This window comes from Flexivirga alba (assembly GCF_042661025.1).
Taxonomy (GTDB): Bacteria; Actinomycetota; Actinomycetes; order Actinomycetales; family Dermatophilaceae; genus Flexivirga; species Flexivirga alba.
The window spans coordinates 1,864,616-1,974,141 of the sequence record NZ_JBHSWH010000001.1 but is presented as its reverse complement, the minus strand read 5'-3'; the positions used below and the strand labels follow the sequence as shown (position 1 = coordinate 1,974,141).

The window sequence follows — 109,526 nt, the reverse complement described above, 5'->3', positions numbered from 1 at the left end:
CCGCAGAGGTGGTGTGCTTCACCTTCGCTCCGATCAAGGCTCCAACCGCCGTCGAGCAGGCGGCCGCGCTGCGCAGACAGCGCTACCGCACGGCCCTTCGCACCCTGGCGCGGACGCCGCGCTTCGCGAAGAAGTTCGCCGATGCCTGGCTGGTGATGGACCGCCTGGACTCCGCCCATGACAACGGTGAATACCTCTACGACTACCTACGCTCCGAGCGACCGGACATCAACGCGTGGTTCGTGATCAAGAAGGACACCCCCGAATGGGAGCGCCTGCGGGAGCGCGGGTTCCGGCTCGTCGCCTTCCGCAGCCTCGAACACCAGGTCGCCCTCCAGAATGCAGCGGTCGTCGCGTCCTCCCAGCTCGACATGGAGGCCAGCCAGCCGATCGCACCGGACCTCTACCCGCGGAACACCCGGCCGTGGCGGTTCGTCTACCTACAGCACGGGGTCCTGCACCAGGACCTCTCGCACTGGTTCAACGGCAAGGACATCGACCTGCTGACCACTGCCGGCGTCGACGAACGCTCGACGATCGTCGCCGACGGCAGTTCGTACAAGCTGACCACCGACGACGTGGTGCTGACCGGTTTTCCTCGCCACGACGCCGTCGTGAAGGCGAGCGAACGCCACCCCTATGACGAGCGGTCGGTGCTGCTGATCGCCCCGACCTGGCGCAACAGCCTCTTCCTGCGCAAGGCCCCCTTCGCGGCCCGGCGCAAGCTGCGCACTCCGCTCTCGCAGACCGACTACGGTCGCGCCTGGATGGGGCTGTTACAAGCCCCCGCACTCCAGCGTCTCACCGACGAACAACACGCGCAGATCGTCTACCTGCCCCACCCGGAGTTCCGCGGCAACACTCCGGACCTCGACTTCCCCGATCACATCACCGTGCTCGACCAGGCCCCGGACATGCCCGAGCTGTTGGCCAGGGCACGCGTCGTGGTGACCGACTACTCATCGATCGCCTTCGACGCCGCGCTCGCCGGCTCCCGCATCGTCTACTTCCAGTTCGACCAGGACGCCTACGCCTCCGGCACCTCGCACACCCAGGTTGCCACCGAATGGGACTACGGCATGGACGGTTTCGGCCCGGTCACCACTGAGCCGGCTGACGTCATACGCCTGATTGCGGAGGCGTATGGCGACAAGTGGCCGGCCGTCTACCAGGACCGGATCCGACGCACCCTCCCCGTCACCGACGGCAAGGCTGCCGAGCGCATCACCCGGCTCATCGAGAGCAAGTTCGGGCGCTGACCCGGATCAGGACTGGCTCGGTGCCTTGGTGCCCGCTTCGGCTGCGGTCGGCAGCTTGCGGCGTACGTCGATCACCGCTCCGGTCAGCTCCGACGCCAGCACGGCCAGCGACGCCTCGGCGACCTCCTCGGCCGACAGCAGGGTGCCGGGCGGCTCTTCACCGAAGGCCGCCAACCGCATCGGCGTTGCCGCCCGCTCCGGGTTGATCACGTTGACCTTGATGTCGTCGGCCGCCCATTCCTCGGACAGTGCCTGTGTCAGGTTGACGACGGCCGCCTTGGTCGAGGAGTAGAGCGCGTAGTTCTCGCGACCTCGTGTGTATGACGAGGAGGTGAAGTTGAGCAGGTGACCGCCGGACTTCCTCAGGTAGGGGTAGGCGGCCCGGGCGACGTTGACCGGCGCCATGTAGTTGACGTCGATGACCTTGGCGACGTCCTCCGCAGTCGCGTCGGCCAGCCGACCCATCTGCAGCACGCCGGCAGTCAGCACGACGGCGTCGATCTGCCCGTGCTCCTGTGCGGTCTTCTCGAATGCGTCAGCGATCTGGGCGGCATCCTCGACGTGCAGCCCGGTGGTCGACCGGCCGTGGGCCACGACGGTCGCGCCGAGTCCGCGCGCCAACCGGTCGATTTCGGCGCCGATTCCGTAGCTACCACCAAGGATCATGATCGTCTTGCCGGTGAAGAACTCCCGCAGGTCACCCTCAGGCACCGGCGCGTCCTGGGTGCCCAGCTGGAAGAACTTGTCGACGATGTACATGTCGAGCGGGTAGGTGACCTTCATGTTCCGGTCGGACCCGAGGATGGTCTTGGTCCGGACGTCCGGCAGGTACTTCAGCACCACTCCGCAGTCGTCGGTCGCCGAGAAGTAGGGGTCCTCGGCGGCGAGCTCGTATGCCGAACGCAGCACCGACAGCTTGAAACCCTGCGGGGTCTGCCCGCGCCGCAGGAAACTGCGGTCCGGGATGTGGGTGATGATCTCTTCCTCGTCGACCGTGACGATGGTGTCCGCAGACGGGATGACCACGTCGACGGCGTTGTAGTTGTCCAGCGCCGTGGCGCAGTCCTTGAGGATCCGGCCGTCGACCAGGGGGCGGACCGCGTCGTGCAGGAGGATCTTGGCTTCTTCCTCGTCGATCGCGTTGAGCACCCGCATGGTGGTCTCGTTGCGGGTGGAACCGCCCTCGAGGATCCGGGACACCTTGGGGTACTTGTCCCCCAGGATCGTGGCGGTTTTCTCCGACCAGCCCGGGGTCACCATCACGATCATCTCGTCGATCACCGCGGAGTCGTGCAGCGCGGCGACGGTGTGCTCGAGGATGGTCTTACCGGAAACCTTGACCATCTGCTTGGGCACGCTCAGCCCGAGCCGGGCACCGACACCGCCGGCCAGTACAACGCCATACGTCTTCACGCGGTCACTTCCTCAATACGTCGTCGACACCGCAACGTCATACATCCCGGTGGTGGATCGCAAATGCTCAGCCCTGCTGCCGGGCCGGGCTCGGCGAGTTTAACAAAGGGTGAACAGCCCCTCAGCCGGCCGCAGCAACCGGCTCCGAACCGCCGGCGAGGACCGCCTTCGCCGAGTCCAGGAACAGCCGGACGCTGTCCCGCTCGTCCCCTAGGTAATAAGAACGCAGCTCATGACGGACCGCCTCCAGCGGGTCGGCATCCCCACCCATCAGCGGCGCCAGGCGCGCGGCGAGGTCGTCGTCGCCCAGGTCGATCAGGTAGGTGGCTCGTAGGACGGGGTACTCGTCGGCGTCAGCCAGCGCCTGCGTATTTGTCGGCAGGACGACCGCCATCGGCTTGCACGACGCGAGGTAGTCGGACGCGACGCTCGAGACATCGGTGACCAGAGCGTCGGATCGGTTGAAGTTGCCGATGATGCTCTCTTTGAGAGCCTGCGAGCTGGTCAGGTGCGCACACTCCGGGGTCCTGGCGGCTACCAGCATCGCGTTGATCCGGGCGATCGTCTGGGCGGCCTGGCGCTGACCCGCCGACAACGGGTGCGGACGGAAGATCACCCGCGCGCCGTCGTCGATCAGGGCGCGCACGATGCGTTCGCCGTGCTCCAACGAGCTCAGGCTCATCTCGCGCATCCCCGACTGCCAGGTGGGCGCGTAGAGCACCGTCCGTCGCCCGGGAGCCGGATCGACATTCTGCTCGACGACCTCCGCGACCTGCGGCCGGCCGACGATCACGCACTTCTCCTTCGGCATGAAGACCCCATGCCGGCCGAACCTGTCGATCGCCGCCGGTCCCGCGACAAAGTTGCGGTCGAACATGGCGAAGATCGGGTGGTAGCTGGCCGGCTTGTCCGAATCGCCGTGATTGAGGTGGACGTGGGTGCGGTCGATGTAGCGAACCCCGTCAGCAATGGATCCGTTGATGTTGACGTAGAAGACCGCGCGCACGCTGGGCACCATGCACACGTCCAAACCCGTGACGACCGGGCAGGAGATCAACGGCGCCGTCGTCTTCAACCGTGCGGCGCGTGGCAACATCTGCGAGCTCCGGGCCAGGATCGCGAACGGAACACCGAGCTGCTCCAGGTAGGGCAACCACATCTTCAACTGGTAGTCGCCGGCGACCGGTCCGCTGAAGTAGACGTAGAACTGCGGTGCGTAGCGCTCCAGCGCGGCCCGCACCTCCAGATCGGCTCGGCCGCCACGACGCGCGTGGACCATGGCGCGCAACCGCAACCCGCACCGACCCAGCCAGCCCAGCGTCACCAGGAGGGCGATCGCGCCGATGTATGACGGAAGGTCCCAGATCGACTCGGCGATGAGCAGCAACGCGAGCAGCACTCCCGCAGTCGGGACGACGGACGTCAGCGCCCCCGGCTCCTGTGCGCGCTGGTCATTGGGCACTCCGGGCAGATTGAACGCACGGATGCGCTGGACCACGCGGCCGTGCAGGGCGCCCTGTGCGAGTGAGACCACCACTGCGACACCGACGAGCAGCGCGAGCCAGACCGTCGCCGCACCACGAGCCTGCAGGCTCAGTCCGCAGGCCAGGGCAGCGATGAGTGCCGTGATCGACATCGCCGAACCCGGAGGTCGCTTTCGGCCGACTCGCAGGATCTTGCCCAATTGCCACAAGGAGAGTGCGCCGACGATCGGCCCGAAGGACGGCCACGCGGCCAGCGCTGCGGTGGCCGCGATGAGCACGACCGGCGCCTGGAGTCCTGGGACGGAACGAGCGGCCCGGTTGAGCCGACCGATCCACGGCATCCGCGCGTTGAGCCAGGCCACCCACTTCATCCGGGCGATGCGTCGTTTTCCGCGTGCCTTGAATCGATTGACGCGCTTCTTGACGCGCTTCTCGAGTCGCCATACGCGCTTCTCCAGCTGCTTCTCCAGCCGCACGGCGCGGGCGCCCCAGGGGGCGACGTGGTTCTTCATCGGTGCGATCCGCGCCGACACCGGACCCATCCGGACCTTGACCGCCGCGATCATGCCTTCACCCTCGGAGACGCCATGATCGCCAGGAAATGTCCGACCACTGCGACCCAGACCAGGACCACCAGCGCGGTGACGGCGACCCGGAACACCTGCTGATCGTTGCCCAGGATGAGCCCAATGATGCCGAGGCCGAGTGCTACCAGGCCGAGGTCGACGGAGTGGAAAATCCGATGGAACGGTAAGAAACGAAAGACTCTGCGCGCCATACCGAGCAGGTTAGTCGTTGGCACCGCTTTGGCCTCCGCAGTGTCGGGCAGCCGCTCGATCCCGGAGAGCGAGCGAGCAACGTGCACCATGTCGTTGAGCGACTTGTTGACCAGGATCCCGCCCATCAGGAGCGCGCCGAGGAACGCGTACTTCCACGGGTCGACATCGGCCGGATGCCCGCCAATCACGCCGGCGGCCCGCAGCCCCAGCGCCAGTCCGACGAAGCCTTCGGTGGTGTAGTGCGCAACCCGGTCGAGGAAGATGCCGGCCGGACTGAATCGTTGCCGCCACCTGGCCAGCTCGCCGTCGACCGCATCCAGGAACATCTGCAGCTGGCCGAACAGCACCGCGAGGATCGGACCCCAGATGCCCGGGATGAGGAGGGACGCACCGACGCACCAGCCGGAGACGATCATGATGCCGGTGACGCCATTGGGAGTGATCCGGGTCGGCACGAGGAGTCGGGTCAGGTGCACCGATCCGTCACGCATGTAGAACCCGGACCAGTGCTCGGCGTTCTTACGCCCACGCACCGACTCCGGCTGGCACACCGCTCGCAACTCGGCTATTCCTGGCCGTCGATGCTGGTCGTTCACGAAAGTCCTCCCGGTTGTCTACGAACGCGAGTGTCGCAGGTCATCCCCTTCTGGGAGAAGTTCACCGTCCATCCCGGTCCGGGGGTCGTCCTGGCACAGTCACTGTCCGCTACCTAGGATCGAGCGCCATGACCACCTCGATGTCGACACGCTGGCTGACCGTTGCCACGGCCGGGGCGCTGCTTGCCGGTCTGACTGCATGCTCGGGCTCGAGCGGGGGCACCGCGTCGCCCACCCCCAGCAGCCACGTATCGATCCCCACCACGGTGACCGCGGCTGCAACACCGACCCCGAGCACGTCGACCGAGAAAGGCAGCATCAGCAGCGGCGATTCGTCGTTCTCGCTCGTCGCGCCCACCGGCTGGAAGAAGCTGGACCAGAAGCCGGCGACACTGGCGATCAAGGCCCCTTCACCGCAGGACAAGGTGACGACCAACTTCAACGTCGTCGTGCAGAACCCCCAGCCGGTCCCGGCGCTCGACGACGTGGTGACCCAGGCCGAGATCGCCTGGCGCCAGCAGGGGTGCACATCAAGGACGAGCCGGACCGCACGATCGGCGGACTGCCCGCCCGCGGCTATACGTTCGACCGCACCGCGCAGGGCGCGAGCTTCACCCAGACGCAATACTTCGTGGTGTTCCGCAGTCATGTCTACTCGATGACGATGACCAGCGCCTCGTCGGCCGGCGCATCGGCCGGCGCCGATCAGGCGCTCACCGCAATCTTCTCGACCTGGGCCTGGAAGCAGCAGTAAGGACCTGTGTCCCGCTGAACCACCGCTCGCCGCTCGTGCCCCGCAGTGACATGCGACGATGGGAGGTGTGAGTGAGAAGCAGCAGAAGTCGCAGTCCCGCAGCCAGCCGTCGCCCGAGGCGTTCCGGTCGTTCATCAGCTCCGGCTGGGCCCCGCGCAGCGATGGCACGCCGGACCGAGCCGAGGTTGCCGGCTACGCCGCGGAACGCCGCGCCGCCGTGTCCGACGCGTTCCCGGGCGAGCGTCTCGTCATACCTGCTGGTGGGCTGAAGGTCCGCAGCAACGACACCGACTACATCTTCCGACCGCATTCGGCATTCGCCCACCTGACCGGCCTGGGCGCCGATCGTGAGCCGGACGCCGTGCTCGTGCTCGAACCGCGTGATGGCGGCGGACACGACGCGGTGCTCTATTTCCGGCCGCTGGCCGCCCGGGACACCGAGGAGTTCTTCGCCGACTCCCGCTACGGCGAGTTCTGGGTGGGCAGCCGCCCGACGCTCGAGGACGTCGAGGCCGAGCTGGGCGTGATCGCCAAGCACATCGACGAGTTCACCGACGCGGTCGCCAAGGACGCCGGTGAGATCGGCGTGCGAGTGGTGCGCGACGCCGACACCGAGGTCACCGCGACCGTCGACAAGGCGCGCACTTCGGAGGCCGAGGCCGAGTCGGCCGCCGAGCAGCGCGTCGAGGCCGACGCGGAGCTGGGCCGCCTGCTGTCGACCCTGCGGCTGGTCAAGGACGCCTTCGAGATCGAGCAGATGCGCCAGGCGGTCAACGCGACCGCCGAGGGCTTCTCGGCCGTCATCGCCGAGCTTGCCGAAGCGGTTCGTCGTGGCCGTGGCGAGCGCTGGATCGAAGGCACCTTCGGGCTGCACGCACGGCACCAGGGCAACGGTGTCGGCTACGAATCCATCTGTGCCGCAGGCGATCACGCCAACACGCTGCACTGGATCAAGAACACCGGCGACGTGCACGAGGAGGACCTCGTGCTGCTCGACGCCGGTGTCGAGGTCGACTCCTCTACACCGCGGACATCACCCGCACGCTGCCGGTCGACGGCACCTACAGCGACGAGCAGCGCAAGGTCTACGAGGCCGTGTATGCCGCCCAGCAGGCCGGCATCGCAGCCGTGAAGCCGGGCAACAAGTTCTCCGACATACACGCGGCCGCGATCCGGGTGATCGCCGAGCACCTCCACGAGTGGGGCCTGCTGCCCGACGGTGTCGACGTCGAGGGCACGCTCGACACGGAGGAGGGGCAGTTCCACCGCCGTTGGATGGTGCACGGCACCAGCCACCACCTCGGCATCGACGTGCACGACTGTGCGCTGGCGCTGCGGGAGGACTACATGGACGGCGAGTTGAAGCCCGGCATGATCCTGACCGTCGAGCCTGGCCTCTACTTCAAGGCCGACGACGAGTTGGTGCCCGCCGAGCTGCGCGGCATCGGTGTGCGCATCGAGGACGACGTCCTGGTGACCGAGGACGGCCACGACGTGCTCTCCGAGGCCATCCCGAGCAAGCTCGAGGACGTCGAGGCATGGATCGCACGCGTGCAGCAGGGCTCGAAGGGCTGAGCCGACAAGCTCGCTGGAATGGCGAACGGCTGGTGCCGGCACACCCCGAATGTGCCGGCACCAGCCGTTCCCTCCCTGTGACTCCGGCCGGTTGAAGAAGCCGGAGGCGAGTCCCCCACGGTGCTGATACTTGATAGACGACGTGGGATCCGATTACGTTGCGTGCCGTTTCAGGACGTGACCTTTTCGTGACCTTGGCTCGCTTTACGCCTGCCCAGCCGGGCCAGGCTCAATACACGTACACCTGTCGATGGTTGACCATGATGCCCGCCCGGATCAGCATGTCCTGCGCCGCGATCGACAGGCGGCAGCAGCCGTGCGAAGCGTTGTATGCCGGAATGCTGGTCGAGCCGTGCAGGGCGATGCCGCCGTTGAAGTAGTAGGGCTTGTACATCGAGCCCAAAGCCCCGGTCTGCCAGCCGTTCACGTGGCTGTAGACGCTGAACTTGCCGCTCGGAGTCCGACCGTCATACCAGCGACCCCAGGCGTAGAACGGCTTGTTGGCGCCGGTGCTGGTGTTGAGCGTGTAGCGCACGGTGGATCCCCACACGACCAATGCGAGCTGGCGCGTCTTGTCGACCTCGATGCGGTAACCCGCCCCGTAGCGGGGCGACAGACGGGTGTTGGACGCGACCTTGGCCCAGGTCATCGGACCGACGACGCCGTCGCGGGCCAGACCCCACACCTTCTGCAACGCGAAGACCGCCTGCTGGGTCTGTGCTCCGAAAGCGCCGTCCGCGGTGCCGCACCAGTAGCCGACGTAGTTGAGCCGCTGCTGCAGGTAGGTGACGTTCGAGCCTTTGCTGCCGTATTTGATCGTCGCTCGGGTCGCTGCTTCCGCGGTCCCCGCAGTCGCGACCCCGATGACTCCGAGAGCGCCGGCGGCTACTACTCCGCCAAGCGCCTGCCGACGTGCGATCGATGAATTCATTGTGTTGCCCCCAACTCCCCCGAGTCACCCGAGCGAGCAACTCTGTGTCGAAACCCCTTCGACGACACCAGTATCGCGCGGGGTTAATGGCTAAGACGTGCGAACCGACAATTCGGTTGTCCAGCCGTCCAGACATTTTCCCCCATCCACCCCGGGATACGCTCACCTGGTGTCGGAAGTGACTACTGCCCTGGCCAAGTCGAAGGTTGCGTGGCTGCTGTTGCCAGCCGACGTCACCGTCCCCTGTTGGTATGCCGCCTCCGGTGAGACGGCATACGTCGTCGGCGGTGAGGGCGAGCAGCCCATCCCCGAGCTGCCTGACGAGCTGCGAATCATCCTGCGGGAAAAGGAAACCCGACGTGCCATCGGTCCGGTTCCGGCACGTGCGACGCGGGTTCAACCCGGCTCCGCGGACTGGGGAACAGCCACGAGCGCGCTGCTCGGCGCCCGGCAGAGCAATCCACCCGAGGGGCTCGCCGAGCACTGGGCGGAGCACTGCGCAGTCTGGGCACTGGACCTGGCGCCGGAGAACTTGCCCGGTCACCACGCCGAGCCGCCGCAACCGTCACCGGTCGCACCTGACTAACCTTTCGCAGGTGAGCAGCCGAGTTTTCGTAGCCCGGATCGCCGGACTCACCGTGCTGGACCCCTCGGGGACCGCGTGGGGAGGGTCCGCGATGTCGTCATGACCTTCGGCGGCTCCGAACCTCGAGCCATCGGGCTGGTCATCGAAGTGCCCGGCAAGCGCCGCGTCTTCGTGCCGATGACCCGCGTCACCAGCGTCGACGCCGGCGCGGTCATCACGACCGGCCTGGTCAACATGCGTCGTTTCGAACAGCGCGCTGGTGAAACGCTTGTGCTGGCAGAGCTTTTCGATCGCCGGGTGCAGGTCCGTGAATCCGACGGGACGTTCATCGGGCTGGTCGAGGACATCGCGATCGAGCAGAACCTGCGCCGCGACTGGGTGCTGGTCAAGGTCTTCGTCCGTCATGTCGACGGGGTCTCCCCCGCTTCGAAGGCGATGTCGCGTCTCACCCGTCGACGCAGCGGCAAGACCATGCTCGTCGACGCACGCGACGTCACCGGGCTGCATCAGCAGGCCAGTGCCCAGAGCGCCGAGCGGCTGCTCGAGGAGTACGAAGACCTGCGGGTCGCCGACCTCGCCGAGGTGATCCACGACCTCAACCCCAAGCGGCGTGCCGAGGTCGCTGCCGCGATGGACGATCACAAGTTGGCCGACGTGCTCGAGGAGTTGCCCGAGGACGACCAGATCGAGATCATCGCCGGCTTGGACACCGAGCGGGCCGCCGACGTGCTGGAGGCGATGGAGCCGGACGACGCCGCGGACCTGCTGTCCGACCTGCCCTCGGAGCAGGCCGAGCAGTTGCTGCAGCTGATGGAGCCGGACGAGGCGGCACCACTGCGGCGTCTGCTGTCGTATGACGAGAACACCGCCGGCGGCCTGATGACCACCGAACCGGTCGTCCTGGGTCCGGAGGCCACCATCGCCGAGGCGCTTGCCGTCGTGCGCCGCGAAGAGCTCGCACCAGCGCTGGCGTCGGCGGTCTTCGTCAGCCGTCCGCCGCTGGAGACACCGACCGGGCGCTTCATCGGGCTGGTCCACACCCAGAAGTTGCTGCGCGAGCCGCCGCAGACCGCGCTCGGCACGATCGTCGACAAGACGATCGAGCCGGTGGGCGTCGAGGCACCCCTGGGCGAGGTGACGCGGCAGCTCGCGACATACAACCTGGTGAGCATGCCGGTGGTCGACGAGGCCGGGCGGCTGCTCGGCGCGGTCACGGTCGACGACGTGCTCGACCACATCCTGCCCGACGACTGGCGCGAGGCCCGGCACGATCCGCGGCCGTCCGACGCCCCGGCCACTGATGAGGAGGTCGTCTGATGGCCGACCGCGACGACGAGCGTCGCAAGGGCCGGCGCCGGCGGGAGTCCGCGCGCATCGACCAGCCCCGCGAGGCAGAGCGCCGGTGGCTTCCGCGTGCCTCGATGGACTCCGACACCTTCGGTAGCTTCGCCGAGGACTTCGCGCGATACATGGGCACGGCGCGGTTCTTGGTGTGGATGACGATCTTCGTGATCGTGTGGATCACCATCAACCTGATCGGCCTGTTCGGGCTGAGGTGGGACCCCTATCCGTTCATCCTGCTGAACCTCTTCTTCTCCACTCAGGCGTCATACGCCGCGCCGTTGATCCTGCTCGCCCAGAATCGCCAGGACGACCGCGACCGGGTCACCCTGGAGGCCGATCGAGCCCGCGACGAGCGCAACCTGGCCGACACCGAGTTCCTCACCCGGGAGGTCGCGTCGTTGCGACTTGCCATGCGCGACACCGCAACACGCGACTTCGTCCGCTCCGAGCTGCGGTCCTTGCTGGAAGAGATGGAGGACCGCGGCTACCTGCGAGCCTCGGAGCCACCGGACGACGAGACAGCATCCGCCTAGTCCGCGGTATGACGCGGGTCACACCGGCTTGACCGGTCCGCGACCGGGAAAGGCCGCGACCTACCATGGATCACATGCCCACCCCTTCGCTGGACGCCATTCAAGCTGCACTGGCCGATGTGCAGGATCCCGAGATCCACCGGCCCATCACCGAACTCAACATGGTCGAGTCCGTCGACATCGCCGACGACGGCAAAGTCACCGTGACCATCCTGTTGACGATCTCCGGCTGTCCGATGAAGACGCGGCTGCAGACCGACACCACAGCAGCGGTGAGCAAGGTCGAGGGCGTCACCGCGGTCGACGTCCGCCTCGGTGTCATGTCCGACGAGCAGCGCAAGGCGCTGAAGGACCAGCTGCGCGGCGGTCAGGCCGAGAAGGAGATCCCCTTCGCCAAGCCGGGTTCGCTGACTCGTGTCTACGCGGTCGCCTCCGGCAAGGGCGGCGTCGGCAAGTCGTCGGTCACCGTCAATCTCGCTGCAGCGCTTGCGGATTCGGGCCTTCGCGTCGGTGTCGTCGACGCCGACATCTATGGCTTCTCGGTGCCTCGCATGCTCGGCGTCGAGCGCCGTCCGACCCAGGTCGACGACATGATCCTGCCCCCGGACAGCCACGGCGTGAAGGTCATCTCGATCGGCATGTTCGTGCCCGGCAACCAGCCGGTCGTATGGCGTGGGCCGATGCTGCACCGCGCACTTCAGCAGTTCCTGGCCGACGTCTTCTGGGGTGACCTCGACGTGCTGCTGCTCGACCTGCCGCCGGGCACCGGCGACATCGCCATCTCGGTCGCCCAGCTGATCCCGAACGCCGAGATCCTCGTGGTCACCACCCCGCAGCAGGCGGCTGCAGAGGTCGCCGAGCGCGCCGGCGCGATCGCGTTGCAGACCAAGCAGCGGGTCGCCGGCGTCATCGAGAACATGTCCTGGATGGAGCTGCCCGACGGCACCCGGCAGGAGATCTTCGGCAGCGGTGGCGGCCAGCAGGTCGCCGAGTCGCTGACCCGGTCGATCGGTGCACCGGTCGAGTTGCTGGGTCAGATCCCGCTGGACGTGTCCCTGCGCGAGTGCTCCGACAACGGCAGACCCGTCGTGCTCGAGCACCCGGACTCCCCGCTGCGGTCGCGTTGCGCGGCATCGCCAAGGGCCTGGGCACGCGGTCCCGCGGTCTCGCCGGCCGCCCGCTCGGCCTCACCCCAGCCGGCCGCTGAGCAATCCGAACGCGAAAGGCCCGACCGATCCGGTCGGGCTTTTCGCGTTCGTTGTGCTGCGGACTGTGGCCGCGATGTCAGGTTGCGTCGAAGTCGAACGGGGTGGCGCGGTCGGGGTCGAACTTGTGCGGGTCGTATGCCGGGCCGGCTGCCATCTGCGGCACATCGGCGTCGCCGTCGTCAGTGTCCGGGTCGGGCTCGGGGTCGAACAGCGCGTCCCGGACGATCTTGCGCGGGTCGTACTGACGCGGGTCGTAGGCGCGCCAGTTGATGTCCTCGAACTCCGGACCCATCTGGTCCTTCAGTTGCGCCTTCGCACCGTCGGCCATGTCCCGCAATTGCCGGATATAGCCGCGAAGCTTGCCGACATACTCGGGCAGCCGATCGGGACCGATCAGGGCAGCGGCGAGCGCGACGAGAATCAGGAACTCCCACCCGCTGATGCCAAACATGTCCTCGATACCTTTCGCGCTGAAGTTAATTCTAAACAGACGCAGGCGGCGTGTTCTGCCCGGCGTTCAGGGGGAACTTGCGACTCGTATGCCGATGCAGAACACGCTCGATGCAATGCCGCCGCCGATTCTCGCACCCGCCCGGGGGCCGGGTGGCGGCGACCGGCAGATGAATGCTGCCGACCACCGATCAGGGGTCTGACGCACCGCAACCTGGGCGAACATCGGCATCTCGTGGGTCAGCGTCCCGCTGACCTTGTCGCGCCGCTTCGTGGCATCGGCGGTCTTGGGTGCAGACACGTTGCGCACCAGCCCAACGCGATCTTGCGTGCCGGTCCGAGGGTTGTCAGGACCCTGCGCGACACCGGTCGCGGTCGAAGCAACGAGCGCAACACCGACGCAGCCGGCGACTGCGAAAAGTGCGAAGGCCATCGACTTGCGCGCCGACTGGTATTGCGGTGGCGCGCTGCACATCACCACGGCGGGCGACGGGCGCGGCGCGACAGCGGGCCGACCCGCTGTCGCGGAGTCGCCGACCGGTGCGTCCGGACCTGTCGACGCGAGGGACAGCAGCCCAGCCATCAACTGCTGGTGCCCACCGGAGTCGAAGCTGACGGTGCGCAACTGCTCGATGATCGCCCGCTCCTGCTGCACGGCGTAACGGCAGTGCTCGCACACCATCAGGTGTATGTCGGCACGGCACGCCTCGTCCGCGGAGAGCATGCCATCAACGTAATCGGCGACGCGCTCACCCAGGTGATCATGCTGCACGCCGCGAGCGAACTGGTCACGCGCGAAGGACATCACCGGGTAGCTCCAGCGGGGGCCAGAGCCGGCAGGCTCGGGCGGGTACGGCCGGCAGGGCGGTTCTCCGGTGCACGGTGCGCGAGCGCTTCGCGCAGCTGCGCACGTCCACGGTGGATACGCGACCGCACGGTGCCCAGCTTGATGCCGAGCGTGGCGGCGATCTCCTCGTAGGACAGTCCTTCGATGTCACACAGCACCACGGCGGCTCGGAAGTCCGGAGCCAGTGCGTCCAGGGCGCGCTGCACATCGTCGTCGAAGTGCGCATCGGCATACAGCTGCTCGGGACTGCCGTCACGGCTGGGCAGGCGAGCGGCGGCGTCGTCGGCGAGCGCGTCGAAGCGGATCCGCTGCTTGCGGCGCATCTTGTCCAGGAAGACGTTGGTGGTGATGCGGTGCAGCCACCCCTCGAACGTCCCCGGGCGGTAGGAGTGCAGGGAGCGGAAGACCCGCACGAAGACGTCGTGGGTCAGGTCCTCGGCGTCGTGCACATTGCCGGTGAGCCGGTAGGACAGGCGGTAGACGCGCGCCGAGTGCTCGGTGACGATCTCCTCCCACGTAGGCGGCTCCCACCCCGGTGGCGCCACATCGGGAACCTCGGTCTTGACTGCACCCCGCAGCAGTTGGTCGGTCATCGCTCGGCATTCCATCTCGTGTCGTCGACCTTGCTTCTGACGGCCCATCCTGCCGGATGGACCTGTGGCCCTGCTGTGCCATTTCTGTCACGCGGGACACGTGCATCGGTCTCTCCGAATGGTCAACGAGCGATGATCGGGAATCGTTACCGCAGGCACCGGACTAACCCATATCTGACGCGGTCGACTAGGTTCGTGGCATGTCTTCACAGCGTGCGGCCAGCTGGGGGTACGCCGAGGAATTCGTGCCCGAGCCCGAGGTCGTCGAACGAGCCCGGGTGCGCGGCGAACAGCTCGGCTGCACCCCCATTGGCGCAGGCACCGGACCGGCCCTGCGGGTGCTCACCGCGGCGACCCACGCCAAGGCGGTCGTCGAGGTCGGCACCGGAGCCGGATCCTCCGGCTTGTGGTTGCTGGCCGGTATGCCGGCCGACGGCGTGTTGACGACCATCGACATCAAGGCCGAGCACCAGAGCGCCGCTCGCCAGGCCTTCGCCGACGCCGGCCACGCGTCGGCTCGCACCCGGATCATCACCGGCAACGCGCTACAGGTCATGGGCCGACTGGCCGACCGCAGCTACGACGTGGTGTTCGTCGACGCGCACAAGCCCGACTACCCCGCCTACGTCGAGGCCGCCGCCCGGCTACTGCGCACCGGTGGGTTGCTGCTGATCGACAACATGCTGTGGCACGACACTGTCGCCGACCCGGCGGTCCGCGACGAGACGACGGTGCTGCTGCGCAACCTCGGCAAGCAGCTGCGCGACGACCCGGACTGGACGACCACGATGCTCCCGGTCGGCGACGGCTTGTTCGCAGCGGTGAAGCACTGAACCCTCGTCATACGAACGACGAACGGCCGCCAGCACTTTCGTGCAGGGCGGCCGTTCTCGTGCAGTGCGAGGCTTACCCCGCGTCAGCCGATGCAGCCGTCGATGGCCTCACCGAGTGCCGCGGCCTCCTCGGCGTTCATCTCGACGACCAAGCGGCCACCGCCCTCGAGCGGCATACGCAGGAGAATGCTGCGGCCTTCCTTGGTGACCTCGAGAGGCCCGTCTCCGGTCCTCGGCTTCATTGCCGCCATCGGCTTTCCCCTTCCGTCCGCGTGGCTAAAATCCTCGGCCGCACCAATGCCACGCGGTGCTTACATCGCCGGTCTTCCGGCGGGTGCGACCAACAGTCCTGCTCATTATTTCAGTTTCCGCGGCGCAGAGGGAAATCCTCTTCCCCGGATACGCTGCACTTCGTCCCCCGAACGCGTCGTTCGCAGCCGGGTGATGCGTCCATCCGCACCTCGAAGGAGACCCACGCGCATGACTGATTCCGCCGCCAGCACACCCGTTGTCACCGAGCGGACCGACGGTGTCGCAACGGTGCGGCTGAACCGCCCCGACGCGATGAATTCGCTGAACATCGCCACCAAGGAAGCGCTGCTGGCAGCCTTGCGGGACGTCGCGGCCGACGAGACCGTGCGGTGCGTGGTGCTCACCGGGACCGGGCGGGCGTTCTGCGTCGGACAAGACCTGAAGGAGCACGTCGGTCTGCTCGCCGAGGGTTCGGACGCGCTCTTCAGCACGGTGCCCGAGCACTACAACCCGATCGTCACGTTGCTGTCCACGATGGACAAGCCGGTCATCGCCGCGGTCAACGGGGTCGCGGCGGGCGCTGGTGCGGCGTTCGCGTTCGCCGCCGACTTCCGGATCCTGGCTGACACCGCGGGGTTCAACCTGGCCTTCACCGGCATCGCCCTGTCCAGCGACTCCGCATCGTCCTTCTGGCTCCCGCGACTGGTCGGTGTCGCGAAGGCCAAGGAGCTGCTGCTGATGCCGCGAACCGTGCGCGCCGAGGAGGCGCTCGAGCTCGGGCTCGCCACCGAGGTGGTGCCCGCGGCCGAATTCGACACTGTCGTGCAGGAACTCGCGCACACCCTGGCCGCCGGCCCGACCAAGGCGTATGGCGCCATCCGTCGTGCCGTGGAGTTCTCCGCGACGCACACGCTGGCCGAGTCCCTGGCGCACGAGGCGGAGCTGATGACGGCCACCGGCCGCACCCAGGACCATCGCGCCGCCGTCGATGCGTTCCTCGCCAAGGAGCAGCCGGTCTTCGAGGGTCGTTGAGTTCTCGGCAAATTGGTTGGGTTACTGCAATTTGGTAGCCGGGGTCCCCGCGAAGTATTCGGGGGAGCGAAGCGGAGGAGAAACTTCGTGGGGTGGCGCGAATTGCCTACACGTGTGATGGGGGCCACATCGCCGAACGCCATACATGAAAGACTTCAGTCATGGCAGCGCTGATCTGGTTCGCGGGCGGGGTGTTGCTGGCTGCCGCCGAGGCACTCAGCGGCGACTTCGTGCTGCTGATGATCGGTGGCGGTGCGCTGGCCGCGGCGCTCGCGTCCTTCCTGGGCGCACCACTGTGGCTGGCCACGATCGTCTTCGCGGTGGTTTCGATCGGGCTGGTGTTCGGCCTGCGCCCGGTGCTCAAGCGACACCTGCTCAGCACACCGACGACGCCCACCGGCATCGACGCACTGCGCGGCCAGGAGGCCACCGTCTTGCAGGCCTTCGGCAACGACGGCGGCCGGGTGCGCATCGGCGGAGACGTCTGGACGGCACGGCCGGCCGACGAGAATGACACGTTCCGCACTGGCGAGAGCGTGATCGTCCAAGACATCGACGGCGCAACGGCCGTCGTGAAACGGGGAGATGACTGATGCCAGTCCTGATAGTTGTTGCAGTGATCGTGATCCTGGTGATCGCGATCGTCGCGAAGTCGGTGGCTCTGATACCGCAGGCGGAAGCCGCGGTGATCGAGCGACTCGGCCGATACACCAAAACGGTGTCCGGTCAGCTGACGTTGCTGATGCCCTTCGTCGATCGGGTGCGCGCGCGCGTTGACCTGCGTGAGCGCGTCGTGTCGTTCCCGCCGCAGCCGGTGATCACCGAGGACAACCTGACGGTCAACATCGACACGGTCGTCTACTTCCAGGTCACCGAGCCCCGCGCCGCGGTCTACGAGATCAACGACTACATCGTCGGTGTCGAGCAGTTGACAACCACGACGCTGCGCAACGTCGTCGGCGGTATGACGCTGGAGGAGACGCTGACCTCCCGCGAGACCATCAACGCGCAGTTGCGCGGAGTGCTGGACGAAGCAACCGGCCGTTGGGGCCTGCGCGTCGCCCGAGTCGAGCTGAAGTCGATCTTCCCGCCCCCATCGATCCAGGAGTCGATGGAGAAGCAGATGAAGGCCGACCGCGAGAAGCGGGCGACCATCCTGGCGGCCGAGGGCCACCGGGAGGCAGCGATCAAGTCGGCCGAGGGTGACAAGCAGAGCCGGATCCTGTCCGCAGAGGGCGCCAAGCAGGCCTCGATCCTTGCAGCCGAGGGCGAGCGGAAGTCCCAGGTGCTGCGCGCCGAGGGTGAGCGCGCCGCCAGATACCTGCACGCACAGGGCGAGGCCAAGGCGATCGAAAAGACGTTCAACGCGATCAAGGCCAGCAACCCGACACCGGAGCTGCTGGCCTACAAGTACCTGCAGATGCTCCCGGAGATGGCAAAGGGTGAGGCCAGCAAGGTCTGGGTCGTGCCCAGCGACTTCGGCTCGGCTTTGCAGGGCTTCGCCAAGTCCTTCGGCGCACAGGGCGACGACGGCACGTTCCGCTACGAGGCACCCGCCCCCGAGGAGCGTGCTCCGGTCGAGGACGACGACGTCGCCGACTGGTTCAAGCTGGAGCGCGACCCGGTCGTGGCGCAGGCGGTCGCCGACGCGGAGGCCGTCGCACGCACGACGACCGATCTGGACGAGGCCCGACTCGCGCGGTCGCACCGCCCCGCTGTCCCGAACTCGGAGCCGGAGGCAGAGCCGACACCGAATGTCGAGGCCACGCAGGCCAACCCGCAACTACCCGCGCAGGATGAGCACCAGCAGATCTCCGGTCCTCCGCCCGGCTACCCGCCGCAGGGTGTGCAGCTGCCCGGGCACCAGCCGCAGGCTGCCCCGCAGCCCCCGCCGCCGGTCCAGCCCGGACAGCAGGACCCGAACGGCCCGCAGCAGTAGGGCACATCGCGAAAGAGGGCGTGGATCCATCGGATCCACGCCCTCTCGTCATACGCGTCAGATGGGGTCGCCGCTCGAATGACGCAACACCAGCAGGGTCCAGCACCACCAGACCTGCCAGCCGAGCCCGAGGCCGACCCAGATGAACGTCCGCCAGCCGACCAGGAGCCGCTGCGCCTGATCCTTCCAGCCCGCCCCGACGAAGACGATCAGGATCGGGAACATGAAGAGCAGGTAGCGATAGGTGCTGGTCCAGGCGTCCAGGACCGCCAGCAGGTAGAACGCGTAGGCGAGCAGCCAGGTGCGCATGATCGGGCCCATCGCGTCGGCCCACGGGCCGATCGTGATCAGCAGGAAGCCCAGGATCAGGATCGTCAGCAACAGCCCGGCCATGAAGCCGTTGCCGAAGAGTTGGTCGAAGTTGGCGATCCACGGCTGGAAGTAGACGATGTTGCCGTCGCTGCGCCAGGACGCCATGGTGTCGGTGTAGGCCCCGGCGACGCCCGTCCGCCAGGCCGCGATCGCCGGCCAGATCCCGCCAGCGATGCCGCAACTGACGAGCATGCCGACCATCGCGATCCATTCCGGACGCCTGATCGGTCGCTCTTCGCGCCCCTTCCACCGCAGCCAGACCGCGACCAGCGCGACCACCCCCAACGGCACGGCGACCGGACGGGCCAGCCCCGTCGCCAGCGCGGCGAGCCCGGCCGGCCACCACTGCCCACGTTGCAGGGCCAGCAGCGCACCGATCAGCAACACCAGGCCGAGTGACTCGGTGTAGGTCATCTGCAGCACCGGCGACGGCGGCGACGCGGCGAAGACACAGACCACACAGAACGCGACCACCGGACCGACCTTGTCGCGCACCAGCACCGCCATCATGCCGACAGCCAGCGCCCCCAGCGCCAGCGACAGCAGGGACCCGACCACCGCGAACGAGCCGCCGGTCAGCGTCATCAGCAGCCGGACCATCCCGGGATACATCGGGTAGAACGCCCACTGGTTCTGCTGGACGACTCCACCGACCTCGGGCAGCTGCGACGGGTAGCCCTGCTCGACGATCGTTTGATACCAGCGGCCGTCCCACACGTGGGTCATCAGCCAGTAATCCTGGTGATTGTCGGAGTAGAAGATGAAGCCTGGATTCTGCTGCGAGGCGACCAGTTGCATCACGACGGCCGAGAAGATCCGCAGCACGAGGTATGCCGCCACGACGCACACCAGGAGCCGGCGCTGCAGGAGGTCGACACCGCGCACGCGCCATACCTGCAGCCGTGTTGAAGGGCCGTCTGGCTTCCGATCCTGTGTCGTATCAGTCGAATTCGTGGTCGTTGTTGTCATGAGGTCCCCCGGAAACAGCCGACAAAGTGGTCATCGACCAAGCCGCACGCCTGCATGGCGGCATACATGGTGGTCGGACCGACGTGCGCGAAGCCGGCCTTCTTCAAAGCCTTTGCCAATGCGACGGATTCCGGTGTCTGCGCCGGAACTTCGGCAAGCGTGCCGGGCCGTTGATGGGCCGCAGGCGCGTGCGACCAGACGAACTCGTCGAGCCCACCGGACTCGCGCAGCCGCAACACGGCCTGCGCGTTCGTGATCGCGGCGTCGATCTTGCGCCGGTTGCGGACGATCCCCGCGTCCTGCATCAGCCGCTCCACGTCATCCGGTCCGTATGACGCAACGACCTCCGCGTCGAAGTCGGCGAAGGCAGCTCGGAACGCAGGACGCTTGCGCAGGATGGTGATCCACGCCAGGCCGGACTGGAACGCCTCGAGGGTGATGCGTTCGTAGAGCGCTCGCTCGCCCCGGACCGGCACTCCCCACTCGCTGTCGTGGTAGGCGCGATAGTCGTCGCTGCCGTCGGCCCAGCCGCAGCGCGCCATACCGTCGGGTCCGATGATCAGGGCCGCTCGCTCAGCCACGCTCGGCCTCCCGGACCATGCCACGCACCACATGCCGATAAAGGGGTATGGCGCTCACCTTCGCCACCGGGGCGACCAACCGGCGCAGCCGCTCGGGTGCGGGACCGACGTCCGTCGTCCAGCGCAGCCGGGAGCCGGAACCGGCCGGCTCGACCTCCAGCACCGCCCGGCCACCGAGCACCCGACCGACCTTGCGCAGCTCGCAGGTGCCGCGCTCACCCGGTGGTTCCCAGCACGTGACGACCATCCGGTCGTGCAGGCGCAGCGGGCCGAAACCGGTCGTGGCGTGCAGTCGAACGCCGACGCCGGGGTCGGAATCAGTGGGGTCGGCGCGCACGGTCGTCAACGGGAAGAACCGACCGTGGCCGGACCAGTCGGTCGCGACCTGCCAGAGCCGGGCCACTGGCGCGGTCGACTCGCGCGAGACCACTACGTCGGACACGTGGCGCTCAGTCGCGCACGGGCCGCGCGGGTTCGCCACGCAGCATCGCGATCTCGTCGTCGCGCGCCTGCAGCTCGGCGCGCAACCGGTCGAGCACTTCGTCGACCTGGCCCATGCGGTAGCCGCGCAAGGTCTGGTCGAAGCGCACCTGCTCGACGTCCTCGGCCGTCACGAGGCCGCGCGGCAAGGACTCGAAGGGCGATGTCGTCGTCGGGTCCTCCAGGTGGGTGCCGAAGTGGCCGAGGATCGCGAAGACGACCAGACCGATCACGACGACCAGGAGGGCTATGAGGAAGACCAGCACCCGCTCAGACTAACTGTCGCCCAGTAGGCCCGCGCTACTCCGGACGGGCAGCACCGAGGTTCTCGCCGTCGGAGGTGATGATCCGCACCGCCTCGGCCGGCTCGTCCACGACCTGCAGCCGGCGCAGGTCGGCCTCCCCGACCATGCCCTCGGCATACAGGGTGTCCTTGATGAAGCCCAGCATCGGCGCCCAGAACTTGGTGCCCAGCAACACGATCGGGAAGCTGGTGACCTTCTGGGTCTGCACCAGCGTGACGGCCTCGAAGAGCTCGTCGAGCGTGCCGAAGCCGCCGGGCAGCACGACATACCCCTGCGCGTATTTCACGAACATCGTCTTGCGCGCGAAGAAGTAGCGGAAGTTGACGCCGAGGTCGACATACGGGTTGAGCCCGGCTTCGAAGGGCAGCTCGATGCCGAGTCCGACGCTGGTGCCGCCCGCCTCGTGCGCGCCCTTGTTGGCCGCTTCCATGGCGCCCGGTCCGCCGCCGGTGATGACCGCGTAACCGGCGTCGGCCAGCAGCCGGCCGACCTCGACGCCCTTGGCGTAGTAGTCGCTGTCCGGTTTGATCCGCGCCGATCCGAAGACACTGACGGCGGGTCCGATCTCGGCGAGTGTGCCGAAGCCCTCGACGAACTCGGCCTGGATCCGCATCACCCGCCATGGGTCGGTATGCACCCAATTGGTGTCCTGCGACTGGTCGAGCAGCCGCTGATCGGTGGTCGTTGACGGGACGTGGCGGCCGCGCAAAGTGGTCGCACCCTTCCGGTATGCCTCGGGCTCGTTGGTCACGCCGTCAATCTCTCACACGCCCACCCCAAGGATCAGCGCAACCAGCGGGAGAGCGCGGCGAAGGCGTCGGTGATCTGCTGCTCGGGGCAGCGCTCGTCGTCGGTGTGCGCGAGGTTGGGGTCACCGGGCCCGAAGTTGACCGCGGGCACGCCGAGCGCGGAGAAGCGGGCAACGTCGGTCCAGCCCTCCTTGGCCGTGACCGGCAGGTCGAGCGCCTCGACGAACGACGCCGCGGCCGGCGTGTCCAAGCCGGGCCGGGCGCCGGCCGCGCAGTCGCCGAGCGTGACGTCATACCCACTGAAGATCGCGCGCACATGCGCCACGGCCTCCTCGGCGGACTTGTCCGGAGCGAAGCGGTAGTTGACGGTCACCACGCATCGATCGGGTATGACGTTGCCGGCGATGCCGCCGCTGATCCCGACCGCGTTGAGCGCCTCGTGGTAGTCGAGCCCGTCGACGTTCACGGTCTCGGGTTCGTATGCCGCCAGCCGCGCCAACACCTCCCCGGCGTCGTGGATCGCGTTGTGGCCGTTCCACGGCCGGGCGGAGTGCGCGCTGATGCCCTTGGTGGCGACGTCGACCCGCAGGGTCCCCTTGCAGCCGCCCTCGATGCCGCCGTTGGTCGGCTCGAGCAGCACCGCGAAGTCGGCAGCCAGCCAGTCGGGGTGGTCCGCGGCGATCCGACGCAGGCCGTTGAACTCCTCCTCGATCTCCTCGCAGTCGTAGAAGACGAACGTCACGTCGCGGGTCGGCTCGGTGATCGCCTGTGCGACCGCGAGCTGGACGGCGACGCCGCCCTTCATGTCAGTGGTGCCGCGCCCGGCCAGCAGGCCGTCCACCCGCTTGGTCGGCAGGTTCGGCGGGTCGGTCAGCGGGACCGTGTCGAGATGACCGGCCAGCACAACGCGCTCGTCGCGTCCCAGGTCGGTCCGCGCGACGATCGTGTTGCCGTCCCGGTCGACCCGCAGCTGCGGCAACGTGCGCAACGCATGCTCGACGGCATCGGCGATCTCCAGCTCGTCACGACTCACCGACGGTATGTCGACCAGGTCCGCGGTGAGGTCGACGACATCTCGGGTCAGGTCCAGTTCCGCCATACAACGATCTTCGCCTATGGCGGGTCCACCGTGTGGAGCGAGTCCACGACCGGGTCACCGGAATCCTTCAGGTCGTCACCTACGCTTGCCCCATGACTGACTCCCCGCGCGCCGCTTGGGGCTACGGCCTCGCAACAGAGACGTTCGACGGGGAACTGCTGGACACCTGGTTCCCCGAGCCCCGGCTGGGCCAAGCGCCCGCCGACGACCCGTATGCCGAGCCCGCCGCTCTCGCAGCGCTCGTGCGCGAGCACCCACGTCGCGACGTCCGCACCCGCACCATCCGGGTCGTGATCGACCTCGACACCCCGCCCGCCGACGCCCCCGACGCCTACCTGCGACTGCATCTGCTCAGCCATCGGCTGGTCCTGCCGAACTCGATCAACCTCGACGGCATCTTCGGGGTTCTGAACAACGTGGTGTGGACCAACTACGGTCCGTGCGCGGTCGGCAACTTCGAGCAGACCCGGCTTCGGCTACGACTGGAGGGGCCGGTGCAGGTCCACAGCATCGACAAGTTCCCCAGGATGACCGACTACGTCGTGCCGTCCGGAGTGCGCATCGCCGACGCCGACCGGGTGCGCCTGGGCGCGCACCTGGCCGAGGGCACGACGGTCATGCACGAGGGCTTCTGCAACTACAACGCCGGCACGCTGGGCACCTCAATGGTCGAGGGCCGGATCGTGCAGGGCGTCGTCGTCGGAGACGGCTCCGACATCGGTGGCGGTGCGTCGATCATGGGCACCTTGTCCGGCGGCGGCACCCAACGGGTGTCCATCGGCCGTCGCTGCCTGATCGGTGCCGAGGCCGGCATCGGCATCGCGCTCGGCGACGACTGCGTCGTCGAGGCGGGCCTCTACGTCACTGCCGGCACGAAGGTGACGCTCCCCGATGGCGCCGTCGTGAAGGCGCTCGAGCTGTCCGGACAGGACGGGTTGCTGTTCATCCGCAACTCCACGACCGGTGTGGTCGAGTGTCGCGCACGCAAGGGCCACGGCATCGCCCTCAACGACGCACTGCACGCCAACTGATCGCCCCGAGAGAAGCTGCGAACCCGACTCCGATGCCCCTGCGCCGCAATCGTGACAACAACCCCGGTGACCGCGAGGTCCATCGGTTGTATGGCGCCCGCGCCGATGCCGGCAACGCCTCCGAGGAGGATGCCCGGCCGGCGCGTTATGCCCAGCACGGCGAGCGCTTCGCGCACGACCCGGAGGAGTACGACGACGGCCAGGTCGACGGTCTCGACCCGGAGGACTCGGAGTGGGCAGGCTTCGGCGAGGACAGCTTCTTCGATGAGGAGCACCGCCCGCGTGGCCCGATCCGGCGCACGCTGGGCTGCCTGATTCCGATCGCCCTCGTCGCCGGGATCGCTGGTGGCGGCTACCTCGCCTACCAGCACCTGGTCGACAACTTCGGCTCGACATCGTGCAAGTTGGTCGCCAAAAGCTATGACTACCAGTGGGATCCGGACCAAACACAGTCGGCATCCACGATCGTCGCGGTCGGGGTCTACAAGAAGGGCGTGCCGGCGCGTGCGGCGATCGTGGCGACCACGACCGCCATACAGGAATCGAAGCTGCGCAATCTCGCGTATGGCGACCTGGACTCCCTCGGCCTGTTCCAGCAGCGCAAGAGCCAGGGCTGGGGCAGCGCCGCGCAGATCCAGGACCCGGTCTACTCCAGCGGCTCGTTCTACAACGCGTTGCTGCAGGTCCCGAACTGGGAGACGATGCCGATCGGCGAGGCCGCCCAGGCGGTGCAGCGCAGTGGCTTCCCCGACGCCTATGCCCAGCATGAGTCGGAGGGCGACGTCATCACGGCGGTGATGACGGGCTCGACCCACGAGGCGATCGGCTGTCGGCTGGACCCGGCGAAGCAGAACGGCTCCCCCGCCCAGATCGCGCAGCAGCTGAGCGACGAGAGCGGCCTTAACGCGACGGTCAAGGCCAATTCCGTGGATTACCAGGCGAAGTCGGTCAACGGAGCGTTCGCTGTCGCGTCGTGGGGCGTCGCCCACGCCGACTCCGACAACATCACCGCAGTCACGGTCGGCGACCGCGCTTGGGAACGTCACCGAGGACGCGACGGTTGGAGTTGGCACGCCGCGAAGCAGCCGACCGGCAGCCCGACGGCAGTGCGCATCGACGTGGAGACCGGCAAGTAGCCCAGAAGCTACTGCCCTGCGAAACCCACTACCTACTCAAACGTAGGTAGCGTGAGTGTGACCTGCCTCACCCTCATGGAGGATTCACATGCGTCTCACCCGCACCACCTCATTGTCGCTGGCGTGCGCCGGCACCGCAGCAGTCCTGTTCGCCGCTGCCGCAGCACCGGCCGCTCATGCCACGTCGACGCTGCCCGTCGGTGGTCTGGGCGAGGCCGCAGCCGGTTACGCGTTCCACCCGGACTCGTCTCCCGGCGTCAATGACTGGAGCTGTCAGCCGAGTGCGGCCCATCCCGACCCCGTTGTACTGCTGCCCGGCACCTTGGCCAACATCGGCGCCAACTTCGTCGCCCTGGCACCCATGTTGAAGAACGCCGGCTACTGCGTCTACGGCACCAACTTCGGCATGACCTGGCTCTCAGCCGGCGGCCGGGTCGGCGGCCTCGACACCGAAACCACCTCGGGCAACCAGGTTTCGGCGTTCGTCGACAAGGTGCTCGCCTCCACCGGCGCGCAGAAGGTCGACATCGTCGGGCACAGCCAGGGCGGCTCGATGGGCGTCAACTACCTGAAGCTGCACGACGGCGGCAACAAGGTCGGCACGTATGTCGGCTGGGCCCAGAGCTCGAACGGAACGACCCTGTCCGGGATCGTGACCGCTGCCCAGGCACTCGGCGCGCTCGGCATCGCCAACGTCGGTATCGCCGCGTTCGGGGCGCCTGGCGTGCGCGATCAGGAGGTCGGCTCGGCATACAACACCCAGACGGCGGCGATCCCGCTCCCGCAGGGACCGAAGTACGTGACGATCCAGACCACGCACGACCAGGTGGTCACGCCATACGCCACCCAATCGATGCCCGGCGCACAGAACATCGTGCTGCAGAACCTGTGTCCGAACGACCCGACCGGTCACGTCGGTCTCTTCCTGGACAGCCCCACGCTGCAGCTGACGATGAACGCGCTCGGTGGCGGGCCGGCGGACTTCCAGCCGTCCTGCACCGGCTACGGCCCGGCACTCTAGCCACCCCACGAAGTTCTCCTCCGCTCCCCTGCACCCAACGAAGTTCTCCCCCGCTTCGCTCCTCCGATACTTCGCCGGGACCCGCAGCCCCGATACTTCGCGGGGACCCCGACTCCCTTGTGAAAGCCATCTCGGGCAATACGCACGAAAACGCCCGGCACCTCACGGCGCCGGGCGTTCTTGTGTGTCAGTGCGAAGTCATCGCTTGTCGGCGGCGACGAAGTCGCGGGCGCCCTCACCGATGTAGATCTGGCGCGGACGGCCGATCTTGGTGGCCGGGTCCTCCATCATCTCGCGCCACTGGGCGATCCAGCCCGGCAGGCGCCCGATGGCGAAGAGCACGGTGAACATCTCGGTCGGGAAGCCCATGGCCTTGTAGATCAGGCCGGTGTAGAAGTCGACGTTCGGGTAGAGCTTGCGCGAGACGAAGTAGTCGTCCTTGAGCGCGATCTCTTCCAGCCGCATCGCCATCTCGAGCTGCGGGTCATTGACCCCCATCTTCTTGAGGATCTCGTCGGCCGACTTCTTGACGATGGCGGCGCGCGGGTCGTAGTTCTTGTAGACGCGGTGCCCGAAGCCCATCAGCTTCACACCGGTTTCCTTGTTCTTGACCTTCTCGACGAACTTGTCGACGTCGCCGCCGAATTCGTTGTCGATGCTGTCCAGCATCTCCAGGACGGCCGCGTTGGCGCCGCCGTGCAGCGGGCCGGAGAGCGCGTGGATGCCGGCCGAGATCGAGCCGAACAGGTTGGCGTGGCCGGAGCCCACCAGACGCACGGTCGAGGTCGAGCAGTTCTGCTCGTGGTCAGCGTGCAGGATGAACAGCTGGTCCAGGGCCTTGGCCACGACCGGGTCGATGTCGTAGTCCTCGGACGGGAAGCCGAACGTCATACGCAGGAAGTTCTCGACGAGGCTCAGCTTGTTGTCCGGGTAGAGCGTCGGCTGGCCCTGGCTCTTCTTGTGGGCGTAGGCCGCGATCGTCGGCAGCTTGGCCAGCAGTCGCACGGTCGACAGCTCGATCTGGTCGCGATCAGTGATCGACAACGAGTCCTGGTAGAAGGTGCCGAGCGCGGACACGGCCGCCGACAGCACCGACATCGGGTGTGCGTCGCGCGGGAACGCCGCGAGCAGGGACTTGAGGTCCTCGTGCAGCATCGTGTGGCGACGAATGCGCTCGGTGAACTCCTCCAACTCGGTCGGAGTCGGCAGCTCACCGTAGATCAGCAGGTAGGAGGTCTCGATGAAGGTCGCCTTCTCCGCGAGCTGCTCGATCGGATACCCGCGGTAACGCAGGATGCCGGCGCCACCGTCGATGTAGGTGATCGCCGACTTGCAGGAGGCGGTGTTGACGAAGCCGACGTCGAGGGTGACGTTGCCGGTCTCGCCCAACAGCTTCGAGATGTCGTAACCGTCGTTGCCCTCCGTTGCGGGGACGACCCCGAACTCGAGGGTCTTGTCGCCCGCCTGGAAGGTGGCAGGAGCCTGGTCAGTCATATTTGCTTTCCGTCCTTATGCGTCAACCGGCTTCACTGCCGGGAAAGTCAGCAAATTCGACGGTACCTCAGGGTCTGACCCCGGCCACCTGCGACCCCGTGTCAAGAAATCAGTCTCTTTGCAGCAGCGGAAATTCGCTCATCGGTCGCGGTGAGCGCGATGCGCACGTGCTGTGCGCCGGCCGCCCCGTAGAAGTCGCCGGGTGCCGCGAGGATGCCCTGAGCGGCCAGGTCGTCGATGCTCTCGCGGCACGGCTTGCCCTGGGTCGCCCACAAGTAGAGACCGGCGTCGGAGTAGTCGATCTGCCAATCTGCTTTCAGCAGAGCGGTTTTCAGCTCATCACGACGCGCTGCGTAGAGCTGCTTCTGGACGACGACGTGCTCGTCGTCCTGCACCGCCGCATGTATGACGCGCTGCACCGGCCACGGCACGATCATCCCGGCGTGCTTGCGCACCTGCACGAGGCGCTGGACGAGATCGGTGTCGCCTGCGACGAAGCCGGCCCGGTAGCCGGCCAGATTGCTCTGCTTCGACAGCGAATAGACCGAAAGCAGGCCTTCGTGACTTCCGCCACAGATGCGGTCATCCAGGATGCTCGGGGTCGTCAGACCGTCCGGTTCGTCTCTCCAGTCCAGCTCCGCGTAGCACTCGTCACTGGCCACGATCACGCCTCGCTGACGCGCCCAGGCAACGACCTTCTTCAGATGGTCGACCGGCAACACCTGACCGTGCGGGTTGGCGGGAGTGTTGATCCACAGCAACTTCGGCGCCATCGGGCCGAACTGCAGCAGGCTGGCCGCGGCGCGCGGCTTCGCTCCGGCGATGCGAGCGCCGACGTCATACGTCGGGTAACCCAACTCAGGTATGCCGACCGACGTGCCCGCGCCCAGGCCCAGCAGAGTGGGCAGCCAGGCGACCAGTTCCTTGGTGCCGATGGCGGGCATGACCGAGTCGGGGTCGACACCCGAAGCGTTGCGACGGCGCGCGAACCAACCGGAGATCGCTTCCCGCAGGTCAGGAGTCCCCCACACCTGCGGGTAACCGGGTGCGTTCGCAGCCGCCACCAGGGCGTCCTGCAGCACCTTCGGGGTCGGGTCGACCGGCGTGCCGACCGACAGGTCGACGATGCCGTCGGGGTGTGTGGTGGCCTTCGCCTTGGCACCCGCCAGGGAGTCCCAGGGGAAGTCGGGCAGGTCAGCGACGGGCATGCGCGGAACGCGTCACTCGTCGTGTTCCTGCGGCGGCAGGGCGGCGATCAGCGGGTGGTCGTAGTCGATGACGCCCATCTTCGCGGCGCCGCCCGGGCTGCCGATCTCGTCGAAGAACTCGACGTTGGCCTTGTAGTAGTCAGCCCACTGCTCCGGGGTGTCGTCCTCGTAGTAGATCGCCTCGACCGGGCAGACCGGCTCACACGCTCCGCAGTCCACACACTCGTCGGGTTGGATATAGAGGCTGCGCTTGCCTTCGTAGATGCAGTCGACCGGACATTCTTCGATGCACGCCTTGTCCTTGAGGTCGACGCACGGCTGTGCAATGACGTAGGTCATACGAAAGGTCCTCCTGCTGCGAAGCATGCGTGGCCGCATGTCGACGGCCGGTGGGTCAATATCTGACATCTATTATGCCGACGTGCCTTCCGAGTCGGTCAGTCAGTCTCACCTCACCGAACTCTTGGTCATCGGAAGACGCGTCGTGCTGCGTTCCCGGCTGGCGCTCGGCGACTCTGAGCCCGGCGGTCCGACCCTCACCGACACCCTCGGCGAGGTGATGTCGGTCACCGACGAAGAGGTCGTCGTCGACACCCGAAATGGCCCGGTGACAGTCGCGCGTGCCAGCATCATGCTGGCCAAACGCGTCCCGCCCCCGCCGCCCCGCAGGGCACCCCGTGCACACCCGAACGCCATCAGCATCGACGAGCTCGAGGAGCTCGCGGTGGACGGGATGCCGCCGCTGGAGTCGGCGCACATCGGCGACTGGCTGCTGCGCGCGGCGGACGGTTACACCGGGCGCGCGAATTCCGCTCTACCCCTTGGCGATCCGGGCGTTCCGGGCGTGGCTGCCGTCGAGCAGGTCGTCGCCTGGTACGCCGAGCGCGACCAACCTGCGCTCGTGCACTTGCCGCACGGGACCGGCGCAGACCCGACGGCTTCGCCTCTGGGAACCCTTCTGGCGAAACAGGATTGGCGCTTCTTCCTGCGCACGTTGGTGATGACGAAGGTCGCGTCCGATGACGAACCCGCGCAGGGTGACGCGAAGACTGCAGACGTGCGGATCGAGGTGTCGGACGACCCGACGGACGACTGGTGGCACACCGCGTCGCCGCGAGCGCTCGACCACCGCGACACCCTCGGCCGGATGCTGGAGCGCGTTCGGTCTGCGGCATACCTCACGGCATACCTCGACGGCCGGCCGGCCGGGCACGGGCGGCTGGTCTTCACCGACGGCTGGAGCGGCATCTTCGACATACACACCGATCCCGCCGTTCGCGGTCGCGGCATCGCCCGCGCACTGATGCGCCGGGCCGAGCGGACCGCAATCGACCGGCGAATCCCGTTGCAATACCTGCAAGTTGCCGCCGACAACGAGTCGGCAGTCGGTCTCTACCGGTCGCTCGGGTGGCAGGTCCACCACGAGTACCACTACGCGACTCCGGAAGTCTGACGCCCTGATTCGCACTCCCTCACGGAGTCTGACGCGCCGATTCGCCGGCGACGGTCGAATTGCGCCGTCATTCGTGAATCGCGCCGTCACACTTCTGCTGGCACCTGTGGACAACCGCTGAGGAACCCGCCGCGCTGCCACCATGCATCGATGGCACACGAACCACTGCGTGAGCGCGAGATCCACAGCGTCGGACGACTGCGGCGGGCCGGCATCGCACCGTGGGCGTCCACCGCCCGCGGCACGGGCGCATGGATGCGCATCCGCCCGGGCGAATATCTGGACAAGGAGCGCTGGCACACTCTGACACCGCTCGATCGGCACCGGGCTCTCGTCGTTGCGACCGTTCGCCGGATGCGCGAGCCCCTACCGATGTTGTCCCATTTCGCCGCGGCAGCGCTGTGGGGTATGCCGATCATCGGCCCGTGGCCCGATCGTGTCGACGTCATGATGGACGCGTGTGCTGCCGGGTCCAGCACACTGGTGCGCCGACACCGGGTGTCGTGCCTGCCCGAGCCGTCCCTGCTCGGGTCAATCCCGGTGACCTCACCTGCCCGGACGGTGATGGATCTCGCGCGCAGCACGCAGCTGGCGTCCGCGCTCAGCGCTGCCGACCGGTCGCTGCGGGACGGCCTCTGCACCTACGGCGATCTGGACGAGGAGTTGCTCGCCATACCCAAACGCGGACCAGGACGACGCGGCGCACATGTGGTCTGGTTGCTGGCGGATCCACGTTCGGAATCGCCCGGCGAGTCGTTGAGCCGCGCGCGCATGTACGAGTCGGGCCTGCCGCAGCCCGACCTGCAGGTGCCGCTGGAGGATGCGCAGGGCCGGTTCGGCCGTGCCGACTTCGGCTGGCCCGGTCTGATCGGGGAGTTCGACGGGCTGCGCAAGTACCGCGCGACCGGGGACGCAGGTGACACCGCGAGTGAGGAGATCGTCATACGGGAGAAGCTGCGCGAGGACAGAGTCCGCCGCACGGGCGCGGGTGTGGCGCGCTGGGTGTGGGCAGAGGCGTTGCACGGCGCTGGACTCGTCCGGGCGCTCACGGCTGCCGGATTGTCCACCGACGACTCGGCAGAGTGGATACGCCGAACGCCCTTTGAGTGGTGAATCCAGCGGACGCGCTCGGCTCCATGACGACCATGACGCCCGGATTCACCGCTGACGACGGAATTCGACCGTCAGTGGCGGATCCTGCCGTCAGAGTCGGGTGGGTGGGTCAGTTGCAGGTGACGCGCACGGCGGGCACGTAGTGGGTGGTCAGACTTTCGTTCTTGACGACCTTGCCCGAGAGGTCCTTCACGATGCGCGTCACGGTGACCTTGAAGCCGTTCTCCGGCGCCTGCGGGATGCACTTGGCGCCCTTGAGGTGTCTGGCCGGGCCGGGCTGGTCGATGTCGAACTTGCCGCTCGTGCTGGACGACACGGAGAACGTCTTCACGCCGTACAGGCGTATGACGGACGCGTTGCCCTCGATGCCGGCCTGGATCCGGATCGGATGGCCGGTGTCGTTGGTCCACTTGTTGTCGATGCTCGGATCCAGCATGGTGGCTTCCCGGCCCATCGGATAGCGCGGGATCCAGTAGGCGTGCGCGGTGTGTTCGACCAGCTTGACGCCGGCGAAGAACGTCGCGTTGTAGAGGGTCGTCGACACCTGCGAGATGCCGCCGCCCATCCCCGGGACGTCGATGCCGCCCACCAGGATCGGCGCGTCGACGTAGCCGTGCGCCGCGTCGAACGGGCGCAGTGTATTGAGCAGCGAGAAGGTCTCGCCGGGTTGCACGACCAGACCATTGATCTTGGACAGGCCGACGCGGATGTTCTCGGTGCGGGCGGCGTTCTCCGCACCGGTCGGGAACACCGAGACGAACTCCGAGATCTTCTGATCGCCGACCTTGGTCTTCTTCAACTGCGCCGCTGTGACCGTCGGCTTCACCGGTTTGGTCGGCAGCGACATCGTGCGGTCTGGTGCGGTGAGTGCGGCGACCAGCAGCTTGCCGGCACCGCTGGTGTCCGGTGCGGTGCCGTCCTTGGCGGGCACCACACTGCTCTTGGTGCCGACGATTTTGAGCTTCGCGTTGATCGCAGGGGTGGTCAGATCGGCCGCCCGCTTGTCGAGCAGGCCGGCCAGCGCGGCCTCGTCGACCTTCGGTTTCAGGGTGCTGCCGTCAAAGGTCGTGGACAGGACACCGGAGATGTCCTGGGGCGCGAGCGTTGCCTTCTTGCCGCCGACCTGCACAGTGACCGGTCCGGACATCGCCGGGTCGGCGAACTCCTTGGTGTAGCGCGCAACCTCGGCGTCGGTGAGGGACGCGGGCTGCTCGGAAATGGGCGCCGTGTAGTCCTTGATCCTCGGCCAGCCCGCGGCGATCTTCGTCGCGATCGCCTTGGCGTCGACCCCCTTGCCAGGAGTCGACTTGGTGCTGACGACCTTGCCGTCGACGAACTTGACCGTGCCGTTCTTGGGAGCGCCCTCGAGAGTCTGGGACACCGTGTCGACCGCGTGCTGCAACTTCTTGCTGTCGACACGCGGGGCGACGTTGCGATGCGGCCCGTCGCCGGTCAGCCGATGCCACATGGTCGAGGGGTTCAGGGAGAAGCCGCTCAGCCCGTCGATGGTGCCCTCGGTGTCGATCGACAGCCCCGATGATGCCGGCTCGAGGGTCAACTTCCTGTCCCCGGAGCTGATGATGACCGGCGCCTTGACCTGCTTGGCCGCGGCCGCCTCAATCTCCGCCTTCGCGTCGGACGCACTCATGCCGCCGACCGACTGGCCGGCGACGGTCGTGCCGTGCTGGATCTTGCCGGACTGCCAGGACGCCAGCCCGACATACGCGCCCGCCAGGACGACAACTACCGTCGGCCCGCCGATCAGCAATGCCTTGCGCAGGCGACCTCTTGTCGCGCCGCTGTTGTTCTCATCGCCGCCTTCGCGGCCCCCACCCGATGCGTCTGTGCTCAACGTTGTACTCCAAATGCGCCCCGGTAGTAGATCAGGGCATCCCCTGGCCTATCTGCAATCGAGACCGAGCGTACGTCCCCGATCACCAGAGTGTGGTCCCCTGCCGTGACCGTGTCGTAGGTGTGACATTCCAGCGTGCCGAGCGCGTTGTCCAGGAGCGCCATACCGGTCTGCTCACCGCGGTGGAACGCAACCCGCTCCAGTTGGTCGTGCAACGGACGTCCACGCGTCGACAGCCAGGCGGCCGTCTTGCGCTCGGATTCGGGCAGCAGGCTGACTCCCCAGGCACCTGCCTCGATCACCGCATCGTGGAAACGCGCCTCGCGCTCGACACTGATCACCATCAGCAAAGGCTCCAGCGACACCGACATGATCGCGTTGGCCGTCATCGCGTGGTCGATGTCGCCGATCCGCGTCGTGACGACGGAGACGCCGGTGGCGAATCGGCCCATGACTTGCCGATAGGCGTCGGGATCAACGGGCTCAGGCGCGTTCATCCGCTGCTCGCTCACGGCTCCAGCCCCGTATGCCGCAACTGCTCCGTCTCGACAGCCATCGGCTCCCCGACCCCGGGTCGATCCGCTGGAACGCCTCGCGTGCCGCCAGCCGGGTCGCGACGTTGTTGGACAGCGTGTAGTAGCCGTCGTAGACGCTGACCTGGGTGCGATGCCGCTGCAACGCGGCGACCTGCCTCTCCAATGCCGCGCCATCGACGACGGTGTGCGTGACGGCCGCGTCGTCGACCACACTGGGCAGGAAGGTCTCGTCCGGAGCAGGCACGACCACCTCAGGCCGCGTGGCGTGTATGGCGAGCCACGCGCGGTCCTCCACGGCCCAGCTGCGGGGCGTGACCACCGTGTAGAAAGCCGGCCGATCCGGGAGGCTCGCCACCGCGGCCGCCGTCGCCTGGTGCGTCCGGATGTGATCCGGGTGGCCGTAACCACCGTGTGCGTCATACGTCACGACGATGTCCGGCTCCGCCGCTCGCAGGTATGCCGCAACGGCGTCGCTTGACACGGCCAGGTCCGCCCCCGCGAACGCCCGCGGGTGCGCTGCGGAAGGCGTGCCCGCCATACCGGAGTCGCGATAAGCGCCGTCGGCCAGCACGGTGACTGTGCTGACGCCGAGTTCCTTGACAGCAGAATGCAATTCGTCCCGGCGAAGATCGGCCAATGGATCAGCGGCATCCACGGCGCGGGGCTGGTCGGCCGGCAGCTGCAGGTGACGCAGCTCCGCGGGGATGACCTCGCCCTCTTCGCCGAGGGTGCAGGTGAGCACGTGCACGTCATCGCCGCGCGCCGCGTGGTGCGCGATCGCGAGCCCGGTCCACAACGACTCGTCGTCGGGGTGGGCGTGAACGAAGACCAGCCGCATGATTACTGTTTTGCGGCGCTCCGGGCACGGGCCGCGGTGCGGCCGCGCTCGCCGGCGTTGAGGACCAGCTTGCGGATCCGCACGGATTCCGGTGTCACCTCGACACATTCGTCTTCACGGCAGAACTCCAGGCTCTGCTCGAGCGACAGCTTGCGCGGCGGGAAGATCTTCTCGAAGTTGTCCGCGCTGGACGCGCGCACGTTCGTGAGCTTCTTCTCCTTGGTGATGTTGACGTCCATGTCGTCGGCGCGGGAGTTCTCGCCGACGATCATGCCCTCGTAGACCTCAGTGGTGGGCTCGACGAAGAGCACGCCGCGCTCCTGCAGGTTGACCATCGCGTATGACGTGACCACACCGGTCCGGTCCGAGACCAGCGATCCGGACAGGCGTGTCGTGATCGTGCCGTGCCAGGGCTCGTAGCCGGAGAAGACGTGGTTGGCGATGCCGGTGCCGCGGGTCTCGGTGAGGAACTCGGTGCGGAAGCCGATCAGGCCACGCGACGGAACGATGAATTCCATACGGACCCAACCGGTTCCGTGGTTGGTCATCTGCTCCATACGAGCCTTGCGGGCGGCCATGATCTGGGTGATCGTGCCGAGGTATTCCTCCGGCGTGTCGATCGTCAGGTGCTCGACCGGCTCGTGCAGCTTGCCGTCGACCTCCTTCGTGACGACCTGCGGCTTGCCGACGGTCAGCTCGTAACCCTCGCGGCGCATCTGCTCGACGAGGATCGCCAGCGCCAGCTCGCCACGGCCCTGCACCTCCCACGCGTCCGGACGCTCGGTCGCGAGCACGCGCAGCGACACGTTGCCGATCAGCTCGCGGTCGAGGCGGTCCTTGACCATGCGGGCGGTGACCTTGGAACCGCGGACCTTGCCGACCATCGGCGAGGTGTTGGTGCCGATCGTCATCGAGATCGCCGGCTCGTCAACTGTGATGAGCGGCAACGGAATCGGGTTCTCGGGGTCGGCGAGGGTCTCACCGATGGTGATCTCCGGGATGCCCGCGACAGCGATGATGTCGCCGGGGCCGGCGCTCTCGGCCGGCTGACGGTCCAGGCCGCTGGTCATCAGCAACTCGGTGATCTTCACCGTCTGCTGCGAACCGTCGTGACGGCACCACGCGACCTGCTGGCCCTTGCGGATCTCGCCGTTGCGCACGCGCAGCAGCGCGAGGCGGCCCAGGAAGTTGCTGGAGTCGAGGTTGGTGACGTGGGCCTGCAGCGGCGCCTCGTCGTCATACGTCGGCGCCGGGATGGTCTCCAGGATCGTCTTGAAGAGCGGCTCGAGGTCCGCGCCGTCCGGCAATCCGCCGTTGTCGGGCCGGGTCATCGAAGCGATTCCGGCCTTGGCAGAGGCGTAGACGACCGGGAAGTCGAGCTGGTCGGCGTCCGCGTCGGCGTCCTCCAGCAGATCCATGAACAGCTCGTAGGTCTCTTCCTCGACCTCCGCGATACGGGAGTCGGGGCGGTCGACCTTGTTGATGCAGAGGATGACCGGCATCCGGGCCGCGAGCGCCTTGCGCAGCACGAAACGGGTTTGCGGGAGCGGGCCTTCACTCGCATCGACCAGCAGGACGACGCCGTCGACCATCGACAGGCCGCGCTCGACCTCGCCACCGAAGTCGGCGTGACCAGGGGTGTCGATGATGTTGATGGTGATCGGGTGGCCGTCCGCGGAGGGACCGTCATACGAGATGGCCGTGTTCTTGGCCAGGATCGTGATGCCCTTCTCGCGCTCCAGGTCGCCGGTGTCCATGACACGCTCGCCGGTGGACTCGACGGTCGAGCGTTCGCTGAAGGCGCCCGTCTGCCAGAGCATCTTGTCGACGAGAGTGGTCTTCCCGTGGTCGACGTGGGCAACGATGGCGACGTTGCGGACGTCGCTGCGTGACTTCATGGGCATGGAGTTGTCAAAGCTGCGTGCACCCGTTCGGCCGAGAAGGCGTCGGGCACCGACAGGCTTCGTCCTTTCTGACGACGTGTATCGGATCCCTACCAGTGTCTCAGGGTTTTTTCATACCCATGACCACACCCCTTCATGGAAGTAACAGGGCCGAATCACCGAACTCGTGCCAGCGATATCGCTCCCGCACCGCTGCGTCGTATGCCGCCTGGGTCAGCTCCTCGCCCGCAACGGCTTCGACCAGCAGCAGATGCGACGCATGCGGATCGTGCGAGCCGGTGATCAGCCCGTCCACGACGCGGGGCGGCTCGTCCCGGGTGATGACCCGGTCCGTCCAGCCGGCAGCGCCCACCACGAGCCCATCGCAGGACACAGCCGACTCCAGGGCACGCGCCACCGTCGTACCTACTGCGACGATGCGACCCCCGGCCTGGCGGGTGGAGTTGACCTGCCGGGCGGTGACCTCGGGCACCTCGAAGCGCTCGACCTGTGGCCCCTCACCGGCCTCCTGCGAGGAGACACCGGTGTGCAGCGTGATCGGCGCGACCCCGACTCCGGCGGCAACCAGCTGGGTGACGACTTCGGGAGTGAAAGGCCTTGCCGCAGAAGGCATCTCGGCACTGCCCGGCACCGTGGCGAAGACCGTTTGGTAGTCAGCAAGGGGGTAGGCCTGATCGAGATAGCCGTAACTGATCGGCCTCCCGTGGTGCCACAGGTGCTCTGCCAGGTCGCCGTCGACCTCGGCCTGCCAGAGCCGGTTGCCGGCACGCGTGGGCGAAGAGACGAAGGGGTATGCCGCCTGCAGCCGCAGCACCAGGGAGCCGACCTCGAGGTGTTCGCCCACCCTGGCGTCGAGCACCGCACGTGCGGCGTCCGGTGCGGACCGCAGCTCCACCACCCAGGTGCCGTCGTCCAATTGAGTGGCCGCGTGCAGGACGACCGGACTCCCGTCGCTGCGCCGGGCGTCGACCTGACCGGCGACAGTGGCCGAATTGTTCACGACGACAAGGTCTCCGGCGTTCAGGTGGTCCGGCAACGAGCGAAATCTCGTGTGTTCGATTCCGTCCTGGGAGGCCACGAGCAGTCGCACCTGGTCCCTCTCGATGCCTCTGCGCTCGGCCGGCGAGGGCGCGGTGCGCTCGTCCGGTGCGTCGAACCTGGTCCGCGGCCGGACCGCGAGCGCAGTCATGCGGGGTCCCCGCGAAGTATTCGGAGGAGCGCAGCGGGGGAGAAACTTCGTGGGGTGCTCATGCGGGGTCCCCGCGAAGTATTCGGAGGAGCGCAGCGGGGGAGAAACTTCGTGGGGTGCTCATGACGAGACCCTGCTGGTCTCGCGCGCCGGCAGATCGGCGGCTCGGTAGCGGCCCGACTCCGGACGTTGCTCCCACAAATGCCGCAGGCGAGGTATGACGGAGGCAGGTTCCGGCCGGTCCGAGATGTCCTCCCCGGGAATGCCGCCTGATGCATCGGTGTGCGCATGTCACCGGGATCCACTGCGTAGGCAACGATTTCCGGTGTCTCGACGCCGACGGTCAGGATGAACTGGTCGAGCGCGGCCTTGCCTGCGGCATACAGACCCCATCCCTCGTAGTGCTCGACCGCGGCGTCCGACGAGATGCCGACCAGGACACCGCTGGATGCGCGGAGCAGATCGAGCACCTTGATGGTGAGTGCGAGAGGTGCGCCCGCGTTGGTTCGCAACACCGTGCCGATGTCAGCCAACTGCGCCTCGGCGAGCGGCCGCAGCGGCGTCGGTCCCAACGTGCTTGCGTTGTGCACCAGCAGGTCCAGCCTGCCCAGGTCGTGCGCCGCCGCTGCCAGCTCGTCCTGATGGTCGAGATCGAGTATGTCGCCCGCTATGCCAGTCACGCCGGGCAGATCGCGCGTCTCGTGCGCAAGCGCCTCGCTGTTTCGCGCGTCGGTGATCACCTGCCAGCCGTCGTCGGACAACGTACGGACCAGTTCTCTCCCAAGCCCGGACGATCCTCCGGTGATCAGTGCGACTTTTGTGTCGGACATCGAATCTCCTTGTTGATTAGGTCGATTGATGCCATCCTTCAAGTTGAAGTTAACTTGAAGTCAAGAGCAATTTTCGCCGAGAGGACACCCGACGATCGACAGGACAGGCGTTTTGGGCGTTTTTGACCCCGAATCGCGTGTCCTCTCGAGAATTGCCTGTCCTGTCGGCATGAGGACAGGACGGTTTTCATGGACACCCACGACCTGCTTGCGGTGGGCACCGTCGCCAAGCGCAGCGGCTTCGCTGCCTCCGCGCTGCGCTACTACGAGACGCAGGGCCTGATCCACGCGCACCGCAACTCCGGCGGGCAGCGCCGATTCGAGCGCAGCGTGCTGCGGCGGCTGGCATTCATCCGGGCTGCGTCGAATGTCGGCCTGACCCTGGAGGAGATCCGCGACGAGCTCGATCGTCTTCCTGACGGCCGCACGCCGACCAGGGCGGACTGGCAGCGCATCACGACCCATTGGCGGGGCCGGCTGGGCGAGCAGATCGCAGCCCTGGAGAAACTGCGCGACGGACTCGACTCGTGCATCGGGTGCGGGTGCCTGTCGTTGCGGCGCTGCGCGATCTCCAACCCGTATGACGCCGCCGCCGAAGGCCCGACCGCGCCTGGCGCTGCCTTCCTGCCCCCTTGCTGCGGCGACCGCACAAGCCCGCTTGAGATAACACCGTGTCATATATCGAGATGATGACGGTGTTTCCGAAACCCGCCAAGAGGCCCACGGACTGAGTAACGTTCGCAGAACCCTCTTCTCCATCGGAAGGTTCCGTCACCATGCCCGTTACCAAGACCACAGCCGCGCTCGCGCTGTTGGCCGCCTCCACCATGGCACTCACCTCGTGCGCCAGCTCCAAGCGCGACGCAGGCGCCACGAAGTCCGGCAGCGGCGCGAGCAACAGCAACGCGACCCTGAATTTCGGCGCGGCCGGAGCGCCCGCCACCCTCGATCCCTACTACGCCAGCGACGGCGAGACCTTCCGGGTCAGCCGCCAGATCTTCGAAGGTCTGGTCGGTTTCAAGCCGGGCACCGCCGAGGTCGCTCCCCGCCTGGCCACCAGCTGGACGCCTTCCGCCGACGGCAAGACCTGGACCTTCAAGCTGAAGACCGGCGTGAAGTTCACCGATGGCACGCCGTTCAACGCCGACGCCGTCTGCAAGAACTTCAAGCGGATGGACAGCCAGAACAAGGCCGGTCAGACCGCGTCCGAGTACTGGCTGACCAACATGGGCGCCTACAACGGCGGCGCGGGCGACCTCTACCAGGGCTGCACTGCGAAGGACGCCTCGACCGCCATCATCAAGATCGCCCGGCCGACCTCGAAGTTCCCGGCACTGCTCGGCCTGCCCGCCTTCTCGATGCAGTCCCCCACCGCGATGGACAAGTACGACGCCAACGGCATCAAGGCGCAGGGCCAGGGCTTCGTCTACCCGGCATACGCCAACTCCCACCCGACCGGCACCGGTCCGATGATGTTCCAGTCCTACGACAAGACCAACAAGACCGTCACCCTGGTCCGCAATGACAACTACACGGGCGACGACAAGGCCACCGTCAAGAAGATCGTCTTCTCGATCATCCCCGACGAGACCGCCCGCAAGCAGGCACTCTCGTCCGGTCAGATCGACGGTTACGACCTGCCCAACCCGGTCGACTGGCCGTCGTTGAAGAAGGACGACAACCTCGAGATCCGCCCGGCGTTCAACATCCTCTACCTCGGCCTCAACGCGAAGGTCGACCCCAACCTGAAGGACGTTCGCGTCCGGCAGGCGCTTTATTACGCGATCAACCGCGATCAGCTGGTCAAGTCGCAGCTGCCGGCCGGCGCATCGGTCGCCACGCAGTTCATGCCCAACACAGTCGCGGGCTACAACAAGTCGCTCACGCCATACAAGTACGACCCGGCCAAGGCCAAGTCGCTGCTCAAGGCCGCCGGAAAGTCCAACCTGAAGCTCACCTTCTGGTACCCCACCGAGGTGACCCGGCCCTACATGCCGGCGCCGGACAAGATCTTCAACGCGATCAAGTCCGACTGGGCCGCTGTCGGCGTCCAGGTCACCCCGAAGCCGATGCCGTGGGCCGGCGGCTACGTCACCGGCACCCAGAACGGCAACGCCGGGGCCTACCTGATGGGTTGGACCGGCGACTACAACACGCCGGACAACTTCCTGGGCAGCTTCTTCTCCGACCCCAAGGGTCAGATGACCGTTGGTGCCTACCCGTGGGGCGCCAAGCTGCACACGGCACTGTCCGACGCCGACTCGATCGTCGACGAGGCGAAGCGCGCCACGGCATACGAGGACCTGAACAAGCAGATCATGCAGGACCTCCCGGGCCTGCCGATCTCCAGCTCGCCGCCGGCGATCGTCTTCAGCAAGAAGGTCACCGGGGTCACACCGAGCCCGTTGACCGACGAGCACCTGTGGACCGCCAAGGTCAGTAAGTAGCAGTCGACCGCCCGGTGGCCGGTGCCGTGGATCGTCCGCGGCACCGGCCACCGCGCAATAAACCTCCTAGTAGGAGCCTCACCTCGTGCTCAGATTCATCGTGCGACGACTGCTACAGGCCGTGCTGGTCATGTTCATCGTCTCCGTCCTGCTCTTCGCCTGGCTGCGGTCGCTGCCCGGCGGCCCGGTCGACTCCATCCTCGGCGAGCGCGCAACGCCGGCCACCCGTGCGGCACTGAGCAAGACGCTCGGCCTCGACCAGCCGCTGCCCGTGCAGTACCTGCACTTCCTCGACAACATCCTGCACGGCAACTTCGGCACCTCCACCCAGGTGCAGGCCGGCACCGACGCAATGCAGCTCTTCCTGCAGCGCCTGCCGGCAACCATCGAGCTGTCGTTCTTCGCGATCCTGCTCGCGCTGGTCACCGCCATACCCCTCGGCTACTTCGCCGCCAAGCGGCACGGTGGCCTGCTCGACACCAGCTCGGTCGTGCTCTCGCTGGTCGGTGTGGCGGTCCCGGTCTTCTTCCTGGCGTTCGTGCTGAAGTACATCTTCGCGATCGAGCTGAACTGGCTGCCGGTCGCCGGTCGCCAGAGTCCAGACCTCAACGCCACCCGCATCACCAACTTCTACGTGCTGGACGGCCTGCTGACTCGCGAGTTCGACGCTTCGTGGGACGCCATCAAGCACCTGATCCTGCCCGCGATCGCGCTGGCTTCGATCCCGTTCGCGGTGATCTTCCGGATCACCCGCGCCTCGGTGCTGGAAGTGCTCAACGAGGACTACGTGCGCACTGCCGAGTCCAAGGGCCTGTCCGCACGGGTCATCCGCGGCCGGCACGTCCTGCGCAACGCGCTGCTCCCGGTGGTCACCACCATCGGCCTGCAGGTCGGCGGCCTGCTCACCGGCGCCGTGCTGACCGAGACGGTCTTCGCCTATCCAGGAGTGGGTGACGCGCTCGCCCAGGCGTTCAGCCAGCGCGACTACTCCGTGCTACAGGTGTTGATCACCATGGCGGCGATCGGCTATGTCCTGGTCAATCTGCTCGTCGACATCGCGTATGCCGTCATCGACCCCCGGATCCGGACGAGGTGAGTGCGATGAATCCCATGCAACGCAAGAAGGATCGGATCGACGCGCTCGCGGCGACGGCCGGTGACGCCGACATCCCCGACGCGGGTCACGTCAGCGAGTCCGGCGGACTCAGCCTGATCGGCAGCGCGTGGCTGCGGCTGCGGCGCAACCCGGTGTTCCTCCTCGGAGCGGCGGTGACCGTGCTGTTCATCCTGCTGGCGATCTTCGCGCCGCTGCTCGCACCGCACAACGGCACGACCAAATACTTGATCGGCCAGGTCACCCCCGCCACCCCGATCCCCCCATCGCAGAGCGGTTTTCCGCTGGGCGGTGACGATCAGGGTCGTGACTTCCTGTCCCGGCTGATCCTCGGTTCGCGGCAGACACTGATCGTCGGTGTGCTGGCAACCCTGGCCGGCCTCGCCGGAGGTCTGGTGCTCGGCACCATCGCCGGGTCGCTCGGCGGCTGGATCGATTCGGTGGTCATGCGCATCGTCGACGTCATGCTCTCGCTGCCATCACTGGTGCTCGCGCTCGCCGTCGCGACACTTTTCGGCAGTCCGTCGCAGTGGACGCTGATCATCGCGATCTCGATCGTGCAGGTGCCGATCTTCGCCCGGTTGCTGCGCGGGTCGATGCTGTCTCAGCGCTCCAGCGACCATGTCCTGGCCGCACGCGCGCTCGGCGTGAAACGGTCGGCGATCACCTTCCGGCACATGCTGCCCAACTCGCTCGGGCCGGTTCTCGTCCAGGCGACGCTGGTGCTGGCGACGGCGATCATCGAAGCCGCAGCGCTGAGCTTCCTCGGTCTGGGCAACCCGGACGACTCGTCCCCCGAATGGGGTCAGATGCTCGGCAAGGCCCAGACGCTCTTCGACATCTCGCCGCACGTGGCCTTCTGGCCGGCCGGCTGCATCGTCGTGGTGGCCTTCGGCTTCACCCTGATGGGTGAGTCACTGCGCGAAGCCCTCGATCCCAGAAACCGGAGGTGACCGGCGTGACTGCACCAGCACCCGAAAAGACCGACACTCTCCTGTCGGTGCGCGACCTGACCGTCGAGTTCGGCACCAAGGGACAGACTCCGTTTCGCGCTGTCGACGGTGTCTCGTTCGACGTCCGCCCCGGACAGACCATCGGTCTGGTCGGCGAGTCCGGTTGCGGCAAGTCCGTGACCTCACTGGCGATCATGGGCCTGCTGCCCAAGCGCGGCAACAAGGTCGCCGGATCGGCGACCTTCGACGGCTCCGACCTGCTGACGCTCGACGACCGCGAGATGCGCGACCGGCGCGGTCGCGACATTGCGATGATCTTCCAGGACCCGCTGTCGTCGCTGAACCCGGTCGTATCCATCGGCATCCAAGTGGCAGAAGTGCTGCAACGGCACCGCGGCATGAAGAAGGCCGCCGCGATGGCGGAGTCGCGTGCCCTGCTCGACAAGGTGGGTATCCCGGATCCGTCGCGCCGGCTCAAGGAATACCCGCACCAGCTGTCCGGCGGCATGCGCCAGCGTGCCCTGATCGCGATGGCGCTTGCCTGCAAGCCGCGACTGCTGATCGCGGACGAGCCGACGACCGCACTCGACGTCACCATCCAGGCGCAGATCCTCAACCTGCTCAAGGAACTGGTCGTCGACTCCGGCACCGCGCTGATCATGATCACGCACGACCTGGGTGTCGTCGCCGGCCTCTGCGACGAGGTCAATGTCCTGTATGGCGGCCGGATCGTCGAAACCGCCTCTCGGCACGAGCTTTTCGCCCGTCCGCGGCATCCCTACACCAACGGTCTGCTCGGATCGATCCCGCGGCTGGACGGTTCTCATACCGACAAGCTGGCCGCCATACCAGGGTCCGTGGCGGACAACATCCCGTGGACGTCCGGGTGCGCGTTCGCACCGCGCTGCTCGCGGGCGATCGACGTATGCCGAACCGAATCGCCTGCACTGGAACAGGATCGGGTGTCATTGGAGGTTCACGTGCTGCGGTGTCACAACCCCTGGCCGGAGGGCGGAGAGTCATGAGCGCGAACCAGAGCACGGAGACGGGGTCCCCGCGAAGTATTCGGGGGAGCGAAGCGGAGGAGAAACTTCGTGGGGTAGACGAGGTGCTGCTGGACGCGCGCGACGTGGAGGTCCACTTCCCGATCAAGCGCGGCGTGATCTTCGACAAGACGGTCGGCTACGTCTACGCCGTCGACGGTATGACGCTGCAGATCCGCAAGGGCGAGACTTACGGCCTGGTCGGCGAATCCGGTTGCGGTAAATCGACATTCGGGCGCGCGCTGCTTCGCCTTGAAGAGCCGACCAACGGCACGGTGACCTTCGCCGGCACCGACCTGTCGACGCTCAAGGGCGAAGAGCTGCGCACCAAGCGCCGCGACATGCAGATGGTCTTCCAGGACCCGCTGTCCAGCCTTGACCCACGTCAGACCGTTGAGTCGCTGCTGCTCGAAGGCATGCACGCGCACGGACTGACCAAGGACAAGGAAGCCGCCGGCGCCCGGCTGCGCGAACTGCTCCAAGCGGTCGGGCTGCCCGCCGCAGCGCTGCGCAAGTACCCGCACGAGTTCTCCGGGGGCCAGCGGCAACGCATCGGCATCGCGCGGGCCTTGTCGGTCGACCCGCAGCTGATCGTCGCCGACGAGCCGGTGAGCGCGCTGGACGTGTCGGTGCAGGCTCAGGTCATCAACCTGCTGGAGGACGTCCAGGAGCAGTTCGGCCTCACCTACCTGGTGATCGCGCACGACTTGGCCGTCGTGCGGCACATCAGCGACCGAGTCGGTGTGATGTACCTCGGCTCCTTGGTCGAGGAGGCTGACGCCGACGGGCTCTACGCCACACCACTGCACCCCTACACGCGTGCGCTGATGTCGGCGGTGCCGATCCCCGACCCGTTGATCGAGGACCACCGCGAGCAGATCATCCTGGCCGGCGACCTGCCGTCGCCCGCCAACCCGCCGAGCGGTTGCCGCTTCCACACCCGCTGCCCGTGGCGGCAGGAGGAACTCTGTGACACCGAGCGGCCGCAGCTGCGCGTCGTGCAGATCGACGGTGTGCCGGCCTCGCACCGAGTGGCCTGCCACTATGCGGAGCAGATCCACTCCGGCGAGATCGAGCGGCACGAAGTTGACGCTATGGCGATCGACCCTGCCGCGAACGAGGGCGGACCGACGGTGAACACCCAGGAGAACGTCGGCGGGCAACCGTTCTCCACGCCCTGATCGAACATTGCGAGAGCCGCCGAGCTGCTCCCCCGGGGGCAGCTCGGCGGCTCTTGTTGTGTGGCGGGTCAGCCCATCCCGACCGGCTCACGGACGCTGTATGGCGCAGGGTCGACCGGCCGAGCGGCCGTTCCCTTGCCGCCACGTGACGGCCACCAGGCCCACCGGCCCAGCAGCGCCAGCGCAGACGGCAACAGCACCAGTCGAACAACGGTGGCATCCAACAGGATTGCGATGGACAGACCGACGCCGATCTCCTTCATCTCGACCATCGACAGCGTGGCGAAGAGGGCGAAGACCGAGATCATCACCACCGCGGCGCTGGTGACCACACCTGCGGTCTCCTGCACGCCCTCGCGCACCGCCAGCTTCGGCGGCAGTCCCGCATCGACCTTCTCCTTGATCCGGCTGAGGACGAAGACGTGGTAGTCCATCGACAACCCGACCAAGACCGCGAAGAGGAAGATCGGGATCCACGAGATCAGTCCCCCGGTGGAGTGGAAGTTCAGGATCGACTCGGCCCAGCTGTGCTGGAAAACCGCTGTCAGCACTCCGAATGCAGCCCCGACCGACAGGAGGTTGAGCGCCATCGTCAGCAGCGCGACCACGATGCTGCGGAACGTCACCACCATCATCACCAGGGTCAGGCCGAGCACGACGATGAGCACCTTGGGAAGGCCCGCCGACTGGTGTTCCATCTGGTCGTAACTTTCGGCGACACCGCCGCCGACCGCCCATTTCGCGTCGGATGAAGACAGCGCTTGCGGGATCACCGTGGCGCGCAGGTCACGCACCGCGTCACCTGCGGCGAAAGATCCCTCGCCAGCCTTGCTGCCCAGTGTGAGCACCGCAGTCTGACCGTCGGAGGAAACTCGCACCGGATCGGCCACGGCCTTCCACTCGCCGGTTGAAATCGCATTGTTCGCAACGATCTTCGCGTCGTGCTTCAGCTCGGTGGTGTTGTTGCCCTGCAGGACGACGGCGGCGGTCGGACCGTCACCGGGGAACGCCGCACCGATCTGCTGCAACGCCCTCACCGCGGGAATGTCACGCGGCAGCGAGTCCAGACTGCTGGTCTGCTGCTTCATTCCGAGCGCCGGTATGGCGATCGCACCGAGGATCACGAGGCCGGTGATCAGCGACGCCACCGGGCGACGCAGCACCGGCCCGAGCACCCGCTTGCTGACCGTTCCGGGCTGCATCCGGGAAGACACCCTCCACAGCAGCGGAATGCGCGGACGGTCCACCTTCGGACCGAGCAAGGAGAGCAATGCGGGGAGCACGGTCAGCGAGCCGAACACCGCGAACGCGACCACAACGAGCGATCCGGTCGCGATGGACGCGAAGGTCACATCGCCCACGGCATACAGACCGCCCATGCTGACGATCACGGCGATGCCCGACACGACGATCGAGTGCCCGGACGTCTCGGCGGCGATCTCGACGGCGTCGGCGGCGCTCGCCCCTCGTTGCCGTTCCTGGCGCTCACGCTTGAGGTAGAACAGCGAGTAGTCGACACCGACCGCCATACCGATCAACAGGATGACGCTGGTGACCGAGTCCTCCATCGGCAGCAGGAGCGACACCGGCCCCATCAGGCCCATGGTCGCGAAAACACTTGCAATTGCGAGCAATACCGGTATGCCGGCCGCGATGAGCGCGGCGAAGACGAGCAGCATCAGCACGATCGTGATCGGCAGGCTCTTGGACTCTGCAGACCCGAGGTCGTTGCCGACGCGGGTGTTGATCGCATCGTTCATCGAGGTGTCGCCGGTCTGCACGATCTGCAGCCCCGGCGCCCTCGGCTGGGCATCGTTCACCGCACGGGTGATGCCACTGATGTCCGGATCCTTGTCATCCGCAACGGTTTTCATCGTGATCGGGACGACCATCAGCTTCTTGTCCGGCGACACCTCCGGCGTTCCGACCTGCTTGACGTGGCTGTCGGCGCGAACCGTCGCAGCGATCCGGTTCGCGGTGCTGCGAGCGTCGGTCCCGACCGCGCCGCCCGATGTACGGGACAGCACGACAAATTCCGAGTCCGGCGCGTCGAGCCCGGCCTGCTGGATCTGCGCGGCGGCAGTCCCGGACTGACCGACGCGGTAGTCGGCCTTGGTGGTGGTGTGCATGGAAACCGCGGCGCCGCATGCGACGGCCGCGATCACCAGAAGCATCCAGGTGCCGACGGCGCGCCATGGGCGGCGCACGCTCCAGCGAGCAATTCTGAGTGTGAACCCGGCCTTCTTCACGGCAGTGTTCCCCTTCTTGGTGAGCAACCGGCCGGGCGAATCCCGACCGTGGTCAACACTTGTCGGCTCACCAAGGAAAGTCAGTGACGGCAGCACCACAGTTGGGGTAGGGCTAACCCCACCATCGAAAGTGGGACTGGGACGCCTGTGCGCGGCGCCGTGACAGGTCAGGATGGAGGCGTGCAATCAACCGCCGGCCGCCCGCAGCTCATGCTGGCGCACTTCGTCGCCATACTCCTGGCCGTCCCGACCCTCGTGATGTTCGTGCTGACGTTGGTCGGCACCGTCACCGCGCCACTGGGGATAGGCATCCTGCTGGTGACCCTTGCGGTGCCCACGACACAGCTCCTCGCGACGGGCCAACGAGGCCTTGCCCGTGTCGTGCTGCGCGAGCCGATCGAGCAGCAGTACCGCGACACGAAGGGACTCGGTCTCATCACCCGTGTTCAGCGGTGGGCCGGCGACCCGGCCAGGTGGCGGGACGTGCTCTGGCAGCTTGCCTCGGTCACCATCGGCTTCACGCTGTCGGTGCTGACCATCGCACTCTTCGCCTACCCGATCTGGTCGATCGTGTGGTTCGGGCTCTGGAAGGGTCTGCCGGACATCTTCGACACTCCGTATGGCGATGCCCTGCGCGTCACGACCACCTCTGGTGCTATTGCGGTTTCGGCGGGTGGGTTCGTCCTCGGCGTGCTGATCTGGTGGGTGACGGTCAAGCCGATCGCTCGCTGGCGGTTCGGCCTGGACGCGTATCTGCTCGGGTTGTCCCGACGAGAGGTGCTCGCACGCCGTGTGCAGGAGGTCACCACCTCCCGAGCGCAGGGTGCGGACGCGGCAGCGGCTGAGTTGCGCCGCGTCGAGCGTGACTTGCACGACGGGGCTCAGGCACGGCTGGTCGCGCTCGGGATGAATCTCGGGCTCGCCGCCGAGCTCATCGAGAAGGATCCCGACGCCGCGCGCCAGCTGCTGTTAGAGGCGCGGGACAACTCCGGAGTCGCGTTGCAGGACATCCGGTCCGTGGTGCGTGGCATCCACCCGCCGGTGCTGGCCGATCGTGGGCTGGCCGACGCCATACGCGCCGTTGCGGTTGACCTGCCTATCGACTTCGACCTCGATCTGCGGCCGCCGCAGCTGCCTCCCCGCTGGAATCGGCCGTCTATTTCGGTGTCGCCGAATGCCTGGCCAACATGGGCAAGCACTCGCGGGCGTCGGCCGGCTGGGTGCGTATGGCGCCGCACGACGGGCTGCTGCACGTCGAGATCGGTGACAACGGTGTCGGCGGCGCGGACCGGCGCGGCAGCGGCATACAGGGGGTTGCGGGACGGCTCGCGGTCTTCGACGGCACGATGGAGGTGTCGAGCCCTCCCGGTGGGCCGACCATCGTGACCATGGAGGTGCCGTGCGCGCAGTGATCGGTGAGGACCACGCGCTACTGCGTGACGGTCTGGAGCGCATCCTGCACGCCCACGACATCGAGGTCGTGGCCACAGCGGACAACGCGCCGAGCCTGGTCAAGGCGCTGCGGGAGCACTCGCCCGACATCGCGATAGTCGACGTGCGTATGCCGCCGACGCTCACCGACGAAGGGCTGCGGGTCGCGATCGAGGCGCGCCAGGAGCAACCCGGCCTGCCCGTCCTCGTGCTGTCGCAGTATGTCGAAAACCTTTACGCCCGAGAGCTTCTCGAGGATGGCGAGGGTGGCGTCGGCTATCTGCTGAAGGATCGCGTGTCCGACGTGGGCGCTTTCATCGAGGCGGTGCATCAGGTCGCCGGTGGCGGGACGGTGCTCGACCCCACCGTCGTACGCCAGCTGATCGCCCGACGCCCCCAGGGCAGCAAGATGGACCGGCTCACCGACCGGGAGCGAGAGGTCCTCGGTGAGATGGCGCAGGGGCGTTCCAACGTCGCGATCGCCAGTGCTCTCTTCGTCACCGAGAAGGCGATCAGCAAACACACCAACGCGATCTTCAGCAAGCTCGACCTGCCGGTCTCCAGCGACGACAACCGTCGTGTCCTCGCAGTCCTCGCCTACCTCAACGGCCAGCACCCCCGTCGCGAGTGACCTGGCCGGTAATCGCAGCCTTTCCTGCGTGGACAGGAGCGGCTGAGCGAGGCAGAGTCAAGGTATGAGCAGACTGTTGACCGACGAAGAGATAACGCGACAGCTGGCCGCGCTCGACGGCTGGTCGCGTGACGGTGACACGCTCCGGTCCGCGTACACAGCAACATCGTTCGCTCGCGCGATCGAGTTCGTGCACCTGGTCGCGGCGGATGCGGACCACATGAACCATCACCCGGACATCGAGATCTCCTACACCGCTGTTCGCTGGGCGCTGTCCACACACAGCGAGGGGGCATCACGCAGCTCGATATCGAGTTGGCGCACCGGATCAGCGAAGTCGCGCAGCAGACCGGGGCGAAGGTGTCCGGGTGACGTCCTCCGTCGAGCCGCACGAAGGTGAGCTGCAGGACGAAGGGCTCAGCAGCCGTCTCAACTGGCTGCGCGCAGGAGTCCTCGGCGCCAACGACGGCATCGTCAGCGTCGCGGGCATCGTCGCCGGCGTCGCGGGTGCCACGACCAGTCGTAACAACATTGCCATTGCCGGCATCGCAGGTCTTGTTGCCGGCGCATTGTCAATGGCGGCAGGCGAATACGTCTCCGTGAGCACCCAGCGCGACAGTGAGCGTGCCATGCTTCGCAAGGAGCGGCAGGAGCTGCACGAGCTGCCCGAGGAGGAGCTCGAGGAGCTGACGCAGATCTACCAGTCGAAGGGCCTGCGGCGTGAACTCGCGGCGGAGGTCGCCGAGGAGCTCACTGCTCACGACGCGCTGGCAGCGCACGCGGAGGCGGAGCTGGGCATCGACCCCAACGACCTGACCAACCCATGGCACGCCGCGGGCGCATCGTTCCTCGCCTTCACAGTCGGCGCGCTGATCCCGTTGATCGCCATACTTCTGCCGGGCCCCACCTGGCGGGTGCCAGCCTGTTTCGTGGCGGTCGCGATCGCGCTGGTTGTCACCGGCGCCGTGAGCGCCCGGCTGGGCGAGGCACCGACGCGACCGGCCGTCATACGCAATGTGCTCGGCGGCATGCTCGCGATGGCCATCACGTATGGCGTGGGCACTCTGGTCGGCACCGCGATCTAGCCGCGAGCGTGATCGCGTTCGACAACTGCCCCGGCTCGCTTGAGGATTCGGGTGACCTGCCAGACCTGCACGTGGGACACGCCGTCCTGCCGGCCGATGTCGTCGGACACGAATCGGTAGAGCTCCTCGGCGTTTGCGAAGGCAACGGTCGCGGTGAGGCTGGTGGCACCGGTCGTGGCGCCGCAGAAACGAACCGCAGGGTGCGATCCCATCGCCTCTCCGACCGCCTGCAAATGGGCCGGCGCAACGGCGAGCGCAATGCGGGCAGACAAGGACACTCCGAAGGCCCTTTCATCGATATCGACGTCGAAGTAGAGCACGCCAGCTTCACGTAATTCGGTGACCCGTCTACGGATTCGGGCCTCGGTCCAGTCTCCTCCCACGGCGGTGCGCAGCTCGGCGTACGTCGCCCGCCCGTCAGCCGTGAGGACCCGCAGCAGTGACTCGTCCGGCGGGGTCAACTCCACGGCACGTTCGGTGCCCACAGCTGTCGTTCCTGTTCCCTGCCTGAGGCGAGCTTCCTCGTCCGCCGCCAGGAAGTTCTCACCGATCCGCCAGTCGCGTGTCGTCGAACCGCGGAAGACGTGCAGCACACCGGACGCCTCGATCCCGGTGATCGGCACCGTGCGCGGCAATTGCCGCAGGAGCAACTGATCCTGATCGTCCAGGGTCCGTGGTCGCAGCACGCAATCGACCTCGGTTCCCCCGCCCATCAGGGCGACCCATTGCGTGTCATCGCGGCCGGCGAGCGCTCTACCCACGCTCTCGGCGGCATCCGGACGGCAGAAGAGCCGCAGCATCCAGTTCTGTAGGCCGAACGGGGTCGGGTCGGCGAAGCCGATCACCCGGACGGCGCCCGCTGCTCGCAACTTGCGATAGCGCCGCGCCACCGTCTGCTCCGACACCCCGAGCACCGACCCGACGACGGCGAAGGACGCACGGGGCGCTACCTGCAGACAGTGAGTGATCTTGATGTCCAAGGCGTCACCAACGACGGATTCCGACGCCCTCGCAGAATTCATGTCGGAAATCTACGCCACCGCCGCCCTGGCTGGTTGCGCCCTCAGATTTGCCGGAGTCTTGTTCTCGAAGGCCAGTGTCGATCTCCGGGCCACTCGAACGTCATCTCAGCACAACCACCGACAGGACTGAACGCTCATGCGCAAATGGCTACCACTCGTCACGATCTGCATCGGCACGCTGATGCTGCTCGTGGACGTGACCATCGTCAACGTCGCCCTGCCCGACATGGCCGTCAATCTGCACACGAGCTTCAGCTCACTGCAGTGGGTGGTCGACATCTACGCGCTGGTCCTCGCGGCTTTCCTGCTCGGCATCGGCTCGCTGGCCGACCGGCTGGGTCACCGCTCGACGTATGCCGTGGGCCTGGCACTCTTCGCAATAGCCTCTGCGGTCTGCGGATTCGCGGGCGACGACACGGTCCTGGTCGCCGCTCGTGGCGTGCAGGGCCTCGGTGGCGCGGCGATGTTCGCGACCACCTTCGCCCTGCTGAACAGCAGCTACACCGGCAAGGACCGGGGCACGGCATACGGGTTCTGGGGCGCGGTGTCGGGAGCCGCCGCCGCGATCGGACCGATCGCCGGCGGTCTTCTCACCGAGCACCTCTCCTGGCGCTGGATCTTCTTCGTCAACCTCCCGTTCGCCGTCGCCGCGATCGTGCTCTGCTTCGTCGTGCTCGGACGCGACAAGCGGCACCCTGCCCCGCTGGACCCGGCCGGCATCGTCACCTTCACCGTCTTCGCCGCCGCCCTCACCTACGGCCTGATCCGCGCGAACGAAGACGGCTGGGGCGACCGTGGCGTCCTGGTGGCCTTCGTCTGCTCGCTGGTGATGCTCGCCGCGTTCTTGACGGTCGAGTCGCGGATCAAGCACCCGATGCTCGACCTGAGCCTGCTGCGAAACCGCGTCTTCGCCGGCTGCTTGATCGCCGGATTCGTCCTGTCGGCAGCAGCTTTCGCCTACCTGACCTACGCCTCCATCTGGATGCAGTCGGTCCGTGGCATGTCGCCGGTTGAGGCCGGCCTCGCCACCTTGCCACTGGCCGTGGCGGCATTCGTCACCAGCGCGACGGCCGGGCGGGCCATGCACGGTGACCGCAGTTGGATCGCCATCGGCCTGGGCATCGTCCTCACGGGTGTCGGCGGACTGCTGGTCGCCCTGCAACTGCACGACGCGAGCGCGGACTGGACCGCCCTCGTGCCTGGCCTGACGGTCACCGGTGTCGGCGTCGGCCTCGCAGCACCCACCCTCAGCTCGACAGCAATGTCCGTTGTCCCTCTGCAGCGCGGGGGTATGGCGGCCGGCGCGGTCAACACCGCACGACAGCTCGGTTTCGCACTCGGGATCGCAGCACTGGGAACACTTTTCGCCGCACGCATCACCTCGGTGCTGACCGCGCACTCAGTGCCGAACGCTTCTGCGGCCAGCGACGCCGTCGCCGGCGGGCAGTCCCGTGCACTTCTCGCCCAGGTCCCGGCGAGCGCGCGTGCGACGACCGAACAACTCGTCCACCTGTCGTCGGTCGAAGGGCTGCGCCTCACCACATTGATCGCCGGACTGCTGGGAATCGTCGGCGGCATCGTGGCCGGGGCTCTCATCCGTCCGTCAAGGCGGACAGGTGAGGAGGTCGAGCCGGCCGACGGTCAGCACGTAGACGCCGAGCCGGTCGGCATACATTGAGCCCATGAAAATCCTCGACGCGAACATCAGCCGTCTCGACGGCACCGCCGGCACTCTCGCCGACCTCACCCAGGGTCGCCCTGCACTGCTGGTCAACGTGGCCAGCAAGTGCGGGCTGACCCCGCAGTACACCGGCCTCGAAGCGCTTCAGAAGGACTACCAGGCAAAGGGATTCACCGTCATCGGCTTCCCCTGCAATCAGTTCGCCGGCCAGGAGCCGGGGACCGCTGAGGAGATCCAGGAGTTCTGCAGCGCGACCTACGGCGTGACGTTCCCGATGACCGAGAAGATCGACGTCAACGGCGACAACCGCCACCCGATCTACCAGTCGCTCACACAGGCCGTGGACCAGGACGGCAAGGATGGCGACATCCAGTGGAACTTCGAGAAGTTCGTGATCGACGCCGACGGTTCGGTCGTGCGGCGTTTCAGCCCGCAGGTCACCCCGGACGACCCGCGCGTTCTCACGGCCATCGAGTCCTCGCTCGGATGACGCCACGACAGGTCTGAGTTGCTCGACCTGTGGCGTGGGTGACCCATCCGGAACGCCGAGCGTGCCGAACCACCCACATGACGGATGCGCTGTTTGCACGGGTCCGGGCCGCGCTGTCCGGATTGATCTCGGTCGCAGTCGGCCTGGCCGCGGGTCAGCTGGTTGCAGCGTTACGTGACCCGGCCACTTCGCCGGTGCTTGCAGTCGGCTCCGCGGTCATCGACCGCACACCGACGCCGTTGAAGGACTGGGCGATCAGTCATTTCGGAACCCACGACAAGCTCATCCTGCTGTCCACGGTCGTTGTGGGGGTCTTCATCCTCGCGATCGTGTCCGGGCTGATTGCCCGCCGAAACGTCATCATCGGTGCCGTCATACAGGTCGCCATGCTCGCGGTCGCCGGGTACGCGGTGCTGGACCGGCCGTTCGCCAGGTGGGTCGATCTCGTGCCGACCGTTGTGGCCGGGATTGTCTCCCTGCTGGTCCTCTTCGTGCTGCTCTGGCTCGACCATCAACCTGACCTGCGTCGGCTCGTCGACCGAAAACCGTTGCAGGGCAACGCTATCGGCGCTAGCCGACGTTACTTCGTCGTCGCGTCCGGGGCGGGCGCAGCCACCGCAGTCGTGAGCTTCGTCGGCGCCAAGCAGCTGACGAACTCCCGCTCGAGCGTCAACGTGCACATCCCGCAAGCCTCCGAACGCGCCCCGTCGCTGCCCCGCGGCCTGGACGCTTCGGTGCCCGGCGTGACCCCGCTGCGGACTCCGAATACGAAGTTCTACCGCGTCGACACCGAGCTGACCGTGCCCACACTGGATGCGTCCCGATGGTCCCTGCAGATCGACGGTGACGTCGAAAACCCTTATGAAATCAGTTATGCGGAGCTGCTACGTCGGCCGCTCGTCGAACGCAACATAACCATCACCTGCGTGAGTAACGAGGTCGGAGGGAGCTATGCCGGCGGTGCCACCTGGCGCGGCGTCCTCACTCGAGACCTGCTGAAGGAAGCCCGGGTCAAGAACCCGGATCGACCCGACCTGCAGGTGATGAGCACCTCGTTCAACGGGTTCACCATCAGCACTCCGCTGGGTGCCCTCACCGATGGCCGCGGCGCCATGCTCGCAGTGGCGATGAACGGCGAGCCGCTCCCGCGCAGCCACGGATTCCCAGCGCGCCTGGTCACTCCCGGTCTCTACGGGATGCTCGGCTGCACGAAATGGGTCACCCGACTGACGGTGACGACCTACGCCGACAAGAAGGCGTATTGGACCGAGCGCGGCTGGACCACCGACGGAGAGATCAAACCCACCGCCCGCATCGATGTCCCCAAGTCGTTCGCTTCCGTGAAGTCGGGACGAGTCATGGTCGGCGGCACCGCGTGGGCACAGCGTCGCGGTGTGGTGCGGGTTCAGGTCAGCATCGACGACGGCCACTGGCAGGACGCCACCATGGGCCCGGACGTCAATATCGACTACTGGCGCCAGTGGTACTTCGCGTGGAACACCTCGAAGAAGGGCACCCACAGTGTCCGGGCGAGGGTCGTCTACGGCCACGACCAATTGCAGACCGAGAAGCGAGCCGGTGTGTTTCCCAACGGTTCCAGCGGCATCGAAGAACGCAGTTTCGTCGTCCACTGAAAATCACCTCCCCGGGACCCATCCAGCCGACCTTCCGCGCCGAATCACCAATGTTCCCAGCCACAAACCACAATCTGCAGGAGTTCTCATGAAAACCCGTCTCACCCTCACCCTGGCCAGCGCGGCCGTGTTGGCCGCCTCGTTGTCCGCATGCGGGTCCTCCGGCTCCAGCGGCAGCAGCGCCTCCGGCGCAGGTGCGATGACGAGTTCATCCGCGATGGCGTCCAGCTCGATGTCCTCCGGTTCGATGTCCTCCGACGCGATGAACAGCGGTGGCGCTGCCAACGCGAGCAAGCCGTTCGGGCCGGCGTGCTCGAGCGTGCCCAAGGACGGCAAGGGCTCGTTCAGTGGCATGGCCCAAGACCCGGTCGCGACCGCGGCGTCCAACAACCCGGCGCTGTCGACGCTCGTGACTGCGGTCAAGAAGGCCGGTCTGGTCGACACACTCAACAGCGCTTCGGCCCTGACCGTCTTCGCACCGGCCAACTCAGCCTTCGCCAAACTGCCCAAGGCACAACTGAACGCGGTGCTCGCCGACAAGGCGAAGCTGTCCACACTGCTCACCGGCCACGTCGTCAAGGGACGGCTGAGTCCGAAGCAGCTGGCCGGCGACCACACGTCGCTCGCCGGCACCACGATCAAGGTGTCCGGTTCCGGCGAGAAGTTCACGGTCGACGGCAGCTCCAACGTCGTGTGCGGCAACGTGCAGACGTCCAACGCGACGGTGTACATCGTCGACACCGTCTTGATGGGCAAGTAAGACCGATCGTGCGGACCTGAGCCATGTCGATGCTCGTTGCGGAGGATCTCCAGGTAAGAATGGGGGTCGTGGCCGTCCGAAATGTTCCTGCGCTGGCCGACCTGCTGCGGCAGGTCGGCCAGGGCGACGACGCGGCTTTCGCAACGCTGTATGACGCGACGGCTGCTCGGGTGCACGGGCTCGTCTGCCGAGTTCTGGTCGATCGCGCCATGAGCGAGGAGGTCACCCAGGAGGTGTTCCTCGAGGTATGGCGCTCCAGTCCGCGGTTCGATCCGAGCCGCGGTTCTGCGTTGTCCTGGCTCTTCACGATCGCGCACCGCAAAGCGGTCGATCGGGTGCGGTCGACCGAATCCGCCCGCCACCGCGACACGGCATACGTCGTCACCCAGAACGAGCCGGAATACGATTCGACAGCCGAGCTGGTCGACGGGTCACTGCGAGCCGACTTGGTCCGCGCTGCGATCGGACAGCTGTCACCGGTACAACGGGAGGCTGTCGAACTGGCCTATTTCGAAGGGATTTCGCAGGCTGAGGTAGCTCAGCGGTTGAACATTCCTCTCGGCACAGCCAAGTCGCGCATCCGCGACGGGCTACTCAAGTTACGAGCGACATTGGGAGGTGAGTCATGACCGACGATCACATCGACACGATCGATTACGCCATGGACTCGCTCGACGACGTGAGCCGCCGACGCGCCGATCAACACCTCGCGCACTGCGCTCAGTGTCGTGCGGAAGTCGCTGACTGGCGCGAGGCGACAGCCGGGCTCGGCGCATCCGTCGTCCCTGTCAGCCCACCGCCCGCGCTCCGTGAGGCGGTGCTGGCAAGCGCCGCTCGCGTTCCGCAGGACGACATCGGCTCAGCGTCCGACGACCAGGCGATGTCATCCTCACCGAGCCGTCGTCGGACCGGTCGCTGGCTGCTCGCTGCCGCCGCTGCGGTGGTGGTGCTGGTCGGTGGAGGCATCACGGTCGCGACGAAACCTTGGAGCAACAACCCGACCACGGTCTCTGCCGTCGAGCAGGTCGAGCGGGCGCCGGACGCCCAAAACGCCACTGCACCAGCACCCGAGGGATCGCTGGTCATGACCACCTCGGTGAAACTGGGCAGGGCCGTCGCCACCCTCCGCGGCGTACCGGCACCCGCGGCCGGCAAGGTCTACCAGGCCTGGATCATCACCCCGAAGGGCCCGGTCAGCGCCGGACTCCTCCAACCGGGCAAGCCCACCCTCCTCGTCGGCACCATCACCGGAGCGAAGGCAGCGGCCGTCACGGTCGAACCGACCGGTGGGTCCAAGCAGCCCACGACCAAACCCATCGCCTCCGTCTCGATGACCTGACCGACCGACCCATCCGTTCGACGCGCAGCGCCGAACCACCACCGCAAGAACAAACCCGTCGAAAGGGAACGCGGTGGTCGAACACTTCGCCGTCGTCGGCAGTGGAGTCGCCGGACTGATGGCCGGGCATGTGCTGGCGAGGTCCGGCACGGTGACCCTCTTCGAGGCCGACACCAGGCCCGGTGGGCACGCGCACACCCACGACGTCACGCTGCCCGACGGCAGCACGACGAACGTGGACAGCGGGTTCATCGTCCACAACGACCGCACCTACCCCACACTGTGCCGGTTGTTCGACGAACTCGACGTCCCGACCAGGCCGACCGACATGAGCATGTCGGTCTACTCCGAACGCACTCGTTGGCAGTATGCCGGCGGCAAGAGCATCGGAGGCGTCCTCGCGGATCCGCGCACCGTCGCGCGACCCGCGTTCTTGCGCATGCTCTGGGAGGTACGCCGATTCCACTCCGCGGCAAGGGATTTCCTCGACGGCACGGATGACACCGCGTTGACCACCATCGGTGCCTGGCTGACGGATCGCGACTTCTCCGAGGCGTTCCTCGAGCATTTCGCAAGGCCGCTCGTCGCCGCCGTCTGGTCCTGCTCACCGACCGATGCCATGTCCTACCCGGCACGCAGCCTGCTCACCTTCCTGGACCACCACGGCATGTTGTCGGTCGCCGGGTCACCGTCGTGGCGCACGGTGGTCGGCGGATCCCGCACGTATGTCGACAGACTTCTCGCGAACCCGCGGATCGAGCTGCGATGCGACACTCCGGTTCGCGCCGTTGTCGCACGACAGAACGCCGTGACGGTACAGACCGACCATGACGAGCACGACTTCGCGGGGGTCGTGATCGCTGCCCATCCGCGCGCAGCGCTGGACATGCTGAAGTCACCCACATCTGCCCAGGCGGATGTGCTCGGCGCGATGCACTACTCCCCCAATCCTGCCCAACTGCACACAGATTCGTCGTTGCTTCCGCCGTCGCCCCGCGCACGCGCTTCATGGAACTACCGGTTGCCGATCGACCCGCACGAAGGAGTCCTGGTCTCCTACGACATGACGCGCTTGATGCGACTACCGGTGACGGACGGCCGACGTTTCGTCGTCACCCTCGGTGGTGCTGACCGGGTCGATCCCGACTCGGTCATCGCGGACATGACCTACGAACACCCGCTCTACACCGAGGAGTTCCTGCGTGCCCAGGCACGCCTACCGGAGATCAATGAGAGTCGCATCGTCTTCGCCGGTGCCTACCACGGGTGGGGATTCCACGAGGACGGCGCGCTCTCGGGCAGGCGTGCTGCTGAAGCTCTCGGAGGCCGCTGGTGACTCCCACGGCATACCTGGCGACCGTCCGGCACGTGCGGACGACTCCGCTGCGGCACGACTTCACCTACCGCACCAGCACGTGGGTCGTCCCACTCGACGGCACCGACCCGAATCGCGAGCTCCCCTGGTGGCAGCGGGTATTCATCCGCTTTCGTGCCTCGGACCACCTCGGCGACTCCAGCAGCTGGCGCGACAACATCGTCGAGTTCGCCGCAACACACGACCTCGACGCATCGTCCTGGCGCATCGTCGCATTGAGCGGAGCAGCGACGGCCGGCTACGCGTTCGACCCGCTCACCGTCTACTGGTGCACCGAGACCACCGGAGAGGTCGCCGCTGTCATCGCCGAGGTCCGCAACACGTATGGCGAGCGGCATGCCTACCTCGTTCGTCCGGACGACCGCGCGGTCGCGCGGACCGCAAAACGGCTCTATGTCTCGCCGTTCAACGATGTGAGCGGCAGCTACACCATGTCCGTCCCCCTCCCGACGCGTCCGGTTTCGACATTCGAGTCACCCTGCGCCGACCGGGTGAGCGGCCCTTCGTGGCCACCTGGCAAGGCGTTCGACCACGCACCTACGGCGAGCGACTTCGGCTCGCCCTGCACATGCCGTTCGCCGCACAGATCGTCACAGCCCGGATCCGCCTCCAAGGCATCCGGCTGTGGGCCCGCCGACTGCCGATACAACCCCGACCCGACCAGCCCGAGGAGCTGACATGACACTCTTCCGCACAGCGCCCCAAGCCGCCACGTCTCGGATGCGACGGCGCAATTCCTGGACGACGCGGCGCGACGCTCCTCCCCATCGATCGACCCGACGCGTTGGCCGGACGTCGCGCGGACGCCGCGCGGTTGGCGGGCCGTCGGCTCGGGCGCGATCGCCGCGCGCGTCTTCCGGTATGCCGTCTCCCGCCTGCAGATTCGAGTCGTGCTCCCCGACGGGCAGGTGCTCGGCGGCGACCAACGCACCTCCGCGCCGACGATGACCATCCACGACCCGACAACGATGATGCGTCGCATCGGCACCGCGGGAATGATCGGCTTCGGTGAGTCCTACCTCGCAGGAGAGTGGGACAGTGACGAACTGGCCCTGTTGATCGAGCAGTTCGCGCGTGGTGTCGAGATACTGGTGCCGCGGCCGCTGCACGCACTCCGAGCCCTCGTGCTGCAACGGCAGCCGTCCGCCGACCGGCCAGATCGCGCACACTCACGCAGCAACGTCGAGCGACACTACGACCTCTCCAATGATCTGTTCGCGTCCTTCCTCGACGAGACCATGTCCTACTCGAGCGCGTTGTACGGTCCCGGCGATGACCTCCTCGCCGCGCAGCGCCGCAAGATGGATCGTCTGCTCGACGAGGCAGGTGTCACCGGCAACACCGAGCTCCTCGAAATCGGTTCTGGCTGGGGCGGATCGGCTCTTCGTGCGGCCCGCCGTGGAGCGGTGGTGCGCAGCATCACGCTCTCCGAGCAGCAACAGGAGTGGGCCAACACGATGCTCGCAGCGGAGGGGGTCTCCACGGCGGCGCACGTCGATCTGCTCGACTACCGGGATGCGGAAGGACGGTATGACGCGGTCGTCTCGGTCGAGATGATCGAGGCGGTCGGGCTCGACTTCCTGGACACCTACTTCGCGAAGATCGCGAGCGCCCTCCGTCCCGGCGGACGCGCTGCCATCCAGGCCATCGTGATCCCACACCACCGTGCGCTGACGACCCAACACACCTACACCTGGATCCACAAGTACATCTTCCCGGGCGGGGCGCTCCCGTCCGTGCGGCTCATCACCGAGTCGGCCGCGAAGGCGGGGCTTCGTGTCACGGGCGATCTCGCCCTCGGAGACTCCTACGTTCGCACGCTCGACACCTGGGCGAACTCCTTCGCCGAAAAGGCCTCGCACGTGGACGATCTCGGCTTCGATGAGACGTTCCGTCGGATGTGGGACTTCTACCTGCGGTACTCCGAGGGCGGCTTCCGCGCCGGCTACCTCGACGTCCACCAAATCACTCTCGTAAGGGATAAGGAGACGGCATGAAGTCGGTGCAAGTGACGGGCATCGCCGAGAACATTCAGGAGGCCCTCCGGCCGGTCCTGCGCGGTCCGCTTCCGGTGCGACTTCACGCCTGGGACGGCAGCGTCGCCGGCGACCCACACGGACCGCAGGTCCGGCTGCACGGACCGGAGGCGCTCCGCCGATTGCTCTGGCACCCGGGCGAACTCGGCGCCGCGCAGGCGTATGTCGCCGGTGATCTCGAACTCACTGCACCCATCGCGGACGTCCTGCAGCACGTTCGTAGTGTCGGTGCGCAGCGTGGGCTGGCCGAGCGCAGACCGGGCGTCCGTGACATGGCGACGGCGTTGCGCGGAGTCCTCACGGTCGACGGCATCCTCGGACGCCGACCCACGGACCCGGCTGGGCAGATCAAGGTCGCCGGCAAACTGCATTCCCGCTCGCGCGACCGCGACGTCATACACGGTCATTACGACGTTGACAGTGACTTCTACGAGTTGATCCTCGACGAGCAGATGGCCTACTCGTGCGCCTACGTCACGAGTGGGGACCTCGCCAGCACAGAGACCGCCGGCTACACGCTCGATGATGCCCAGCGCGACAAGCTCGACCTGGTATGCCGGAAGATCGGCCTGGACCAGCGGTCCGGGATGCGGCTGCTCGACGTCGGTTGCGGCTGGGGGTCGCTCAGCCTCCATGCGGCCGAGCGCTACGGCGCCACGGTCACCGGAGTCACCATTTCGACGGAACAGAAAGCGTTCATCGACAAGCGAATTCACGCTCGCGGCCTGCAGGATCGGGTCAGCATCGAGCTGCGGGACTATCGCGACGTGACCGGCCGGTATGACGCAGTCGCCTCGTTGGAGATGGGCGAGCACGCCGGCGACAAGGGCTATCCCGACTATGCCCGCGTGCTGCACGACGCGGCCACCGACGACGCGCGCATCCTGATTCAGCAGATGAGCCGTCGCGGTCGCCACCCCGGCGGCGGACCGTTCATCGAGGCGTTCATCGCTCCCGACATGACGATGCGCCCGGTCGGCGACACGGTCGAGTTACTCGAGCAGGCGGACCTGGAGGTGCGCGATGTCCACGGCCTCCGGGAACACTATGTGTGGACGGTGCGCGCCTGGCAACGACGCTTCGACCAGCACCGTCACGAGATAGAGCGACTCGTGCCGCCGGAGACCTTGCGGGTCTGGGAGCTCTATCTGGCCGGAGGCCGGCTCGCCTTCGAAGAGGGCCGAATGGGCGTCGATCAGATCGTCGCGGTCCGACGCCGGCAGGGACCCAGCACGCTGCCCCCGGTGCGTCCGGCCACGTGGAGCGACCCACGTGGGTGACTTCGCCTGGATCTCCCTCGCGAGCGCGGTGCTGTTGGTGTTCATCCAATGCGCCGCCGCGCGATGGTCGTGGCAGGCGAGCCGTTGGGCGGTTGCGGACGTCGTCTGGGGGCCGGGCCTTGCGGCCGTGGCGCTGCTCGGGCTGCTGACGGGTCATGGCGGGATCGCCCGCCGGCTCGTGTTGGCCCTGATCATCTGCGCCTGGGGCGCCCGACTCGGCTTCCACGTATGGCGCAGGCTGCGCGGCCACGACGAAGACGACCCACGCTATGTGCGGATGGCTGACGGCCGGTCCACCGCGAGGATGATGCTGAGTGTCTTCGGCATACAGGGAGTGACGCAGTGGATCGTGTCACTGCCGCTCCAGGTGGTGGCCGTGAGCACGGATCCGCACGGATTCGCCTGGCCCATCACAGTTCTCGGCGCCCTACTCGCCGCTGGCGGGCTGGTGGTCGAGGCATTGGCCGACCGCCAGCTCGAGCAGTACAAGCAGCTCGACCCGCGTCCGCGGATCATGGATCGCGGCTTGTGGGGCTGGTCTCGTCACCCGAACTATTTCGGCGACGCGTGCGTCTGGATCGGGGTCTACGTGATCGCATGCTCCACCTGGCCAGGGCCGCTGACCTTTGCCTCGCCCGTGCTCATGACCGGGCTGCTGGTCTGGGGCAGTGGAGCCCGGCTGACCGAGCGAGCGATGGACGGCAGACCGGGAGTTGCTGAATACCGGGCACGGACAAGCATGTTCGTGCCCTGGCCGCCGCGCACGCGATAACCGCGCGGTCTCACTCTGAGGCGAGTGGGCCCTCCAGCTCGGCGCTCTCGCTGTCCGACAACACCACGCGGCCGGCCGCGACGTTCTCCTCCAGGTGCGCCACGGAGGACGTGCCGGGGATGAGCAGAACGGTGTCGGACTGTCGCAGCAGCCAGGCGAGGCCGATCTGGGACGGAGTCGCACCGAGCTGTTCGGCCAGCGAGCGAACTCGCTGGTCCTCGGTCACCTTCGGCATACCCGGGAATGCCGAGCCCAGCGGGAAGAACGGCACATAGGCGACGCCACGCTCGGCGCACAATCGCAACGTGGCCTCATCGTCGCGCTGCAGCAGGTTGTAGGCGTTCTGCACGCACACCGCTCCGGCGTCGATCGCCGTCCGAGCCTGCGCCTGCGCCACATTGCTCACTCCGAATGCCTCGAGCAGACCGTCCGAGACGAGTTCCTGCATCGCGGCAAGCTGCTCCTCCAGCGGGTGGTGGTTCTCCTCCCCGATCTCCTCCTTGGGCATCACTCGAAGGTTGACCACCGGCAGCCGGTCCACGCCGAGCTGATCGAGGTTGGTCTGCACGTCCTGCTTCAACTGCTCCGGCCGCTGCGCAGGAAGCCACCCGCCGGCGTCGTCGCGGCGGGCGCCGACCTTCGACACCAGCACGAGGTCGTCGCCGTAGGGATGCAGCGCCTCACGGATGAGCGCGTTCGACACGTCCGGCCCGTAGAACGCAGCGGTATCAATGTGATTCACGCCCAACTCGATCGCACGTCGCAGGACGGCGATCGCCTCGTTGTGGTCTCGCGGCGGGCCCATGACGCCCGGTCCGGGGAGCTGCATCGCACCGAATCCGACGCGCTTCACATCGTGCCCGGCCAAGGAGAAGGTTTCGTTCGTCATACCCCCACCTCAGCACATCTTCCGGTCGCACGGCGTCGTGGACCGCGGCCGCTGTCCGGCCAGCGCAGGCCAGTTCGGACTCAGAAGACTGTTGTGATCCACGCCACGCTCTGCCATAGTTCGAGTTAATCGATTTAAGCAGGAGTTCGAATGGTGGTCCGACTGCGCGACGTCGCGGCTGCCGCAGGCGTCAGCGATGCGACGGTCTCGCTGGCCCTGGCCGGCAACCCGCGCATCTCCGCGGCGACGGCGCAGCGCGTCATAGCCGTTGCCAACGAACTCGGCTACCGTCCGAATTCCGCTGCGCGTGCGTTGCGTACCGAATCCACGCGCAGTCTCGGCCTGATCGTGAGCGATGTCGCCAACCCGTTCTTCGGCGAGCTCGCAGGGGCCATCGAGCGCCAGGCGGCACGAGAGGGCTACTCGGTCATCCTGTGCAACTCCGACGAGGACGCCGATCGCCAGGACGACTACCTGCTCAACATGCTGGCCGGTAGCCAAGTCGACGGGGTGCTCCTCGTCCCGACGTCCTCCACCACACCAGGCCTACGCGCGGTGGCGAGCTCGGGTGCCAAGGTCGTCCTGCTCGATCGCCCGATCACCGTGTCCGGGAACGGAACTGCGGCCAACAGCCTGCGCGCCCTACCATCCGTCAGTAGCGACCCCGGACGCGCCCTTGCCGAGGCGGCCGAGTTGCTCACGACTCTCGGACATGAACGGATCGGCGTCGTGTCGCCTCCGTTGGACACCCCGCTCGGTCGGGTACGACGGAAGCAGATCCGCGACGCGCTCGTCGCAGCAGGCGTGCGCAGTCGAGACATCTTCGTGGAAGAGGGCGACTTCCGGCTGAACAGCGGCTACCGAGCCACCACCAAACTGCTGGAGCAGCGGCGCCCGACCGCGATCATCGCGGCCGACGGGCCGATGGGCGTCGGCGCCCTCAAGGCGCTGCGAGCGCACGGCCTGCGAGTCCCCCACGACATGTCGTTGATCTGCTTCGACGACGCGCCCTGGTTCGACCTCTTCGACCCGCCCCTGACCACAATCGCCCAGCCGATCGAAGAACTCGCCAAGTCTGCTGTCGCGACGATTCTTGCGCTCCTGCGCGACGAGACGGGCAAGCAGCTGCCTGCGGCCCATCCCGAATGCAGGTTCATCCGGCGATCGTCATGCGGCGTTCCCGCCGAATGAATCCATGCTCCACGTCCTGAATCACCCGAACAATCAACGGAGAGAGTCGAAATGCGAACACAACTGAAGTCCACGGTCGTCGCGATCGCCGTCGGTGGCCTCACCCTGACCAGCGTCGCCGCCTGCGGCCGAGGCGGTTCCGACGCTAGTAAATCGTCTAACCCAACGGCCAAGGCCAAGATCGCGATCGTCACGCGCGACTTCTCCAACCCCTACTGGGCTGCCCTGCGCGATGGCGCGCTCGCCGAAGGCAAGGCACAGGGCGTCACGGTGACCGTCAAAGCCGGCTCCAACGAGACGGATTCGCAGGGCGAGAACGCCGAGATACAGACGCTTGCCGGACAGGACTACAACTGCTTCGGAGTGGTCCCGGTCAATGCGACCAACGTCATCACCCCGCTGGTGCCAGTCGCTCGCAAGAAGATCCCGATCCTCAACCTCGACACCCAGATCGACCCCGCAGCCTCCAAGAAGGCCGGCGTCGCCTACGCGTCATTCATCGGATCCGACAACCTGTCCGCCGGCGAGCAGGCGGGCAAGCAACTGCTTAAGGCCCTCGGTGGCAAGGGTGACGTGGCGATCCTGCAGGGCATCGCGGGTGAGCAGAACGGCATCAATCGTGAGACCGGCTTCAAGAAGGTCACCAAGGGCAAGCTCAAGGTCGTCAGCTCCCAGCCGGCCGACTACGACCAGAACAAGGGCCTCACGGTCGCCACGGCAATGCTGCAGGCGCATCCTTCGATCACCGGCATCTTCGCGGCCAACGACACCATGGGACTGGGCGCGGCCCAAGCAGTCAAGAACGCCGGCAAGGAGGGCAAGGTCAAGATCATCTCGGTCGACGGAATCCAGGCGATGCTGAAGTCCGTGAAGTCCGGCAAGAACACCGGCACGATCACCCAATACCCGTATGCCGAGGGGCAGATGGCGGTCCAGGCGTGCATCGCCAAGGTTCAGGGCAAGTCGATTCCGAGCCGGGTCGTCGCGCCGATCGCATTCATCGATTCCTCGAACGTCGACAAGGCGACCGCGAGCTTCCCCAAGCCGTTCGGGGCCTTCGATGACCCGTTCGGAACCCCGAAGTCGAGCAAGTAAGTGAGCGACCAATTCCACCGGACCCGAGAGATCCGCTCATGACCGCACAGACTGCAGCTACACCCGTCGAGGAGATCTCGCGGCCCAGACGCAACGTCGGCGAGACGATCGCGCGGTATGCCGCGCCGATCGCGCTCGTCGCGCTCTTCATCATTTTCTTCATCGCGACACCGAAGTTCCTCACGTCGAGCAATATGACGGCGTTGTTCGTGTCGGCGGCGATCCTGGTCGTCCTGTCGATGGGTCAGCAACTTGTCATCACCGTCGCCGGTATCGACTTGTCCGTGGGTTCGAATCTGCCTTGGGCAGCAACGGTTCTCGCCTGGACTTCCTCACACGGCTGGGGCACTCCGGCTGCGATCGTCGCCGGCATCCTGGCGGGCACGATCGTCGGTGTCGTCAACGGAGTGTTGGTCGCCCGCCTGAAGATGGCCGATTTCATCGTGACCTTGGGCTCACTCTCCGTCGTCAGCGGCCTGACCCTGCTACTGACCAGCGGCAATCAGATCCCGGTGTCCTCGGGCTTCCTGCAAGGCTTGGCACTCAACGGCATCGGTCCGATCCGGTGGTTCTGGCTGGTCGGTGTCATCGTCGCCCTGATCACTGCCTTCGTCTTGTTCTGGACCAGAACCGGCACCTACCTGCTCAGCGCCGGCGGCAACCTGGATGCGGCTCGTGATGTCGGCATCCCGGTCAACCGGGTCCGACTGCTCGCCTACGCGGGTTCGGGTCTCGCCTGCGGCGTCGCGGGAGTGCTCTTCGTGTCCAACAACGGCGGGTCGGATCCGAGCATGCAGACAAATCTGCTGCTCAGTTCCATTGCCGCAGTAGTGCTCGGTGGTTCGAGCCTGAGCGGTGGGCGGGCTTCCGTGCTCGGCGCCGCGGCCGGGGCCGTGTTGTTGCAGACGCTGCTCAACGGCTTCACCCTGTTGGACATCTCGCAGTACTACCAGCCGATCGCGGTCGGTGTCGTCGTACTCGGTGCTGCCTTCATCTCCCGCTTCCAGCGTTAAGGACCGAGACCGTGAACACCCAAGTAACGCTTCACAAGCCGGCCACCGACGATGTGCTGTTGGAGGCCACGAACCTCAGCAAGTCATTCGACGCCGTCCAGGCACTCCGCCACGCGGACCTCGCGCTGGAACGCGGCAAGGTCACCGCACTGCTCGGCGACAACGGAGCCGGCAAGTCGACGCTGGTCCGTTGCCTCACCGGTGTCCACCCACCAGACACCGGGACGATCACCATCAATGGCTCGGAGGTGAGCTTCGCGACTCCGGACGAAAGTCGCCGTGCGGGCATCGAAACCGTCTATCAGACTCTGTCACTCATCGACGATCTCCCGGTCTGGCAGAACCTCTACCTACGACGTGAACTCACCCGTGGGTTCGGGCCACTGCGCGTGCTCGACAAGTCGACCATGCGGGCGAACGCAACCGAGATCCTCACCGAGCTGGACGTCGACATCCCCAGCGTTTCCAGCACTGTTCGCCGGATGTCCGGTGGTCAGCGGCAGAGTATCGCGATCGCGCGTGCTGCGCATTGGGGCAAACAGCTCGTCGTGATGGACGAGCCGACCGCGGCTCTCGGCGTCCGTGAGACAGCGGCCGTCGAGACCCTGGTGCGAGGCCTGCGGAAACGTGGTGTGACGGTCCTGCTGATCAGCCACGACATGTCGCAGGTCAAGCGACTCGCCGACACCGCTGTGGTGCTCCGTCGTGGGACGACCGTCGCCCGTCGTGACGTCGCCTCGGTATCGCCCGACGACCTCGTCGCGCTCATCACCGGTGCACAGCCGGGAGACGGCCTTGAGTGAACGGGTCACCGTTGTCGGTTCGGTCAACGTCGACCACACGATCGACGTGGAGCGCTTTCCCCGCCCCGGCGAAACCTTGCTTGCCTCCTCGCTCAGCAGCTCAATGGGCGGCAAGGGCGCCAATCAGGCTGTCGCCGCTGCAAAGTCTGGTGTACGGACCGGCATGGTCGCGAGGATCGGCGTCGACGCGGAAGGGGCGCAGGCGCTGGAGTCGCTCCAGCGGGCGGGGGTGGATATCGACGGTGTCGGTCGGATCGCAGACGCTCCGACCGGGAGCGCCTGGATCACGGTGTCCGTCAGCGAGAACACAATTCTCGTGGTCCCCGGTGCGAATTCCAAGTGGGCAGAAGGGCTTCCGCAGTTCGATGCGTCGGGAGTCGTGCTCTGCCAGCTGGAGATCCCGATGTCGGTGGTCGAACGGGTCGCCGTTGCGACCGTTGGCACCTTCGTCCTGAACGCAGCGCCGGCGAGTCAACTCAGCGATGAGCTGCTGCGCCACTGTGACGTGCTGATCGTCAACGAGCACGAGCTTGCCGAAGTGAGCGGCCAGTCCGATATCGACGCCTCCGACACCGATGCCTTGATCGCTGCCAGCCGGTCACTCATCGAACGTGGGACCACAGCGGTAGCAACCACACTCGGCTCGAAGGGCGCCATCCTCTGCACCGAAGAATCCACCCTGATCGCGACGACACCTCCAACGCCCGACGTTGTCGATAGCACTGGAGCCGGAGACGCGTTCTGCGGCGTATTCGCCGGCCGACTCGCCCAGGGCGAGTCGCTGAGCACGGCATTGCGCGCAGGCGTCACCGCCGGATCTCTCGCCGTCCGCCACTCGGCCGCGCAGGGCGGATACGACGAATTCGCCAGGCTGGCGACGTTCATTCAAGAGACACCCGAGATCACGACGAGGCCCAACACATGATCACCCACGGAGTCATCCACGCCGAGCTCGCCCGGCACCTCGGCGGACTGCGTCATACCGAGCGGTTCGTCGTGTGCGACAGTGGGCTTCCGCTAGGAGATGTTCCGACAGTCGACCTCGGATACCGTTATGGCGCAGCAACTTTCGAAGACGTGGTGCAGACGGTGATCCCGGGGCTCACCCTCGAGCGGAGCTGGATCTCACGCGACATGTTGGCTACCAACCCGACCTGCCTGCGGGCTCTCACCGCTCTCGACCTCTCACCCGAAGCGATCGACCATGAGCGGTTCAAGCAGTTGGCGTTGGAGGCGAAGTTCGCCATACGCACTGGTGAGGCGACGTTCTACGCGAATGTCATCTGCCAGGCCGGGGTGCCGTTCGGGGCCGCAGTGCTCAGTCCTCCGGCGGCAACCGGAGTTGATCGTCACCCGGGCTGAACTTGTCGCGCAGGAAAACATCATTGACCTGCATCTGCTGCTCCCCGCGCTCGGTGGCGCGTCGACGGATCTCCCGGGTCGCCCCGAGCAACGTGGTGAGATTGCCGACGAGCACCTGGCTCAGAGTGCGTCCGTCCGGCAACGTAGCGCCGACGGCGTCCGGCACCGACACATAACTCTGCACGACCGCCGGGGCGTGCTCGTCACGGATCTGCTCGACCTCGTAACTGTCGCGCACCGCGCTGCTGTCCTGCCCGAGGAACTGCAGAGCTTGGGTCGTCTCGGTATCGAGCAAGTGGAGCAAGGTGCGCGCCTCGTCGGGTATGCGTGCGGTGCGGGCCAGCCGGGCGAGAGCACTCTCCTGGCCCTGCGGCATCAGCTCCGAGAAGGGCTTCGGCACCGACGGCCCGTATGCCGGTGGCGGCGGCATCAAAGGTGGCCGCTGCCGTTTCCGGCCGAACATCAGTGATCCAGGCCGAGTGTGAGCGTGGGCTCCGGCATGCCACTCTCCGGGGAGGCGACGACTCCGGTGCCGATCGCGAGGAACTCGGACGCGTGCTCGCCCCAGATGTGCGCGCTGACATCGGTGCGTACACCGACGATCCCGTCAGCGCCGAACCGGTTGGCTTCGTTCTCCATCCGCGTCATCGCCAATTCCCGTGCCGTGTATGCCGCTTCGGTGAATTGCGGCATCTCCATGTTGCGCCCGGCCATCTTCATGCTCTGCCGAATCCCTTGGTGCGCAACGTGATAGACGCAGGCACCGAAAACGAACGCGCGCGGAAAATGGCCCGCCCGGACCAGCGTGTAGAAGTCCTGCCCGGACAGGTCGGAAGTGAAAGGCCCGCCGTCCTGCAACTTGTATGACGAGTTCGGTTGCCGCGCGCGGATCGCGGTGCCCTGCGCGATGAACTCCAATTCGCCCTGTTGCCAGGCGTATCGCTGGATCTGCAGCTTGACGCCGACGATCCCATCGGCGTTCAGCGCGTGCGCCTCGCTGCGCATCCGCTCGATTGCGAGCGACCGCGCGTGGTACATCGCGGCCGACAAAACCTCGAGCTCCATCGACTGTCCCCAGCGCTGCGGCTGGAACCCGACGTGGTAGATCGACGTGCCCATGACGTAACCGAGCGCTTCGAAGCCGAGCTTGTGAACGAGCAGGAACTCGCTCACCGACAGGTCCGACGTGAACGCCGACTTGTCCTGCTGCTCACGTGCCGCCAGTCGTTGCACCCGCTCCATCGCAGCCGCAGGTATGCCGCTCGCGGGATTACCGGGCGGTGGTCCGGGACTGGCTGCCTGCGCTGGTGCCATCTGCTGCTGCTCGTTGTCCTTCTTGCCGAACGCCATACCCCTACCCCTCTACCGGATCCAGTTGCTGCAGCTTCCGTCGGCTTCCTGGGAATCTCCTGAACACACAAGGCAGGTGCCGGCGCCCCGTTCCTGATCGTGTCACCGGCTCGTCATACAGTCGGCAACCCGAGGTCCAAGTGCGGTGCGTTCAAAGTTGCTGGCCAGTCGCTGCGCGCCTGACCAGCAACTTTGCCCACATCCGTACCTGCTCTATTTCTGACCCACTACGGAGAGTGCGATGTCCTGCGTGAGCTTCCTCAGTGCCGCCCAGCGAGCCGCCCTGCGCGAGTCGGACGACGAACGACTGACACCCGAGGAGATCCGGGCAGTGCACCCGAGTCCACCCGCGACCGAGGGCAAGCTCCGACGAATACGCATGCTTGCGCGAAGTGTCGACCCGACTATCCGGCAGAGCGCAGCGCTCAACCAGCAGTGCCCCGTCGACGTCCTCGAGTTGCTCGCCGGGGACCCCGATCCCAGCGTGCGGCTGTGCGTGGCACGACAACCGCTGACGCCTGAGCCCATTCTGCGCAGCCTCACGCAGGACTCCACCGCCAACGTGCGCGGCTGGGTCGCTGCCAATCCCGGCGTACCGCGGTCCCTGCTCAGCCAACTCGCGCACGACCCGGACCCAACCGTGCGCAGCGTGGTTGCATGGGCCGACAATTGGCGGCCCACCGGACAGCTCGGCTGACCTTGCCACCGCCGCGATAGTCGCTGTCGAGTAAGCCGGGGCCGACCTACCCGATTTTTTACAACAATCTATTGTCATAAACATGTCGAACTTCGGCCACGGTGTGCTCATCACGATCCTCGTCCTCAGCACGAGCGTCTGGCTCGGAGGCTATGTCGCGATCGCCGTCGTCGCACGCACGGCGGCGGCAGCACTCGAACCGGCGCACCGCGTCGCGTTCTTCCGCTCGCTGGGCCGCGCCTATCTGTGGATCGGCACTCCGGCCCTCGTCATCGCGCTGGTCAGCGGCGCGCTGGTCGCGCGGGACCACGCGTGGGACGCCACGCTCATCAGCAGTCTGGTCGTGGCGCTGCTGCTCGTCGGGTTGTTGACAGTCGCCGTCCAGCAGGCCCGACGGATGACTCGGCTGCGTCACGCCGCGCTCGAAGCCGGCCGCGACCCCACCCATGACGCGGCCATCCGGCGCGGACGGCGCTCGGCCGCCATCCTGCGCGCCACGCTCGGCGTATTCAGTCTGATCCTGGTCGTGCTCGGCAGCTTCCTGGCCGCGTGACCGCCAACCCAAGGAGAGCTCCCATGACCGACCCCGCAACCCCGATCGGTGAGCTGGCCACCGCACTGACCCGCGAGCACCACGAAATCGACTCTGGCATAGAGCAATTCGTGGCCGGCGCAGATGGCGGTGGTTTCGATCCGGAGCCACTACAACGCGCGATGACCGCATTGCGACGGCACATCTATCTCGAGGAGACGTTCCTCTTCCCCCGCTACGGGCGGCCGGGCTGATGATGCCGGTCATGGTGATGCTGCGCGAGCACGGCGCGCTCTGGGACACGATGGACAACCTCGACGCCGACCTCGCAGCCCGCGACGCGGACCGAGCGGCACTGCCGGACCGCTGCCGCGAGCTGCTCGCCATGCTCGACCAGCACAACACCAAGGAGGAGCCGATCATCTACCCACGGGCGGACCTCGACCTCGACGAAGCGACCCATGACGACCTGGCCGACTTCCTGCACGCCGGTGCGACTCCGGACGGATGGGTCTGCCAGGACGCGACGAGCGCTACTTAGAGGCTTATTCTGCATTGGCTTTGCGAGTCGCAAGCTCCCTGCAGCGCCAACGCATCTCAAGCTTCCGTGCCCGGCCAGAATAAACTTCCTAGACTCACCGTATGCCGATCCCCGAGTATGTCGCCGGTCTCCGCGAAAAGCTCGGCACCGAACTGATCTGGATGCCGGGCGCGTCGGCATACATCCTGCGTGAGGGAGCCAACGGGCTGCAGGTGCTGCTCGTCCGCCGCTCCGACAACGGACGGTGGACCCCGGTCACCGGCATCTGCGATCCGGGCGAGGAGCCGGACATCACCGCCCAGCGCGAGGCACGCGAGGAGGCGCTCGTCGAGATCGAGGTCGAGCGGCTCCTCGCGGTGACCGCCCTGCGGCCGATCGCCTACGACAACGGCGATCGCTGCCAGTACCTCGATCACGCGTTCCGGTGCCGCTGGGTTTCCGGCGAGGCACGGGTCGGCGATGAGGAGTCATCGGACGTGCAGTGGTTCGACGTCGATGATCTCCCCGACCTGCTGCCGCGTTTTCACAAGCAGTTGGCGATGGCGCTCGCCGACGATGCTCCGGTGCTCTTCGGCGCCGCCGCCCGCGAGCGCTGACTCACCCGAGACTTGCGAGATCCTTTTCCAGCAGGGTGAATTCGAGGTCGTCGCGCTGCGGTATGCCGAAACGCTCGTCGCCATACGGGAACGGTGACCGGATCCCGGTGTCTCGGTATCCGCGTCGCTCGTAGAAGGCGATCAGGTCCACGCGCTGGCGGATGACGGTCATCTCGATGTGCCGACTCGACCATTCCGTTGCGGCATACCTCTCGGCATACGCGATGACCTGCTTGCCGATGCCGCTGCCCTGCGTCTGTGGAGACACCGCGAAGAGCCCGAAATACGCTCTCCCACCGCGCTTCTGGAGCTGACAGCACGCGATGACCTGCTCGTCGCGCAGTGCAACGAGCAGCACGCCGTCCGGTGACGTCAGCAGCGCAGCGATCTGCTCGGCGTCAGTTCGCTGACCGCGCAGCAGGTCCGCTTCGGTCGTCCAGCCCGCGCGGCTGGAGTCGCCGCGGTATGCCGACTCGACCAGCGCCACGATCGCCGGCACATCGGCCGGGATCGCCTTCCGGAAAACAAGTTCGTGCAGCTGTCCCATGAGGGCCATAGGCTTTCAGATAGCCCTGATCCCACATCCTTCGGGAGGCACCATGAGCCGCACGCGAGTCCACAACCTCTTTGTCTCACTCGACGGCTTCGCCGCTGGTGAACACGTCACGTTCGACCAGCCGATTGGTGACGCCGAGCGCCTCTTCGGGCAGTTCGACGGGCGCGGCATACATGGGATCGAAGGTGTCGACGCACCCATCACAGTCGACCTGGCCCTCACCACGTTGTGGGGGCAAGGCATCGGAGCCGAGATCATGGGTCGCCGAAAGTTCGGCCCGCAGACCGGCGACTGGCCGGACGACGGTTGGCAGGGCTGGTGGGAGGACGAACCTCCTTTCCTGACACCGGTGTTCGTGTTGACCCACCATCCCCGGGAGTCGATCGAATTCCCCAACGGCACCAGCTTCCACTTCGTCGAAGGGTCACCGGCGGAGGTGTTGCAGCTGGCCCGGGACGCCGCACCCGGAAAGGACATCCGCATCGGCGGCGGACCTTCGACGGTGCGGCAATTCCTCGAAGCCGACCTCATCGACTTCCTGCACCTCGCCGTCGTGCCGATCACCCTCGGGCGTGGCACCAGCCTCTTCGGCGGGCTGGAGGGCATCGAGGACGGCTTCGACATCACGACGGTCAGCTCGCCCAGCGGTCTCACTCATCAGCTCTGGAACCGGAAGGTCTCCTGACGACCGTTGACCGCACCTCGGCCTCCCGGCCGCCCCTCGACGCATCAACGGACGGGGATACGGTGCTGGAATGACCGATGAGCAGCCCGCCGAACCCGGCGCGGTACCCACCCTCAGCGGTGCGGCGGCCGAACGCGTAAGAACACGAGTGAAATTGCTGGTCGACATCACTTCGAAGGCCGGCGGTTTCCGCGATGGCCTCGAGTTGGCCGGCGAGCGCCTCACCCGTCCGGAGGCAACGATCATCGCCGACCTGGAGCGGCACGGACTCGACGTACCGCAGTTGCGCGAGGTGCTCTTGGGCGGGCACGTCCTCGTCGATGACCCTGAGCTCTACGAGCGCTGGCGGTTCCCGAAGACACACGAGCGGCTCTCGAGCCACCACCCGCAGATCGACAAGAAGCTTTATCCGGATCTCGGTCTCAAGGGGCCGCTCGTGCGTGAAAAGCTGCACGGCCGGACGAAGACCGGCACCTGGGTGCAACTGGAGAAGACGCCCGCAGCCATGGGGCCTGGATTCCACCTGCCGACGATGAACGACATACGACACCTGTGTGACTACGTCGTCTACCGGTTCACCAAGAGCAACGTCGGGCCGTGGGGCCTGTCGAAGCAGACCGAACGCAGGCCGGTCTACCTCTCGCCGGCGCTGTCCGCGACGGTGCCGGTCCCGGCGTCCGCGGAGGGCAACCTCACCGACACGCTCGAGCGGGTCGAGGAGCTGGACGACACAACATCCGCGTCGCCGGATCTGGCCCGCCGTTTCCCACCACCGGATCGGCGAAACACCTTGGCGGAGTTGGTCTTCAACCCCCGGTCCCGCAACGGACGCGGGCTGTTCGGCTCGTCCGAGGTGTATGTCGATGCGGCGCCGGCCGATTCGGCCCGCACCGTCCTGGAGGAGGCGGGCCGGTTCACGCCGACGTGGTCGCTTCCCGAGGCCGGGGAGACCGCACCAGGAGTGCTGCGCGGTGGCGACCGCGAGATCCGGAGCGCCATACGCAAGGTGCCGAGCGAGAAGAGCGGGGAGACGAAATGAAGGCCCCACGAAGTTCTCCCCCGCTTCGCTCCTCCGATACTTCGCGAGGACCCCGTGTAAGTGCGCGGGCCAACACGTCCGGCATCCCGGAGGAGTCATTGGAAGCGTTGGTGCAACTGGTCGACACCGGGCCGGTCCCGCTGGGCGGCTACACCCTCGCCGAGATCTACGCCGTCGGCGGGATCGCGCATCTGCTCGAGCAGGAGCCGGACGCGGCCCTCGTCGCGGAAGCCGTGCGTTCCCTGGTCGCCCGCAACCTGATCACCACCGAGGCCGGGTCCGACGAGTTGGAGATCCGCGGCGACCTGGGCATCGCCGCGGCCCTCCAGCACCGGGCGACGGCGGTGCTCGATGCACGCGTCACCGGCTCCGGACCCGATCACCCGTGGCGGTTCATCCTGATGCCGCAACCAGACGGGGTAACTCTTGAAGTACTCATCGATGCACTCGGGATCCACTTCTACTCATTGCGCAAGACCGACGACACGTACGACCGGCTCTGGAAACGCCTGCCCTCGGGTGATCGCGGCCCGGAGGATGCCGACGCCGACGCAGTGTTGTCCGCCAGCCCGCAGACCGCGCTGCTGAGCGTGAGCCGCTGGAACGACGCCGGCGACCGGGACACGCACGATGTCGTCCTGGCGCAGGACGGCGACCGCTGTCATGTTTTCGTCCGATCCCCTGACGAGCCTGCCAAGCTCGTCCCGGCCGGTATGAACAACGACGAGTGGCGTGACATGGTCAAACGCCTGGCTGTGGCGAGCTGACGGGTGATGAACAGCGCCACCCGGGACACGGGATCGCCGACCGACTGGTTCTTCGAGGACTTCGCAGTCGACCAGGTCTTCCATACCCCGGGCCGAACGATCACCGAGGCCGACATCGTGTCGTTCGCCGGCTGGAGTTGGGACACCAATCCGGTGCACACCGATGCGGTGCACAGTGCCAGCGGCCGGTTCGGCCAGCCCATCGCACACGGACTGCTTGGCCTGTCGGTCGCGCTGGGTCTGGTCTCCCGCCTCGGCGTCTTCGAGCGTTGCTCGATCGCGCTCCTGGGCATCGACGGCTGGCGCTTCGAGCACCCGGTCGTCGTCGGCGACACCGTCCGGTGCACGCTCCGGATCACCGGCACCCGGGCGACAAGCAACGGCAAGGCGGGCATCCTCGATCGGGAGCTCACGCTCACCAACCAGGACGACACCGTTGTGCAGCGCGGCAACATCGGTCTGACGGTCGCCCGCCGACCGAGCTAGTCCGCGCTTCGCTCCAGCAATTGCGGCGACGCCGAGAAGCCGGATCTCTGGTAGACCGGGACTGCCCTGCGACTTGAACTGACCGTCACCCGACCGGCCCCAGTGGCGAACGCGTGCGCAGTCGCGGCCTCCACCAGAGCCGACCCGATGCCTGCTCCGCGGTGCTCGGGCATCACGAAAACGCTTTGTATGTCGGCCGATTGGCGAGTTGATCTTCCCGGGCGAGGGATTCGTGGGAGCAGCGCGAGCCACGCCATACCGACGAGGTGGACGCCGTCGTTCGTCGCGACGAACGCCAGATGCGAGTGCATGTGCGCCTCCCACCACGCGGCGAGATCGACCCGGAACTTCTCGACAGACTGTGCTGCTTGCTCTTCCGGCGCCGCATGCCGCCAGAGCAGTCGCGCGAGTTCAGCAACGTCGCCGACGACGGCCCGTCGAATCTCCATGCGTCAGATGCTCGCACGCACGCTCAGGCGAGGCCGGCAAGGAAGGACAGCGTCCGCTGCAGGAGCAGCCTGGCCGCGTCGGCGTCATACGACTTCAGGGACGAGTCCGCGAACAGGTGCTTGGTGCCGGAGTAGAGAAACAACTCGGCCATCGGCACCGAGTCGGCCAGCTGCCGGGCGAACTCCAGGTCCTCGGCGAACCACTCATCGTCCACTCCGCCATGGATCTGGGCCGGCAGGCCCTCGGGCCACGAGCCGAACTCAGAGACCGGGAGGCAGGAGTCGAAGAAGAGCGCACCGACCGCACCTGGCCGGTTCTGCGCGAGCTTCTGCGCAGGCATGACGCCCATCGAAAACCCTGCATACACAACGTCTTTCGGCAGCGCATCGGCTGCAGCAACGCCCTTTGCAAGCACGTTGTCGAACCCGATCTCACGGGCGTGATCGACGCCTGACTCGACGGTCTCGAACGTACGGCCGTCGAACAGATCCGGAAGGTGCACGGTGTGCCCCGCGGCGGTCAGCTCGTCGGCGAACGCACGCACTCCCGTGGTGAGCCCCTGAGCGTGATGGAACAACAGAATCTCGGACATGGAGTCTTCCTCGGTCAACGATCCATAAATATCGAACGTTCGAGAACGCTAGTATGTTGTGCCATGGAAGGCAAGACCCCCGACTACGAGCTCGAGGCCCAACGCGCCCTGACCGCACCCGCTCAGGTGCGCGCGCTCGGCAACCCGCTGCGCAACACCATCCTCGGCCTGCTGCACGAGCGAGCCGCCAGCGTCACCGAACTCAGTACGGCGGTGGACCGACCCAAGAGCACGGTCGCCCATCACGTCAAGGTGCTCGCCGACGCCGGACTGGTGCGCGTGGTGCGCACCCGAAGAGTGCGAGCGATCGACGAGGCGTTCTACGGCCGCACAGCCCGGCTGTTCTATGTCTCCCTGGAGGATCCTGACGGAGGCAGAAAGGGCGAACACCCCCTCGATTTCAACGATTTCGAGGTCGCTGCTCGCGAGTCGGGGCCGGCATACACCGATGGGCAGCTGTGGGGTTTCATCCGGCACGCCAGGATCGACGACAAGCAGAAGAAGGAATTCTGGCGGCGTATGGCGGCGCTGGTGGAGGAGTTCGACGCCCTCCCCCGCCACGGCGATGTCGTGCACGGATTCGCGATCGGCGTCTATCCGATCCCGGACTATCCGCAACTTCCGCGATCGGCGGACTGACAGACTGGTCGGCGTGGACGACCTGCAGATACCACTGGGACCCGGTGCACCTCAGGGATTGACCGTGCCGGCCGGCGAGCTCCTCGAGCAGTTCTCGCATGCGTCCGGACCGGGCGGCCAAGGCGTCAATACCGCAGACTCACGCGTGCAACTCAGCCTCGACATCGGGACCACGACGGCGCTGACCGAGCCGCAACGCGAACTCGCTCTCGAGCGACTCGCCACCCGACTGTCTGGCACGGTGCTCACGATAAGCGCTGCCGAGCACCGCTCACAGCGCCGCAATCGAACCGCAGCGAGGAGCGGCTCGCCATACTGCTGCGCGGCGCCGTTGCTCCGACGCCGACCCGTCGCCCGACCCGGCCGACCCGCGGCTCCCAGCGTCGGCGACTGGACGCGAAGCGCGAGCGCTCCGAGGTCAAGCAGAACCGCAAGCCACCCCACGCGGACTGACCCGTCCGGCTCTAGACGTTGAAGCGGAACTCCACCACGTCGCCACGGTCAGAAACGTCAGGTGCGAGCACTCACGAGTCGCTACCCAGCACCTCAGAAATCGTCGTCCGCCAGGCCGAGTTCCTCCCACTTGGCGGCGGCCTGGTCGCGGTCCAACCACTCAAAGTCGAATTCGCAGGAGTCTCCGGAGACGGAGTAGCGGAAGACCTTCCCAAGGATGCGGCGCTCCCTCACGGCGCTTGCCCCATGATGGTCGAGCTTGCCAGCGTCGAGTTCCCGCACCGTCCACCAGCCGGGGCCGTAGTCCTCGAAGGGCGGCTCTGTGCGGCCATCCAGCCAGATGATCCGAAACCAAGGCCACGGCCCCTTGTCGGGAAAGGTCATACGGCGAACGACACTCGCGAGGTACCCTCCGACCTCGCCGCCAACGGACAAGGTTCCCACTCCATGGTCGTACACACGCAGCTCCGGGTCAGGCAGCGTGTAGGGATCGTCTCGCACCTTCACGCCGTCTGCAGCGGCGCGATGGCAGCGACCTGATCGCGCAGCACACGGCGCTCGAGGCGCAGCTCGTAGTTCGACTGCAGGTTCATCCAGAACTCCTCGGACGTCCCGAAGTACCGAGCCAGGCGGATCGCCGTGTCGGCCGTGATGCCTCGCTTGCCGTGCACGATCTCGTTGATCCGCCGCGGCGGCACCCCGATCGACACTGCCAGCTTGTTCTGCGTGATCCCGAAGCCCTCGATGAAGTCCTCCATGAGGATCTCCCCTGGGTGGACCGGCTCGATCAGATCGGCCTCAGTGGTAGTCGACGAGTTCGACATCTTCTGCACCTCCATCTCTCCAGACGAAGCAGATGCGCCATTGTGCGTTCACGCGGATGCTGTGCTGGCCACGCCGGTCACCGACCAGCCGTTCCAACCGGTTCCCCGGTGGGATCCGGAGGTCCTCCACATCCTTCGCTGCATGGACCAACTCGAGCTTCCGCAGGGTCGCTCGCTGCACGATCCGATCAACACGCTTGACGTACTGCTCATGCCAGATGCGCTCGGTGTCCTTGCTCCCGAACGACCTGATCACGAGACAAGCATATAACGCGACGCGTCAATAACGCTAGACGTTAAACCTGAACTCCACCACGTCGCCGTCGGCCATGACGTAGTCCTTGCCCTCCATGCGTGCCTTGCCGTGCGCGCGAGCCTCGGCGACGGAGCCGAGTTCGAGAAGGTCGTCATACGAGATGACTTCGGCCTTGATGAAGCCCTTCTGGAAGTCCGTGTGTATGACGCCTGCCGCTTGTGGCGCGGTCCAGCCGCGGTGGATGGTCCACGCGCGTGCTTCCTTCGGCCCCACCGTCAAATACGTCTGCAGGCCCAGGGTGTTGAAACCCTTGTGCGCCAGCTGAGCCAAACCCGATTCGGTGGCGCCGAAGCCCTGCAACATCTCCAGAGCGTCCTCGTCGGACATGTCCGTCAGGTCCATCTCGAGCTTGGCGTTGAGGAAGATCGCCTCGGCCGGCTCGACCAGCGCCTGCAGGGAGGCCTGCAGCTCGGTGTCGGTCAGCTGGTCCTCGTCGACGTTGAAGACGTAGACGAACGGCTTGCCGGTCAGCAGCCCGAGTTCCTTGATCGGCGTGACGTCAAAACCCTTGGCGAACAACGTGTCTCCGGCTTCGAGGATGGCCTGCGCCTCCTTCGCACCGTCGAGCACCGACTTGTCTGTCTTCTTGCCCTTCACCTCTTTCTCGAGGCGCGGCAGGGCCTTCTCCAAGGTCTGCATGTCGGCGAGTATCAGCTCGGTGTTGATCGTCTCCATGTCCGACTCCGGCGAGACCTTGCCGTCGACGTGCACGACGTCGTCGTCGTTGAAGACGCGGATGACCTGGCAGATCGCGTCAGCCTCGCGAATGTTGGCCAGGAACTTGTTGCCCAGGCCCTCACCTTCCGAGGCTCCTCGCACGATGCCGGCGATGTCGACGAAGGAGACCGTGGCCGGAACGGTCTTCTCGGACTTGAAGACCGAGGCCAGCTTGTCCAGCCGTTCATCGGGCAGCGGCACCACCCCGATGTTGGGCTCGATCGTCGCGAACGGGTAGTTCGCCGCGAGCACGTTGTTCTTGGTCAGGGCGTTGAACATGGTCGACTTGCCGACGTTGGGAAGTCCGACGATTCCGATAGTGAGTGCCACGGGAACAAGATTCTAGTGGTCACGGGGAGTGCTTCCGTCCACGCACGGCGTCCCCGGCCCGGCGCCCGTGCCCCCATAAGCTGCCAAGCATGCTGGTGCACCTGCGGTTGACCGTCCCGGAGAACCTCTCTGACGAGGTGTTCGAACTGCTCGAGACGAGCTCTGCGGTGACCAACCTTGTCGTCATACAGGGTGCATGCCGTGATCCACGGGGCGACCTGATCGAGTGCGACACGGCTCGCGAGTCGGCCAGCGAGCTCGTCGACGCACTCGGAGATCTCGGGCTCGGCGACCGAGGGGGCATTGTGATCAGCCGGCCGGTCAGCACGCCGTTTCGCCGCGCCGAGGAACTCGAGGAGGCCGCACCCGGGGAACCGGACGACGCCGTCATCTGGGACGAGGTGCTCGAGACGGCCGAGGATTCGAGCACGCCAACCGTGTCATACCACGTGTTCCTCGTGATGGCGACGGTCCTCGCGGCCATCGCGGTGATCACCGACTCATCCGTTCTTGTCGTCGGTGCGATGGTCGTCAGCCCGGACTTCGCGCCGGTCGCGGCGCTGTGCACCGGAGTCGTCTTCGCCCGTCTCGCCCTCGTATGGCGCAGCGCCCTACTCCTCGTGGCGTCGTTCGTCTTCGCCATCGCCGTGGTGGCGGCGCTGGGGCTGATCGCGCGCGGCACGCACCTCATCAATGCAGCCGACGTCACCCGCGCTCGCCCGCAGACCGCGTCCATCTGGCATCCGGACCACTGGTCCTTCATCGTTGCGTTGATCGCCGGATCGGTCGGCGTCCTGGCGATGTCCACCGACAAGACCGCGGCCATGGTCGGTGTCTTCATCTCGGTGACGACAGTGCCCGCCGCGGGGAACCTCTCCCTCGGACTGGCCACGTGGCAACAGTCCGAGATCACTGGATCCGCAAGCCAACTCGGCATCAATCTGGCCGGCCTCGTGCTGGCCGGGGTCGTCACACTGGCGATTCAGCGCTTGCTCTGGCAGCAAGTGATGCATGGTTCGCAGCGTTTCTTCGGCCGGCTTCGCTAGCAATGGACACCTTGGCCGCCGAGGCAAGATCGGCGTGCTGACCGACTGTGGCGTCCAGCGCCGCGAGCGCCAGCGACAGGTTCTGAGCCGGCGTGATCGTCCGCTCCACGAGCGCAGCCAAGGCCGTCTCGCGCACGAACGCGATCCAGCCGTCGAACGCCGCTTCGGCGATCGGCCGCGCCGCGTCGGTGCAACCGGCCGCGTCCAGCAGCACCTGACCCATCGCCCGGAAATGTCCCGAAACCGGTTCTCGGACCATCGAATCGGCGGCGACGGAGCTGCGATTGGCGATGAGCACGAGGTGCGGATGCACCATATAGAAGTCGAGGTATGCCGCGAGCCGCTCGCCGACCCACTCTCGTACGGTGCCCGCGGTGGACGGCTCGGGGACAGCGCCGAGGTGCTGGTGCGCGCGCTGCCAGATCGCGGCGAAGTATTCGGCCTTGGAGGTGTAGTAGTGGTAGAGCAACGCCCTGGTCACACCGGCTCGCCCGGCGATCTCGTCCATCGACAGCTCTTCGAACCGGCAGTCTTCGAAAATCGCCTCACCGACGTCCAGCAATTGCGCTCGGCGCTGCTCAGGAGTCATCCGTTGGCGAGTCTGCACGGGGCTCAACCCTAGTTCGGGACGTTCGCCCAGTGTGGCCATCGGCACTATTGCTCTTGTCCAACACCCCGGCCAGCCACGTCTCGTGACGTGTCCTACGCCCGGTTGTCGGCGGTGGCTGCTTTGCTGCAGTCATGACCGGATTCGTGATCGGCGTTCTCGTCGGCGTTGTGCTCGCGGCAGGACTCACCTGGGCTCTGCTGCGTCAGTCGTATGCCGCCCGGCGCGCCTCCCTGGCCACCGAGCGCGACCTCCTGCGCGAGCGGGTGATCGACCTGGAGTCGACGGTTGCGGACGACCAGCAGACCGCGGCCGTGCTCGGCCCGCTGAGCGCCACTTTGGGACGGGTCGAGAAACAGGTCGCGACGCTGGAGCGTGACCGGGTCGAGCAATACGGCGAGCTCGGCGAGCGGTTGGCCGAGGTCGGTCGGGTCACCGGCGCATTGCACCAGGAGACAACACAATTGGCCGGTGCGCTGCGCGCCACCTCGACCGGCGGCACTTGGGGTGAGGTGCAGCTGCGGCGGGTGCTTGAGCACTCCGGCATGCTCGCGCGATGCGACTTCGAGGAGCAGGTGACGGCGGTCAGTCGCCATGACGCGCGAATCCGGCCGGATGTCGTGGTGCGGCTGCCCGGCGATCGGGTGCTGGTCATCGACAGCAAAGCGCCGACGCGTGCGTTCCTCGACGCCCAGGCGGAAGGGATCTCGCCGCAGGACCGCGATCGGCTGTTGGAGCAACATGCCAGGGCCCTCGTGCGACACGTGGATTCCCTTGCGGCCAAAGCATATTGGAGCGCCTTCGAGCAGTCTCCGCAGCTCGTCGTGTGCTTCGTGCCTGCCGACGCGATGCTCGCCGCCGCACTGCGGCAGGACCCGTCGCTGCTCGACCGTGCGATGGCACGCAAGGTGGTGCCTGTCTCTCCCAGCACTCTGCTGGCGCTGTTGCGCACCAGCGCCGCCGCGTGGCAACAGGACAGCCTGGCGCGTGGTGCGCGCGAGTTGCTGGCTCTGGGCCAAACGCTTTACGACCGGCTCGGCACGATGAGCCGGCACACCTCGCGAGTTGGCCAGTCCCTCACAAAGTCGGTCGAGGCCTACAACGCAATGGTCGGCACCCTCGAGTCGCGCGTGCTCGTCACCGCGCGGCAGATGCACGCGCTCGGGCTCGCACAGGATGCACCACCCGCGGAGCTGACCGCCGTCGAGGCGGCGCCGCGACCGCTGACGGCGCACGAGCTCATCGACGCCCTCGATGAGGAAGTGGCCCGGCCGACGCTGAGCTTCGACGCCGGATCGGCGAACGAAGTCCGAGAGGACCGCGACGCCGGCTGACTGGGCCGATACCGATCAGGCGATCGGGCAGGTCAGTGCAGGGACCCGGCGTCGTGCCGGACCTGGGCCGAGTCCTCCTGGCCACGCGCCTTGAGGTCGCGGCGCAGCTCCGTGGGCAGCGCGAAGAGCAGGCTCTCCTCGGCCGCGGTGATCGTTTCGACGTCGGCATACCCGCGCTCGGCGAGGTAGGCGAGCACATCACGCACCAGGAGCTCGGGCACCGAGGCGCCCGAGGTGACTCCAACGGTGGTTACCCCGTCGAGCCAGCTGTCCTCGATCTCGTCGGCGTAGTCGACCAAGTGGCCGTCGCGTGCACCGTGCTCGAGCGCCACCTCCACGAGTCGGACCGAGTTGGACGAGTTGCGACTGCCGACGACGAGCATCAGATCGGCGCGGGCCGCCATCTGCTTCACGGCGTGCTGGCGGTTCTGGGTCGCGTAACAGATGTCGTCGGACGGCGGGTCCTCCAGGTTCGGGAAGCGCTGCTTCAGCCGGCGCACCGTCTCCATCGTCTCGTCGACGGACAGCGTGGTCTGGGATAGCCAGACCAGCTTGTCCGGGTGATGCACCTCGACCGTGTCGGCGTGCTCCGGCGACTGCACCAGCACGATGTTGTCGGGCGCCTCACCGGCGGTGCCGACGACCTCTTCATGACCTTCGTGCCCGATCAGCAGGATGTCGTAGTCGTCAGAAGCGAAACGGGTCGCCTCGCGGTGCACCTTGGTGACCAGCGGGCAGGTGGCATCGATGGTCTTCAGGGACAGTGCCTTGGCCTGCTCCCGCACTTCGGGCGCGATGCCATGCGCCGAGAAGACCACCGTGGCGCCCTCCGGCACTTCGTCGGTCTCGTCGACGAAGATTGCACCGCGCTTCTCCAGCGTCGCGACAACGTGCTTGTTGTGCACGATCTGCTTGCGCACGTAGACCGGCGGGCCGTAGAGGTCGAGGGACTTCTCCACCGTCACCACCGCACGGTCAACACCCGCGCAATAGCCTCGTGGCGCCGCGAGCAGGACACGCTTGCCGTGCGCGGCGGCAGCCTGGTCGATGTCGGTAGATGCGGGCGAAGTCATGTCCCCATGCTAGGTGCGGCGCGGTGACCCGACGAATCAGACCTTGCCGGCGAGCATGTCCATCAGTCGTTCGACGACCGAGCCGGAGCGCAGCCCGTCGTGCTCGTACTCGTTGGTCACCCACGGCCGCACGTTGCCGACCCGGCGCGCGGTGTCCAGGGAGAGGTCGGCGTCGACATACATGTCATCGAAGTAGACCGCTGCAACGACCGGCACCGTATTGCTCGCGAGTCGCTCCACGTCATACAGCGCAGGCCAATCGTCGACGGCCGCAAGGATGTCGGCGGCCTCCGCGAAGGGCTGCAACAGCGGGATCTGGTCGAACATCCAGCGAAACATCGTCTCGCCGGTGAACAGCAGCGGATCGGCGTCGGCCGCGAACTCCGGCCGTGCGGCCAGTTCCTTGTCCGCTGCCCAGCCGGTCGGGAGACCGGGGCCGCCGTAGCAGTACTCCTGCAGCGCGTAGATCGGTCCGTTCGCGTATCACGTCTCCGCCAACACCGTTTGGCGGAACCGGTCCGAGATCTCCTCGCCGTCCCACGCGGTGTCCAGCAGCCAGTGCACATGCTCGAAGCCGTAGCTCATCCCGAAGATGCTGCCGACCAGCCGGAATCGCTCGCGGGTCAGGCGCGAGCCGTCGGCCAGCAGGACTTCCTGCTCCGCCAGGTGGTCGGCGATGCGGCGCACAGCGGCCACGTCGTCCGGGTAACGCTCGTAGTAGGCGGCATTCTTGCGCGCGATCCTCGGGAAGGTGTGGGCGTAGACGTCTGCCGCGCTCGCTTGCAGTCCAGAGAGTCCGCCCGTGACCAGGCAGCCGACAAGGCCCTCGGGAGCCTGGGACAAATAGGTGAGAGTGATGAATCCGCCGTAGCTCTGCCCGAGCGAGGTCCACGGCTTGCCGCCGGCGACCCGTGTCCGGAAGATCTCGGCGTCGGCCACGATGCTGTCGGCGCGGAAATGGCGCAGGTATGACGCAATCTCTTGCGCCGACATCCCCGCTGTGGACCGGGCGGTCAGCGGGGTGGAGCGGCCGCAGCCACGCTGGTCCAGCAGCAGCACCCGGTGCGTCTTCGTGACGTGCCCGAGCCAGCCGTCGGCACGTAACGGACGCGGACTCTCGCCACCGGGACCACCTTGCAGGAAGACCAGCCACGGCAGGTCCTGGTCGATCTTGTCGACGGCCACGGCCTCCCGGGCGAACACCTCGATCGTCCGGCCGCTCGGATCGGAGTGGTCCAGCGGGACTTGAAGGGTGTGATCAGTGAGCGCCAGGCCGGGGATGCGGATCGTCATACATCCGAGGGTAGTTCGACCAGACCTGACACACCCAGCCTCTACAGTGGCCAGGTGACCCAGAGCCTGCCGGAGAAGGCCGCCGACACCACGGCTGAGCAACCGTGGCCGGTGCGCAAGCTGTCGGTGAAGATCAGCGACTATGTCGACAAGATGTCGGCGCTGTGGGTCGAGGGACAAATCGTCCAGCTGAACCGACGCCCGGGCGCACCCACGGCATACGTGACGTTGCGCGACCCCGAGGTCGACATGTCCCTGTCGGTCACCGTCCACGTCAACACGCTCGACGCGATGGGACCCGGCCTACAGCAGGGCGCTCGCGTGGTCGTGCAGGCCAAGCCCCGGTTCTGGACCAAGCGCGGTTCACTGCACCTGGACGCCCGGCAGATGCGTCCGGTGGGCGTCGGTGAGTTGCTCGCCAGGCTGGAGCACCTGAAGCAGTTACTGCGCAGCGAGGGACTCTTCGATCACTCGCGCAAGAAGCCGCTGCCATTCCTGCCGCACACCGTCGGGCTCATCTGCGGACGCGCTAGCGCAGCCGAGAAAGACGTCGTCGAGAACGCCCGACGTCGTTGGCCCGCAACGCAATTCGAGATTCGCCAGGTCGCTGTCCAGGGTCCCAACACTGTCCCCGAGGTGACTGCTGCGCTGGCGGAGTTGGATGCCGCACCGCACGTGCAGGTCATCGTGATCTCCCGCGGCGGCGGCGGTTTCGAGGACCTGCTTCCCTTCAGCAACGAGGCGCTCGTGCGGGCGGTTTCGACGACCCGCACCCCGGTCGTCAGCGCGATCGGCCACGACGAGGACACTCCGCTGCTCGATTTCGTCGCCGACGTCCGCGCATCCACTCCGACCGACGCGGCCAAGCGGGTTGTGCCCGATCTGCAGGACGAGTTGCGCGGGTTGGCGCAGCTGCGCGGTGCCGGCGCCCGCGCGTTGCAGCATCGGCTGGTCGCCGAGCGACGGCACCTGGAGCAGTTGCGCAGCCGCCCCGTCCTCGTCGCGCCGGAGACCATGGTCGCGACCCGCCGAGCCACCATCGACGCACTCCGCAACCGCGCACAGTCCCGTATGACGCACCGGCTCGACCGCGCCCACGACCAGATCGGCCACCTGCGCGGTCAGCTGCGCGCCCTGTCCCCCTTGCAGACGCTGGAGCGCGGGTATGCCGTTGTGCGCCATACAGACGGCGAAGTGGTCACCGACGTCGCGACGGTCGAGGCCGACGAGTTGCTGCGGGTGACGGTCGCATCGGGCGACTTCGCCGTCAGACCTGTCTCCTGATCGGGGCCCCCGCGAAGTATCCGGAGGAGCGAGTCGGGGTCCCCACGAAGTATCGGGGGAGCGCAGCGGAGGAGAACTTCGTGGGGTGACGGAGCGGGGGAGGAACTTCGTGGGGTGAATCTCGTAGGCTGCCCGGTATGCCGAAAAAGCCTGCCGCAGAAACCAGCGATGCCAACGCGGACGTCGCCGAGCTCGGCTACGAGCAGGCGCGCGACGAACTCGCAACCATCGTCAGTCGGCTCGAAGGCGGCGGCGAGACGCTCGAGGAGTCGATGCGGTTGTGGGAGCGCGGCGAGGCACTGGCGGCGCACTGCGAGCGCTGGCTCGATGGCGCGCAGCGGACCATCACCGCGATGACCGACGGCGACAAGGCCGACGCCGAGGACTGAGCCCGCTCAGTCAGGACGTGGCGGGCGCGGTCGGCCCAGCCTTGGCGAGCTGGCTCTTGCTGAGCGGCTTCAACGATTTCGCAAACGCCTGCAGCTGATCCCAGCCACCCGTGCCGGTGACGACGGTCGACAAACCGCCCAGATCCTGGGAACGGACGAGGCTGCGCTCTCCCCCATCGGTGCGCTGCAGCTTCGACCAGCGCACACCGTCCACCGTGACCGATCCTGCCGGCTTGCTCTGGCCGGTCTGCGCCTGCACCCAGCTGGTCGCCCCGTTGTCGGTCTGCACGACGCGCGCGTAGCTGCCGCCGGGTGCGTCATACCCCGCCTGCCAGGTGTCGGGCTGCTGGTCGACCGAAACCAGCCGGACGTTGACCGCCTGCCAACCCTTCGGCAGGCCCACTGCCACCGCCGGGTCCCAGTGCTTGCTCAGCCCGATCTCTCGGGCAATACCGGCGACGTCGGCCGTCGGCTGCGCCGTGTTGCTGGCTCGCGGGACCCAGGCCCACCAGACCAGCACTGCGAGCACCACCAGCACCATCGAGATGACCATGCTGCGCGCCGACCCGAGACCGCGGCGCCGAGGCGCGGGCTGCTCGACGGTTGGCCGACCGACCGCCGGTGCCTGCGGCCGTGCGCTGGGGCCCCCGGCCGGGCTTTCACTTTCGCTCACGCCTCTCATCGTCCCAAACGTCCCGGTGCACGTCGCGCCCCGGCCCGGACCTCGCGCCCGATAGAGTCGTGGCCGAACCCGCCCGAGTTCTCCGAGGAGATTTCATGCCGTCAAACGTCGTCACCCCGGAAGTCCCGGACCGCAACCTCGCACTCGAGCTGGTGCGCGTCACTGAAGCGGCCGCGATGGCCGGTGGCCGCTGGGTCGGCCGCGGCGACAAGAACGCCGCCGACGGCGCCGCCGTCGCCGCCATGCGGCACCTCATCTCGTCGGTTTCGATGAACGGCGTCGTCGTCATCGGCGAGGGTGAGAAGGACGACGCCCCAATGCTTTTCAACGGCGAGCAGGTCGGTGATGGCACGGGCCCGAGCGTCGACGTCGCGGTGGACCCGATCGACGGAACGACCTTGACCGCGAAGGGTATGACGAACGCCGTCTCGGTCATGGCGGTCAGTGAGCGCGGCTCGATGTATGACCCCAGCGCGGTGTTCTACATGGACAAGCTGGCGACCGGCCCGGAGGCGGCGGACGTCGTCGACATCCGCCTGCCGGTTGCCGAGAACATCCGCCGGGTCGCCAAGGCCAAACACGGCAGCGTCTCCGACGTGACGGTCGTGCTGCTCGACCGGCCGCGCCACCAGGCACTCGCCGAAGAGATCCGGGCAGCCGGAGCGCGCATCCGCTACGTCTCCGACGGCGACGTCGCGGGGTCGATCATGGCCGCCCGCCCGGACACCGGCATCGACCTCCTGCTCGGCATCGGCGGCACGCCGGAGGGCATCATCAGCGCCTGCGCGATGAAGTGCATCGGCGGGGTCCTGCAGGGCCGGCTCTGGCCGAAGGACGACGACGAGCGGCAGCGGGCCATCGACGCCGGGCACGACCTGGATGCGGTGCTGACCACCGATGAGTTGGTGCGTGGGGACAACTGCTTCTTCGTGGCGACCGGCATCACCGACGGCGAGCTGCTGCGCGGCATCCGTTATCGGGGTGGCGGCTGCACCACCCAGTCCCTGGTGATGCGGTCCAAGAGCGGCACGATCCGCACCATCGACGCGGTGCATCCGATGCGCAAGCTGGAGCAGCTCAGCACCGGCCTCCTGAACGGCTGACAGGTCCCCTTCGCGTGGTCGACACTCTGGTCATCGGTGAAGCCCTCATCGACATCGTGCGCCCGGTCGACGGGCCGCCGCAGGAGCATGTCGGAGGTAGTCCTCTCAACGTCGCAATCGGGTTGGCACGCCTGCAGCACCCCGCGCGGTTGGCGGCATACTTCGCCGATGACGCATATGGCCGGCAGATCTGCGAGCATCTCGCGGCCGATGACGTCGGTCTTGTCGAGGGCAGCCTGAGCGCTGACCGGACGCCGACCGCTATCGCGACTCTGGACGAAAACGGTTCTGCCACCTACGAGTTCGATCTGACCTGGGATCTGCCCTACCCCTTGCCGACCGACATCGGGCACCTACACACCGGCTCGATCGCTGCCGCGCTGCAACCGGGCGCGGAGAAGCTCGCCGAGGCGATGCTCGCCGCCCGCGACCATGCGACGGTGTCCTTCGACCCGAACCCTCGGCCGACACTCATCGGCAAACCCCACGACGTGCGGTCGCGGCTGGAGCAACTTGTCGGCTACTCCGATGTGGTGAAGGCCAGCGACGAGGACATCGCCTGGCTGTATGGCGCGGACGTCGACCCCGGTGAGGTGCTTGCGCTCTGGGGTCAGCTCGGCCCCTCCCTGGTGGTCATGACTCGCGGCGGGGCGGGTGCGCTGATGCACGTCACGACCACTGGCGAGACGCAATCCGTAGCCGGCAGAATCGTTTCCGTCGCTGACACGGTCGGCGCCGGCGATTCGTTCCAGTCCGGTTTGCTGTCCGGCCTGCTCGATGCAGAGTTACTCGGATCCGCAGACGCGCGGACCCGGCTACGCCGCGCCACCGCAGCTGACCTGCGACCCGCCGTCGATCGCGCGATCGCCACTTCTGCCATCACCGTCTCGCGGGCCGGCGCGAACCCGCCGACTCGCGACGAGTTGCGCTGACGCAACGTCAGCGCGGGCGGATCGACAAGTCCTCGACGGAAGCCTCCGGCGGTGCCGTCAGCGCGAAACGCACTGCACTGGCTACAGATTCGGGACGTAGGTAGGCGGCTTCGTCATACGCGCCGCCTTCGAAGTCACGCAACTCGCGCTGCATGTCGGTCGCCACCCGGCCGGGGTAGACCGTCGAGACGCGCACGCCGTTGCTGCGTTCCTCCTGGCGCAAGCCGTCAGCGAACGCTCGCACGGCGAACTTCGACGCCGAGTAGAGGCTCCCCTCCGCGCTGGACCGCAATCCGGACCCTGAGTTGACGACCACAACCGTTCCCCGGGCGGCGCGCAGCTTCGGCAGCAGCGACCGGGTCAGGTCCGCCACGGCCACCACGTTGACCTCGAGCGTATGGCGCCAAGCGTCGCGACCCAGATCCGCTACAGCACCACTGCCCAGAACGCCCGCCGAGTGCACGACACCCGCCAGTCCAGGAACGCTGTCGAGCGAATCAACCGCAACGGCAACGGAATCGGCATCGGTCAGATCAGCGACGAACGGCGTCGCGTGTGGCAGCGCGCCACACACCGCAGCGACCGCGGCTTCGTCCCGGCCACCGATCAGCAACTCGTGGTCCTCGGCCAGGGCATCGGCCACGGCCCGACCGATGCCGCGCGTTGCTCCGGTGATCAGGACGACGGGGCGTGTCTCAGTCATGCCTCAACCGTACGGGGGGCCGCTCCTCCCGGTCTCGATACGGCCTCCACCGCTTCGCTCCTCCGACCTACTCGACCAGAACGCACCGAGAGGACACCGGATCACCGAGGGGACAGGGGATTCGGACCATTTTGGTCCCGAATCCCCTGTCCCGTCGATGAAAGGGTGTCCTCTCGGTGAGAAGGCGGCGGAGGGTTACGCGGACTTCTCCGACTGCTCCGCGTCGCGCTTGCGGGCGCGCTCCACGGCGGCCTTGCGCATCTTCTCCGAGTCAGCGGCGATCTCCTCGGCCCTGGCGTCGTCACGGGTGAGGTTGTCACCCGTGTGTGGGTCGAAGACGTGCATCGCCGCCGGGTTGAAGGCCAGCTGCGCCTCGTCGCCCTCGAGCACTCGCGAGCGCGGGTCGAGGTTGACGATCATCTGAGTGCGCAGGCCCTCGCCGTCCAAGTCACGGTCGAGTTCTTCGAGCTGGTCACGCACAGCACCGTCGGCCTCATAGGGGATGTAGGCGTACTGCTCGTTGCCCAGCCACTCCGTCTGGTCGACCACGGCATTGAATTTCACCGAGTGCTCCGCACCGGTCTCGACCGTTGTGTCCTTCAGGTGCTCGGGGCGCAGGCCGACGATCACGACGTCCTTACCCTTGACCTTCTCGGCCAGCGCGCCGTCGATCGGCACGTCGACGAACGGCAGCTTCAACGTATTGCCGTCCACCTGCGCCGGCAGGAAGTTCATCGGCGGCGAGCCGATGAAGCCGGCGACGAAGAGGTTCAGCGGCTGTTCGTAGAGCTCACGCGGCGACGCAACCTGCTGCAGGATGCCCCGCTTGAGCACGCAGACCCGGTCACCGAGCGTCATCGCCTCGGTCTGGTCGTGCGTGACGTAGACCGTCGTGATGCCGAGCCGGCGCTGCATGCGCGCGATCTCAGTGCGCATCTGACCACGCAGCTTGGCGTCCAGGTTGGACAGCGGCTCATCGAAGAGGAACGCGTCGGCCTGGCGGACGATCGCGCGACCCATCGCAACGCGCTGGCGCTGACCACCGGACAGGTTGCCCGGCTTGCGCTCCAGGTGCTCGTCCAACTCGAGCATGGCGGAGGCGTCGCGGACCTTCTTGTCGATCTCCTCGTTGCTGTGCTTGCCCTTCTGCAACCGCAGCGGGAACGCGATGTTCTCGAAGACCGTCAGGTGCGGGTAGAGCGCGTAGTTCTGGAAGACCATCGCCAGGTTGCGGTCGCGCGGCGCGAGGTCGTTGACCCGCTTCCCGTCGATCTCCATCTCGCCGGAGGTGATGTCCTCCAGCCCGACGATCATCCGCAGCAGCGTGGACTTACCGCAACCCGACGGCCCCACCAGGATGACGAACTCGCCGTCCTTGATGTCCAGGTTGACGTCGTTGACGGCGGGGAAGCCGTCGCCGTACTTCTTGACGATGTGCTTGAGCTCGATGCTTGACATTGATCTCTCCTTTGAAGGGCGTCAGCCCCTGGCCGTAGGCCAGCTAAAAGATTCAGTGGGATGAGGTGATGATGAGGAACGATTCATCAGGTCATCCCTTGACAGCGCCTGAGGTGAGGCCGGCCACGATCCGCTTCTGGAAGACCAGAACGAGGATCACGACGGGAATGGTGACAACGACAGCGGCCGCGCAGATCGCACCGGTCGGTTGGACGAACTGGCTGGCGCCGGTGAAGAAGTTCAGCGCCGCCGGGACCGTCTGTGCATGCTGTGCGGTGAGGTTTGACGAGAAGACGAAATCGTTCCAGGCGGTGAAGAACGCGATGATCGCGGTGGTGAAGACACCGGGTGCCGCGAGCGGCGCCACCACCTTCACGAATGCCTGCCAACTCGTCGCACCGTCAACCTGGGCTGCTTGCTCCATTTCCCACGGGATCTGCTGGAAGAACGCCGACAGGATCCAGATCGACAACGGCAGGGTGAGTGCCAGATACGGGATGATCAGTCCGGGCAGCGTGTCGAAGAGCCCGATCTGCCGCCACAGGTTGAACAGCGGCGTGACCATGGCGATCACCGGGAAGAACGACACTGCAAGAGCCGTCGTCAGGATCAGCTTCTTGCCCGGGAAGTCCAGCCGCGAGATCGCGTAAGCACAGAATGTCGCGAGCACGACGCTGATCACGGTCGACACCACGCACACGATGACCGAGTGCCACAGCGCCGGCAGGAACAAGTCCTTGGCTCCGCCGGAGAAGATCTCCTTGTAGTTGTTCCAGCTGATGTGCTTCGGCCAGAAGTTGCCGAGGATGCTCTGGCTCGAATCCGCAAGCGCCGCATCGGATTTCAACGACGTCGCAAGGATCCACAACAGAGGTATGACGGTCCAGATCATGATGACGATCGCCGCGACGCCGAGACCGTTCTTTGCCTTGGTACTGATGTTGGTCTCCATGCTCAACTCCTCCCGCTCGTGGTGAGATCAACCTTGAAGAGCTTCACGAAGATGAACGCGATGATCAGCACAATCAGGAAGAGGATCACCGCGAGGGCGGACCCCATCCCGATCTCCACCCGGCTGACCGTCTCGGTGCCGACCAGCATGGACAACGTCTGTGTCTGGTTCGCACCGCCGGTCATGACGTAGGGGTTGTCGTAGATGCGCACGGCGTCCAGGGTGCGGAAGAGCAGCGCCACCATCAGCGCGGCCTTCATATTGGGCAGGATCACCTTGGTGAAGCGCTGCATCCAGGTGGCACCGTCGACCTTTGCCGCTTCCTCCTGCGCCGAGTCGACCTGAGCCAGGCCGGCCAGCAGCAGCAGCGACATGAACGGCGTCGTCTTCCAGATCTCCGACAGGCAGATGATCGTCAGCGACGACCAGCGACCACCGAACCAGTTGTAGTCCAGCGGAAAACCGCCGATCGACAAGAAGTGCAGCCAGTGGTTGAAGAAGCCGCTGTCGATCTGTGCGGCATACAGCCAGGAGAACCCGGAAACCACGGTGACGATCGCGTATGGGATCAGCACGATCGTGCGCAGCGTACGGCGCGGCCAGACCACCCGGTGCATGACCATCGCGATCGCCATACCGATGATGAGCTCGAAGATCAGGGTGACGACGACGATGATGAACGTGGTCAGGAACGCCTGCCAGAAGAGCGGGTCACTCAACGCGGTGAGGTAATTCTGCAACCACACCATCTTCTTGCCCGCTGGGTCGGTCAGCCGGTAGTTGAAGAGGGACAGGTAGACCGCGTAGCCGATCGGGTAGAGCGTGACCAGCAGCATGACGACGAATGCCGGTCCGGCGAGGCGCCATCCGAGGTTTCGCTCGCCCTTTGCGCGATCGGAGAGATGTGCCTTCTCCGCCGCGCTGAGCTCGCCCTTGGTCGTTTCAACGACGGTACTCATAGGAGAGCCTTCCCGTTCAGGACCTTCAGGATGAAGGCCTGGGTGTTGGACGGGGTGTTCTGGTTGACCGAGTTCGGCGGGCTGAACCGCTCCTGCAACGCCGTGGAAATGTCACCCCAGTAAGGCGTCAGCGGTCGGGCCGCTGCCGCATCCAGTGAGGAACGAATGGTTGCGGCGATGCCATTCGGGAATGCCTTCTTCACCTCCGCGGTGTCATAAGCACCCTTGCGGCTGGCCGGGTTACCGGAGGCCGCCATGTAGTCGGCCTGGTGCTTCTGGTTCGTGATGCAGGCCGCCGCCTGGTAGGCAGCCGCTTGATGCTGGCTGTTCTTGCCTACCGCCAACTGGATGCCGCCGTATGGCGGGGCCGCCTTCTTCCCCGCGACCGTCTCGGGATACATGGTCGCCGCGACGTCCGACTTGTCCTTACCGGTGTAGGCGCCGTAGGTGTAGGGCCAATTGACCAGGAAGCCGCCCTGCTTGCTGATGAAGAGGTTCAACGACTCAGTTTCCGTCGAACTACCCATCGCCGGGCCGCCGACGCCTGTAGAGGACACCTTCTTGATGATGCTTGCAGCGTCCTTGCCGGCTGCCGAATCAAGGCCCAACTTGATGTTCTCGTAGGTGGCGTTGGGATTGTCGACGATCTTGCCGCCCGCGCCCGCGACCAATGCGTTGATCCAGACCGAATAGCCTTCATACAGCTTGGCTTGGACACCGATCTGCATCTTGGTCTTCTGGGCACCCGCGATCAACTGATCCCACGTAACCGGCTTACTCATGTCGAGCCCGGCCTTCTGCGCCACTGACTTCTTGTACCAGAGGAGTTGTGTGTTGGACCAGAACGGCACCGACATCAGCTTGCCGTTATACGTCGACGCGTCGATCGACGACTGCACGCGGTCGGCTTTGAATTCATTGATCATGTTCGTGGGAACCGGAGCGAAATAGCCCGCCGCCGCGAATTCGCTGACGAACGCCGGGTCGACACTCATCAGGTCCATCGTCTTGTCGCCACCAGCCAGCCGCCGCAGCAACTGGATCCGCTGGTCGCTCGCGGAGTTGGGCAGCAACTGGACCTTGATCTGGTACTTGCCGCCGGAGGCGGCGGAGCACTCCTTGGCCAGGGTGGCCTGACCGCCCTTGCTGGAGTCGGCGTTGCCGACGTCCGGGTTGATGTACCAGGTGAGATGGGCCGGTCCTGATCCGCTGCCACTACTTCCACCACAGGCAGCGAGCCCGGTCGTCCCCATCAGTGCTGCTACTGCTATCGCCGCGCCACGTCGAGGTGGCCTGAGCCGTTTCATATGCATCCGCTCCATCCGGGAGTGTGAGCTACAACACGTTCCACACGGTCTACACCTTTCCATCCCTGGTGTCTCGGGGACAGCCCATTGAGTTGGCAAACCGTTGTGGACGGAGCTCGGGCGGGTCGGGCGACAGCACTCCCGCGTCGTGGCGCGAAAGGGCACCACTACGCTGAACGGACCCGTATCAGCAAGGAGATTGCCGACGACCATGGCCGAATTCGCCTACGAAGACCTGCTGCCGCTCGGAGACGACGCGACGACCTACCGCAAGTTGTCAGACACCGGCGTCCGCACCGTCGAAGGACCCGGTGGCCGGACCTTCCTCGAGGTGGATCCCGAGGCGCTGCAACTGCTGACCGACACGGCGATGCACGACATCGCGCACTACCTGCGCCCGGCGCACCTGGCGTTCCTGCGCAAGATCCTGGACGACGACCAGGCGAGCAACAACGACAAGTTCGTGGCGCTGGACCTGCTGAAGAACGCCGGGATCGCCGCGGCCGGGGTGCTCCCCATGTGCCAGGACACCGGCACCGCGATCGTCATGGGCAAGAAGGGATCTCAGGTCCTTGTCAGTGGTTCAGCTCCCGATGAGGAGTCGATCTCCCGCGGTGTGTATGACGCCTACACGCGCCTCAACCTGCGCTACTCCCAGATGGCACCGGTCACGATGTGGGAGGAGAAGAACACCGGCTCCAACCTGCCCGCCCAGATCGAGCTGTATGCCGACACGGCGGCCGGCCACGAGACCACCTACAAGTTCCTCTTCATGGCCAAGGGCGGCGGCTCGGCCAACAAGTCCTTCCTCTACCAGGAGACGAAGGCGATCCTGAACCCCGACTCGATGATGCGGTTCCTCGACGAGAAGCTCCGGACGCTCGGCACGTCGGCCTGTCCGCCATACCACCTGGCGATCGTGGTCGGTGGCACCAGCGCCGAATTCGCTTTGAAGACAGCGAAATACGCGAGTGCTAAATATCTCGACGAGTTGCCGACCTCCGGCGACGCGGCGACCGCACACGGCTTCCGGGACGTCGAGCTGGAGGAGCAGGTGCTGGAGCTGACCCGCAACTTCGGCATCGGCGCGCAGTTCGGCGGCAAGTACTTCTGTCACGACGTGCGGGTGGTGCGTCTCCCCCGGCACGGCGCATCCTTGCCGGTGGCGATTGCGGTCAGCTGCTCGGCCGACCGGCAGTGCCTGGGCAAGATCACCGCCGACGGCGTTTTCATCGAGCAGTTGGAGACCGACCCGGCACGCTTCTTGCCCGACACCACGGACCAGGACCTCGACGCGACCGACGTGGTGCAGATCGACCTCAGTCGGCCGATGGACGAGATCCGCGCCGAACTGACGAAACACCCTGTCAAGACTCGCCTTTCACTGAACGGTCCACTGGTTGTCGCCCGCGACATCGCGCACGCGAAGATCAAGGAACGCCTCGACGCCGGCGAGGAGATGCCCCAGTACCTCAAGGACCACGCGGTCTATTACGCCGGACCGGCCAAGACACCCGAGGGCTACGCCTCGGGGTCGTTCGGCCCGACCACCGCCGGCCGGATGGACTCGTATGTCGAGCAGTTCCAGGCGGCCGGTGGGTCGATGGTCATGCTGGCCAAGGGCAATCGCAGCAAGCAGGTGACCGATGCGTGCAAGGCGCACGGTGGGTTCTACCTCGGATCCATCGGCGGTCCGGCGGCCCGGCTCGCCAAGGACTGCATCAAGGCCGTGGACGTGCTCGAATACCCCGAGCTCGGCATGGAGGCCATCTGGAAGATCGAGGTCGAGGACTTTCCGGCCTTCGTCGTCGTCGACGACAAGGGTGAGGACTTCTTCGCCGCGACCGCGAAGCCGACGGCGTTCACGATCACCACGAGGCCGGGACTGTGAGCGAGCGTTTGACGCCGCAGGCGGCGTGGGATCAGCTGGTCGAGGGCAACGAGCGCTTCATCGCGGGCACGCCGCAGCACCCGAACCAGGATCTGGAACGCCGTCACGTGCTGGAGGCGGGCCAGCGACCGACAGCGGTGATCTTCGGCTGCGGCGACAGCCGGGTCGCGTCCGAGATCATCTTCGATCAGGGCCTCGGCGATCTCTTCGTCGTCCGCACCGCGGGACACATCATCGACAACGCGGTGCTCGGCTCGATCGAGTTCGGCGTCGAGTTGCTCGACGTGCCCCTGATCGTGATCCTCGGTCACCAGTCGTGCGGCGCCGTCGCGGCCGCCATCGATGCGGATGAGACCGGTCAGATGCCGCCTGGCTACGTGCGGGACATCGCGGTCGAGGTGCTGCCGAGCGTCGCCCGAGCGAAAGCTGCGGGAGACGCGTCACCTGCGGCGGTCGGTGCGCTGCACGTGCGGGCAACCGCGGATCTGCTGCTCGACCGCTCCCGCATCTGCCACGACGCCGTCGAGAGCGGAACGCTCGGGATCGTCGGTGCGACCTACGCACTCAGCGATGGCAAGGCGTCCGTCCTCACCGCCACACCGACCGTCACCGGCTGATATGCAGGTCGTATCAGTGCGCATCCACCCGGTGAAAAGCACTGCCATCACTCCTGTTTCGAGCGCCCACGTCGGTCTCGCCGGGCTGAGCGGCGACCGGGAGTGGATGATCATCGATGAGAACGCCGCGATGGTCAGCGCCCGTGAGCTGCCCGCCTTGTTCCACATGCACGCGGAGCCGACCGAGGACGCCGGGTCCCCCGCGGTTGTCTTGTCCGCTGCCGGGGCGTCATACACAGTGCGCGCCGACGGCCCGGACGTGAAGGCGACGATGTTCACCCGACCACCGATGCAGGTGCGCGCGACGAGCAGGTCAGCCTCGCAGTGGCTGGAGGAGGTGACCGGACGCGCCGGGCTCGATGTCGTCTGGTGCTCGAATCCGGCGGAACGCACTCTCAACCCAGAGTTCTCGCGACCGGACGATCGGGCGGCGTTCCAGGACGGCTATCCGGTGACGATCGCGTCGCTGGCATCGTTACGGCAGCTGAACGAATGGATCGAGGAGGCTGGTGGCGACGCTGTTTCCATCGACCGCTTCCGGCCGAACGTCGTGATCGACGGCGAGGTGCCGTTCGCCGAGGACGACTGGGCGACGGTGCAGATCGGCGGCGTGCGGTTCCGTGCGGCCAAGCCGGTGGACCGGTGTGTGATGACGCTGGTCGACCCCGAATCGGCCAGCCTGGCGAAGGGCAAGGAGCCGATCCGCACGCTGAGCAAGTACCGCACGTGGGACGGCAAGACGTGGTTCTGTCATCACCTGATCCCCGACACCGAAGGTGAGATCGGTATCGGCGACCTGGTGACCGCGACACCCTGAGCACCACTTCGCCGACAGGCTCAGAAACGGCCCGAGAGGCTCAGCAATCCAACCCCGTCAGGGCTGATTGTCTGAGCCTCTCGGCGCTTATGTGAGCCTCTCGGCGAAGAGACGGTCCGTGAGAACGATCAGGCGGGTTCGCCGACGATGGTGACGTCGATGTTGCCGCGGGTCGCCTTGGAGTAGGGGCAGAACTGGTGCGCCTTGTCGGCGAGCTCCTGCGCCTTGGCGGCGTCTACGCCCGGGATCTTGGCCGTCAGCTTCGCGGAGATGCCGAAGCCGGTGTCGGTCTTGCCGAGCGAAACGTCGGCCGTGACGGTCGACCCGCTGACATCGATGTCTTCCTGCCCGGCAACAGCGGCCAGCGCGCCACCGAAGCAAGCCGAATAGCCTGCAGCGAAAAGAGTTTCGGGGTTCGCCTTGGGGTTCGCCGCGCTGCCCGGCTTGCCGAGCGCGAGGTCGATGACACCATCGGAGCTCTTGACTGTGCCTTCGCGGCCACCCGTGGAGGTCGCTTCGGATGTGTACAGAACCTCGTTGAGCTTCTCAGACATTGGTGTGCCTTTCTCGATTCGATGATCGCAAGGTGCGTTGCACGGCGCGCATAGCAGCTGGCGCGGCCGCAGACCTTCACAGTACGACGCTCGCCGACCTGTCTTTTCGGCGAGTCCACCCGTCGAGCGCGGCAGCCGTGACCCGGTCGCGGTTATGACTCCGACACGCCGCCGGTGCCGACGACGGCCCGTGCCAAAGCCTGCCAGCCGGCCCGCAGCTCAGCGTCCGAGAGACCACGCTCGGTTGCCAGATAGCGGACCAGATCTGGGTCCAGAGCACCCAGCAAGGCTTCAGTGCACACGTCGACGTTGTCTTCGACACCGCACTGTCGCAACAGCATTCGGATGTGCATCGCAGAAACCTTGCGGGCGGGCACGTCGAACTTCGCCGCCGGCACCTGCGCGAGAATCAAACTGCCTTGGACACCGACCAGCCTCAGTCGCCCTGCGCCATACGCCAAGAGCCGCTCGAGAGGCGGCGCCCCGGGACCGAGAGGTGGCGGCCCGGAGAGGTGCGCCTGCTGGAACTGGCGTTCGGAGTCATCGGTCAACGCGGCGAACAGTCCCGCGCGATTGCCGAACGCGCGAAACACCGTTCCCTTACCGACACCGGCCTCGGCCGCCAGGCGATCCATGGTGAGGTTCTCGACACCGTCGCGGTCCACCACCCGCCGCGCAGCGCACAGGATCCGGTCGGCGTTGGCCACAGCGTCCCGGCGCACCCGGACAGGCTGGCCCGCCAACGGCAGCTCACGAGGTGTGGTCATGACCACACTCTCCCATCTGAGCGACTCCCAGGTTGCAGTCCAGAATAAAACCGGACTATGGTCCGTTTAGTCAATTCGGAAGTCCCCCGAAGTTTCGAAAGGCATCACATGACCACCAAGCTCGCCGTGCTCGTCGGCAGCCCTCGCTCCGCTTCGATCCACCGCCGGCTCGCCGACGTCGTCGCCGGTCTCGCGCCGGAGGGCACCGAGGTGGAGATCGTCGACTACCTCGACACGCTCCCCTTCTACAACGAGGACAACGACACCGAGAGCGCGCCGGAGCCCGTGCAACGCTTGCGCGACCAGCTCAGCGATGCCGACGCGGCACTGCTGCTGTCGCCGGCCAACAACGGCACTCTCTCCGCAGTCCTGAAGAACGCCATCGATTGGGCGTCGCGTCCCTACGGCCAGTCGTCGCTGAGCGGCAAGCCCGTCGCGGTCTCCTCGGCCGCCCACAACACCTCGACCGTTGTCGACCACACCCACCTGGCCGTCACCATCGCCGGTGGCCTGCCGCTCGCCGACGCGAGCGCGACGTTCGCCCTCGCCGAGCTGGATGGTATCGACCTGAGCACGCACGAGCCGGTCAGCACCGCCCTGCGCGCGACCGTCGACGCGCTGGTGCTAGCTGCGGCGCACACCGACGCCGCCTGAGGCGCAACACTTTTCGTCATACAACAAGGGGTGCGGAGCGATTGCTCCGCACCCCTCATGTTGTATGACGAAAGACTTCACTCAGGCAGGTGCCAGCGCCAACTCACTCGCAACGATCGCCGCCAGGTGTTTGGCAATCTGCTGGGCCCGCTCGGCGGTCGCGGCCTCAACCATCACCCGGACGACCGGCTCGGTGCCGGACTTGCGCAGCAGCACTCGGCCGAGGCCACCAAGATCGCGCTCGGCGTCGGCTATGGCGGACTGAACCACCGGGTGACCGTCGACCGCGTGTTTGTCGACTCCGGGAACGTTGACCAGGCACTGCGGTAGGCGCGTCATGCACGAGGCAAGCTCGGCCAGCGTGCTCCCGGTCGACGCCACGCGAGCAGCGAGCATCAGCCCGGTGAGCACACCGTCGCCGGTGGTGCCGTGCTCGAGCAGGATGACGTGGCCGGACTGCTCGCCGCCGAGCGAAAAGCCGCCGCGACGCATCTCGGCCAGCACGTAACGGTCACCGACGTCGGTGCGCTTGACCGTGATGCCGGCACTGGTCATGGCCTGCATGAGACCTTCATTGCTCATCACGGTTGCGACCAGCGTGTCGCCGGCGAGCGCGTGCCGCTCGTGCAGGTCGAGCGCCAGGATCGCCATGATCTGGTCGCCGTCGACCTGGGCGCCGTTCGCATCGACCGCGAGGCAGCGGTCGGCGTCGCCGTCGAAGGCGAGCCCGAAGTCGGCGCCGATCTGTGGCACCAGCACCTGCAGGTGCTCCAGATGGGTCGAACCGACACCGTCGTTGATGTTGAGACCGTCCGGTTCGGCGCCGACGAGAGTGACCTTGGCGCCGGCCCGCTCGAAGGCATCGGGAGCGATGGCGCTGGAGGCACCGTTGGCGGTGTCGAGCACGACGTGCAGCCCGTCCAGCCGGTGCGGTGTGGCGCTCAACAGGTGAGCGACATACTTCTCCGCCCCCTCCGGGAAGGGCTTGACGCGGCCGACCTGGGCGCCGGTGGGTCGCTCCCAATCGCCGCGCAACCGCGCTTCGATGGCGTCCTCGGTGGAGTCGGGCAGCTTGTGTCCGCCGTGCGAGAAGAACTTGATGCCGTTGTCGGGCATCGGATTGTGGGACGCAGAAAGCATCGCGCCGAGGTCGGCGCCTGCGGAGGCGGTCAGGAACGCGATCGCGGGGGTCGGCAACACACCGGCGTCGAAGACGTCGACACCGGCCGAAGCCAGGCCGGCGATGGTCGCCGCGGCAAGGAACTCACCCGACGCGCGCGGGTCTCGCCCGACGACGGCCGTGGGCCGGTGACCGGCGAACTCGCCCTCCTCGGCCAGCACCCGCACGGCCGCCACGGACAGGTCCAGTGCCAGCTCTGCCGTGATGTCCCGATTGGCCAAGCCGCGCACACCGTCGGTGCCGAACAAACGCCCCATGGATCACCTCAAACTCTCGAAGACTCCGGCACGCAAGTGCACCGGTGGCCGCAGAACGACCCTCAGCAGCGTAAGCGACAGCAGGTCCGGTCGGTAAATCGCGCGGTGCGCCGCGCTCACCGTCACACCATGTATGACGCCCCACCGGCCACTTCGGTTGTATGGCGCACCTCTGACCTGTCCGAGAGCATCGTGCTGGCAGGTCGGCCACTGAGCGTTGTCGGAGCCGCCAGCGATGATGAGGAGCGATGAGCCCTGACCGACGCGATCGCCGCAAGCGCAAGAACCCGCAACCGCGGCCGCAGCCGCCTGTGGTGCGCACCGGTCCGTCGCGGGACGACCCGCACGCGGTCGTTTACTTCAAGCGACACCATTCGGACGACGCGGCCGAGGCCGAGCCAGGGCGCGCTGCATTGAACTCCTACCCGACGAAGGTGCGTGCGACGATGCGAGCCGCGTTGGCGGCGGTTGCATCTGCCCCTCCGAAGCGGTTCGCCGGCGGCGGCTATTGGGAGGCAATGAGGGGCGACATGACTGGGTGGTTCGAGCTTCGTGTCGACGGGCCCGGACGCCACCATTACCGGCTCTTCTGCCTTCTCGACTACGACGCGAAGGGTGTCGACAGGCCACTCCTGGTCGTGATCGACGGCCGAGACAAACCGTTCAGGACGACGCTCTCGAATGCGGACTACGCCTCCGTGCGCCGTCTGGGCGATGAATACCGAAGTCGGAACCCACGCTCACTGTCCTGAGATCAGGCAGGAACCTTCGCTTTCGGCGTACGCAGCTTGTCGAGGTGCCGTGCCAGTTTCTTCGGGTCCGCAGTCCGACCTTCAAGGAGCGGCTCGGTGATCTGGCCGCGCTCTGACTTCGGGATCGGCTCGACAGTGATGCGAAGACCGAGGACCGCCGCGACCTCCGCCAGCGTGCCGAGCGTCGGGTTGGAGTTGTCTGATGACAACAATCGCCGGACCGTCGCCGGCTCCTTCCGGATCGCTCGAGCGAGCTCGGCCTTCGACAGGCCTGCGGCCTCGCGGGCCTCGTCGATGGCGTTCACCACCTGGTCGATCGTGGCGATCCGCATCGACTCGACGACATACTCGCGCAGGAACTCAGGATCCTCAAGGTCCCGAGCCAGGTCATCCCAGAATGTGCCGTGATTGCTCACCATCTTCATTCCTCCCGTTCGACCGCAAGCGTAACATAAATGCTACGTCTATAACGATCCTTCTTAGCGTTCGCGCGACGGAACGAAGAGGTCAGAGCCCGGCCACAACTCTGAGAAGTTCAGTCCCGCTCGAGACCAGTACCGCGCCCGTCACGAGTTCAGGCGGCAACTCCGCGCGCTGATTCTCATTCGTGACGGCGGTGGATCCGTCGGGCAGCAAGATGGTCCAGTTCGCCGCCGCAGCAGCACGAACGAGGAGGTCCCACGTGGATCTGCCTCCAGCGTGGTTCACCATCATGTGGTCGTCGCTGAGGTACGCGTCGGCGCCGCCGTCCTCGACGTCGATCCGGAGAAACGAATGCTCAGGACCGGGCCGCGCTACATAGGGCTCGAGCACCGCCCGAACGGTGCCGCCACCACCCAGCGCGGCTTCGCCACCCTTGAACCCCTGGAAGAAGACGTCGTACGACACGGCCAACCGAATGTCACGCCGAGACTCTGAGTGCAGGTCCGCCCTGGGCGCGACCGCAACGCCGCACAGAACGGCCCCGAGCGAACAAGTCGCTCGGGGCCGTTCCGTGTGTAGCGAAGGATCAGCGCTTGCTGTACTGCGGAGCCTTGCGGGCCTTCTTGAGACCGGCCTTCTTGCGCTCGGGGACGCGGGGGTCGCGCTTCAGGAAGCCCGCCTTCTTCAGCGTCGGGCGGTTCAGCTCCTCGTCCACGCCGTTCAGCGAACGGGCGACGCCGAGGCGGACGGCACCGGCCTGGCCGGAGGGGCCACCACCGTGGACACGCACGAGAACGTCATACGCACCGTCGAGGTCGAGCACCTTCAGCGGCTCGTTGACGATCTGCTGGTGCACCTTGTTCGGGAAGTATCCCTCCAGGGTGCGGCCGTTGATCTTCCACTCACCGGTGCCGGGCACGATGCGCACGCGGGCGATGGCCTGCTTGCGTCGGCCGGTGGCGGCGCCGGGTGCCGAGGCGCTCGGACGCGCCTTGGGCTCTTCGCCGACGGCGTCCGTGGACGACTCGGAGGTGTAGTTGGTCAGCTGCGGCTCGTCGTCCTCCAGGACGTCGACCTGAGTCTGGTCGGTCATCTTGTTATTTCTCCTTGGAAGTCCGGCGGGCGCTTACTGCGCGACCTGGGTAATCTCGAACGGCTGGGGCTGCTGCGCGGCGTGCGGGTGCTCCGGGCCGGCGTAAACCTTCAGCTTGGTCAGCTGCTGGCGCCCCAGGGAGTTGTGCGGAATCATGCCGGTGATGGCCTTCTCGACCGCCTTGGTCGGGCTCTTGGCCATCAGCTCGGTGTAGGAGGTGGTCTTCAGCCCGCCCGGGAAACCGGAGTGGGTGTAGGCCTTCTTCTTCTCGAGCTTGGCGCCGGTCAGGGCGACCTTGTCGGCGTTGATGATGATGACGAAGTCACCGGTGTCGACGTTGGGCGCGAAGGTCGGCTTGTGCTTCCCGCGCAGCAGGATCGCAGCCTGGGAGGCCAGGCGGCCGAGGACGACGTCGGCGGCGTCAATGACGTGCCACACGCGGTCCTGCTGGACCTGCGCCGGCTTGGGCGTGAAGGTACGCACGAGTCTGCCTTTTCTTGTTGATCGTGGACTCGGGACGACCGGTGGCCGTCCTGTATGTCGGTGGTTGCGCGCAATGCACAACAGTCATCAATTCTACGGGGGCGCCGACATACCACCCAAATCGAGCGGATCAGCCCGGACCGCAACGGTTTTCGATCGTATGGCGCGGCCACCGCATCGGTTTACACACGAACTATGCACAACTATTGTGCATGTATGCCGCAGTCACGCCCCTCGGGATCCGATCAGCTACGCGCACTGGCCCACCCGCTGCGTTCGCGTCTGCTGGCCCAGCTGCGGGTGCACGGAAACGCCACGGCGACCGAGCTTGCGGTGGCGCTCGACACCCATACCGGCGCGACCAGCTACCACCTGCGCCGGCTCGCGGAAGCCGGACTGATCGAGGACACCGGCACCGGCACCGGTCGGCGCCGGGTGTGGGCCGCCGCGGAGCCGGCCGGTCGCATCGACCCCGAGCCACTCGACGAGGACGACCTCGCGGCCGAGAAGTGGCTGCAGCGTGACTACGTCGAGCACTTCGCCGAACGCGCCGGGGCCTGGATCGATGACCGCGACAGTTGGCCGGCCACCTGGCAAGAACACTGCGGGCTCGCCGACCACGCGGTTCTGGTGACGACCGAGCAACTCACCGCCCTGTCCGCCGAGATGGCCGAGGTCATGGAGCGCTATCGCCGGGCCGGGGCAGGTTCGCCCGGCGCGCGACGCGTGGCGGCATACACGGCGCTGCTTCCGGTGGACCCGCCGCCAGCCCGTTGACGACGCGTGTCACAGATCGACGTCGGCCGGTGTCTGGTGATCGACAGACCCGACGAAAGGCGGCTGACATGCCCAGCACGAGTACGTTCCGGATCCCCAAGGCCCCCATCACCGGTGCGTATGGCGCCGTGATGAAGACCTACGCCCGGCGCAAGTGGGGTGAGGTCCCCGACAACGGCTATGTCTACTTCCACAACAAGCCGGTCATGAAGGCGGTGCTCGGCTTCGAGCAGAAGGTGCAGCGCTGGAAGGCGCTGGACCCGCGCCTGCAGAGCTACGCGACGATGGCGACCGCCGGAGTGATCGGCTGCAGCTGGTGCCTCGACTTCGGCTACTTCACCGCGCACCACGAAGGACTCGATCTCGCGAAGGTCCGCGAGGTGCCTCGGTGGCGCGAGTCGGACGTCTTCTCGCCGCTGGAGCGCGAGGTCATGGAGTATGCCGAAGCCATGACGGCCACCCCTCCGACGGTGACCGACGAGATGGTCGAGCAACTGCTCGGCGAGCTCGGCGCACCCGCGATGGTCGAGCTGACGCAGCTGATCGCGCTGGAGAACATGCGATCGCGCTTCAACTCCGCCGCCGGTCTTGCGTCACAGGGCTTCTCGGACGTCTGCGAGCCGCCACTCGCCATACGATCGACGCCGTGAGCGAATCCGCAGAGGCGACAGACAGTTTCGTCGCACACCGCAACCTGCTCTTCACGATTGTGTACGAGCTGTTGGGCTCGGCGGCCGATGCCGAGGATGTCCTGCAGGACACCTGGCTGCGCTGGATCGACGTCGACCAGGAGACCGTGCACGAGCCGCGTGCCTACCTGGTGCGCATCGCAACTCGCCTGTCGCTCAACAAGATTCGCTCGGTGGCCAGACGTCGAGAGGCGTATGTCGGCCCGTGGCTACCGGAGCCACTACTCACGTCGCCCGATGTCGCTGACGATGTCGCGCTGGCTGACAGCGTCTCGACCGCAATGCTGCTGGTGCTGGAGACGCTGTCGCCGGTCGAGCGCGCCGTCTTCGTGCTGCGTGAGGTCTTCCAACTGTCGTATGCCGAGATCGGCGAATCCGTCGACAAGTCGTCCGCAGCGGTTCGGCAGATCGCCAAACGCGCACGCGACCACGTCGCCGAACGTCGGCCGCGTGACACCACCGATCCGCAGCGGCGAGAAGAGGTTTCGGCGAAGTTCCTCACGGCGGCACAGACCGGCGACCTGCAAGGTCTGATGGACGTGCTCTCCCCGAAGTGGTGCTACTGACCGACGGTGGCGGCCTGCGCAAGGCAGCGCTGCGACCGATCGTCGGCATCGAGAAGGTGTTGCGCTTCCTGGCCAGCGTCTACCCGGAGGACGGCAGCACGGAGCAGGTGATGGTCAACGGCGCACCGGGACTGCGCTTCAGCCTCGGCGGCGAGACCGACGTCATCGCAACTGCCCGCGTCGACGACGGCATGGTCACCGGGCTCTACCTGGTCCGCAACCCGGAGAAGCTGCGGCGCCTCCAGGAAGTCGAGCTGACGCGCTGACCCTGACCAATGCCGTCGGGATCGATCGTCGCCTCGCCGGGGTATTGTCGCGGCAATTCGCGCCAGTGGTACAGGTGTGGAAAGTTCTCGCACTCACCGCTGCGCACCCAATCGCTGGCCGATTGCTGGGCAGCCACTTCACGCCACATGCTGAAGCCGGTCGAACCCTCACCGACGCCGTAGTGATCGCTCGTCGGCAGCCCGAACACGTTCCGCGTGGATTCTGGGCCAGCACGTTCGAGATCGGTGACACGGAGCAGCTTCACCAAGACGGGCTTGCCCGCGACATCGATCGTGTGCGTCGACCCGCCCATGCCGACTGCGCGACGATGGCGGCTACCGAGCAACTGATCCGGAGAAAGCTGCGCAGACGGGAGCAAGTTCAGCTGGCCCGCTGTCCTGAGTCGACAGCACAGCAAGCACAGGCAAGGGGTTCGGCAGCGCGACGGAGTGCGTAGCGGTCCGCGCCAGCCCGACGGCCGGGTCCTTCGATGTGAGGCAATCGTGTGCGTCGTCCGTAGCGGGTCTCTGAAGTGGTTGTCTAGGTGAGTCTCGACAGCACCTGGACAAGCTGCCCATTGGATCTCGATAAGCGTCCCCCGCGCGCTGCCCAAGTGTCCCCCGATGCTCAGCGTGGCAGTTTCGAGATGTGGCCTCGTGTGCCGGATCAGGCCCGCGTCCCGGGATGCCCACGCGGACGGGGTCTACGGGACGAGCATCGCCATGCCGCCGCAGCATCATGCCCGGACATGGATGTTCACCGTTTGTGGAACCGCTTGCGGTTACAGGCCGGCCGCCCGGCGGGCCGCGATGACCACGGGGTTGGTGGGCATGTCTGCCCAGACGATTTCGAAGTAGTTGTCCTCGGGGTCACACAGGTAGGAGGAGCGACCGCGGAAGAACTCTGCATCGACGGGTTCCTTCGTGACGCGTGCTCCGGCCGCGCGCATGTGCTCAGTGAGCCGGTCCACTTCCTCGGCGTTGTCCACCTGCACGCCGATGGTGGAGCGGATACCTCCGGTGCCTTGCTCGGGTTCGGTGTTTCCGTCGTGGGCGAGCTTGGCCAAGGGGAACACGGCGAGCAGTATGCCTCGCAGTTCGAAGACCGCGAACTCGCCATCATCCATCACCTGTGGCCAGCCCACGCGCCGGTAGAAGCCACGAAGGGCAACGAAGTCGCGGGCACCGAGAGTGATCAGGTTGGCAAGCGGGAGCTGGTCGGTCACGGCCTCATTATCCGTCAGCGTGCGAGCGACGACTCGCTTCGTGCCGTGCGACCGTCCAGCTCGCCGATCGTCTACCGGAGCGCCCGAGCCCATCAGTGGGTTCGGCGCCACACTGTCGGCAGGGGTCCAAGGAAGGGCTGGGCTTCAGGGGCGTTGTTGTATCCGGGTTCCCAAGGGAACCAGCCCTTGGAGTTGGGCCAGATGAGCTGTAGTGCTTGGACGGGCTCTCCGTAGACCTGGGCAACGGCGGTCAGTTCTTCTGTGGCGACCACGGTGATGACGCCGATCCCGGCACCGTCTGTCAGCGCATCGGTAATTTCACCGTGCTGGAACGTACGACCAGCCCTCACTTCGTGCCCGGCGAGATTCAGGAACGCT

The 109,526-nt window shown here is 66.6% G+C and carries 121 protein-coding genes and 5 pseudogenes (2 of these 126 running past the window's edge); 71 read left to right on the top strand and 55 right to left on the bottom strand.

Features of this window, described 5'->3' with window-relative positions:
* Positions 1-1,259, top strand: the end of a protein-coding gene (locus ACFQDH_RS09820; protein WP_382400795.1) for a CDP-glycerol glycerophosphotransferase family protein. 1,327 nt of this gene lie to the left of the window's left edge; 1,259 of the gene's 2,586 nt are visible here — the last part of the coding sequence; its start codon lies off the left edge, out of view; the stop codon is at positions 1,257-1,259.
* A 6-nt stretch (positions 1,260-1,265) separates the two neighbouring features.
* Here the strand turns inward: ACFQDH_RS09820 and ACFQDH_RS09815 are convergent, their stop codons facing one another.
* From ACFQDH_RS09815 to ACFQDH_RS09800, 4 genes are all read right to left on the bottom strand, one after another.
* On the bottom strand, positions 1,266-2,672 hold the full coding sequence (locus tag ACFQDH_RS09815; protein WP_382400793.1) for an SDR family NAD(P)-dependent oxidoreductase: 1,407 nt from the start codon (positions 2,670-2,672) through the stop codon (positions 1,266-1,268).
* Between the two features lie 121 nt (positions 2,673-2,793).
* Positions 2,794-4,722 (bottom strand): CDP-glycerol glycerophosphotransferase family protein, encoded by a 1,929-nt coding sequence (locus ACFQDH_RS09810; RefSeq protein ID WP_382400791.1) that lies wholly within the window; start codon positions 4,720-4,722, stop codon positions 2,794-2,796.
* Positions 4,719-5,531: a CDP-alcohol phosphatidyltransferase family protein gene (locus tag ACFQDH_RS09805; RefSeq protein ID WP_382400789.1), complete on the bottom strand. Its 813-nt coding sequence runs from the start codon at positions 5,529-5,531 to the stop codon at positions 4,719-4,721. The genes ACFQDH_RS09810 and ACFQDH_RS09805 overlap by 4 nt, the downstream gene beginning before the upstream one ends.
* Positions 5,532-5,640: 109 nt before the next feature.
* Positions 5,641-5,934: a hypothetical protein gene (locus tag ACFQDH_RS09800; RefSeq protein ID WP_382400787.1), complete on the bottom strand. Its 294-nt coding sequence runs from the start codon at positions 5,932-5,934 to the stop codon at positions 5,641-5,643.
* 120 nt (positions 5,935-6,054) lie between these two features.
* Here ACFQDH_RS09800 and ACFQDH_RS09795 point away from each other — a divergent pair, with 120 nt between their 5' ends.
* Positions 6,055-6,285 (top strand): hypothetical protein, encoded by a 231-nt coding sequence (locus ACFQDH_RS09795; RefSeq protein WP_382400785.1) that lies wholly within the window; start codon positions 6,055-6,057, stop codon positions 6,283-6,285.
* A 67-nt stretch (positions 6,286-6,352) separates the two neighbouring features.
* Positions 6,353-7,860 (top strand): annotated as a pseudogene (locus tag ACFQDH_RS09790) (aminopeptidase P family protein).
* A 229-nt stretch (positions 7,861-8,089) separates the two neighbouring features.
* Here ACFQDH_RS09790 and ACFQDH_RS09785 read toward each other — a convergent pair.
* Entirely contained in the window at positions 8,090-8,791 is a 702-nt protein-coding gene (locus tag ACFQDH_RS09785; protein ID WP_382400783.1) for a L,D-transpeptidase family protein, read from the bottom strand.
* A gap of 169 nt (positions 8,792-8,960) precedes the next feature.
* Here ACFQDH_RS09785 and ACFQDH_RS09780 point away from each other — a divergent pair, with 169 nt between their 5' ends.
* The 4 genes and pseudogenes from ACFQDH_RS09780 to ACFQDH_RS09765 all read left to right on the top strand — a co-directional run bounded on the left by ACFQDH_RS09780 (position 8,961) and on the right by ACFQDH_RS09765 (position 12,461).
* Complete coding sequence (locus tag ACFQDH_RS09780; RefSeq protein WP_382400781.1) at positions 8,961-9,377, top strand: hypothetical protein; 417 nt, start codon at positions 8,961-8,963, stop codon at positions 9,375-9,377.
* Between the two features lie 10 nt (positions 9,378-9,387).
* Positions 9,388-10,694 (top strand): annotated as a pseudogene (locus ACFQDH_RS09775) (magnesium transporter MgtE N-terminal domain-containing protein).
* A complete protein-coding gene (locus ACFQDH_RS09770) occupies positions 10,694-11,254 on the top strand; it encodes a DUF1003 domain-containing protein (RefSeq protein ID WP_382400779.1) in 561 nt (186 codons plus the stop codon). Before ACFQDH_RS09775 ends, ACFQDH_RS09770 begins: the two are co-directional and overlap by 1 nt.
* Before the next feature lie 74 nt (positions 11,255-11,328).
* Positions 11,329-12,461, top strand: a pseudogene (locus ACFQDH_RS09765) (Mrp/NBP35 family ATP-binding protein).
* Between the two features lie 77 nt (positions 12,462-12,538).
* On the opposite strand, the gene ACFQDH_RS09760 reads toward ACFQDH_RS09765, so the two are convergent.
* From ACFQDH_RS09760 to sigE, 3 genes are all read right to left on the bottom strand, one after another.
* Positions 12,539-12,913, bottom strand: a complete 375-nt coding sequence (locus ACFQDH_RS09760; protein ID WP_382400777.1) for a twin-arginine translocase TatA/TatE family subunit — start codon at positions 12,911-12,913, stop codon at positions 12,539-12,541.
* 66 nt (positions 12,914-12,979) lie between these two features.
* Entirely contained in the window at positions 12,980-13,684 is a 705-nt protein-coding gene (locus ACFQDH_RS09755) for a zf-HC2 domain-containing protein (RefSeq protein ID WP_382400775.1), read from the bottom strand.
* Positions 13,685-13,716: 32 nt separating this feature from the next.
* Positions 13,717-14,352: an RNA polymerase sigma factor SigE gene (gene sigE, locus ACFQDH_RS09750; protein WP_382400773.1), complete on the bottom strand. Its 636-nt coding sequence runs from the start codon at positions 14,350-14,352 to the stop codon at positions 13,717-13,719.
* Between the two features lie 200 nt (positions 14,353-14,552).
* Between sigE and ACFQDH_RS09745 the strand changes: the two genes are divergently transcribed.
* The gene (locus tag ACFQDH_RS09745) at positions 14,553-15,185 is read left to right on the top strand and encodes an O-methyltransferase (protein WP_382400771.1); all 633 of its coding nucleotides are present in this window, start codon (positions 14,553-14,555) and stop codon (positions 15,183-15,185) included.
* 83 nt (positions 15,186-15,268) lie between these two features.
* Here ACFQDH_RS09745 and ACFQDH_RS09740 read toward each other — a convergent pair whose 3' ends face one another.
* Positions 15,269-15,436 carry a DUF3117 domain-containing protein gene (locus ACFQDH_RS09740; protein WP_325548752.1) on the bottom strand — a complete coding sequence of 56 codons (168 nt, stop codon included), beginning with the start codon at positions 15,434-15,436 and terminating at the stop codon, positions 15,269-15,271.
* A 229-nt stretch (positions 15,437-15,665) separates the two neighbouring features.
* On the opposite strand from ACFQDH_RS09740, the gene ACFQDH_RS09735 reads away from it, so the two are divergent.
* The 3 genes from ACFQDH_RS09735 (at position 15,666) to ACFQDH_RS09725 (ending at position 18,408) form a co-directional block, all read left to right on the top strand.
* The gene (locus ACFQDH_RS09735; protein WP_382400769.1) at positions 15,666-16,469 is read left to right on the top strand and encodes an enoyl-CoA hydratase/isomerase family protein; all 804 of its coding nucleotides are present in this window, start codon (positions 15,666-15,668) and stop codon (positions 16,467-16,469) included.
* A 161-nt stretch (positions 16,470-16,630) separates the two neighbouring features.
* A complete protein-coding gene (locus tag ACFQDH_RS09730) occupies positions 16,631-17,062 on the top strand; it encodes an NfeD family protein (RefSeq protein WP_382400767.1) in 432 nt (143 codons plus the stop codon).
* The gene (locus ACFQDH_RS09725; protein WP_382400766.1) at positions 17,062-18,408 is read left to right on the top strand and encodes an SPFH domain-containing protein; all 1,347 of its coding nucleotides are present in this window, start codon (positions 17,062-17,064) and stop codon (positions 18,406-18,408) included. The genes ACFQDH_RS09730 and ACFQDH_RS09725 overlap by 1 nt, the downstream gene beginning before the upstream one ends.
* Before the next feature lie 57 nt (positions 18,409-18,465).
* Here ACFQDH_RS09725 and ACFQDH_RS09720 read toward each other — a convergent pair whose 3' ends face one another.
* The 6 genes from ACFQDH_RS09720 to dapE are packed head-to-tail and all read right to left on the bottom strand — an operon-like array spanning position 18,466 to position 22,963.
* Entirely contained in the window at positions 18,466-19,749 is a 1,284-nt protein-coding gene (locus ACFQDH_RS09720; protein WP_382400764.1) for a hypothetical protein, read from the bottom strand.
* On the bottom strand, positions 19,746-20,363 hold the full coding sequence (locus ACFQDH_RS09715; RefSeq protein ID WP_382400762.1) for a DNA-3-methyladenine glycosylase I: 618 nt from the start codon (positions 20,361-20,363) through the stop codon (positions 19,746-19,748). Before ACFQDH_RS09715 ends, ACFQDH_RS09720 begins: the two co-directional genes overlap by 4 nt.
* Complete coding sequence (locus ACFQDH_RS09710; RefSeq protein ID WP_382400760.1) at positions 20,323-20,772, bottom strand: SRPBCC family protein; 450 nt, start codon at positions 20,770-20,772, stop codon at positions 20,323-20,325. The genes ACFQDH_RS09715 and ACFQDH_RS09710 overlap by 41 nt, the downstream gene beginning before the upstream one ends.
* 7 nt (positions 20,773-20,779) lie before the next feature.
* Positions 20,780-21,076, bottom strand: coding sequence for a DivIVA domain-containing protein (locus ACFQDH_RS09705; RefSeq protein ID WP_382400758.1), 297 nt, complete (start codon positions 21,074-21,076; stop codon positions 20,780-20,782).
* Positions 21,077-21,110: 34 nt separating this feature from the next.
* On the bottom strand, positions 21,111-21,866 hold the full coding sequence (locus ACFQDH_RS09700; RefSeq protein ID WP_382400756.1) for an LOG family protein: 756 nt from the start codon (positions 21,864-21,866) through the stop codon (positions 21,111-21,113).
* Between the two features lie 32 nt (positions 21,867-21,898).
* Entirely contained in the window at positions 21,899-22,963 is a 1,065-nt protein-coding gene (gene dapE / locus ACFQDH_RS09695) for a succinyl-diaminopimelate desuccinylase (RefSeq protein WP_382400754.1), read from the bottom strand.
* A gap of 92 nt (positions 22,964-23,055) precedes the next feature.
* Between dapE and dapD the strand changes: the two genes are divergently transcribed.
* From dapD to ACFQDH_RS09680, 3 genes are all read left to right on the top strand, one after another.
* The gene (dapD, locus tag ACFQDH_RS09690; RefSeq protein ID WP_382400752.1) at positions 23,056-23,994 is read left to right on the top strand and encodes a 2,3,4,5-tetrahydropyridine-2,6-dicarboxylate N-succinyltransferase; all 939 of its coding nucleotides are present in this window, start codon (positions 23,056-23,058) and stop codon (positions 23,992-23,994) included.
* Positions 23,995-24,026: 32 nt separating this feature from the next.
* Positions 24,027-25,130: a hypothetical protein gene (locus ACFQDH_RS09685; RefSeq protein WP_382400750.1), complete on the top strand. Its 1,104-nt coding sequence runs from the start codon at positions 24,027-24,029 to the stop codon at positions 25,128-25,130.
* 88 nt (positions 25,131-25,218) lie between these two features.
* Positions 25,219-26,151: a lipase family alpha/beta hydrolase gene (locus tag ACFQDH_RS09680; protein WP_382400748.1), complete on the top strand. Its 933-nt coding sequence runs from the start codon at positions 25,219-25,221 to the stop codon at positions 26,149-26,151.
* A 198-nt stretch (positions 26,152-26,349) separates the two neighbouring features.
* Here the strand turns inward: ACFQDH_RS09680 and ACFQDH_RS09675 are convergent, their stop codons facing one another.
* The 3 genes from ACFQDH_RS09675 to fdxA form a co-directional block, all read right to left on the bottom strand.
* A complete protein-coding gene (locus ACFQDH_RS09675) occupies positions 26,350-27,645 on the bottom strand; it encodes a citrate synthase (protein ID WP_382400746.1) in 1,296 nt (431 codons plus the stop codon).
* Between the two features lie 101 nt (positions 27,646-27,746).
* Positions 27,747-28,853 carry a succinyldiaminopimelate transaminase gene (gene dapC, locus ACFQDH_RS09670; RefSeq protein WP_382400744.1) on the bottom strand — a complete coding sequence of 369 codons (1,107 nt, stop codon included), beginning with the start codon at positions 28,851-28,853 and terminating at the stop codon, positions 27,747-27,749.
* 12 nt (positions 28,854-28,865) lie between these two features.
* Entirely contained in the window at positions 28,866-29,192 is a 327-nt protein-coding gene (fdxA, locus tag ACFQDH_RS09665; protein ID WP_325548767.1) for a ferredoxin, read from the bottom strand.
* Positions 29,193-29,274: 82 nt separating this feature from the next.
* Between fdxA and ACFQDH_RS09660 the strand changes: the two genes are divergently transcribed.
* Both ACFQDH_RS09660 and ACFQDH_RS09655 read left to right on the top strand, forming a co-directional pair.
* Complete coding sequence (locus ACFQDH_RS09660; RefSeq protein WP_382400742.1) at positions 29,275-30,306, top strand: GNAT family N-acetyltransferase; 1,032 nt, start codon at positions 29,275-29,277, stop codon at positions 30,304-30,306.
* A 150-nt stretch (positions 30,307-30,456) separates the two neighbouring features.
* Positions 30,457-31,419 (top strand): hypothetical protein, encoded by a 963-nt coding sequence (locus tag ACFQDH_RS09655; RefSeq protein ID WP_382400740.1) that lies wholly within the window; start codon positions 30,457-30,459, stop codon positions 31,417-31,419.
* 109 nt (positions 31,420-31,528) lie between these two features.
* On the opposite strand, the gene ACFQDH_RS09650 is transcribed toward ACFQDH_RS09655, so the two are convergent.
* The 6 genes from ACFQDH_RS09650 to ACFQDH_RS09625 all read right to left on the bottom strand — a co-directional run bounded on the left by ACFQDH_RS09650 (position 31,529) and on the right by ACFQDH_RS09625 (position 38,568).
* A complete protein-coding gene (locus ACFQDH_RS09650) occupies positions 31,529-33,271 on the bottom strand; it encodes a VanW family protein (protein WP_382400738.1) in 1,743 nt (580 codons plus the stop codon).
* Entirely contained in the window at positions 33,268-33,768 is a 501-nt protein-coding gene (locus tag ACFQDH_RS09645; RefSeq protein WP_382400736.1) for a flavin reductase family protein, read from the bottom strand. The genes ACFQDH_RS09650 and ACFQDH_RS09645 overlap by 4 nt, the downstream gene beginning before the upstream one ends.
* A complete protein-coding gene (locus tag ACFQDH_RS09640) occupies positions 33,755-34,645 on the bottom strand; it encodes a PIG-L family deacetylase (protein ID WP_382400734.1) in 891 nt (296 codons plus the stop codon). Before ACFQDH_RS09640 ends, ACFQDH_RS09645 begins: the two co-directional genes overlap by 14 nt.
* A gap of 2 nt (positions 34,646-34,647) precedes the next feature.
* Entirely contained in the window at positions 34,648-36,549 is a 1,902-nt protein-coding gene (typA, locus tag ACFQDH_RS09635; RefSeq protein ID WP_382400733.1) for a translational GTPase TypA, read from the bottom strand.
* A 133-nt stretch (positions 36,550-36,682) separates the two neighbouring features.
* Entirely contained in the window at positions 36,683-37,738 is a 1,056-nt protein-coding gene (locus ACFQDH_RS09630; protein ID WP_382400732.1) for an S-adenosylmethionine:tRNA ribosyltransferase-isomerase, read from the bottom strand.
* Positions 37,735-38,568 carry an SDR family oxidoreductase gene (locus tag ACFQDH_RS09625; RefSeq protein WP_382400730.1) on the bottom strand — a complete coding sequence of 278 codons (834 nt, stop codon included), beginning with the start codon at positions 38,566-38,568 and terminating at the stop codon, positions 37,735-37,737. The genes ACFQDH_RS09630 and ACFQDH_RS09625 overlap by 4 nt, the downstream gene beginning before the upstream one ends.
* Before the next feature lie 189 nt (positions 38,569-38,757).
* Between ACFQDH_RS09625 and soxR the strand changes: the two genes are divergently transcribed.
* The 6 genes from soxR to ACFQDH_RS09595 all read left to right on the top strand — a co-directional run bounded on the left by soxR (position 38,758) and on the right by ACFQDH_RS09595 (position 45,306).
* Positions 38,758-39,258 (top strand): redox-sensitive transcriptional activator SoxR, encoded by a 501-nt coding sequence (gene soxR, locus ACFQDH_RS09620; protein ID WP_382400728.1) that lies wholly within the window; start codon positions 38,758-38,760, stop codon positions 39,256-39,258.
* Positions 39,259-39,344: 86 nt separating this feature from the next.
* Positions 39,345-41,015 (top strand): ABC transporter substrate-binding protein, encoded by a 1,671-nt coding sequence (locus ACFQDH_RS09615; protein WP_382400726.1) that lies wholly within the window; start codon positions 39,345-39,347, stop codon positions 41,013-41,015.
* A gap of 85 nt (positions 41,016-41,100) precedes the next feature.
* Positions 41,101-42,111 carry an ABC transporter permease gene (locus ACFQDH_RS09610; protein WP_382400724.1) on the top strand — a complete coding sequence of 337 codons (1,011 nt, stop codon included), beginning with the start codon at positions 41,101-41,103 and terminating at the stop codon, positions 42,109-42,111.
* Between the two features lie 5 nt (positions 42,112-42,116).
* On the top strand, positions 42,117-43,082 hold the full coding sequence (locus tag ACFQDH_RS09605; RefSeq protein ID WP_382400722.1) for an ABC transporter permease: 966 nt from the start codon (positions 42,117-42,119) through the stop codon (positions 43,080-43,082).
* 5 nt (positions 43,083-43,087) lie between these two features.
* A complete protein-coding gene (locus tag ACFQDH_RS09600) occupies positions 43,088-44,107 on the top strand; it encodes an ABC transporter ATP-binding protein (protein WP_382400720.1) in 1,020 nt (339 codons plus the stop codon).
* A complete protein-coding gene (locus ACFQDH_RS09595; protein WP_382400718.1) occupies positions 44,104-45,306 on the top strand; it encodes an ABC transporter ATP-binding protein in 1,203 nt (400 codons plus the stop codon). Before ACFQDH_RS09600 ends, ACFQDH_RS09595 begins: the two co-directional genes overlap by 4 nt.
* A gap of 68 nt (positions 45,307-45,374) precedes the next feature.
* Here ACFQDH_RS09595 and ACFQDH_RS09590 read toward each other — a convergent pair whose 3' ends face one another.
* On the bottom strand, positions 45,375-47,651 hold the full coding sequence (locus ACFQDH_RS09590; RefSeq protein ID WP_382400716.1) for an MMPL family transporter: 2,277 nt from the start codon (positions 47,649-47,651) through the stop codon (positions 45,375-45,377).
* A gap of 84 nt (positions 47,652-47,735) precedes the next feature.
* On the opposite strand from ACFQDH_RS09590, the gene ACFQDH_RS09585 reads away from it, so the two are divergent.
* From ACFQDH_RS09585 to ACFQDH_RS09570, 4 genes are all read left to right on the top strand, one after another.
* On the top strand, positions 47,736-48,941 hold the full coding sequence (locus tag ACFQDH_RS09585; protein WP_382400714.1) for a sensor histidine kinase: 1,206 nt from the start codon (positions 47,736-47,738) through the stop codon (positions 48,939-48,941).
* Positions 48,942-48,954: 13 nt separating this feature from the next.
* The gene (locus ACFQDH_RS09580; protein ID WP_382400712.1) at positions 48,955-49,617 is read left to right on the top strand and encodes a response regulator transcription factor; all 663 of its coding nucleotides are present in this window, start codon (positions 48,955-48,957) and stop codon (positions 49,615-49,617) included.
* A gap of 64 nt (positions 49,618-49,681) precedes the next feature.
* Entirely contained in the window at positions 49,682-50,017 is a 336-nt protein-coding gene (locus tag ACFQDH_RS09575; RefSeq protein WP_382400710.1) for a 4a-hydroxytetrahydrobiopterin dehydratase, read from the top strand.
* Positions 49,986-50,702 (top strand): VIT1/CCC1 transporter family protein, encoded by a 717-nt coding sequence (locus ACFQDH_RS09570; RefSeq protein ID WP_382400708.1) that lies wholly within the window; start codon positions 49,986-49,988, stop codon positions 50,700-50,702. The genes ACFQDH_RS09575 and ACFQDH_RS09570 overlap by 32 nt, the downstream gene beginning before the upstream one ends.
* Here the strand turns inward: ACFQDH_RS09570 and ACFQDH_RS09565 are convergent.
* Positions 50,699-51,724 (bottom strand): Lrp/AsnC family transcriptional regulator, encoded by a 1,026-nt coding sequence (locus ACFQDH_RS09565; RefSeq protein WP_382400706.1) that lies wholly within the window; start codon positions 51,722-51,724, stop codon positions 50,699-50,701. The genes ACFQDH_RS09570 and ACFQDH_RS09565 overlap by 4 nt on opposite strands.
* Positions 51,725-51,860: 136 nt before the next feature.
* Here ACFQDH_RS09565 and ACFQDH_RS09560 point away from each other — a divergent pair, with 136 nt between their 5' ends.
* From ACFQDH_RS09560 to ACFQDH_RS09505, 12 genes and pseudogenes are all read left to right on the top strand, one after another.
* Complete coding sequence (locus ACFQDH_RS09560) at positions 51,861-53,402, top strand: MFS transporter (protein ID WP_382400704.1); 1,542 nt, start codon at positions 51,861-51,863, stop codon at positions 53,400-53,402.
* 4 nt (positions 53,403-53,406) lie between these two features.
* Positions 53,407-53,895, top strand: a complete 489-nt coding sequence (locus ACFQDH_RS09555) for a glutathione peroxidase (protein WP_382400702.1) — start codon at positions 53,407-53,409, stop codon at positions 53,893-53,895.
* A gap of 77 nt (positions 53,896-53,972) precedes the next feature.
* Positions 53,973-55,529, top strand: coding sequence for a molybdopterin-dependent oxidoreductase (locus ACFQDH_RS09550; RefSeq protein ID WP_382400700.1), 1,557 nt, complete (start codon positions 53,973-53,975; stop codon positions 55,527-55,529).
* Positions 55,530-55,617: 88 nt separating this feature from the next.
* Positions 55,618-56,289, top strand: coding sequence for a fasciclin domain-containing protein (locus tag ACFQDH_RS09545; RefSeq protein ID WP_382400698.1), 672 nt, complete (start codon positions 55,618-55,620; stop codon positions 56,287-56,289).
* Positions 56,290-56,348: 59 nt separating this feature from the next.
* Entirely contained in the window at positions 56,349-56,918 is a 570-nt protein-coding gene (gene sigK / locus ACFQDH_RS09540; RefSeq protein WP_382404838.1) for an ECF RNA polymerase sigma factor SigK, read from the top strand.
* Positions 56,915-57,628 carry an anti-sigma factor gene (locus tag ACFQDH_RS09535; protein ID WP_382400696.1) on the top strand — a complete coding sequence of 238 codons (714 nt, stop codon included), beginning with the start codon at positions 56,915-56,917 and terminating at the stop codon, positions 57,626-57,628. The genes sigK and ACFQDH_RS09535 overlap by 4 nt, the downstream gene beginning before the upstream one ends.
* Positions 57,629-57,701: 73 nt before the next feature.
* Entirely contained in the window at positions 57,702-58,964 is a 1,263-nt protein-coding gene (locus tag ACFQDH_RS09530) for an NAD(P)/FAD-dependent oxidoreductase (protein WP_382400694.1), read from the top strand.
* Positions 58,961-59,392 (top strand): annotated as a pseudogene (locus ACFQDH_RS09525) (DUF1365 family protein); the annotation flags it as partial. The gene ACFQDH_RS09530 and the pseudogene ACFQDH_RS09525, both read left to right, overlap by 4 nt.
* A 116-nt stretch (positions 59,393-59,508) precedes the next feature.
* Positions 59,509-59,685, top strand: coding sequence for a DUF1365 family protein (locus ACFQDH_RS09520; protein WP_382400692.1), 177 nt, complete (start codon positions 59,509-59,511; stop codon positions 59,683-59,685).
* A gap of 208 nt (positions 59,686-59,893) precedes the next feature.
* On the top strand, positions 59,894-61,000 hold the full coding sequence (locus tag ACFQDH_RS09515) for a class I SAM-dependent methyltransferase (protein ID WP_382400690.1): 1,107 nt from the start codon (positions 59,894-59,896) through the stop codon (positions 60,998-61,000).
* Positions 60,997-62,319 (top strand): class I SAM-dependent methyltransferase, encoded by a 1,323-nt coding sequence (locus ACFQDH_RS09510; RefSeq protein WP_382400688.1) that lies wholly within the window; start codon positions 60,997-60,999, stop codon positions 62,317-62,319. The genes ACFQDH_RS09515 and ACFQDH_RS09510 overlap by 4 nt, the downstream gene beginning before the upstream one ends.
* The gene (locus ACFQDH_RS09505; RefSeq protein WP_382400686.1) at positions 62,312-63,091 is read left to right on the top strand and encodes a DUF1295 domain-containing protein; all 780 of its coding nucleotides are present in this window, start codon (positions 62,312-62,314) and stop codon (positions 63,089-63,091) included. The genes ACFQDH_RS09510 and ACFQDH_RS09505 overlap by 8 nt, the downstream gene beginning before the upstream one ends.
* A gap of 10 nt (positions 63,092-63,101) precedes the next feature.
* On the opposite strand, the gene ACFQDH_RS09500 is transcribed toward ACFQDH_RS09505, so the two are convergent.
* Positions 63,102-63,980 (bottom strand): oxidoreductase, encoded by an 879-nt coding sequence (locus tag ACFQDH_RS09500; protein ID WP_382400684.1) that lies wholly within the window; start codon positions 63,978-63,980, stop codon positions 63,102-63,104.
* Between the two features lie 150 nt (positions 63,981-64,130).
* Here ACFQDH_RS09500 and ACFQDH_RS09495 point away from each other — a divergent pair, with 150 nt between their 5' ends.
* Genes ACFQDH_RS09495 through ACFQDH_RS09470 form a run of 6 tightly spaced genes read left to right on the top strand, consistent with a single transcriptional unit; the run spans position 64,131 to position 69,444 of the window.
* Positions 64,131-65,171: a LacI family DNA-binding transcriptional regulator gene (locus ACFQDH_RS09495; protein ID WP_382400682.1), complete on the top strand. Its 1,041-nt coding sequence runs from the start codon at positions 64,131-64,133 to the stop codon at positions 65,169-65,171.
* A gap of 51 nt (positions 65,172-65,222) precedes the next feature.
* Positions 65,223-66,266: a sugar ABC transporter substrate-binding protein gene (locus ACFQDH_RS09490; RefSeq protein ID WP_382400680.1), complete on the top strand. Its 1,044-nt coding sequence runs from the start codon at positions 65,223-65,225 to the stop codon at positions 66,264-66,266.
* Positions 66,267-66,304: 38 nt separating this feature from the next.
* Entirely contained in the window at positions 66,305-67,279 is a 975-nt protein-coding gene (locus tag ACFQDH_RS09485) for an ABC transporter permease (protein WP_382400678.1), read from the top strand.
* A gap of 11 nt (positions 67,280-67,290) precedes the next feature.
* Positions 67,291-68,082 carry an ATP-binding cassette domain-containing protein gene (locus ACFQDH_RS09480; RefSeq protein ID WP_382400676.1) on the top strand — a complete coding sequence of 264 codons (792 nt, stop codon included), beginning with the start codon at positions 67,291-67,293 and terminating at the stop codon, positions 68,080-68,082.
* Entirely contained in the window at positions 68,075-69,007 is a 933-nt protein-coding gene (locus ACFQDH_RS09475; protein ID WP_382400674.1) for a ribokinase, read from the top strand. The genes ACFQDH_RS09480 and ACFQDH_RS09475 overlap by 8 nt, the downstream gene beginning before the upstream one ends.
* Positions 69,004-69,444, top strand: coding sequence for an RbsD/FucU domain-containing protein (locus ACFQDH_RS09470; protein WP_382400672.1), 441 nt, complete (start codon positions 69,004-69,006; stop codon positions 69,442-69,444). Before ACFQDH_RS09475 ends, ACFQDH_RS09470 begins: the two co-directional genes overlap by 4 nt.
* On the opposite strand, the gene ACFQDH_RS09465 is transcribed toward ACFQDH_RS09470, so the two are convergent.
* Together ACFQDH_RS09465 and ACFQDH_RS09460 are read right to left on the bottom strand one after the other, a co-directional pair.
* Entirely contained in the window at positions 69,401-69,907 is a 507-nt protein-coding gene (locus tag ACFQDH_RS09465) for a hypothetical protein (RefSeq protein ID WP_382400670.1), read from the bottom strand. The genes ACFQDH_RS09470 and ACFQDH_RS09465 overlap by 44 nt on opposite strands.
* Complete coding sequence (locus ACFQDH_RS09460) at positions 69,907-70,794, bottom strand: heavy metal-binding domain-containing protein (protein WP_382400668.1); 888 nt, start codon at positions 70,792-70,794, stop codon at positions 69,907-69,909. Before ACFQDH_RS09460 ends, ACFQDH_RS09465 begins: the two co-directional genes overlap by 1 nt.
* 241 nt (positions 70,795-71,035) lie before the next feature.
* Here ACFQDH_RS09460 and ACFQDH_RS09455 point away from each other — a divergent pair, with 241 nt between their 5' ends.
* The 5 genes from ACFQDH_RS09455 (at position 71,036) to ACFQDH_RS09435 (ending at position 73,160) form a co-directional block, all read left to right on the top strand.
* Positions 71,036-71,491, top strand: coding sequence for a HEAT repeat domain-containing protein (locus tag ACFQDH_RS09455; protein ID WP_382400666.1), 456 nt, complete (start codon positions 71,036-71,038; stop codon positions 71,489-71,491).
* Between the two features lie 82 nt (positions 71,492-71,573).
* Positions 71,574-72,044: a hypothetical protein gene (locus ACFQDH_RS09450; protein ID WP_382400664.1), complete on the top strand. Its 471-nt coding sequence runs from the start codon at positions 71,574-71,576 to the stop codon at positions 72,042-72,044.
* 23 nt (positions 72,045-72,067) lie between these two features.
* The gene (locus tag ACFQDH_RS09445; RefSeq protein WP_382400662.1) at positions 72,068-72,277 is read left to right on the top strand and encodes a hypothetical protein; all 210 of its coding nucleotides are present in this window, start codon (positions 72,068-72,070) and stop codon (positions 72,275-72,277) included.
* Between the two features lie 11 nt (positions 72,278-72,288).
* A complete protein-coding gene (locus ACFQDH_RS09440; RefSeq protein WP_382400660.1) occupies positions 72,289-72,564 on the top strand; it encodes a hemerythrin domain-containing protein in 276 nt (91 codons plus the stop codon).
* A 101-nt stretch (positions 72,565-72,665) separates the two neighbouring features.
* On the top strand, positions 72,666-73,160 hold the full coding sequence (locus ACFQDH_RS09435) for an NUDIX hydrolase (protein WP_382400658.1): 495 nt from the start codon (positions 72,666-72,668) through the stop codon (positions 73,158-73,160).
* A gap of 1 nt (position 73,161) precedes the next feature.
* Here ACFQDH_RS09435 and ACFQDH_RS09430 read toward each other — a convergent pair whose 3' ends face one another.
* Positions 73,162-73,707: a GNAT family N-acetyltransferase gene (locus tag ACFQDH_RS09430; protein ID WP_382400656.1), complete on the bottom strand. Its 546-nt coding sequence runs from the start codon at positions 73,705-73,707 to the stop codon at positions 73,162-73,164.
* Positions 73,708-73,759: 52 nt separating this feature from the next.
* On the opposite strand from ACFQDH_RS09430, the gene ACFQDH_RS09425 reads away from it, so the two are divergent.
* The 4 genes from ACFQDH_RS09425 to ACFQDH_RS09410 all read left to right on the top strand — a co-directional run bounded on the left by ACFQDH_RS09425 (position 73,760) and on the right by ACFQDH_RS09410 (position 76,693).
* Positions 73,760-74,401 carry a dihydrofolate reductase family protein gene (locus tag ACFQDH_RS09425; protein ID WP_382400655.1) on the top strand — a complete coding sequence of 214 codons (642 nt, stop codon included), beginning with the start codon at positions 73,760-73,762 and terminating at the stop codon, positions 74,399-74,401.
* A 70-nt stretch (positions 74,402-74,471) separates the two neighbouring features.
* Complete coding sequence (locus ACFQDH_RS09420) at positions 74,472-75,440, top strand: hypothetical protein (protein ID WP_382400653.1); 969 nt, start codon at positions 74,472-74,474, stop codon at positions 75,438-75,440.
* 98 nt (positions 75,441-75,538) lie between these two features.
* Positions 75,539-76,207 carry a hypothetical protein gene (locus ACFQDH_RS09415; RefSeq protein ID WP_382400651.1) on the top strand — a complete coding sequence of 223 codons (669 nt, stop codon included), beginning with the start codon at positions 75,539-75,541 and terminating at the stop codon, positions 76,205-76,207.
* Between the two features lie 6 nt (positions 76,208-76,213).
* Positions 76,214-76,693, top strand: a complete 480-nt coding sequence (locus ACFQDH_RS09410; protein WP_382400649.1) for a MaoC/PaaZ C-terminal domain-containing protein — start codon at positions 76,214-76,216, stop codon at positions 76,691-76,693.
* Here ACFQDH_RS09410 and ACFQDH_RS09405 read toward each other — a convergent pair.
* Both ACFQDH_RS09405 and ACFQDH_RS09400 read right to left on the bottom strand, forming a co-directional pair.
* A complete protein-coding gene (locus tag ACFQDH_RS09405) occupies positions 76,690-77,142 on the bottom strand; it encodes a GNAT family N-acetyltransferase (protein ID WP_382400647.1) in 453 nt (150 codons plus the stop codon). The genes ACFQDH_RS09410 and ACFQDH_RS09405 overlap by 4 nt on opposite strands.
* A 23-nt stretch (positions 77,143-77,165) precedes the next feature.
* On the bottom strand, positions 77,166-77,735 hold the full coding sequence (locus ACFQDH_RS09400; protein ID WP_382400645.1) for a dienelactone hydrolase family protein: 570 nt from the start codon (positions 77,733-77,735) through the stop codon (positions 77,166-77,168).
* Between the two features lie 63 nt (positions 77,736-77,798).
* Between ACFQDH_RS09400 and ACFQDH_RS09395 the strand changes: the two genes are divergently transcribed.
* On the top strand, positions 77,799-78,374 hold the full coding sequence (locus ACFQDH_RS09395) for an ArsR/SmtB family transcription factor (RefSeq protein ID WP_382400643.1): 576 nt from the start codon (positions 77,799-77,801) through the stop codon (positions 78,372-78,374).
* Positions 78,375-78,387: 13 nt separating this feature from the next.
* Positions 78,388-78,827: pseudogene (gene arfB / locus ACFQDH_RS09390) on the top strand (alternative ribosome rescue aminoacyl-tRNA hydrolase ArfB).
* Positions 78,828-78,920: 93 nt separating this feature from the next.
* Here the strand turns inward: arfB and ACFQDH_RS09385 are convergent.
* From ACFQDH_RS09385 to ychF, 4 genes are all read right to left on the bottom strand, one after another.
* A complete protein-coding gene (locus ACFQDH_RS09385; protein ID WP_382400641.1) occupies positions 78,921-79,211 on the bottom strand; it encodes a hypothetical protein in 291 nt (96 codons plus the stop codon).
* Between the two features lie 119 nt (positions 79,212-79,330).
* Positions 79,331-79,651, bottom strand: coding sequence for a HigA family addiction module antitoxin (locus ACFQDH_RS09380; RefSeq protein ID WP_382400639.1), 321 nt, complete (start codon positions 79,649-79,651; stop codon positions 79,331-79,333).
* The gene (locus ACFQDH_RS09375) at positions 79,626-79,907 is read right to left on the bottom strand and encodes a type II toxin-antitoxin system RelE/ParE family toxin (protein ID WP_382400637.1); all 282 of its coding nucleotides are present in this window, start codon (positions 79,905-79,907) and stop codon (positions 79,626-79,628) included. Before ACFQDH_RS09375 ends, ACFQDH_RS09380 begins: the two co-directional genes overlap by 26 nt.
* A gap of 33 nt (positions 79,908-79,940) precedes the next feature.
* The gene (gene ychF, locus ACFQDH_RS09370) at positions 79,941-81,014 is read right to left on the bottom strand and encodes a redox-regulated ATPase YchF (protein ID WP_382400635.1); all 1,074 of its coding nucleotides are present in this window, start codon (positions 81,012-81,014) and stop codon (positions 79,941-79,943) included.
* A gap of 89 nt (positions 81,015-81,103) precedes the next feature.
* Between ychF and ACFQDH_RS09365 the strand changes: the two genes are divergently transcribed.
* The gene (locus ACFQDH_RS09365) at positions 81,104-82,060 is read left to right on the top strand and encodes a DUF389 domain-containing protein (protein WP_382400633.1); all 957 of its coding nucleotides are present in this window, start codon (positions 81,104-81,106) and stop codon (positions 82,058-82,060) included.
* On the opposite strand, the gene ACFQDH_RS09360 is transcribed toward ACFQDH_RS09365, so the two are convergent.
* Positions 81,984-82,649 carry a TetR/AcrR family transcriptional regulator gene (locus tag ACFQDH_RS09360; protein WP_382400631.1) on the bottom strand — a complete coding sequence of 222 codons (666 nt, stop codon included), beginning with the start codon at positions 82,647-82,649 and terminating at the stop codon, positions 81,984-81,986. The genes ACFQDH_RS09365 and ACFQDH_RS09360 overlap by 77 nt on opposite strands.
* Before the next feature lie 152 nt (positions 82,650-82,801).
* Here ACFQDH_RS09360 and ACFQDH_RS09355 point away from each other — a divergent pair, with 152 nt between their 5' ends.
* Positions 82,802-84,001, top strand: coding sequence for a DNA recombination protein RmuC (locus tag ACFQDH_RS09355; RefSeq protein WP_382400629.1), 1,200 nt, complete (start codon positions 82,802-82,804; stop codon positions 83,999-84,001).
* A gap of 32 nt (positions 84,002-84,033) precedes the next feature.
* On the opposite strand, the gene ACFQDH_RS09350 is transcribed toward ACFQDH_RS09355, so the two are convergent.
* From ACFQDH_RS09350 to ACFQDH_RS09340, 3 genes are all read right to left on the bottom strand, one after another.
* Complete coding sequence (locus tag ACFQDH_RS09350) at positions 84,034-85,074, bottom strand: 4-hydroxy-3-methylbut-2-enyl diphosphate reductase (protein ID WP_382400627.1); 1,041 nt, start codon at positions 85,072-85,074, stop codon at positions 84,034-84,036.
* Between the two features lie 36 nt (positions 85,075-85,110).
* Positions 85,111-85,401 (bottom strand): hypothetical protein, encoded by a 291-nt coding sequence (locus ACFQDH_RS09345; protein WP_382400625.1) that lies wholly within the window; start codon positions 85,399-85,401, stop codon positions 85,111-85,113.
* A 156-nt stretch (positions 85,402-85,557) separates the two neighbouring features.
* Entirely contained in the window at positions 85,558-86,367 is an 810-nt protein-coding gene (locus ACFQDH_RS09340; RefSeq protein WP_382400623.1) for an alpha/beta fold hydrolase, read from the bottom strand.
* 54 nt (positions 86,368-86,421) lie between these two features.
* Here ACFQDH_RS09340 and xseA point away from each other — a divergent pair, with 54 nt between their 5' ends.
* Together xseA and ACFQDH_RS09330 are read left to right on the top strand one after the other, a co-directional pair.
* The gene (xseA, locus tag ACFQDH_RS09335; RefSeq protein ID WP_382400621.1) at positions 86,422-87,651 is read left to right on the top strand and encodes an exodeoxyribonuclease VII large subunit; all 1,230 of its coding nucleotides are present in this window, start codon (positions 86,422-86,424) and stop codon (positions 87,649-87,651) included.
* 137 nt (positions 87,652-87,788) lie between these two features.
* Positions 87,789-88,040 (top strand): exodeoxyribonuclease VII small subunit, encoded by a 252-nt coding sequence (locus ACFQDH_RS09330; protein ID WP_382400619.1) that lies wholly within the window; start codon positions 87,789-87,791, stop codon positions 88,038-88,040.
* A 10-nt stretch (positions 88,041-88,050) separates the two neighbouring features.
* On the opposite strand, the gene ACFQDH_RS09325 is transcribed toward ACFQDH_RS09330, so the two are convergent.
* Positions 88,051-88,713, bottom strand: coding sequence for a DUF4245 domain-containing protein (locus ACFQDH_RS09325; RefSeq protein WP_382400617.1), 663 nt, complete (start codon positions 88,711-88,713; stop codon positions 88,051-88,053).
* A 104-nt stretch (positions 88,714-88,817) separates the two neighbouring features.
* Between ACFQDH_RS09325 and glpX the strand changes: the two genes are divergently transcribed.
* Both glpX and ACFQDH_RS09315 read left to right on the top strand, forming a co-directional pair.
* Positions 88,818-89,825, top strand: coding sequence for a class II fructose-bisphosphatase (gene glpX / locus ACFQDH_RS09320; RefSeq protein WP_382400615.1), 1,008 nt, complete (start codon positions 88,818-88,820; stop codon positions 89,823-89,825).
* 14 nt (positions 89,826-89,839) lie between these two features.
* Complete coding sequence (locus ACFQDH_RS09315) at positions 89,840-90,757, top strand: carbohydrate kinase family protein (RefSeq protein ID WP_382400613.1); 918 nt, start codon at positions 89,840-89,842, stop codon at positions 90,755-90,757.
* Between the two features lie 7 nt (positions 90,758-90,764).
* Here ACFQDH_RS09315 and ACFQDH_RS09310 read toward each other — a convergent pair whose 3' ends face one another.
* The 5 genes from ACFQDH_RS09310 to ACFQDH_RS09290 all read right to left on the bottom strand — a co-directional run bounded on the left by ACFQDH_RS09310 (position 90,765) and on the right by ACFQDH_RS09290 (position 96,082).
* Complete coding sequence (locus tag ACFQDH_RS09310; RefSeq protein ID WP_382400611.1) at positions 90,765-91,460, bottom strand: SDR family oxidoreductase; 696 nt, start codon at positions 91,458-91,460, stop codon at positions 90,765-90,767.
* 195 nt (positions 91,461-91,655) lie between these two features.
* Positions 91,656-92,918, bottom strand: coding sequence for an ABC transporter ATP-binding protein (locus ACFQDH_RS09305; RefSeq protein WP_382400609.1), 1,263 nt, complete (start codon positions 92,916-92,918; stop codon positions 91,656-91,658).
* A gap of 91 nt (positions 92,919-93,009) precedes the next feature.
* Positions 93,010-93,870 carry a carbohydrate ABC transporter permease gene (locus ACFQDH_RS09300; protein ID WP_382400607.1) on the bottom strand — a complete coding sequence of 287 codons (861 nt, stop codon included), beginning with the start codon at positions 93,868-93,870 and terminating at the stop codon, positions 93,010-93,012.
* 2 nt (positions 93,871-93,872) lie between these two features.
* Positions 93,873-94,829, bottom strand: coding sequence for a carbohydrate ABC transporter permease (locus ACFQDH_RS09295; protein ID WP_382400605.1), 957 nt, complete (start codon positions 94,827-94,829; stop codon positions 93,873-93,875).
* On the bottom strand, positions 94,826-96,082 hold the full coding sequence (locus ACFQDH_RS09290; protein WP_382400603.1) for an extracellular solute-binding protein: 1,257 nt from the start codon (positions 96,080-96,082) through the stop codon (positions 94,826-94,828). The genes ACFQDH_RS09295 and ACFQDH_RS09290 overlap by 4 nt, the downstream gene beginning before the upstream one ends.
* Before the next feature lie 265 nt (positions 96,083-96,347).
* Between ACFQDH_RS09290 and ACFQDH_RS09285 the strand changes: the two genes are divergently transcribed.
* Genes ACFQDH_RS09285 through ACFQDH_RS09275 form a run of 3 tightly spaced genes read left to right on the top strand, consistent with a single transcriptional unit; the run spans position 96,348 to position 99,461 of the window.
* Positions 96,348-98,027, top strand: coding sequence for a fumarate hydratase (locus ACFQDH_RS09285; RefSeq protein WP_382400601.1), 1,680 nt, complete (start codon positions 96,348-96,350; stop codon positions 98,025-98,027).
* Positions 98,024-98,644 (top strand): carbonic anhydrase, encoded by a 621-nt coding sequence (locus tag ACFQDH_RS09280; protein ID WP_382400599.1) that lies wholly within the window; start codon positions 98,024-98,026, stop codon positions 98,642-98,644. The genes ACFQDH_RS09285 and ACFQDH_RS09280 overlap by 4 nt, the downstream gene beginning before the upstream one ends.
* Positions 98,598-99,461, top strand: coding sequence for an MOSC domain-containing protein (locus ACFQDH_RS09275; protein ID WP_382400597.1), 864 nt, complete (start codon positions 98,598-98,600; stop codon positions 99,459-99,461). Before ACFQDH_RS09280 ends, ACFQDH_RS09275 begins: the two co-directional genes overlap by 47 nt.
* A 128-nt stretch (positions 99,462-99,589) precedes the next feature.
* Here the strand turns inward: ACFQDH_RS09275 and ACFQDH_RS09270 are convergent, their stop codons facing one another.
* Positions 99,590-100,015 carry an organic hydroperoxide resistance protein gene (locus ACFQDH_RS09270; protein ID WP_382400595.1) on the bottom strand — a complete coding sequence of 142 codons (426 nt, stop codon included), beginning with the start codon at positions 100,013-100,015 and terminating at the stop codon, positions 99,590-99,592.
* Positions 100,016-100,167: 152 nt separating this feature from the next.
* Positions 100,168-100,782, bottom strand: a complete 615-nt coding sequence (locus ACFQDH_RS09265; RefSeq protein WP_382400593.1) for a TetR/AcrR family transcriptional regulator — start codon at positions 100,780-100,782, stop codon at positions 100,168-100,170.
* A gap of 108 nt (positions 100,783-100,890) precedes the next feature.
* On the opposite strand from ACFQDH_RS09265, the gene ACFQDH_RS09260 reads away from it, so the two are divergent.
* Complete coding sequence (locus ACFQDH_RS09260; RefSeq protein WP_382400591.1) at positions 100,891-101,436, top strand: NADPH-dependent FMN reductase; 546 nt, start codon at positions 100,891-100,893, stop codon at positions 101,434-101,436.
* Positions 101,437-101,517: 81 nt separating this feature from the next.
* On the opposite strand, the gene glmM is transcribed toward ACFQDH_RS09260, so the two are convergent.
* Positions 101,518-102,873 carry a phosphoglucosamine mutase gene (gene glmM, locus ACFQDH_RS09255; RefSeq protein ID WP_382400589.1) on the bottom strand — a complete coding sequence of 452 codons (1,356 nt, stop codon included), beginning with the start codon at positions 102,871-102,873 and terminating at the stop codon, positions 101,518-101,520.
* 129 nt (positions 102,874-103,002) lie between these two features.
* Between glmM and ACFQDH_RS09250 the strand changes: the two genes are divergently transcribed.
* A complete protein-coding gene (locus ACFQDH_RS09250) occupies positions 103,003-103,125 on the top strand; it encodes a hypothetical protein (protein ID WP_382400587.1) in 123 nt (40 codons plus the stop codon).
* Positions 103,122-103,625, top strand: a complete 504-nt coding sequence (locus ACFQDH_RS09245) for a hypothetical protein (RefSeq protein ID WP_382400585.1) — start codon at positions 103,122-103,124, stop codon at positions 103,623-103,625. Before ACFQDH_RS09250 ends, ACFQDH_RS09245 begins: the two co-directional genes overlap by 4 nt.
* A gap of 2 nt (positions 103,626-103,627) precedes the next feature.
* On the opposite strand, the gene ACFQDH_RS09240 is transcribed toward ACFQDH_RS09245, so the two are convergent.
* The 4 genes from ACFQDH_RS09240 to rplM all read right to left on the bottom strand — a co-directional run bounded on the left by ACFQDH_RS09240 (position 103,628) and on the right by rplM (position 105,624).
* Positions 103,628-104,044 (bottom strand): helix-turn-helix domain-containing transcriptional regulator, encoded by a 417-nt coding sequence (locus ACFQDH_RS09240; RefSeq protein ID WP_382400583.1) that lies wholly within the window; start codon positions 104,042-104,044, stop codon positions 103,628-103,630.
* Between the two features lie 88 nt (positions 104,045-104,132).
* Positions 104,133-104,513 carry a hypothetical protein gene (locus ACFQDH_RS09235; protein WP_382400581.1) on the bottom strand — a complete coding sequence of 127 codons (381 nt, stop codon included), beginning with the start codon at positions 104,511-104,513 and terminating at the stop codon, positions 104,133-104,135.
* A 121-nt stretch (positions 104,514-104,634) separates the two neighbouring features.
* The gene (gene rpsI, locus ACFQDH_RS09230; RefSeq protein ID WP_382400579.1) at positions 104,635-105,141 is read right to left on the bottom strand and encodes a 30S ribosomal protein S9; all 507 of its coding nucleotides are present in this window, start codon (positions 105,139-105,141) and stop codon (positions 104,635-104,637) included.
* Positions 105,142-105,174: 33 nt separating this feature from the next.
* Complete coding sequence (gene rplM / locus ACFQDH_RS09225) at positions 105,175-105,624, bottom strand: 50S ribosomal protein L13 (protein WP_382400577.1); 450 nt, start codon at positions 105,622-105,624, stop codon at positions 105,175-105,177.
* A gap of 216 nt (positions 105,625-105,840) precedes the next feature.
* Here rplM and ACFQDH_RS09220 point away from each other — a divergent pair, with 216 nt between their 5' ends.
* The 4 genes from ACFQDH_RS09220 (at position 105,841) to ACFQDH_RS09205 (ending at position 107,922) form a co-directional block, all read left to right on the top strand.
* Positions 105,841-106,401: an ArsR/SmtB family transcription factor gene (locus tag ACFQDH_RS09220; protein ID WP_382400575.1), complete on the top strand. Its 561-nt coding sequence runs from the start codon at positions 105,841-105,843 to the stop codon at positions 106,399-106,401.
* Positions 106,402-106,469: 68 nt separating this feature from the next.
* A complete protein-coding gene (locus ACFQDH_RS09215) occupies positions 106,470-107,051 on the top strand; it encodes a carboxymuconolactone decarboxylase family protein (protein ID WP_382400573.1) in 582 nt (193 codons plus the stop codon).
* Positions 107,048-107,656, top strand: a complete 609-nt coding sequence (locus ACFQDH_RS09210; RefSeq protein ID WP_382400571.1) for a sigma-70 family RNA polymerase sigma factor — start codon at positions 107,048-107,050, stop codon at positions 107,654-107,656. Before ACFQDH_RS09215 ends, ACFQDH_RS09210 begins: the two co-directional genes overlap by 4 nt.
* Positions 107,644-107,922: a sigma-70 family RNA polymerase sigma factor family protein gene (locus tag ACFQDH_RS09205; protein WP_382400569.1), complete on the top strand. Its 279-nt coding sequence runs from the start codon at positions 107,644-107,646 to the stop codon at positions 107,920-107,922. Before ACFQDH_RS09210 ends, ACFQDH_RS09205 begins: the two co-directional genes overlap by 13 nt.
* A 782-nt stretch (positions 107,923-108,704) precedes the next feature.
* Here the strand turns inward: ACFQDH_RS09205 and ACFQDH_RS09200 are convergent.
* A complete protein-coding gene (locus ACFQDH_RS09200) occupies positions 108,705-109,148 on the bottom strand; it encodes a VOC family protein (protein ID WP_382400567.1) in 444 nt (147 codons plus the stop codon).
* Positions 109,149-109,240: 92 nt separating this feature from the next.
* Positions 109,241-109,526, bottom strand: the 3' portion of a protein-coding gene (locus ACFQDH_RS09195; RefSeq protein ID WP_382400565.1) for a DUF4262 domain-containing protein. Its footprint extends 179 nt past the window's final position; only the last 286 of its 465 coding nucleotides appear in the window; its start codon lies beyond the right edge, outside the window — the gene reads right to left on this strand; the stop codon is at positions 109,241-109,243.

Excerpts from the sequence above, each read along its gene's own strand:
- ACFQDH_RS09810 (WP_382400791.1), bottom strand. The coding sequence starts at position 4,722 with ATGATCGCGGCGGTCAAGGTCCGGATGGGTCCGGTGTCGGCGCGGATC.
- ACFQDH_RS09785 (WP_382400783.1), bottom strand. The coding sequence starts at position 8,791 with ATGAATTCATCGATCGCACGTCGGCAGGCGCTTGGCGGAGTAGTAGCC.
- ACFQDH_RS09770 (WP_382400779.1), top strand. The coding sequence starts at position 10,694 with ATGGCCGACCGCGACGACGAGCGTCGCAAGGGCCGGCGCCGGCGGGAG.
- ACFQDH_RS09760 (WP_382400777.1), bottom strand. The coding sequence starts at position 12,913 with ATGTTTGGCATCAGCGGGTGGGAGTTCCTGATTCTCGTCGCGCTCGCC.
- sigE (WP_382400773.1), bottom strand. The coding sequence starts at position 14,352 with ATGACCGACCAACTGCTGCGGGGTGCAGTCAAGACCGAGGTTCCCGAT.
- ACFQDH_RS09745 (WP_382400771.1), top strand. The coding sequence starts at position 14,553 with ATGTCTTCACAGCGTGCGGCCAGCTGGGGGTACGCCGAGGAATTCGTG.
- ACFQDH_RS09740 (WP_325548752.1), bottom strand. The coding sequence starts at position 15,436 with ATGGCGGCAATGAAGCCGAGGACCGGAGACGGGCCTCTCGAGGTCACC.
- ACFQDH_RS09735 (WP_382400769.1), top strand. The coding sequence starts at position 15,666 with ATGACTGATTCCGCCGCCAGCACACCCGTTGTCACCGAGCGGACCGAC.
- ACFQDH_RS09730 (WP_382400767.1), top strand. The coding sequence starts at position 16,631 with ATGGCAGCGCTGATCTGGTTCGCGGGCGGGGTGTTGCTGGCTGCCGCC.
- ACFQDH_RS09725 (WP_382400766.1), top strand. The coding sequence starts at position 17,062 with ATGCCAGTCCTGATAGTTGTTGCAGTGATCGTGATCCTGGTGATCGCG.
- ACFQDH_RS09720 (WP_382400764.1), bottom strand. The coding sequence starts at position 19,749 with ATGACAACAACGACCACGAATTCGACTGATACGACACAGGATCGGAAG.
- ACFQDH_RS09715 (WP_382400762.1), bottom strand. The coding sequence starts at position 20,363 with ATGTGGTGCGTGGCATGGTCCGGGAGGCCGAGCGTGGCTGAGCGAGCG.
- dapE (WP_382400754.1), bottom strand. The coding sequence starts at position 22,963 with ATGGCGGAACTGGACCTGACCCGAGATGTCGTCGACCTCACCGCGGAC.
- dapD (WP_382400752.1), top strand. The coding sequence starts at position 23,056 with ATGACTGACTCCCCGCGCGCCGCTTGGGGCTACGGCCTCGCAACAGAG.
- ACFQDH_RS09685 (WP_382400750.1), top strand. The coding sequence starts at position 24,027 with ATGCCCCTGCGCCGCAATCGTGACAACAACCCCGGTGACCGCGAGGTC.
- ACFQDH_RS09680 (WP_382400748.1), top strand. The coding sequence starts at position 25,219 with ATGCGTCTCACCCGCACCACCTCATTGTCGCTGGCGTGCGCCGGCACC.
- ACFQDH_RS09675 (WP_382400746.1), bottom strand. The coding sequence starts at position 27,645 with ATGACTGACCAGGCTCCTGCCACCTTCCAGGCGGGCGACAAGACCCTC.
- dapC (WP_382400744.1), bottom strand. The coding sequence starts at position 28,853 with ATGCCCGTCGCTGACCTGCCCGACTTCCCCTGGGACTCCCTGGCGGGT.
- fdxA (WP_325548767.1), bottom strand. The coding sequence starts at position 29,192 with ATGACCTACGTCATTGCACAGCCGTGCGTCGACCTCAAGGACAAGGCG.
- ACFQDH_RS09655 (WP_382400740.1), top strand. The coding sequence starts at position 30,457 with ATGGCACACGAACCACTGCGTGAGCGCGAGATCCACAGCGTCGGACGA.
- ACFQDH_RS09645 (WP_382400736.1), bottom strand. The coding sequence starts at position 33,768 with ATGAACGCGCCTGAGCCCGTTGATCCCGACGCCTATCGGCAAGTCATG.
- ACFQDH_RS09640 (WP_382400734.1), bottom strand. The coding sequence starts at position 34,645 with ATGCGGCTGGTCTTCGTTCACGCCCACCCCGACGACGAGTCGTTGTGG.
- typA (WP_382400733.1), bottom strand. The coding sequence starts at position 36,549 with ATGCCCATGAAGTCACGCAGCGACGTCCGCAACGTCGCCATCGTTGCC.
- ACFQDH_RS09630 (WP_382400732.1), bottom strand. The coding sequence starts at position 37,738 with ATGACTGCGCTCGCGGTCCGGCCGCGGACCAGGTTCGACGCACCGGAC.
- ACFQDH_RS09625 (WP_382400730.1), bottom strand. The coding sequence starts at position 38,568 with ATGTCCGACACAAAAGTCGCACTGATCACCGGAGGATCGTCCGGGCTT.
- soxR (WP_382400728.1), top strand. The coding sequence starts at position 38,758 with ATGGACACCCACGACCTGCTTGCGGTGGGCACCGTCGCCAAGCGCAGC.
- ACFQDH_RS09615 (WP_382400726.1), top strand. The coding sequence starts at position 39,345 with ATGCCCGTTACCAAGACCACAGCCGCGCTCGCGCTGTTGGCCGCCTCC.
- ACFQDH_RS09605 (WP_382400722.1), top strand. The coding sequence starts at position 42,117 with ATGAATCCCATGCAACGCAAGAAGGATCGGATCGACGCGCTCGCGGCG.
- ACFQDH_RS09595 (WP_382400718.1), top strand. The coding sequence starts at position 44,104 with ATGAGCGCGAACCAGAGCACGGAGACGGGGTCCCCGCGAAGTATTCGG.
- ACFQDH_RS09575 (WP_382400710.1), top strand. The coding sequence starts at position 49,682 with ATGAGCAGACTGTTGACCGACGAAGAGATAACGCGACAGCTGGCCGCG.
- ACFQDH_RS09565 (WP_382400706.1), bottom strand. The coding sequence starts at position 51,724 with ATGAATTCTGCGAGGGCGTCGGAATCCGTCGTTGGTGACGCCTTGGAC.
- ACFQDH_RS09560 (WP_382400704.1), top strand. The coding sequence starts at position 51,861 with ATGCGCAAATGGCTACCACTCGTCACGATCTGCATCGGCACGCTGATG.
- ACFQDH_RS09555 (WP_382400702.1), top strand. The coding sequence starts at position 53,407 with ATGAAAATCCTCGACGCGAACATCAGCCGTCTCGACGGCACCGCCGGC.
- ACFQDH_RS09550 (WP_382400700.1), top strand. The coding sequence starts at position 53,973 with ATGACGGATGCGCTGTTTGCACGGGTCCGGGCCGCGCTGTCCGGATTG.
- ACFQDH_RS09545 (WP_382400698.1), top strand. The coding sequence starts at position 55,618 with ATGAAAACCCGTCTCACCCTCACCCTGGCCAGCGCGGCCGTGTTGGCC.
- sigK (WP_382404838.1), top strand. The coding sequence starts at position 56,349 with ATGGGGGTCGTGGCCGTCCGAAATGTTCCTGCGCTGGCCGACCTGCTG.
- ACFQDH_RS09535 (WP_382400696.1), top strand. The coding sequence starts at position 56,915 with ATGACCGACGATCACATCGACACGATCGATTACGCCATGGACTCGCTC.
- ACFQDH_RS09510 (WP_382400688.1), top strand. The coding sequence starts at position 60,997 with ATGAAGTCGGTGCAAGTGACGGGCATCGCCGAGAACATTCAGGAGGCC.
- ACFQDH_RS09500 (WP_382400684.1), bottom strand. The coding sequence starts at position 63,980 with ATGACGAACGAAACCTTCTCCTTGGCCGGGCACGATGTGAAGCGCGTC.
- ACFQDH_RS09495 (WP_382400682.1), top strand. The coding sequence starts at position 64,131 with ATGGTGGTCCGACTGCGCGACGTCGCGGCTGCCGCAGGCGTCAGCGAT.
- ACFQDH_RS09490 (WP_382400680.1), top strand. The coding sequence starts at position 65,223 with ATGCGAACACAACTGAAGTCCACGGTCGTCGCGATCGCCGTCGGTGGC.
- ACFQDH_RS09485 (WP_382400678.1), top strand. The coding sequence starts at position 66,305 with ATGACCGCACAGACTGCAGCTACACCCGTCGAGGAGATCTCGCGGCCC.
- ACFQDH_RS09470 (WP_382400672.1), top strand. The coding sequence starts at position 69,004 with ATGATCACCCACGGAGTCATCCACGCCGAGCTCGCCCGGCACCTCGGC.
- ACFQDH_RS09465 (WP_382400670.1), bottom strand. The coding sequence starts at position 69,907 with ATGTTCGGCCGGAAACGGCAGCGGCCACCTTTGATGCCGCCGCCACCG.
- ACFQDH_RS09460 (WP_382400668.1), bottom strand. The coding sequence starts at position 70,794 with ATGGCGTTCGGCAAGAAGGACAACGAGCAGCAGCAGATGGCACCAGCG.
- ACFQDH_RS09455 (WP_382400666.1), top strand. The coding sequence starts at position 71,036 with ATGTCCTGCGTGAGCTTCCTCAGTGCCGCCCAGCGAGCCGCCCTGCGC.
- ACFQDH_RS09450 (WP_382400664.1), top strand. The coding sequence starts at position 71,574 with ATGTCGAACTTCGGCCACGGTGTGCTCATCACGATCCTCGTCCTCAGC.
- ACFQDH_RS09445 (WP_382400662.1), top strand. The coding sequence starts at position 72,068 with ATGACCGACCCCGCAACCCCGATCGGTGAGCTGGCCACCGCACTGACC.
- ACFQDH_RS09440 (WP_382400660.1), top strand. The coding sequence starts at position 72,289 with ATGGTGATGCTGCGCGAGCACGGCGCGCTCTGGGACACGATGGACAAC.
- ACFQDH_RS09435 (WP_382400658.1), top strand. The coding sequence starts at position 72,666 with ATGCCGATCCCCGAGTATGTCGCCGGTCTCCGCGAAAAGCTCGGCACC.
- ACFQDH_RS09430 (WP_382400656.1), bottom strand. The coding sequence starts at position 73,707 with ATGGGACAGCTGCACGAACTTGTTTTCCGGAAGGCGATCCCGGCCGAT.
- ACFQDH_RS09425 (WP_382400655.1), top strand. The coding sequence starts at position 73,760 with ATGAGCCGCACGCGAGTCCACAACCTCTTTGTCTCACTCGACGGCTTC.
- ACFQDH_RS09420 (WP_382400653.1), top strand. The coding sequence starts at position 74,472 with ATGACCGATGAGCAGCCCGCCGAACCCGGCGCGGTACCCACCCTCAGC.
- ACFQDH_RS09410 (WP_382400649.1), top strand. The coding sequence starts at position 76,214 with ATGAACAGCGCCACCCGGGACACGGGATCGCCGACCGACTGGTTCTTC.
- ACFQDH_RS09405 (WP_382400647.1), bottom strand. The coding sequence starts at position 77,142 with ATGGAGATTCGACGGGCCGTCGTCGGCGACGTTGCTGAACTCGCGCGA.
- ACFQDH_RS09400 (WP_382400645.1), bottom strand. The coding sequence starts at position 77,735 with ATGTCCGAGATTCTGTTGTTCCATCACGCTCAGGGGCTCACCACGGGA.
- ACFQDH_RS09395 (WP_382400643.1), top strand. The coding sequence starts at position 77,799 with ATGGAAGGCAAGACCCCCGACTACGAGCTCGAGGCCCAACGCGCCCTG.
- ACFQDH_RS09385 (WP_382400641.1), bottom strand. The coding sequence starts at position 79,211 with ATGACCTTTCCCGACAAGGGGCCGTGGCCTTGGTTTCGGATCATCTGG.
- ACFQDH_RS09380 (WP_382400639.1), bottom strand. The coding sequence starts at position 79,651 with ATGTCGAACTCGTCGACTACCACTGAGGCCGATCTGATCGAGCCGGTC.
- ACFQDH_RS09365 (WP_382400633.1), top strand. The coding sequence starts at position 81,104 with ATGCTGGTGCACCTGCGGTTGACCGTCCCGGAGAACCTCTCTGACGAG.
- ACFQDH_RS09360 (WP_382400631.1), bottom strand. The coding sequence starts at position 82,649 with ATGACTCCTGAGCAGCGCCGAGCGCAATTGCTGGACGTCGGTGAGGCG.
- ACFQDH_RS09355 (WP_382400629.1), top strand. The coding sequence starts at position 82,802 with ATGACCGGATTCGTGATCGGCGTTCTCGTCGGCGTTGTGCTCGCGGCA.
- ACFQDH_RS09350 (WP_382400627.1), bottom strand. The coding sequence starts at position 85,074 with ATGACTTCGCCCGCATCTACCGACATCGACCAGGCTGCCGCCGCGCAC.
- ACFQDH_RS09345 (WP_382400625.1), bottom strand. The coding sequence starts at position 85,401 with ATGTTCGACCAGATCCCGCTGTTGCAGCCCTTCGCGGAGGCCGCCGAC.
- ACFQDH_RS09340 (WP_382400623.1), bottom strand. The coding sequence starts at position 86,367 with ATGACGATCCGCATCCCCGGCCTGGCGCTCACTGATCACACCCTTCAA.
- ACFQDH_RS09330 (WP_382400619.1), top strand. The coding sequence starts at position 87,789 with ATGCCGAAAAAGCCTGCCGCAGAAACCAGCGATGCCAACGCGGACGTC.
- glpX (WP_382400615.1), top strand. The coding sequence starts at position 88,818 with ATGCCGTCAAACGTCGTCACCCCGGAAGTCCCGGACCGCAACCTCGCA.
- ACFQDH_RS09310 (WP_382400611.1), bottom strand. The coding sequence starts at position 91,460 with ATGACTGAGACACGCCCCGTCGTCCTGATCACCGGAGCAACGCGCGGC.
- ACFQDH_RS09305 (WP_382400609.1), bottom strand. The coding sequence starts at position 92,918 with ATGTCAAGCATCGAGCTCAAGCACATCGTCAAGAAGTACGGCGACGGC.
- ACFQDH_RS09300 (WP_382400607.1), bottom strand. The coding sequence starts at position 93,870 with ATGGAGACCAACATCAGTACCAAGGCAAAGAACGGTCTCGGCGTCGCG.
- ACFQDH_RS09295 (WP_382400605.1), bottom strand. The coding sequence starts at position 94,829 with ATGAGTACCGTCGTTGAAACGACCAAGGGCGAGCTCAGCGCGGCGGAG.
- ACFQDH_RS09290 (WP_382400603.1), bottom strand. The coding sequence starts at position 96,082 with ATGGGGACGACCGGGCTCGCTGCCTGTGGTGGAAGTAGTGGCAGCGGA.
- ACFQDH_RS09285 (WP_382400601.1), top strand. The coding sequence starts at position 96,348 with ATGGCCGAATTCGCCTACGAAGACCTGCTGCCGCTCGGAGACGACGCG.
- ACFQDH_RS09275 (WP_382400597.1), top strand. The coding sequence starts at position 98,598 with ATGGCAAGGCGTCCGTCCTCACCGCCACACCGACCGTCACCGGCTGAT.
- ACFQDH_RS09270 (WP_382400595.1), bottom strand. The coding sequence starts at position 100,015 with ATGTCTGAGAAGCTCAACGAGGTTCTGTACACATCCGAAGCGACCTCC.
- ACFQDH_RS09265 (WP_382400593.1), bottom strand. The coding sequence starts at position 100,782 with ATGACCACACCTCGTGAGCTGCCGTTGGCGGGCCAGCCTGTCCGGGTG.
- ACFQDH_RS09260 (WP_382400591.1), top strand. The coding sequence starts at position 100,891 with ATGACCACCAAGCTCGCCGTGCTCGTCGGCAGCCCTCGCTCCGCTTCG.
- glmM (WP_382400589.1), bottom strand. The coding sequence starts at position 102,873 with ATGGGGCGTTTGTTCGGCACCGACGGTGTGCGCGGCTTGGCCAATCGG.
- ACFQDH_RS09250 (WP_382400587.1), top strand. The coding sequence starts at position 103,003 with ATGTATGACGCCCCACCGGCCACTTCGGTTGTATGGCGCACCTCTGAC.
- ACFQDH_RS09245 (WP_382400585.1), top strand. The coding sequence starts at position 103,122 with ATGAGCCCTGACCGACGCGATCGCCGCAAGCGCAAGAACCCGCAACCG.
- ACFQDH_RS09240 (WP_382400583.1), bottom strand. The coding sequence starts at position 104,044 with ATGGTGAGCAATCACGGCACATTCTGGGATGACCTGGCTCGGGACCTT.
- rpsI (WP_382400579.1), bottom strand. The coding sequence starts at position 105,141 with ATGACCGACCAGACTCAGGTCGACGTCCTGGAGGACGACGAGCCGCAG.
- ACFQDH_RS09220 (WP_382400575.1), top strand. The coding sequence starts at position 105,841 with ATGCCGCAGTCACGCCCCTCGGGATCCGATCAGCTACGCGCACTGGCC.
- ACFQDH_RS09215 (WP_382400573.1), top strand. The coding sequence starts at position 106,470 with ATGCCCAGCACGAGTACGTTCCGGATCCCCAAGGCCCCCATCACCGGT.